Below are 115343 nucleotides of genomic sequence, written 5' to 3'. Positions count from 1 at the left end.
GAGGCGGTGGCGATGTCGTGTGGCTGGCCGCCGGAGCAGGCCAGGTTGAACCGGTTCTGGATGCCCGGCAGGTTCGCCTGGTGGAGCGAGGCGTTCGCCGACCGGTGGCAGAAGTACGCGTTGTTGTTGGGCGCGGTCCAGCCGGGGAAGCCCTGGGCGACCCCGTTGGCGTCGACCACCGGGGTGTACGCCCCCGCGCCCTCGCCGCTGATGAAGCTGTCGCCGAGCGCCACGGCGGCGGTGGGCAGCGCGGCGGTCGCGGGGGCGGGCAGCGCGACAGCGGTCGACAGTGCGGCCGTGACGATCGTGAGTGCCGCGGCGAGCGCGGTACGGCGGAATCTGGGCATGGGGCTCCCATCCATCGAAAGATGAAAGATTCTCTGAGAGCGCGATCAGATCACCCATGTGCAACGGGCGTCAATGGCCCGTAACGGAACCGTTCGATGAAAGACACACACGCCCGGTACGCGCGGGGCTGCGCCGGGCCCAACCCGGTGTCCACGTAGTCTCGTGATCACCGCCGTGCCGGGCCGTTCGCAGGGAGGGCTGACCTCGGCTGGCTCGTCGCGCTGTCACCGACAGTCCCGGTCGGGGCCCGCGCCGTTCGCGTATACGGCACCTCGTTCCTTTTGTGCTCACCGGATGTGACAGACGTGGACAGTGCCCGATACCGCTCTCTAAAGTTCCCCCCGTCTGGCTGTCTTACATCCACGGGGGTTGCGGTGGCCACTGGCCGCTCCATGCATGCTGTCCACATTCAGAAACCGTCCACTCATCACCGACCGTCCACGCGTCGCCTGCTCGCCGCCGGGATCGCGGCGTCCATCGGCGTCACCCTGCTCGCCGCACCCTCGTCGGCCGCGCCGGCGACGGTGACGACGGGCGTCGCCCCGGCCGGCCGGGAGGCCGCCCAGGCGACCACCACTGCCACGCGTACGGGCCAGCGGGTGGAGGTCCTCTCCGCTCGCACCGAGCTGACCCAGGTCTTCGCCAAGCCGGGCGGGGGCTTCGTGGCCGAGACCGCCGCCGTTCCACAGCGGGTCCGCCAGAGCGACGGATCCTGGTCCGACGTCGACCTGTCGCTGCGGCGTGACGCCACCGGCTTCCGGCCGGCGGTCTCCCCGGCCGATCTGGTGTTCTCCTCCGGCGGGCGCGGTCCTGCGGCCACGTTGACCAGCGGGAAGAGCACGATGACGTTGGGCTGGCCGGGCGGCCTGCCCGCGCCGACCGTGTCCGCGGACGCGGCCACGTACCCCGAGGTCCTGCCCGGTGTGGACCTGGTGCTCACGGCGACCCACACCGGCTTCACCCACGTCCTCGTGGTGAAGACGCCGCAGGCCGCGGCGAACCCGGCGCTTCGGGAGATCCGTTTCGACCTCGGCGGTGACGCACGGGTCCGGCGGGAGGCCGACGGCTCGCTGCGGGCGCTCGCCGGTGGTGCCGAGGTGGCCCGGGCCGCGACGGCGCAGATGTGGGACTCGACCGGCTCCGGTGGCGCGGCCCGTGCGGCGGCGGCCAGCTCGCCGTCCGGTCCCGGCGTGGCCGCCCGTACCGCCGCGGTGGCGACCGCCGTCGACGAGGCCGGTGACCTCGTGCTGCGCCCGTCGGCAGGCCTGCTCGACCCGACGAAGGCGACCTTCCCGGTCTACATCGACCCGGCCTGGTCCGCCAGCCCCTCCCGCTGGGCGTACGCCACGAACAACAACTCCACCAACAGCGACACCAGGTACGCCCTGGTCGGCTTGAGCGCGGACTCCGGGGTCACCTACCGCTCCTACTTCGAGTTCCCGATCAGCGCGCTCAGCGGCAAGATCATCAGGTCGGCGTACGTGCAGGTGGTGGCGACCCACACCTGGTCCTGCTCCGACACCCCGACCTACCTCTACCAGTCCGGGGCGATCACGGGCACCCCCCGCACCGCCTGGGCGCCCGCGCTGACGACGTTGCGCGCCTCCGCGAACTCACACGTTCGCGCCACGGGCTGCATCGACTCGCCGCAGCCGGCGATGACCGTGCGGTTCTCCGGCAGCGTCGCGGCAGGCCTCAGCAGCGCGGCGGCCGCTCACCAGACCTCGGTCACCTACGGCCTCTGCGCGTGCAGCGACTCCTCCGGGACCGGCGAGAGCACGGTGGACCGGTGGAAGAAGTTCGACCCGACCACGGCACGCCTGCTTGTCGACTACGACACGGCGCCCACCCAGCCCACCGCCCTCCAGGTGGGGGGCGCGGCCTGTGTCACGGGCGACCGGGTCACCCTGGGCGCCGCGCCGGCCCTCTCCGCCGTCTTCCCCGACGCGGACTCCGGCCAGGTCCTCCAGACGGCGTACGAGCTGCTGGAGATTCCCGCCTCGGGCGTCTACGACAGCGCCACGCCCCGGATGACGCCGCCGACGGGCTCGACCGTCACGGCCGGCGGCCGGTCCACCACGGCAGCGGTGACCGGCACGGCCAATGGAAAGTCGTACGCCTTCCGGACCCGCAGCGACGACGGCTACGTGCTCAGCCCGTGGTCGGCGTGGTGCGAGTTCACCATCGACAACCAGCCGCCCACGGTGAGCGTCGACGCGGTCACCAACCCGGCCCCGCCCGGGCAGCTCTACACCTACAAGCTGCGCTCGCCGGACCTGGACGTGGTCAGCTTCCGCTACGGCTGGAGCGGCCCGCCCACCGAGGAGGCGGAGGCCGGCACCAGCCTCGGGTGGACGGGCAAGACCGTCTCGGTGACCCTGGCCACGCCGGCCTACGGCACCAACACGCTGTACGTCGCCGCGGTCGACAGCGTCGGGAACGTCGGCTACAGCTCGCTTGTTATCCAGGTGCCGGCGCCGTAGGGCGGCCGATCACCAACCGGTCACGGCGCGACTGAGGCGTCGAAACCGGACAACACCACACCGTGTCGAGGCCCGCATCCGGAACGAGGATGCGGGCCTCGACTGCGGGGTGCCGTCGTCGTGTCGCATCTGCCGGTTAGGCTCGCTGCGGCGCGCGCCGGCCGACTGACAGTTCGGACGCGGCACCACACCGCCGAGACCGGGGAGTACGACCAGTTGACCGCAGAGCCTGACACCCTGTACGGGGCCGATGACCTCACCCACCTTGAGGGGCTGGACGCCGTCCGCAAGCGGCCCGGCATGTACATCGGTTCCACCGACAGCCGTGGCGTGGGTCACCTCGTCAACGAGATCCTCGACAACTCCACCGACGAGGGTGTCGCCGGCCACGCCACCACCGTCGAGGTGATCCTGCACGCCGACGGCTCGGTGCAGGTCGACGACGACGGTCGCGGCATCCCCACCGACGTGCACGCGAAGTCCGGCATCTCCGGCGTCGAGCTGGTGCTGACCCGCCTGCACGCCGGCGGCAAGTTCGGCGGCTCCGGCTACAAGACCTCCGGCGGCCTGCACGGCGTCGGCGCCTCGGCGGTCAACGCGCTGTCCCGCCGCTTCGACGTGACCGTCCGCCGAGCCGGCAAGGTCCACGCGATGTCGTTCCGGCACGGCGTTCCGGGGATCTTCGACGGTGACGGGCCGGAGGCGCCCTTCACCGCCGGCCCCGGCCTGCAGGTGATCGGCGCGATGAAGCGTGGCCAGCGCACCGGCACCTCGATCCGCTGGTGGCACGACGCCCGCTACTTCGAGACCGGTGCGGCGCTCGACGTCGACGCCGTACGGATGAAGTTGCGCAACACCGCGTTCCTGGTCCCGGGCGTGACCTACCTGCTGCGTGACCTGACCGGGGAGGCTCCCGCCGAGGAGCGGTTCCACTACCCCAACGGGCTCAGCGACATGGTCGAGTTCCTCGCACCGGCCGGCGACCGGCCGGTGTCCGGCATGCTCCTGGTCAACGGCGAGGGGACGTACCGGGAGAACGCCGCCGACGCCAACGGCGTCATGCAGTCCAACGTGCAGCGCCGCGCCGAGGTCGAGGTGGCGTTCCGGTGGGGCACCGGCTACGAGCGCACCGTCGAGTGCTTCACCAACACCATCCGCAACGCCCACGGCGGCACCCACCGCAAGGGTTTCGAGCGGGCGCTCGTCCGCACCCTCGCCGACGCCGTCCGCAACACCCGCGGCCTGCTCAAGGCCAAGGAGGAGCCGCCCACCCTGGACGATGTCCTGGAGGGGATGACCGCAGTGGTGCACGTGCGGATCCCCGAGCCGCAGTTCACCTCGCAGACCAAGGACGAGCTGTCCACCACCGGCATCACCAAGGTCATCCAGACCCTGGTCGACGCGCACATCAAGGCTTGGCTGGAGGACCGGCGCACCAAGGCCGAGGCGCGCGTCGTCCTGCAGAAGATCGTCGACGCGGCGCGGGTGCGGCTGACCCAGAAGCAGCAGAAGGACGCCGCCCGGCGCAAGACCGCCCTGGAGGGCGCGTCCATGCCGCCGAAGCTTGTCGACTGCCGCGCCACCGGGATCGACCGCAGCGAGTTGTTCATCGTGGAGGGTGACAGCGCCCTCGGCACGAGCCGCATGGCCCGCTCGTCGGAGTATCAGGCGCTGCTGCCGATCCGGGGCAAGATCCTCAACGTGCAGAAGGCCAACCTCCAGCAGGTTCTGGACAATGCCGAGTGCGCCGCCATCGTCCAGGTGCTCGGTGCCGGCTCGGGGCGGACGTTCGACCTCGCCGCGCTGCGCTACGGCCGGGTGCTGATCATGGCCGACGCCGACGTGGACGGCGCCCACATCCGGACGCTGCTGATCACCCTCTTCGCCAGGTACATGCGGCCGTTGATCGAGGCCGGTCGGCTCTACGCCGCCATGCCGCCCCTGCACAAGATCACCACCAAGGGGCGCAGTCCGCAGACGGTCTACACCTACACGCAGGCCGAGATGGAGGCGACGGTCCGCAAGCTGGAGAAGGCCGGCAAGCAGATCGTCACGCCCATCCCGCGTTTCAAGGGCCTCGGTGAGATGGACGCCGACGAGCTGTGGGACACCACGATGAACCCCGCCACCCGCGCCGTCCGCCGGATCACCCTGGACGACGTGGACGCCGCCGAGCGCATCCTCGAACTGCTGATGGGGGAGAAGGTCGAGCCGCGCCGAAACTGGCTCATCGACTCGGCCGACCGCGTCGACCGCGATGCGATCGACGCATGAGCGAGCGGCAGCGAGCGAATAATCGGAACAGCGCGATGGTGCCTCAGGGCGTCGCGCAGCGGAGCGGAGCGACGGCATGAGCACCGCTGCCGTCCGAGGGGAAAGCTGAGTCATGGCACGCCGTAAGGAAAACAAGGTCGACCTCTCCTCGTTCGACCAGGCCGGCGCGCGGGTCTTCGACAACCCGCTGGTCACCGAGGTCTCCGACTCCTACCTGGAGTACGCGTTCTCGGTCATCCACTCCCGCGCCCTGCCGGACGCGCGCGACGGCCTCAAGCCCGTGCACCGGCGCATCCTCTGGTCGATGTACGAGCAGGGCTACCGCCCGGACCGCGGGCACGTGAAGTCTGCCCGAATTGTGGGCGACTGCTTCGTTGCCGGCACCCTTGTCTCTACGCCTGACGGATTGCGGGCCATCGAGGAGATCGAGGTCGGGGACCTCGTGCTGGACGGCGACGGAGCCTCCGTGCCGGTGACTGCCGTTTATCGGAACCCGACCTCCGAACTCGTGCGCGTGACCTGGAGCAACGGGCACACGATGCTCGTCACGCCGGGCCAGCGCTTCCGCGTGGTCGCCGATGACCTTTCGGTTCAATGGGCGGAGGCCCGGGATCTCCCGGGGCGACTGGCATTGGCGTACGGCAGTCGCCGCAATGCGGTGTCGACGCCTGCCGGTGACGTCTACGACTATGTGCGCGGGCTGCTGGTGGCTGAGGGCTTCCCTGCTCATCGGTCTCGTGAAGCGGACGGCCGGGTCCGCATTCACATGTGCGACGTCGAGCCGCTGGATGTCGCTCACGGCTGGGCGATCGCCAGTGGAGTGAACGTTTCCCGAGGTAAGCGCGAGGCGCGCAACCCTCTCCATCGCGACCAGCACATTCTGACCTTCAGCCGGCACGAGGGGCTGCTGGAGGCCACACGTCCGCTCAGCCGTGCCAAGCACGTGCCGGGCGACATTATCGCGAGCCGGTCGGCGTGGGTGCCGTTCCTCGCCGGCTTCTTCGACGGGGACGGCTACGTCCGTAAGCGGTTCAGGGAGATCGTCTTCGTCAGCACGAGCGAGGTGCTGGTGCGGCAGATCTACGCCATGCTCGCCGACTTGGGGCTGCACGGACACCACTGGACGAGCGGTCGCTCCTCAGCGGGTAACCCGCTCTTTGGTCTCTCGGTCAGCGGTCGGGACGCCACTGACCTTGCCCGGTTGTTGCTGCCATGGGTGCGGACCGGATACAAGCACGACGGCTTGCAGCGGGTTGCCGAGATCGGCTACGAGTACAGCGGCAAGCAGGGCAACGACCGGTTGCCGTACGGTCCGGTCATCGCGGAGTTCACGGCAGCGCACCAGGGCGGCGGGTGGTTCCGGGACCAGGACGGGCAGGCGTTCCGTGACTCGCTCTCGGCGCGCGGTGGCCCGAAAGTGCGGTATGGCAAGGACCGCAATCGCGTTCCGCTCGCGGATCGGTCGTTCCAGTTGGAGCGTGCGGTACGAGACGGTTGGATCCACAAACTCCACCGCCTTGGCTCACCGCTCGCTGCTCGGCTCGACGCGTTGGTCGGCAGTTCGTTCCTGCGGGTCACGTCGGTTGAGGCGGTTTCGCCTGACGTCACGTACGACATCCAGGTCGACAGTGATGAGCACGCGTTCGTCGCCGAGGGCTATGTCGTTCACAACTGCATGGGTAAGTACCACCCGCACGGCGACACGGCGATCTACGACGCGATGGTCCGCCTCGCGCAGGACTTCTCGCTCAACGTGCCGCTCATCGACGGGCACGGCAACTTCGGCTCCCCCGACGACGGCCCGGCCGCCGCGCGCTACACCGAGGCCCGGATGTCGCGCGAGGCCATGCTGCTCGTCGGTGAGCTGGGCGAGGACACCGTCGACGTCGAGCCCAACTACGACGGCTCGCTGACCCAGCCGACAGTGCTGCCGGCGGCCTTTCCCAACCTGCTGGTCAACGGCGCGTCCGGGATCGCGGTCGGGATGGCCACCAACATGATCCCGCACAACCTGGCCGAGGTGGTCTCGGCGGCCCGCTGGCTGATCAACCACCCGGACGCCACCCTGGACAAGCTCATGGAGTTCGTTCCCGGCCCCGACCTGCCCACCGGTGGCGTGCTGCTCGGCCTCGACGAGGTGCGCCGGGCGTACGAGACGGGGCGCGGCGTGGTGCGCATGCGCGGCCGGGTGGAGATCGGCCCGCTGGAGGGCAGCCGGGGCCGCCAGGCGATCACCGTCGTCGAGCTGCCGTACGGCGTCGGCGCGGAAAAGGTCATCGCGGCGATCACCAACGAGGTGACCAAGACCAAGCGGCTGACCGGCATCGCGGACGTCAAGGACCTCACCGACCGGGAGAGCGGCACCCGGTTGGTCGTCGAGTGCAAGGTGGGGGTCAACCCGCAGGCGCTGCTCGCCGACCTCTACCGGTTGACCCCGCTGGAGCAGTCCTTCGGTGTCAACAACCTGGTGCTGGTCGACGGCCAGCCCCGTACCCTCGGGCTGAAGGCGCTGCTGGAGGTCTTCCTGGCCCACCGGTACGACGTGGTCACCCGGCGCAGCTCGTACCGCCGCCGTAAGCGCCAGGAGCGGCTGCACCTGGTCGACGGCCTGCTGATCGCCCTGTTGGACATCGACCGGGTGGTCCGGTTGATCCGGGGCAGCGACGACGCGCAGGCGGCCAAGGACGCTCTGATGAGTCAGTTCGGCCTCTCCGACATCCAGGCGACCTACATCCTGGACACTCCGCTGCGCCGCCTGACCAAGTTCGACCGGATCGAGCTGGAGGCCGAGCAGGAGCGGCTGCGCGCCGAGATCACCGAGCTGTCCACGATCCTCGACGACGAGCGGGTGCTCAAGAAGCTGGTCTCCGACGAGCTGGCGGCCGTGGTCAAGCAGTTCGGCACCGAACGGCGGACGACGCTTGTCGACGGTGACCTCAAGGAGGTGCTGGCCGCGTCCGCGCCGGCCGGTCCGCTGGAGGTCGCCGACGACCCGTGCCAGGTCATCCTCTCCGCGACCGGGCTGGTCGCCCGGACCGCGGCCGAGTCGGAGGAGAGCGCCGAGGGGCGCCGGCGCAACGGCCGGGTCAAGCACGACACGGTACGCGCGATCGTGCACTCCACCGCCCGTGGTCGGGTGCTGCTGGTCACCAGCGCGGGTCGCGCGTTCAAGATCGACGTACTGCCGCTGCCGGTGCTGCCCGAGCAGGCCGGCACCGTGTCGCTGCGGGGCGGCATGTCCGCCGCCGAGCTGGTGCCGCTGGAGGCGGGGGAGACCGTGGTCGGTCTGGCGCCGCTCGGCGGTGCGGCGGACACGTCACCCGGGCTGGCGCTGGGCACCCGCCACGGCGTGGTGAAGGTGTGCGCGCCGGAGTGGCCGGTGCGCTCCGACGAGTTCGACGTGATCGGCCTGCGCGACGGTGACGAGGTGGTCGGGGCGACCTGGCTGACCGACGGCGCCGAGACGCTGACCTTCGTCACCTCGGAGGCGTCGTTGCTGCGTTTCGCCGCCGGGCTGGTGCGCCCGCAGGGCCTCAAGGGCGGCGGGATGGCAGGCATCAACCTGCCGGCCGGGGCCCGGGTGGTGTTCTTCGGCGCGGTCCGCACCGACGACGCGGGGCACGGCGAGCCGATGGTCGTCACGTCCACCGGTGCGACGGTCAAGGTGACGCCGTTCAAGGCGTACCCCGCGAAGGGCCGGGCGACCGGCGGCGTCCGCGCGCACCGCTTCCTCAAGGACGAGACCGACGTGGCGGTCGCCTGGGTTGGACCGCGCCCGGTCGGCGCGACCGGCACCGGCGAACCGGTGGAACTGCCCGCAGCGGACCCACGCCGTGACGGCAGCGGCTTCGCGGTAATGCTCGGCCCAACGGTGGTGGGCCACCTCATCGAACGCGACTGATACTCCAACGTCACTTGGCTTCGGCGTTGGGCGTGACGCGGGCATGAGTGCAGCAGACCGACCCCGACCCGGAGATCATCGCGTTGACCGTCGCCGAGATCCGCCGACTCCTCAACGCCTTCGTCCTCGGCCTGCCGCTACCCCCAGCGCACACCCTGCACTGGTCAACCTGGCGACGAACATCCCACGCCCGAGCCCGGCGATCCCACTACCAGCGCAGGCTCGGCCACTTAGCTTGAGACTTACTCGTCTAGGGCTCGAGCGTGGCGGGCATGCTGAAGGCGGCGACGTGACGGGCACCGATGAAGGCGTTGCTCTCTACGATCTTCCCGTTCTCGATCCGGAGTACGTCGACGACCAGCGCCTCGTAGTGCGGGCTGCCGGGCCGGCGGAGATAGTTGATCAGTGCCGGGCGCCCGTTGGCCGAGGTGGGGAAGGTGCGCCAGTCGAGCGGTCGGCCGAGGAACTCCGCGGCCGCGTCGATCCCGACGACCGGCGGCTCGGGCGGCATCGTGATCCGTACGTCCTCGGCGAGCAGTGCCCGGACCGTCTCCGGGTCCTTCGCGTTGGCGTAGCGGCGCAGGATCTCTTCGTCCTCGCTGGTGAGCTGCGGGCGGCGCCAGTCCTGCGGGTCCGACGGAGCGCGCCGCCGGAGGGTGTGGCGGGCCCGCTGGAGGAGGCTGTTGACGGCCGCTACGGCGGTGTCGAGCGCGCCGGCGATCTCCTGCGGCGTCCAGCCGTAGACGTCGCGCAGCACGAAGGCCGCCCGCTGCCGCGGCGGCAGGTACATGAGCGCTGCGATCAGGGCCAGCTCGACGGTCTCCCGCGCGGCGAGACCGGTCTGCGGATCGTCGGCCAACAGGGCGTCTGGATAGGGACCGAGCTCGGTGGACCACTCCAGCGGGTCACCATACGGAACCGTCCGGTGACCGGCCGCCTTGCGGCTGTCGAGGAAGACGTTCGTGGCTATCCGGTAGAACCAGGTGCGCGCCGACGCCCGACCTTCGAAGCGGTCGCGAGCCCGCCAGGCACGCAGGAAGGCCTCCTGCACCAGGTCGTCCGCGTCGGTGACGTTCCCTGCAAGGCGGTAGCAGTGCACGTGTAGCTCGCGCCGGTGCTCGTCGAAGGCGCGCTGCAGCCAGACCGCCTGCTCGTCAGGCGAGTCGGACATGTGATCTCCCCGGGGCTGATTGGTCCGCACAACCGTACTGACGACCGCGGACCCCATCCGTCATCGGTCACCGATGACGATCGCCGACTCGGTCGTCTGTACCTGTGACCAATCCCCACCCACGAAGGAGACAGCCATGACGGCAACCCCCGCGTCCAGCGCAGCCACGCCCCCGGTCGTCGACCGGGAGACCTGGCTGCGCGAGCGCAACGAACTGCTGGTCCGGGAGAAGGCCCATACCCGCGAAGGAGACGCGATCGCAGCCGCTCGTCGTCAGCTGCCGATGACCTTGATGCCGACGCTGACGGTCCAGGGCCCCGGCGGGGACACCCCGCTGGTGGAGGTTTTCGAGGGCCGCCGGATGCTCATCGCCTACTTCCACATGTGGCACGACGGCAAACCGCACGGGGAGCAGTGTGAGGGGTGCACCTTCTCGACCTGTCACATGCAGACGCTGGACTACCTGCATGCCCGGGACGTCACCTACGCCGTGTTCTGCCAGGGCCCCTACGACGAAAGTGCCCCGTTCGCGGAGTTCATGGGCTACCCGTTCCCCTGGTATTCGGCGAAAGACTCCGACCCGGCTCTGGCCGACGGTCGCGAATTCGGGTTCATCGCCTGTTACCTGCGCGACGGCGACCAGGTCTACGAAACCTACTGGACCACCGGGCGGGGCGTGGAGGCGTTGACGACCAGCTACCACGCCTTGGACCTCACGGTGTACGGCCGGCAAGAGAACTGGGAAAACTCACCCCAAGGTTGGCCGCGGGTCAGTGGTCACCCGTGGCGGCTCAACGGCCGCCCCACCGCCCAATGGTCACGCCCCGGCGTTACGCCGGCGGTGACGTCCTGACGCTCCAGATGATCATGCTGGGGTCGGCCGCGGTATCGGCCTGCTGCTGCGTCGTGCCGCGGGCGGGCGCGTCCCGCAGGGCCCGGATGCTCGCGGGTGCGATGGTGGCTGTCATGGTCGCGGTGACCCTCGACGCCGCACCGGTTGTGCAGTACGCGGGCGCGCTGCTGCTCCTCGCCTTCGCGGTGGCACTCGTCACCAGCGGTCCGACCAAGCCCGGCCCGGAGGTGGAGTGGCACCGTACGGCCGGGGCCGTGCTCATGGCGCTCGCCGTGCTGATGCATCAACACGGCGGGTCGATGGCTATCCACCACATGGCCGCCGGGCCCCGGATGGACCACGGCATCGTCACCGGCCATGACGCGGCGCTCGTGTTGCTACGCGCCGCCACGGCGGCTCACCTCTGCTGGATGGCGGCCGCACTCGTCCGGCTGCGCAATCGACCGATCACGGACCTGCTCCGTTGGGAGCACCTGGCCATGGGGGCAAGCCTCGCGGCCATGATCTTCTTCATGAGCTAGCCGAGTAAGCCAGCCGGCAGATCAAGTGACGTTGGAGTACTAACCCCACCCCCACCCCACCCACCTGCGCTCAACCGGGTGGGGTGGGGGTGGGGGTTAGGCGACGTTGAACGGGCGGAACTGGACGCTTACCCTCGGGCCTACCGGGCGGGTGGTCTTGGGAATGGCGTGTTCCCAGGTGCGTTGGCAGGAGCCGCCCATGACGATGAGGTCGCCGTGGCCCACCGGGAAACGCAGGCTGTCGCCACCACCTCCGCGCGGGCGCAGCAGCAGCGGCCGGGGTGACCCGAACGAGACGATCGCGACAATGGTGTCGCTGTGCGCGGAACGGCCGATGGTGTCACCGTGCCAGGCGACGCTGTCCCGGCCGGAGCGGTAGAGGCACATGCCGGCGGTGACGAACGGCTCACCCAACTCGGGGGCGTAGTGCCGGGTCAGCTCGGCTCGTGCCGTGGTGAGCACGGGGTGCGGCAGTTGCCGGTCGCCGCCGTACCAGCAGAGCAGGCGGGGCACGTCGACCTCGCTGTCGTACATGGTGCGTCGCTCGGCCCGCCATGGCACCTCGGTGAGCAGGGTGTCGAGGACCGCGTCGGAACCGTGCACCCAGCCGGGGAGATGGTCGACCCAGGCGCCCCGACTCAGGTGATGCCGCCGGAGCTGGCCGGGCAGTGGCCCCAGGGTCGGCTCCGCGTCGGTCAGATCGAGCATCGACGGCTGGTAGGCGGCCTGCGTCATGCGGCCACCCTAGCAGCACTTTCGTACACCCGTGCTAGCTACAACCTGCTGCCGCCCGCGCGGCCGCGGTCGCCGGAGGAGGGGGTTGCGTGGCTCGCGTTGTGCTTCGCCACCAGAGCCGGAAGGGCGTCCAGCGAGTCGATGCGGAACAGGCACCGCTCGGCGACGGCTGGCAGGTCGAGGATGTGCCCCCAGGGGCCGCGTCGGATCAGGCAGGTCTTCATGCCCGCCTCCGCAGCCGGGCGTACGTCGTTGTCGGGCCGGTCGCCGACGTAGAGGATCGACGACGGGTCGCCGCCGGCGGCGTGGATGACGCGTTCGAAGAAGGCCGGTGACGGTTTCGCCACGCCCCAACCGGTCGATGTGCCGATCATGTCCACGGGAAGGTCGAGGGCGTGCAGGAGCGCTTCGGCGTGGGCTGGTTGGTTGCCGGCCAGCCCCACGAACAAGCCCTGCTCCTTGAGTGCGGCGAGGCACCCACGCGCATCGGCGTAGAGGTCCTCTTCGCCGAACCACTCCGGTTTGCCGGCGGCGGCTCGGCGTTCCAGCTCGACCGCGAGGTCGAAATCGGGCCGGAAGGCCCGGAACGTCTCCTGCCAGTCCAGGCCGCGGGCGATTACGGCACCGAGGACCGCCGAGAGCGTGTGCCGTGGAACGCCGAACCAGTCCGCCCAGCTCGCGAACTCGCGGGACTCGTCAAGAATGGTTCCGCCGACGTCAAAGACAACCGCGTCGATCATGAGTAGAGCATAGGCGAGAGTCGCTGGACGGCGTGTCGCAGGCGGCGGCGCCAGCCGTTGGTCGCGGGCGGCCGTACGGCGTCGGACACCCCGCCCGTCGACTGTGGACCAGGCCCGCGCGGCCAGCGACGCGCGGCGCGGCGGCGAGCTGAGTAGCCCGTGCAGGGTCCGCGCCCCGGTCGCCCGGGCGGCCCGTCCGCCACCAGGGCCGCCCGGGCCCATCCTCTGCGCGTCGCAGGGGTAGAACGCGTCCGGTTCACCGGGAGTGCCCCGGGTAGGGTACCCCGGGTACGGGCCCCTGCCGGGCCGTCGCGGGCGTCGCCGTCCGATGTCGCACCGAGGAGGACACGCACGTGCTGGTGACCCTGCCGAGCCTCGGGATCCCGGCATGACGAGTGCCGCCGCGGCGACGGCTGCCCGGCCCACCCCCGCGCCGGCCCGGCTGCCCTCGCTGACCGGGCTGCGCTGGATCGCCGCGTTGCTGGTCTTCGGCTTCCACGTCGGGACCATGCGGATCATCGCGGAGCCGGACTACAAGGCCGTGGTCGACGCGCTGTTCACCCTGGGCCTGTCCGGGGTGCAGTTCTTCTTCATCCTGAGCGGTTTCGTGCTGGTCTGGTCGGCCCGCGAGGGCGAGTCCCGGCGGACCTTCTGGCGGCGACGGGTTGCCAAGATCTACCCGAACCACCTTGTGCTGTGGGGGGCGGCGCTGCTGGTCGCCTGGTGGTTCGCCGACGCGGTCCTGCCGGCGGCAGCGCTGGAGAACCTGCTGCTGTTGCAGGCCTGGGACCCCCGGCCGGGCTGGTTCTACAGCATCAACACCGTGAGCTGGTCGCTGTCCTGCGAGTTCTTCTTCTACCTGTGTCTGCCGCTGGTGCTGCCACTGCTGCGCCGTGCCCGGCCGAAGCTGCTCTGGGCGCTGATCGTCGCGCTGGCGTTGCTGATCCTCGCGCTCTGGCCGGCGCAGCAGTTGGTGCCGGAGGTGAGCCGGTGGTGGTTCACCCAGGTCTTCCCGCCCGTACGGTCGCTGGAGTTCTGGATGGGCGCGTTGGCGGCCGAGCTGATGCGCCGTGGCCTCTGGCGGGGCCCGGGGCTGACCGCAGCCAGCGTGATCTTCCTGGCCACCTGGGTGGCAGCGGCAGAGTGGATTCGCGCCGAGCTGTGGACCACGCTGCTCGCGGTGGCGTACCTGCTGGTGATCACTGCCGCCGCGGACGCGGACGTCCGGGGTAAGCGTTCCCCGTGGCGGTCTCGGCCGCTGGTCTGGCTCGGCGAGGTCTCGTTCGCCTTCTACCTGGTGCATGTGCTGGTGATGACGAGCGTGCTGCGCTTCAGCGGTGACTGGGGGACCGGCTTCCAGGGCTGGCGTGGCCCCGTCGCGGTGCTGGGCTTCCTGCTCGCGAACCTGGTCCTCGCCGGGGTGCTGCACCGCTTCGTCGAGACGCCGATGATGCGCCGACTCGCGCCGCGTCGTACGGCCCGCCCGCGCGTGCCCGGACAACGCACGGCCGTCACCCCGGCTGCCGGGGACGACGCCCACCACCCCGATGCTGTCGGGACTCAGGCCGGGCCCGGCGGGACCGACCAGACCGACAGCCGATCACCGTACGTCGACTCGCGCTGACACCGTCCACCCTGGTCAGCAGGGTCGGCGCGGCGTGCGCCGACACGCCCGTGGTCGGTGCGTCAGGGCCGGCCCGGCAGTAGCGTTGGGGACGTGCTTCCGGTCGCGCTCACCTGTCCGCTGTGGTGGGTGGCGCGCTGGGCTACGCGGGTGCTGACCAGCCTCGCCGCGGTCGCGGCCCTGGCGGTCGGCGCGAGCCCGTCCTCGGCCGCCGTGCCACCGGTGAGCGCCGTGCCACCCCTGAGCGCCGTGCCAGAGGCTGCCGTGCGCCCGGCCTCGGCGGTCGGTGCGAGTGCCGCCGAGGAGTTCGTCCCGGCCGGGTCGTTCGACGCGCAACCGGCACCGCCCGTCGACCAGGGCACCATCGCGACCGGCGTGCTGCCGGTGTCCGCGGCCGGGTCCGACCGGCTGCCTCTCGTCGACGCTTCGCGGAGCTGGGCTCCCCGGGGTCCGCCCCGGCGCTGAGTCACCGGGACACGCGTCCCGTCGTCGCGCCCTGTCGATCCGCCTGCTCCGACCCCGCCGATCCGTGGCCCGCCGTGGCCACGTCGCCGGGGCTCCCCCGCTTTGCTCTCCCCGAGGAGCCGACCGTGGAGACTGCCGTCTTCTACCAGTTCGTGACCGAGGTGCCGCAGGCCGCCGCCATCTGGTCGACCCTGTTCCTGCTGGCACTGGGCGTACTCGCCGTGCTGGTCGCCCGCCTGGGGGACCGCCCCGCGGACGACCCGGTCCCGGCCGCGCCGACCGCCCGCGAGGTGGCCGCGGCCGAAGCCGACGACCTGCGCCGGTACGCCGAGGAGGTGGCCGTCGCCGCGACCGGCGCCGCCAGGACGGCCCGGCGGCGACGCGATGCCTGGCTCACCGCTCAGGAACACGTGGAGCGGGCCTGGCTGAGGTACGACGAGGCGGACACCGCCGCCCGCCGCTTCGTCGGCTCTGACGTGCTGCCCACTCCGCACACCCCGCGGACACCCGCCGAGTACGCCTCCCGGGAGCGCTACCTGCACCGTGCGGCGATGGCGGCGTACTGGCGGGGCGATCTGACCATGGCGCAGCTCAGTGACGTGTTCGCCCACCGGCGCGGCTGGGATTCCCGGCGGCACCCGGCCGAGCAGGAGGTGCTGCTCAGCCGGGCGATCCGGGACGCGAGACTGGCCGACTACCGGGCCGCCGCCACCGCGGAGCGGGCCGCCTGGCGGGACGCGGAACTGGCCGCCGAGTCGGCGCGCACCCTTGCCGAGGAGGCGTACGCGGCAACGGCGCGGCTGCGGCCCAGCCCGGCCCTCGCCCGACCCGGGGCGAGCGGGGCGTCCCGTCCCGCCCCCGTGGCACGGTGGCGCCCGGCTAGCGCGAGTTGAGCCTGATCCGTTACGTGAGCCCGGTCACGTCGTTCGGAATTCGGGCGTCCGACGCGTTGTGCTCGATATTTCCCGTGATTGTGGCGCGTTATCGGCGGCCTGTCCGGTTGTCGCCCATAGGCGTCTCCGTAACCGGTTGTCCCATCGAGTCACATCATCGGCAATACGCGCAGAAATTGCTGCACCGAATCGGGTTTACGCAGGCGAACCTGGCTTGGCAGGCTGCGAACAGGCCAGTAGTGTCGTCCCGTCCGGTGCGGTAACCGATCGCAACAGGCGACGCCGCGCCGACCCGCTCAATCGTGATTAACGAACCGGGGACCCATCAGTAAGTCTGGGGTGAATCCGCGAGCCACGGCCCGCGGTAGGGCGATCTTCCCGCCCGAATCCGTCAGCTAACCCGGTAGGCGGTGTCGGAAGGAGTTCCAAACCCGTGCAGCACCTTTCCACCCCTCGGTTGTTCCCACGCCTCCACGGCGCAGCGGTGCCCCCGCTCATCCGTCCAGTGACGGTGAGCTGACCCCCGGGTCATCGCCTTTCCCGCCCGGTCCCGCCGGGCGTTTCCCTGAGCGGTTCACCATCCGCGGACCACTGTCCGCGCGCTGGCGCCTGCCCGGATACCGGTCCGGCCCGTGGGTGTGCCGCTCTCCCCCGATCCGTGGAGGACCCCGTGAAGCACACCATGCAGCGTCAGCTCCGTCGCCTGGCGACCGAGCGCCGGTACCAGATCGTCGCCACCTCCGCCGCGGCCCTCGTGATCGCCACGACCACCGGCGCCCTGCTCACCGGCGCCGACGACGCGCCGGCCAACCACCGCACCGCGACCACTGTCGCCGAGATGCGCAGTGACACCGCCGTTCCCCTCGGCGACGCGCGCGACGCGTCCCCCAGCGCCGCGCCGACGACCGCCGCCCCAGCCACCAGCGCCGCGTCGCCCGCCGCCAAGGCCAGCGCCAACCCGGACCTGACCCGCAAGCCGCAGCCGCCGAAGCCGCCCGCGACCAAGGTGCTCGACTACGACTACGAGGCGCAGAACACGTACTACAACTGCGGCCCCGCGGCCACCCGCAACGCGCTCAGCGCCACCGGCATCGACCGCACCCAGGAGGAACTCGGTGCCGAGCTGGGCACCACCGAGATGGGCACCAACTCGGCCGAGGACACCACCCGAGCGCTCAACGCCGAGGTGAAGGGCTCCCCGTACCGGACCCGGATGTTCGCCGGCACGCCCAGCCCGGCCCAGATGGACCGGCTCCAGGCCGATGTGGTCAAGGCCATCACCGACGGCCGGGGCGTGGTGGCCAACGTCGTCGGCGACGCCACCGACACCGACGGCGGCTGGCACTCCTACGGCGGCGGTCACTACGTCGCTGTCGTGGGGTACAAGGACAACGGCCGGACCGTGCGGATCGCCGACTCGGCGAACCCGGCCGACCCGTCCTACTGGATCACCACGATCGACCTTGCCAACTGGATGGCCACCCGCGGGTACTCCGCCTGACCCAGGCACGTAGACCGCCGCGGGCGTCGTCCCCCACAAGGGGCCGGCGCCCGCGGCCGCATTCCGGCAGCCGCCATCGACGACTCTCGTACCCGGCCGCGAACCGTGGCAGACTGCGGCCGTGGTGGATGAATCGGGTGGCCGCACCGGTCGCCGGCCCGTCCTGCTGCTGCTGCACGGGATGGGGGCAACCGGAGACGTCTGGCTGCCGTGGGCGCCGTTGCTGGAGCAGCACTGGCCGGGGCGGTGGCTCGCACCGGACCTCGCCGGCCACGGCTGGTCGGCCCCGTTGCCGTCGTACTCCTTTGCTGGTTTCGCCGCCCGGATCGCCGCCGGCCTCGCCCCCGACGACCGGCTCGTCGTGCTCGGGCACTCGCTGGGCGGGGTGGTCGGCCTGGCGCTGGCCGCCCGCGCCGCAGGGACACCTGTGGACGCGGTGGTCGGGCTCGGCATCAAGGCGCTCTGGTCGCCCGCTGAGCTGGCCCGCGCCGCTGAGCTCGCCGCATACCCGGTGAGCTGGTTCGCCAGCCGCACCGAGGCGGCCCGCCGCTACCTGCGCGTCTCCGGGTTGGGCGGCCTGGTCCCGCCGGATCATCCGATGGTGGACGCCGGGTTGCGTCAGGTCGACGGCCGGTGGCGCCTCGCCATGGACCCGACAGCCTTCGGCGTCGGCGAGCCCGACCTGGCCGCGTTGCTGGCGGCGACCGACGTGCCGGTGGTGCTGGCCCGCGGGGAACACGACCCGATGGTCACCGACGAGCAGCTCAAGGCGTACGGCGTACCTGTCGCCACGCTGCCCGGTCTCGGCCACAACGCACACGTGCAGGACCCGGCGGCCGTGCTGGCGCTGCTCGACCCGTACCAACGTGGGTGAGCTGGATGCGGTGGCTGGTCACCTGGCTCCGAGCGTCCGACGGACCCGGCCGGCGACGGCCTGCTTGATCCGCTCGCGCAGCGACTTCGCGTGGAGGGTCCTGACCTTCTCCTGGAGCGTCCGGGTTTCGTCCCGCAGCCACTGGATGCGCGTCAGCAACTCCTCGGGAGAGTAGGCGGAGACCGGCCGGACCGCAGGGGGGTAGACGGTCTGACGGACCTGCTCGTCGAAGCGGATGGCGCTGTCTCCGTCGGCGAACGAGAGGCCGAGGTCGTGCTTGGCGAGGAACGCGGTGATCCGCTCGAAGCGCTCCTTGTGGCCGTCGTTCAGGGCCGTGTAGTCGGCTTCCGCATAGAGCTGGGCAGCGTCGACGTCGGCCGGCACATCGCGCAACAACCGGTGCGGGATGTCGAAGTATCGGGCCAGCTCCAGGGTGCGCGAGTCGTGCGCCAGCAGATAGCCGGGGATGCCCGAGATCAGCGCCGTGATGGTGCCGTGGATCCGGGTGCCGAAGGCGAAGTCGAACCCGGAGAGATACTCCATCCAGGGCCACGGGTCCATGAACATCCGCACCTTGTCCTCGACGAAGAGCGGGTGCGAGGTGTGGATCGGCATGTCGGCGGTCATTCCCCGCAGCTGCGGCGCGTCGCCGTAGAGCAGGGTGCCGAGGGTGTAGAGGTCCTGTGCCACGTAGCGCAGGTTCGGGTAGCGCCGGTGGTGGTGCAGGACGAGGGGGGCCAGCGCCTTGACGTACGGCGAGATGACGAACGCGAGCCGGTCGTCGACGCCCAGGGTCGCCTTCGTCTTCTCGATGCGCAGGCTGTCGCCGTGCAGGAACATCGACGGGCAGCCGATCTGCTCGACAGCCGAGAAACCCAGCTTGCGGAGGTAGTTCTCGGTGATCTCGCCGCGTACGCCGATGCTGTGCGAGCGGTCGAGCACCGCCCGGCAGAATGCGCTGACCGGCTCGTCGATCGGGCGGAGCTGCTCCAGGTCGCCGTCCACGTCGGTCTGCGCCCCGACTCCGAGCACCACCACCGGGATCTTCAGCCGTTCGATCAGCCGAGTCATCGACGTCAGCTGCTTTGCGTAGTCATGGCGGAACGCGTTGGCCAGTGGTATCACGAAGACGTCGTACTTCTCGTTGATCTCGTCGGCATCGCGTGGGTCCGCCCGGAAGCGCGACGGGGTGATCTCAGCCGCGGAGGTGGCCAGGAGCTTGTGCGCGGCGTGGCTGAAGACCAGATTGCCGGTGTTCTTACCGATCCAGTCCCGCTCGTACGTCTCCTCGGCGCTGAGGACGTGGAACGGGCCCTTGCGGGCGCGCAGCAGGATCCGCTGATGCATCGGTGGCTCCACCTCTCGTCCGGCGGCGGTGGCGTCCGACCCCGGAGATCGTCCGGCAATGTTCCGGGAGGCGGCACATCTTCACCTCCAGGCCTCGCGATACTAGGCCACCGTCCGGCCCGTGCCCGCACGCGGCGAGCGTGCCGCCGTCGCTGCGGAGCAGCGTGTGGGAGGCGAGCCGGCCCGGCGGCTCAGGTGGTGGGGGAGACCGGCACCAGGTTCGGCTCGACCGGCCGTCCGGGAGGCGGCGGGGTCCAGTCCGGCTCCAGCTCGCGCCGGGCGGCGTCCAGGAACGCGTCGGCGTACGACTCGGCCGGGAAGTCACCGAGGTAGCGCCGCCGGGTCGCCCAGCGCCCCGGTGCCATCGGGTCGGCGCCGAGCAGCTGGCCCAGCACCTCGTCCAGGTTCGTCATGTCCCGGTGCAGCACGTAGCCCGCGCCGGCCAGCGGGAACCGCTCGGTGAACCGGTCACCCTCGCCGCTCATGTCGGTCACCGCGAAGGGCTTGCCGGAGTAGAGGTAGTCCGAGATCACCCCGGAGACATCGGAGATCAGCGCGTCGGAGCGGTTCACGCACTCCACCAGGCTCAGGTCGCGGCCGGCGGCGCCCCAGACGTGCGGCCGGCCGGTTCGCGCCCGGTCAGCCGCGAGCATTTCGGTGAGCCGACCCAGCTGCCGCGCCGATGCCGGGTTCTGCGTGGTGTACGGGTGAGCGCGCAGGATGACCGTCGCGCCCCGGTCGAGCAGCTTGCGCAGCATCGGTTCGGCAACCGGCAGCGAGCAGTAGTCCGCGTCCGCGTGGTGTCCCGTCCAGGTCGGGGTGTAGAGCACCGTGCGGGGTGCCTCGGCAGCCAGGGGCTCCGGGCGTACGTTGATCGACTCGACCTGCGGGCGGCCCACTATCACGAACTTCTCCGCCGGGATCTGCACCCCGGCCCGGGCGTACCTGTCGATTGCGGCCGGGCCGGCCACGAAGATCCGGTCGAAGATTCCCGACACCGGGTTGGCGCTCGGCGCCTTGTCGCTGTCGCCGTGGTGGAGCTGAATGTGGGTGAGCTGGGTGAAGCGGATGCAGTGGCTGTTCTTCGCACCGTGGTTGACATAGAACGCCACCCGCAGGCTCGGCGCCAGCGCCTCGTCCATCGCCCGCAGGGTGGGGCAGTAGACCACTGGCGCATCGGTAGCTGCGGCGATCGGGGCCAGGAACTCCGGCTCCCTCAGCACGACCATGAACGGCCGGCCGATCCGCTCCAGGTACGGCAGCCACATGGTGACCTGGTACTCCGAGCCGGGAGGCGCGGAGAAGTAGAGCAGGAACTCCGGCTGGTGCCGGCGCAACGCCCGGCCCACCGCCCCGCCGCCTGCCGGCGGCCGGAACCGGCGCCGGGCCAGACCCAGCGCGATCGTGCCGGCGCCGGCGCCGACCAGCAGGGCCGCCGCGAGAGCGACCAGGGCCGGCATGGTCGCCGCGGCGGCCAGCGCCACCACGGCGAGGAGCGCGAGCAGCGCGTCGCCGAGGTGCGTGGCGATCAGCGTCGTCCAGGACCGCACCGGCAGGTTGGCCGCCTGGATCTCCTGGTTGCCGGCGTGCCGCAGCGGGCCCACCAGCAGCACCAGCCCGAGCAGCACCAGCGCGGCGGCGGCCAGCGCGGGGTCGAACCCACCGTCCAGCCGTCGGGCGTAGCCGACCAGGACGGCGGCGGCGATCAGTGTCGTCTCGGCGGCGGTGTCCGCGCCCTTGCGGATCCGTCGCTCGGCGGCGGTGGCGACGAGGGCGGCGACCGCCAGCGCCAGCCCCCAACCGGTCGCCCCGGTCAGCGCCACGACCAGGAAGGCCAGCACGGCCAGCCCGATGCTCAGGCACCGTGCGATCAGTTTTCGGACCAGGTCACCACGCATGTCGCTCCGTTCACCATCGTCCCGGTCAGCAGTGCTCGGCCGTCAGCCGACAGTCGCCGAGGCGGCGTTGGTCTCGTCGGCCAGCCGCGGCCTCTGGGCCGGCACGGCCTGCGCCGCTTCGCCCGGCGCCCGGCGCACGTCGATGACCTGCCCGGTGAGTGCCGAGATCAGCACGTCCAGTGACGACTGGGCGACGGCCTCCGCGGCGAGCAGGGTGTGCTCCGGCTCCTCGCCGAAGGCCCGCGTCCGCATCGGGGTGGCGGTCCGCTCCGGGTTGATGCAGTTGACGCGTACGCCAAGGTCGGCCCATTCGTCGGCGAGCGCCTGGGTGAGGTTGACCAGGGCGGCCTTGGTGGACGAGTAGAGCGCGTAGCGGGCCCGTCCCCGGGTGTAGGAGCTGGACGTGTAGAGCAGCAGCTGGCCCTTGGTCTGCTGCAGGTACGGCAGGGCCTGGCGGGCGATGGTCACCGGGCCGACGAAGTTGACCTGCAACAGCCGGTCCATCGTCTCCTCGTCCATGTCGGCGAGGGCGCCCTTCTCCAGGATGCCGGCGGTCACCACCACGTGGTCGATCCGGCCGGTGGCCTCGAAGGCGGTCGTCAGCGCGGCCTCGACGTCCCCGGCCCGCTCCACGTGGGTGCCGGTGGTGGAACGGCTGAACGGGAAGACCTGGGCGCCGTAGCGACGGGCCAGCTCGGTCAGCTCGTGGCCGATGCCGTAGCTGCCGCCGAACACGACGATGGTGCGGCCGGTCAGCTCCTCGCTGTAGCTGCGGTGGTCGGTCAGCCGGGGCGCCTGCGCCGCGGCGAGCTGGAAGAGCTTGTCCGCCAGGTGCACGTCGACCGGGTGGGTGACCTTGATGTTCTCGTCCGAACCGTCGATCACCTTGATCGGCGTGCCGGGCAGGTAGCGCAGCACCACACCGCAGTCGTCGGTGGCGGCGAAGTTCGGGTCGCCCTCGGCGATCCGGTACGCCTCGCGGATGGTGGGGGAGCGGAACGCCTGCGGGGTCTGGCCGCGGCGCAGTGCGGAGCGGACCGGGATGTCGGTGATGCAGTCGTTCTCGTCGACCTGGATGATCGTGTCCGCCGACGGGATGGCCACGTCGACCGCGGAGTAGCTCCAGAGCGCGTTCACGCACTCGCGGACGATCCGGCCGCTGACCAGGGGCCGCACCGCGTCGTGGAAGAGGATGTTGACGTCGCCGTCGCCGACCGCGTCGAGGGCGATGCGGGTGGTGGCGTTGCGGGTGTCGCCACCCTCGATCACCTTGGTCACCTTGCGGAAGCCGGCCTTGTCGACGATCTGCTGAGCGTCGGGGACGTGCCCGGTCGCCATCAGCACGATGATCTCGTCGATCTCCGGCGCGGCCTCGAAGATGCCCAGCGTGTGCTCGATGATCGGCTTACCGGCGATCTTCAGCAGCTGCTTGGGGATGCCGAGCCCGAGTCGTGTCCCCGTACCCCCGGCGAGGATCACCGCCACTGTCCGCGAGGGGCGCCAGAGTGCCGGGCTCGCCGGCGTGGCACCCGGTGCGGGGCTGTGATCCTGAGTCATTCTGCCGGTCCTCACTTCCACCGAAAGGGTGTTTTGTGCGTCGATGACGAGATATGAGCTGTGGGCGACGCTCCGGAAACCTTAGCGCCTACGACTGACCGCACCGACCGGGCGAGTGTGCGCCCGACCGATGCGGTCGTCGACCTGTCTACTTCGCTTCGTACGCGTTGCAGACCTCGTCGGTCGGGCCGTCCATCTTCAGGACGCCACCCTCCAGCCAGATGGTCCGCTCGCAGGTGTCCCGGATCGAGCCGATCGAGTGGCTCACCAGAAAGACGGTGCCGGCGCTGTCGCGCAGTTCGCGGACCCGCTCTTCGCTGCGGCCCCGGAACTTGCGGTCGCCGGTGGCGAGCGCCTCGTCGATGAGCAGCACGTCGTGCTTCTTGGCCGAGGAGATGGCGAAGCGCAGCCGGGCGCCCATGCCGGAGGAGTAGGTGCGCATCGGCAACGAGGCGAAGTCGCCCCGTTCGTTGATCCCGGAGAACTCGATGATCTCCGGGGCCAGCCGCTTCACCTCCTCCGGCGGCATGCCCATGGCCAGACAGCCGAGCACCACGTTGCGCTCGCCGGAGAGGTCGTTGAGCAGGGCCGCGTTCACGCCGAGCAGCGAGGGCTGGCCGAGCGTGTAGACCGCGCCCCGGGCCGGTGGGAGCAGCCCGGCGATGGCCCGCAGCAGGGTCGACTTGCCGGAGCCGTTGCTGCCGATCAGCCCGATGGCCTCACCCTGGTACGCGGTGAAGCTCACGCCCTTGACCGCGTGCACCTCGCGGATGTTCGGCGCGTTGGTGCGGGACACGATGCGCTTGAGGGCGGAGACCGGACTGGTGGTGCCGGTGGCGCCCTTGTGGATCTTGTAGATCACGTGCACGTCGTCCACCACGACGGTGGGCACGCGCCCCGTGTCCACCACTGCGGCGTCCACCGCGGGCAGGGTCTGCTCAGCCACGGCCGTACTCCTTCTCTCCGCGCCAGAAGTAAACGAACCCACCGAAGCCGACGGCCACTGCCCAGCCCGCGGCGAGGAGCCACAGCCGAGTCGGCGAGGACGCGATGTGAGCGGGGTACGCCGATTCGAGCAGTGAATACCGGGCCAGCTCGATGTAGACCAGGATCGGGTTGGACTCCAGCGCGGTCGCCGCCCAGCCGGGAAGCCGCTCCGCGAAGAGCGTGACGCTGTAGAGCACGCCGGAGCCGTAGAGCCAGGCCCGCATCACGAAGGGCATGACCTGCTTCAGGTCGGTGACCTTCGAGCCGATCCGGGCCATGATCATGGTCAGCCCGATGTTGAAGATCGCCTGGAGGAGCAGCGTTGGCGCGATCAGCAGCCAGCGGAAGGTGATCGGCTCCCCGGTGGCCAGCACGATCGCGGCCAGCACCAACATCGACATGAGCAGCTGCTGGAACTGCACCAGCGTGACCGTGATCGGCAGGGCGGCACGCGGGAAGTGCAGCGCGCGGATCAACCCCAGGTTGCCCGTGATCGCGCTGGTGCCCTGCAGCGCCGCGCTCTGGGTGAACGTGAAGATGAAGATGCCGGTGCAGAGGTAGGCGATGAAGTTCGGCACGTGCCGGTCCTGCGCCACGATCACGCCGAAGATCAGGTAGTAGACCGCCGCGTTGGTGAGCGGGGTCAGCACCTGCCACAGCTGGCCAAGTTGCGTGTTGCTGAACGACGACGCGACCTTCGCCCGCGAGTACGCGGACATGAAGTGTCGATACGACCACAGCTGGCGGGCGTACGCGCCCAGGGACGGAGGTTCCCCGGCGACCTTCAGCCCGTACCGCTGCGCGAGTTGGGCGCGGGTCAGCCCGGATTCGAGGTCGGCCACCGCGGTGTTGGCCATGGTGAGGCGCTCCGATCTTTCGTGCTGATGGGGAGCAATGAGGATGTGTCGCGGCGATGAAATCTAGCGTGGCCGGTATCGGGAGGCCGCTCCGCTGCTGCGTGGAAGGTAGTGGAAAACACGTCAGGACGCAACCGTAGCGTCGTTGCGCTACATTGTCCCACGTGACGACCGAGAAGAGGCGTGCTCCCGCCGGTGCGGCCGTTCTTCGCGACGACATCACCACGGCCATCCGCCGAGCCGTCATGCAGGAACTCGCGCAGACCGGCTACGGCCGGTTCTCCGTCGAGGCGGTCGCCCGACGGGCAGGTGTCAGCAAGACGGCGATCTATCGGCGGTGGCGTTCGAAACTGGAGCTGGTGCTCGACATGGTGACCGCGGTCGCCGGGAAAAGGCTGCCGCTGCTCGACACCGGCAGCCTGCAGGGCGACGTCCAGCTGCTGCTCATGGTCGCCTCGGGGGCCCTTGGCCACCCGCTGGCCTCGCAGATCATTCCGGACCTGCTGGCCGAGGCGGCGCGCAACCCGCAGATCGCGGAGACCCTGCAGCGGGCGCTGCGCGACTACCAGGTCCGGATCGGGGACATGGTCGTCGGCCAGGCGGTCGACCGGGGAGAGTTGCCGGCCGGCACCGACCCGTCGGCGGCGATCGATCTGATCATCGGCCCGATCTACTGGCGGCTCGCGATCTCCCGCTCGCCGCTGGACACCACCGAGCTGACGAACATGGCTAACGCGATCGTGGCCGCGTTGCGGATAACATGTGCTGGTTTGGTGGAGAGTGGGCCCCCCGCAATGCCCGCCCAGTGACCGAGCCCACCCGAGCAGGCCGGCACGTGAAGCTCGCGCCCGTACGAGTCGCCGCATACCTCGACGGGCTAGTATCGCCAACCGAACCCCCGCCTGCACCGTCTAGACCCAGGAGGACCCCCCATGGCTGGGCAGAACCCAGACTTCATCCCACCGGCACGTCCGATCATCGGTGAAGCTGAGATCGAGGCGGCTGTGCGGGTGCTGCGCAGCGGAAAGGTGGTGCAGGGGCCCGAGGTGGCGGCGTTCGAGGAGGAGTTCGGCGAGCTCGTCGACGGTCGGCACTGCGTCGCCGTCAACTCCGGCACCTCGGCGCTCCAGCTGACCCTGATGGCGCTCGGGTTCGGCCCCGGCGACGAGGTCATCGTGCCCTCGTTCTCCTTCGCGGCCAGCGGCAACGCCGTCCGACTGGTGGGTGCTGAGCCGGTCTTCGTCGACATCGAGGCGGGCAGCTTCTGCGTCGACCCGGAGGCGGTCGCCGCGGCGATCACCCCGCGCACCGTCGCGATCATGCCGGTGCACCTCTACGGCCACCCCGCCGCGATGGACCGGATCATGGCGATCGCCGAGCAGCACGGCCTCGCCGTCGTCGAGGATGCCGCCCAGGCGCACGGGGCAAGCCTGCACGGCACCCCGGTCGGCGCCTTCGGCACCGCCGGCTGCTTCAGCTTCTACCCCACCAAGAACATGCACTCCCTGGAGGGCGGCATGATCAGCACCGGGGACGCCGGGCTCGCCCGCACCCTGCGGCTGCTGCGCAACCAGGGCATGGAGCAGCGCTACGCCAACGAGATCGTGGGCGCCAACATGCGGATGACCGACGTGGCGGCGGCCATCGGTCGCGTGCAACTGACCCAGCTCGGCGAGTGGACCGAGCAGCGTCGCGCGAACGCGAAGTTCCTCGACTCCACCATCACCGGCCTGGTCACCCCGCCGGTGGCCGACGGCGCCCGGCACGTCTACCACCAGTACACGGTGCGCGCGCGGGGCGACCGGGACGCCACCCAGCAGCGCCTGACCGAGCTGGGTATCGGCAACGCCGTCTACTACCCGACGCCGATCCACCGGCTCAAGCCCTACCTCAACGAGGACGGCAAGCCCGGCCCGTGGGAGCTGCCGGAGACCGAGCGGGCCGCCGCCGAGGTGATCTCACTGCCGGTGCACCCGTCGTTGACCCAGGTCGAGCTCGACCGGATCGCCGAAGGCGCGAACCTCGCCGGGGGTGCCCGATGAAGGAGCGGAGCAAGCTGCGCGCCGGCCTGATCGGTCTCGGTGCGATGGGTCGCAACCACGCCCGGGTGCTCTCCAACCTGGACGGTGTCGAGCTGGTCGGTGTCGTCGACCCGGCCGGCGACGTCACCGGTACGCTCCGGGCCCCGGTGGTCCCCGAGCTCGGTGACCTGCTGGCGATGGGCGTCGACTACGCGGTGGTCGCCTGTCCGACCGCGCTGCACGAACGGGTCGGCCTGGAGCTGGCAGCCAACGGGGTGTGCGCGCTGATCGAGAAGCCGCTGGCCCAGTCGGTCGAGACGGCCACCCGGCTGGTCGAGGCGTTCGAGTCCGCAGGTCTGGTCGCCGGCGTCGGTCACATCGAGCGCTACAACCCGGCGCTGCAGAGCCTGCGTACCCGGCTGGAGGCCGGTGAGCTGGGCGAGGTCTTCCAGGTCGTCACCCGGCGCCAGGGCCCGTTCCCGCACCGGATCGCCGACGTCGGCGTGGTGATGGACCTGGCCACCCACGACATTGATCTGACCGCGTGGGTGACCGCTCAGGAGTACGCATCGGTCTCGGCGCGAACGGTCTCCCGTAGTGGCCGGCTGCACGAGGACATGGTCGCCGTTGTCGGCCAGCTCTCCGACGGCACGATGGTCAACCACCTGGTCAACTGGCTGAGCCCGCTCAAGGAGCGGTCCACAGTGATCACCGGTGACAAGGGCTGCTTCGTCGCCGACACGCTCACCGCCGACCTCACCTTCTACGCCAACGCCGCCATCGACACCGAGTGGGAGGCGCTGCGCGCCTTCCGTGGCGTGGCCGAGGGCGACATGGTCCGCTTCGCCATCCCGAAGCGGGAGCCGCTGCTCGTCGAGCACGAGCGGTTCCGGGACGCGGTCGAGGGCAAGGAGAGCGACATCGTCACCCTGCGGCAGGGTCTGCGTACCGTCCAGGTCGCGGCGGCGCTGCTGGAGTCGGCCGCCGACGGCAAGGTCGTGTCGGTCGTGCCCGGCGGCAGCGACGCGGAGCCTGCACTGCGATGAGCCCGGCGCCGGCTCGGCGGGTGGTCTCGGCGGTGCGGCGGCGGGTTCCCCGGCGATTGCGTATCGCGCTCCGCCGTGCCGCCGAAGGCACGCGGCCCTTCCAGACCCCTTCGGTACGCGAGCTCTGTGAGCTTCCCGCTGGTACGCCGCTGCTGGTGCACGCGGGCGGGGTCGCCGGTGACCGGGCGCTGGCCGGCGTGGTACGCGCCATGGCCCGGTTGCCCGAGTTCCACCTGGCGCTGGTCCGCGGCGAGGCCGAGCGGGCGGCCACCGAGGACCTGATCCGCCAGGCCGGCAAGGCCCGGCGGCGGATCCACGAGGTGCCGCGCCCGAGCACGATGACGGCGGCGTTCCTCGCGTCGGCGGACGTGGCCGTGTTCGGGTTCGAGCCGGACGCCGGTCTCGCGCTGCTCGACACCTACCTCGCCGCCGGGCTGCGCGTCGTCGCCGCGGACAGCCGGGCGGCCCGCGAGCACCTGGCCCGGCACCGGGCCGGCGACTTCTTCGCGCCCGGCTCGCTGCCCTCCTTCACGAAGGCGGTGGAGCGGGCCCGGCAGCGCGGCGACGAGCCGCCGGCACCGGACGAGCCGCCGGTCGCGCCGATCGAGGCTGGCACCCCGGGCCCCTGGCGGGCGCTCGGCGCCGGTCCGGTCCGGTTGGGACTGGGCACTGCCAACTACGCCGGGCAACTTTCCGCCCTGGCGGTGGCGATCACCGCCGCGCGGGCGGACGTCGGCATCGAACTGGTGATGGCCAAGCCGCCGGCCACCTATCGCTATCCGGCCGACCGCTACCTGAACTACCCGGGCGAGCACCGGCTCGACGTGCAGACGGAGCAGGCACGCCGGGTGCTCGGCTGGTACACGCACCTGATCGTGGACGCGTTCCGCCCGGTGCTCGGCCGGGGCAACGGCGACGACATCTCCGCTGACCTGCCCGCGCTGCGCCGGGCCCGGCTCAAGGTCGCGTTGCTGGCGCACGGCAGCGAGATCCGCCATCCGGGCGCGCACCTTAAGCGGCATGCCGAGTCCGCGTTCCGGGACGCGGACTCCGAACTGCGCGAGCGGCTCACCACGGTGGCCGAGCGAAACCGGCGCACCGCCGAGGAGAGCGGCCTGCCGATCTTCGTGACCACCCCCGACCTGCTGGACGACGTGCCGTTCGCGACCTGGGCGCCGCTGGTAGTGGACGTCGACGCGTGGGCCTGTGACCGCACGGTGCTCGAACGGCCCCGCCCGGTGGTGCTGCACGCGCCGTCGAGTCGCTGGACCAAGGGCACTGACCGGCTGCTGCCCCGCTTGCAGGAGCTGCATGACCAGGGACGGATCGAGCTACGGCTGGTGGAGGGACTGCCCTACAGCGAGATGCGCCGGCAGGTGCACGACGCCGACATCATCGTCGACCAACTCGTGATGGGCAGCTACTGCACGTTCTCCTGCGAGGGGATGGCCGCCGGCAAGGTGGTGGTGGCGTATCTCAGCGAGAGCGCGCACCGCGCGGCCGGCGTCCAGCCGCCGATCGCGAACTCCACGCCCACCACGCTCGTCAAGACGATCGAGTCGCTGCTCGACGACCGTGCCGGGGCGGCGGCCCTCGCTGCGGAGGGTCTCCGTTATGTCCGCGAACACCACGACGGCCGGCGCACCGCGCAGGTCTTCGACTCTTTCCTCCGGTGATCGACGCCGGTCGTCACCGCGGCGACCGGCGACCGCTGATCCGCGCCCGTGCAGGACTTTGAACAAGGAGAAGGCACCCGATGCAAGCTGTCCCGGATACCGATGCCCGGCCGACCCGCGGGCGGGTGGTGATGCTTGTCGACAACGGGGTCCACGGTGACTCCCGCGTGCAGAAGGCCGCCCGGTCGGCCGCCGAGGCCGGCTGGGAGGTGATCCTCGTCGGCATCCTCAAGGGCAGCAACACCGAGGAGACCTGGCGGATCGGCGAGGCCGAGGTCCGGCTGATCCGGGTGGCGCGGCGGATTCCACATCCGATCACCCACCGCCGCGCGCTGCTGCGCCGCCCGCTGGCGTACAAGCCGGGACTTGTCGCGAAGCGGCACCTGAACGTGCTCAAGGCACGCCGGAACGACCTCAACTTCCGGCTGGCCGAGATCAAGGTCGCCCGTCGTGCGGGAGGGCCGCGCTGGGTGGAGCTGGCCGGCAAGGCCCGCCTGGCCGTGCCGTACTTCCTCAACAAGGCGAAGTTCCGGTGGGTCAAGCTTCGGACCCGCGAGTCGCAGCGCCTCCAGGAGCGCCAGCAGGACCCGAACGCCCTGCTGGACCGGGCCGCGCTGCGGCTCTGGCAGCGCCTGCACGGTGACCGGGCGTGGCGCCGCCTGGACCCGGAGCTGTGGGACTTCGAACTGGCCTTCGGGCCGGTTGTGGACAAGCTGCAGCCCGATCTGATCCACGCGCACGACTTCCGGATGCTCGGCGTGGGCGCGCGCGCGACGATGCGCGCCCGCGCCGCCGGGCGGGACGTCAAGCTGGTCTGGGACGCGCACGAGTTCGTGCCCGGCATCATCGGTCGGCCCACGAACCTTCGCTGGCTGCCGGCTCAGATCGCCTACGTCCGCGAGCACGCCCCGTACGCCGACAGCGTCATGACCGTCTCCTCGACCCTGGCCGACCTGCTTCGGGAGACGCACGACCTGCCCGAGCAGCCGGCGGTGGTGCTGAACGCTCCGCCCGCCGAGCTCACCCCGGAGCAGCGGGCGTCGCCGGTTCCCGACATCCGGGCGCTGTGCGGGATCGACGCGGGTACGCCATTGTTGGTCTACTGCGGTGGCATCAACCCGTCCCGCGGCGTCGACATCATGATCCGAGGCCTGACCCGGATGCCCGACGCGCACGTCGCGCTCGTGTCGGTGCCCCTCAACGGCAAGCACCCGATCATGTACGAGCTGGAGGAACTCGCCGCCGAGTTGGGGGTGGCCGACCGGGTGCATCTGCTGCCGTACGTGCCGCACTGGCAGGTCTCCGCGTTCGTGGCCCCGGCCGACCTCGGCGTCATCCCGATCCACCACAAGCCCAACCACGAGTTGGCGCTGATCACCAAGTTCTTCGAGTACGCGCACGGCCGGATACCGATGGTTATCAGCGACGTCAAGGCCATGGCCGAAGCGACGCGGGCCATCGGCCAGGGCGAGGTCTTCCGGGCCGAGGATCTGGACGACTACCTGCGTGCCGTGCGGGAGGTGCTGGCCGACCCGCAGCGGTACCGGGCGGCGTACGACCGGCCGGGCGTGCTCGACCAGTGGACCTGGGAGGCGCAGGCGCGGGTGATGGACGAGGTCTACACCCGTCTGCTGCCGGACCGCCCCAAGGCCCCGGCGCAGCGCACGACCGCCCCGTCGACCGTGGCGCAGCGCTCCTCACTGCCCGTGAGTTGACCGAAAGGGGGGGCTTGGCCAGTCGGCCAAGCCCCCCTTTCGGTACCTGCTGTTCCGCCTCGCCGGCGGCTCAGTCGTCGAGCAGCAGCCGGTCGAAGCCGGACTGGGTGACGCTCCAGTCCCAGGTCTTCAGCGCGTGTTCCGCCGCAGCCTGGCCGATCTCCCGCCACTGCTCCTCGGTGGCGGTGGCGGCGAATATCCGTTCCGCCGCCTCAGCCGGGCTCTCGGCCACCCAGTCGGCCGGAAAGAGGGTTCGGGCGCCGTGTGGCTTGCCGGCGAAGAACGGCCAGTCACGCACCACCGGCACCGCCCCGCTCGCGGCGCCCTCCACCAGGCCGCAGTGGAAACTCTCGCGCACCGAGGAACTCACGATGACGCCGACTTCCTGCAGTGCGGCCGGGACGTCGTCGGTCTGCCCGTAGCGCCGCACCGCCCCCAGCGGCTCCAACTCCGCCAGGTCCTGGGTGAGCAGCTTGCCGTAGTCCTTGGCGGGCTTGCTGGTCCGGTCGTTGAAGTTGCTGCCGATCAGCGTCAGCCGGTACCGCTCGTCCCGCTCGCGCAGCTTCCGCAGCACCTCGATCGTCCACCGCGGGTCCTTGGCCACCGAGCTGAACCCGACCATGCCGAGGTTGAACCGGGCGTCGGCCGGCTTCGACCGTGGGTAGCGCTGCAGGTCCATCGCATTGTCGATGACCCGGAGGCGGGGCCCATCGGTGAGCTGCGGCAGCACGGCGGTGGCGAGGTCGCGCAGATGGTCGGAGACGAAGACGACGTCGTCGACCCGGGAGAAGTCCACCAGGTGTGGCCAGAAGTTGAACGCCTCGAAGCTGTGCAGCCGGACGATGATCCGGGTGCTGCCCGGGTCGTGCAGGGTGAAGAGCACCGCGGCGGCTTGGCACCAGTCGACGAAGACGGTGTCCGCCCAGTCGAGGTGCGGCCGGAGCCACTCCTCGATCTTGGCGCCGTAGGACGAGTCACCGGCCAGCAGGTGTTCCATGACGGTGCTGCCGCTGAGCGCGAGCGGGCGGGTCACCTCATCCTCGTGGAGGTCCAGGAATCGGACCTCCACGTTCGGCATGGCCCGGTAGCGCTCCAGAATCTCCGACAGGAAGTTGTCGTTGATCAACGTCGTCACGAGCAGTCGCAGCGGGCGGTCGGTCGGCGCCGGGGCGGCCGGGGTGCGTCGCCCGCGCGGTTGGGACAGCTTTCGCGCTGCGGTGCTGGCCCGAAAGGGTGCCATGAAGGCTCCCGGGTCCGTGCTCATCGGCGAGGTGAGTCGATCGAAGTGCAGCACCCGGTTGGACGACAGGCTCCAGGCCATGGAGATGGCCGCTGCGGCCCGCTTGGTGTCGCGCGGCAGCAGGTCGTCCGCCAACGCGAGCTGGGCCCGGATCGCGTCGTGCAGGCCGCTCGGTTGGTGGCCGAGCGCCAGCTCCGCCTTCGCTGCCTTGGTCAGCACGTCCGCGCGGGTGGCGAGGCTGCTGATCCGCTGTACGGCTGCCGACGCGGCCCGGCCGCCGGCGGCCGGGCGACCGGCCCGGACCGCGCTGTCGTGCAGGCGGACGGCGAGCTTGCTGCGGAGCCGGTCCGGGATGCTGGGCGCCGCCACGGCCCGGGTCCAGAGCCAGGCCCCTGCCGGGTTGCTCATCACCCGCCTACCGGTGGCCTTGTTGAGGGCGGTCCGGATGGTCTGCTCCGCGGCGCTGCGGGCCCCGCGCGCACCGATGCCGGCAGCGGCGGAAACACGGCGCTCCAGCCGCTTCCCGACCGGCTCGCTGCGGTTGGCGGCGAGGGCCTTCTGCGCGGGCACGAGCCCGTGGTACGCGCCGGCCCGGGTGTTGCGCTGCGCCATCTGCCAGACCGTGTGCACCGCGCGGGCGTCGAGAGCGACCAGCAGGTCGGCTCGGCGGTATTGCTGCCGCAGCCAGGTGCTGCGTCGAGCGTGCAGCCAGATCTTCCGGTTGGCCGCTGCCCGCCCGAGAGCCTTGCGGAACCGGACGTCCCACTTCTCGGCCGGTACGACGAACGTGCGAACCTCTGCCAGCGTCGGGTCGATCCCCAACTCCTCGCCGTCGAAGAAGCAGGCCACCGTGACGGTGGCACCCTTGCTCCGGAAGCGCTCCAGCGCCTCGACGAGGACGGCCGGCTGCATCGGCGCGGCGGTGGCCACGATGAGCACGGCGGTCACGGTTGGACATCTCCGGTCGAAGCGGTCGCGGCCGGGGTGGGAACGCGAACGCCGGCCGGCGTCGGCCGGACGAGTTCGGTGAGGTGTCGCACGGCCGGAGCGAGCACGGCGGGCCGGGCGAACCGGCGAGCGAGCTGGCGTGCCGCGGCCCGATCCTCGTCAGTGGCCTTCAGGGCCATTCGCGCCGCCTCCGAGAACAGGTCCGCCAGCCGGTGCGGGTCCAGACCCACCGCGCCCGTCCAGAGTGGATGTCCGGCCAGGATGTTCGTCGCGTCGTGGTCGACGTCGTGGGCGGAGAGCACCGGCAGCCCGGTGGCCATGAACTCGTACACCTTGCCGGAGGTGACGAAGCGCCCACCGACCAGCATCAGCACCAGGGCGTCCCAGGAGCCGTACGTCGCTGCCAGGTCCGACTTCGGTACCGGGCCGCCGAAGCTGACATTGTCGACGGCAGCCTCTTTGAGCAGGTCCATGTGCCGGTTGGCCTCGCGTATCGGGCCGGCGCCGATGTGGCCGCGCACCTCGAATCGGGAGCGGGCCAGGACCGGATCGTTGCGCCGGGCGATCCGCCACCCGTCGAGCACCGACTCCAAAAAGGCCGGGGTGAAGTTGACCGAGCCGAGGTAGCCGAAGGTCAGCCCCGCGTTCGGATCCGGTGACCGGCCGCTGACATCGGGGAGGCTGTCCTCGTCGTAGCCGTTGCGCACGACGTGCACCCGGTCGGCCAGGTGCGGGTAACGCTCACGGTAGAAGCCGGCGATGGGGTCGTTCACGCACCAGACCGCGAGGGCGTGCTCGAGGACCTTGGACTCCCAACGCCCGGAGACCGAGTCGCGGGTGAAGGCCTCGCCGCCACCGATCACGTCCAGCGACCAGCCGTCGCGGAAGTCGACCGCGTAGGGAACCCGGTACTCCTCCCACAGCTTCCAGGTCGCCGCGAGGTTCACGTACGGGGCGCAGGAGGAGATGAGCAGGTCCGCGGGGTGCTGGCGGTGCTGCTGGACCACCGCCTTCTCCAACTCGTAGCGCCAGCCGCCGAAGTCCCGCTCAGGGAAGATCTTCTGCTCGCGCTTGCGGAGCCGGCTGATCCACCCCACCGGGTCGATCGACCGTTCTTCGGAGAAGGCGCGGATGTCGGTCTCCAGGTCCTCCCGCATCAGCGGCAGCTCGATCACCTTGACCCGGGGATCGACCTTCTCGGAAAGGGTGTGGTCCAGGCCGTACTCGCGTTCCCAGGCTTCCTGGCAGATGGTGATGACGGTGATGTCCCAGCCCATGGCGACGAACTGGTTCGCCGTCTCGCGCAGTCGGTATGCGCTGCTCTTCGCCGCGGGCGGGAACCCGATCGCCAGGTAGATGGCGTGCGGTCGCTGCCCGCCGCCGGACCGGGGAAGGGGTGCAACTCGATTGCTCATCGCTGGTACCCGATCGTGAGGAGGAGATGCGCCATCATGCCAGGTGACGCCGCAGCGTCTCGGCGACCCGGTGGGCGGCCCGGCCGTCGCCGTACGGGGTTCCCCGCCGGGCTTGCGGGGCCGGGCGGGTCGCGGTGGTCGCCCACTGCGCACCCAGTTCGCGCGGGTCGGGGACCAGCGCGTTCCAGCCGCCTTCGAGGGTCTCCACCCACTCCGTCTCGGTGCGCAGCGTCGTGCAGGGGCGGTCCAGCAGGTAGGCCTCCTTCTGCAGACCGCCCGAGTCGGTGACCACCCCGACGGAGCCGAGCACCGCGGCGACCATGGCGCCGTACGGCAGTGGCCGGCCGGCGTGCAGTGCGCCTCGGGAGAGCTTCAGGCCGTGCTCCTCGGCGCGTGCCACCAGCCGCGGGTGGGCGAGCAGCGCCACCGGCACCGGCAGGTCGGCCAGCGCGTCGAGCAGTGCGGCGAGCCGCTGCGGGTCGTCGGTGTTCTCGGCGCGGTGCAGGGTGGCCAGCAGGTACGGCTGCTCCGGGTCGATTCCCTCGGGCAACGGCGGCCGGGGCTGGCTCGCGCGCGTCACGTCCTCCCGGACCCGCAGGCAGACGTCCACCATCACGTCCCCGACCAGGACCGATCGGGGAGCCAGACCCTCCGACGCCAGGTGCCGCATCGCCTCCTCGGTGGGGGCGAGCAGCAGGTCCGCGGCGTGGTCGGTCAGTACCCGGTTGTGTTCCTCGGGCATCCGGCGGTTGAACGAGCGCAGTCCGGCCTCGAGGTGGGCGACCGGTAGGTGCTGCTTGACCGCCGACAGGGTGCCGGCCAGGGTCGAGTTGGTGTCGCCGTAGACCAGGACCCAGTCCGGCCGCTCGGCGGCCAGCACCGGGTCGAGCGCGGCCAGCGTCCGGCCCGTCTGCACGCCGTGGCTGCCGGAGCCGATGCCCAGGTGCACGTCCGGGTCGGGGATGCCGAGGCCGGAGAAGAACACGTCGGACAGATCCGCGTTGTAGTGCTGGCCGGTGTGCACGATCACGTGCTCACAGCCCTCCGCCGCGAACGCCGCGGCGATCGGTGCCAGCTTCACCAACTGCGGACGGGCGCCGACGATGCTGACGACCTTCACTACCTGACTCCTCGAGGGTCTGCGACGGTAACGACGAACGGAGGGTGCCACCCGAGACGCGGGTTGGCGCCGTTCAAGCGGCTCCCCGCCGGGGCTGACGGCCGAATCATTCTTCCTGATCCGCCGGTCAGTCGGCCGTGGCCGGCGGCTCCAGCAGCAGCCGGTCGAAGTCCTTCTGCGTGACCGACCAGTCCCAGGTGCTCAGCACGTGCGCCGAGGCCGCCCGGCCCGCCTCGCGCCAGACCTCCTCGGACGCGGTGAGGGCCAGGATCCGCTCGGCCGCCTCTTCCGGCGTACCGACCACCCAGTCGCTGGGGAAGAGGGTCCGGGCGCTGTGCCGGCGGCCGGCGAAGAACGGCCAGTCGCGTACCACCGGCACAGCGCCGCTGGCCGCGCCCTCGACGAGCGCGCAGTGGAAGCTCTCCCGCAGCGAGGTGCTGAGGATGACCCCGACGTCGGTGAGCGCGCCGGGGACGTCGTCGGTGCGGCCGGTCCGCACGACGGCGCCGGACGACTCCAGCTCGGCCAGTTCGGCGTCGAGTTCCCGGACGTACGCCTTGATCGCCGGGCTGAGCTCCGGGTTGAGGGCGTCGCCGATCAGCTTGAGGCGGTACCGCTCGTCCCGTCGGCGCAGCTCCCGTAGCACCGCCAGGGCCCAGCGCGGGTCCTTGGCCAGCGAACTCAAACCGACCAGCCCGAGAGTGAACCGGCTGTCGGCAGAGATTTTGGGCGTCACGTACCGGTGCAGCTCCATCGCATTGTTGATCATGTGGGTCCGGGGCCCCTGCGGGGCGCCCAGCCGCGGCACCGCGGCCAGCGCCAGGTCGCGGAGGTGCTCGGAGACGAAGACCAGGTCGTCCACCCGGGACCAGTCGGTCAGGTGCGGCCACCAGCTGAACGCCTCGAAGCTGTGCAGGCGGACCACCACCCGGGTCGTGCCCGGGTCGATCATCGTCAGCGTCGCGGCCCCGAGGTTGCACCAGTCCACAAAGACCGTGTCCGCCCACTCGAGGTGGGGACCCCAGGCTTCCTGGACCTCCTCGGCCCGCTTGGAGCTGCCGGCGAGCAGGTGCTGCACCACGTTCGTGCGCCCATCGCTGAGCACCGGGAGGATCGACTCCTCCCGCAGGTTCAGCCGGCGGACCTCAACCCCGGGCATCGCCTCGTAGCGGTCGAGGATCGGCCCGAGAAAGTTGTCGTTCAACCCGGTGAAGAAGAGCATCCGGTGCGGCCGGCCGGCCGGCGGAAAAGCCGCCGGGCTCTGCCGGCCGCGCGGAGTCGCCATCGCTCGGCCGGCCTCGCTGTTGTGCAGCGGGGCGAGGAACTTCGCCGGGTCCTCGGCCAGTGGAGAGCTGGTGCCGTCGAACTGCACGATCCGGTGGAACATCAGGTTGAAGGCGCGCAGCACGTGCGGCGCGGCCTTGCCCGGGTTCCGCGTCTTGAGGAAGCCGTCCGCGAGCTTGAGCTCGCCCCGCACCACGGTCATCAGGTCTTCGGGCACCTTGCCCTGGCTCAGCTCCGCGTCGACGATCGGGCCGAGGAACTGCCCCCTGGTCGTCGGGCTCTTCACTCGACCCTTGGCCGCCAATGCCAGCCGCTTCGCGCTGGCGGCGTGCCCGGACTTGAGCATGGTGCCGGTGACTCGCCCGGCGATCTTGCCCCGGTGCCGTTCCGGCAGACCGGGCGCCGTGACGGCCCCCTGCCAGAACCAGCGCACCGGGCCGAGCTTCATGGCCCTCTTGCCGGTGCTCATCTCGAACACCCGCATCGCCAGGTCGACTGTCTGGCTGCGGGTGGCGCTCGCCAGCACGGCCGGGGCGGGGCCGGCGGTGCTGAGCCGGGCACGGCGGTAACGTGCCGGGTCGGCGGACCGCTTTTCCACGGCCCGCAGCGCCGGGGCGATGCCGTAGACGGCGTCGGTCCGTCGGTGCCGCTGGGCGAGCTGCCAGACGGTGTGCAGGGCTCGCGGGTCCAGGGCAACCAGGACGTCGGCCCGCTTGGCGTGTCGGCGGACCCACGGGTCGCGCTGGGCGCGCAGCCACGGGCGCCGGGCCGGGTTCGCCCGTTTGGCCATCCGGGCGAACCGCGGACCCAGCTCCGCCGAGGTGGGCAGCTGGTGCACCTCGGCCAGCTCGGTGGCTGCCGGGATGTTCTCCACCGGGTCAAAGGTCGTGGCCACCCGCACGGTGACGCCCTTGGCGCGGAACTGCTCGAGCGCGTCGGTCAGGACCGCCACCCGTCCGGGGACGGTGCCCATAACCATCAGGACCTCGATCATGACCTACCTTCTCGGGCCAGGACGCGTGCGCCGGCGGGGGAGGATTGCGGGACGGTCGGTCCGCCGGCGCCCAGCACCAGCTGGGTGACCTCACGGACGGCGGGGATGAGCTGCTCCTCGCGGGCGTACTGCCGCGCCTCGGCGCGGGCCTTCTCCCGCTCCGCCACGTCGGCGGTACGGGCCATTGCGGCGGCCCGCCGGAAGGCGCTCGCCAACTCGGCCGGGTCCAGCCCGACCGCGCCGGTCCAGAGCGGGTACGTGGACAGCACAGTGGAGGCGTCGTGGTCGGCCTCGTGGGCGGAGACCACCGGTAGGCCGGTCGCCATGTATTCGTACACCTTGCCGGAGGTCATGTAGCGGCCGCCGGTCACCATGAGCACCACCGCGTCCCAGCGTGAGTAGAGGTCGACCACCTCGGCCTTGGGCACCGAGCCGCCGACCAGCACGCCGTCGACGGCGGCGGCCCTGAGCAGTTCGGCGTGCGCGTTGTCACCGCGCGCCCACGCGGAGCCGATGTGGCCCCGCACCTCGAAGCGGGCGTCGGCCAGCGCGGGATCCTCCGCGCGCGCCGTCCGCCAGCCCTGAAGGACGGCGTCCAGCAGCGGCACGGGCAGGGTCAGCGCGCCGAGGTAGCCGAAGGTCAGCGGCCGGTCCGGCGGGGCGGGACGCACCTGGGCCGGGATGCTGGCCGCGTCGTAGCCGTTGCGCACGATCCGCATCTTGTGCGCCAGCTCGGGGTAGCGCTCCCGATACCAGCGGGAGATCGGCTCGTTCACGTTCCAGATGGCCACGGCGTCGGTGAGCAGCTTGAGCTCCCACTGCCCGGAGGTCGACTCCCGGGCGAACGCCTCACCGTTGTTGATCACGTCGACGGACCAACCGTCGCGGAAGTCCACCACGTACGGAACCCTGCGGGTCTCCCACAGCTTCCAGGTCGCGGCCAGGTTGACGTACGGGGCGCAGGTGGTCACCAGCAGGTCGACGTGCCGCTCCCGGTGGATCTGGAGCAGGGCCTTCTCCAGCGTGGGACGCCATCCGCCGAAGACTGCCTCGGGGAAGACCTTGAGGTCCTGCTTGCGCAGTTCGGCAAGGTAGTCCTTGTGAGCCAGGGCACGCTGCTCGGTGAACGAGCGGATGTCGGTCTCCAGGTCGTCCCGGAACAGCGGCAGCTTCACCACCCGGACGCTGGGGTCCACCCCCTGGGAGAGGGTGTGGTCGAGGCCGTGCTCCCGCTCCCACGCCTCGTCCGCGATGGTGACAGCGGTCACGTCCCAACCCGCGGCGGCGAACTGGTTCGCCGTCTCCCGCATCCGGTAGGCGCAGCTCTTGGCCGCCGGCGGGAAACCGATCGCGAGGTAGACCAGGTGCGGTCGGGTTCCGGACCGTCGCGGCCGGGGGAGTTTCAACGAGTCCCAGAGAGTTCGCCCGTTGTTCATCGATTCCGATCCTGGGGAGTGGGAGAGGGCCGCGTCGGGGCCAGGGTGGAAATGGTCAGGTGGCCCGGCCGGCCGGCGACGAGGTCGGACGACCGTCGGACAGAGCGCGGAAACCACAATAACGCCGTCCCATGCGTGAGGCCGCCGACGCCCTCGCGCCGCCTACGGCGAACTGCGCCAGACGATCAGCAGATAGCCGCCGAAGTAAGCGGACATGAGGGCCAGCAGAGTCAGTATGGCGATCGCTCGTGCCCGTGCGGCCTTCGCGAACGCGACCGCCACCGGGATCAGCAGCGGGAATGCCGGCAACAGGAAACGTGCCTTGGAATGGTAGTAGCCCGCGGCACCGAGCGTGGTGACCAGCAGCAGGCCGCTGTAGAGCAGCAATTGCCACGGCTGCCGGTCGAGCAGGCTCAGCACGAAGAGCGTGATCGCCAGCACCGCGACCAGCGTGACGGTGTACAACTCCAGGGGCGATGCCCCCATGAGCACCATCCGGCCCCTCTCCAGGGTGTCGACCCCGAAGTCGAAGGTGGTCCCCCAGCCGGCGTCCTGGATGTGGAACCAGCCGTCGGGCCGGCCGGTCTGCACACCGACCCAGGCCAGGTAGCCAACCCAGCCAGCGGGCGCGAGCACCATGGCGACCCAGGGACGCCAGCCGTCCCGCCGGCGGAAGGCGGCGATGAGCGCGGCGAGCCCGACCACCGCGATCAGTGACGATGCCGTCGGCCGGGTCAACCCCGCGAAGAGGCAGAGCACGCCCGCGGTGAGCCAGCGCTCGCGCAGCAGGGCGTACAGGGTCCAGGCGGCCAGCGCGGTGAACAGGCCCTCGCTGTACGACATCGTCTGCACAATGCTGTGCGGCAGCAGTCCCCAGAGCACCGCGAGCATGATCCCGACCCGCCGACCGTGCAGCAGGTTGCCGATGGCAAACAGCCCCCAGGCGGCGGCGAGCGCCGCGATCCAGGCCAGCGCGAGTGCGGTCTTGCGGAAATCGAGCGGGGTGAGCGGCTCCAGAGCGGCGGTCAGGCCGGGATAGAGCGGAAAGAAGGCCATGTTGCTCTGCAGCCGCTGATAGCCGTCATAACCGTGCTGCGCGATCGCGAGGTACCAGTTGCCGTCGGCTCTGGTGAGCAGGCCCTCGGTGCTGCGGCTGGGGGAGGCCCAGAGGTAGAGGGTCAGCCCGCCGAGAACGCGTACCGCGGCGTAGGCACCGAGCGCGGGCAGCGCGTATCGGGCGCTGGCGAGCAGCCGGCGGGCCCGGCTGTCGGGGGCCGACGGGATCTCGTCAGGGCTCGAGTCCGTCGTCGGCGGCCGGCGCTCGCCGGTCGTCACCACGTCCATGTCTGGTCCTGTCTGCGCCGATCCGGGTCGATCGGGTGGGTTGTCCGGGGAACTGGAGATGACCGGACCCGGGCAGGGCCTCGCCTGGCGCGGCGGTCACCGGTGGTCGATCCAGAGTGCAGGTTAGCAACCGACGCGGCTCGGCGCGGACACCGAGCGCCGCGCGGGCCGGTACCACGCCTGACGTGTCGTAGACTCGCTCGGGTCCCGCGGGCGCGGTGCTGGCTGACACGGAAACGGGCAGGAATGGGATCTGACGGCGCGACCGCAGCGGTGGCCACCCGGGGACGGGTAGTCATGCTGGTGGACAACGGGGTCATCGGCGACTCGCGGGTACAGAAGGCGGCTCGGTCCGCGGCCGACGCCGGCTGGGACGTCGTCCTGCTCGGCCGGGCGCCGGCCGGGGGGCAGTCGCAGAGCTGGCGCCTCGGTGCCGCCGAGGTTCGGCTGATCCCGATGCCGGAGCCGCTGGCCAAGCGCCGACACGAATTCCGACGTGCACTGCTGCGTGCGCCGCTTGCCTACCCGCCGAGCGGGATCGGCGCCCATCGTGCCCAGGCCGTGAAGGCCTGGCGTGCCGACCTGCAGGTCCGCCGCGCGGCTCTGACGCTGGCGGCAAGCGACGGCGGTCGCGTCCCGTCGCTGGCCTGGCCGACGCTGCGGTTCGAGGAGAAGTTCTCCGGCCTGGTCCGTCGCTGGGTGTCGCTGCGCAACCGGGAGCTGACCCGGGCCCGTCGTGGCCGTAAGCTGACCAGCCCCTGGGACCGGGCGTACACGCTCTTCTGGCAGCGGCTGCGCGGCGGCGGCGCGTGGCGCCGCCTGGAGCCGGGCCTGTGGGACTACGAACTGGCCTACGGCCCGGTGGTCGACGAGCTGGCACCGGACCTCATCCACGCCAACGACTTCCGGATGATCGGCGTCGGGGCCCGCGCCAAGATCCGGGCCGCCGCCAAGGGGCGCCGGATCGCACTGCTGTGGGACGCCCACGAATACCTGCCCGGCGTGCAGCCGTGGCGCGACAACGCCCGGTGGCTGCCGGGGAACGTCGCCCACGAGCGGGAGTTCGTGCCGTACGCGGACGCCACCATGACCGTCTCCGGCGGCCTGGCCGACCTGTTGCAGCGCGAGCACGGGCTGGCGGAGCGTCCCGCCGTGGTGCTCAACGCGCCGACGCTGGAGACCCAGCCGGCGGGCTCGGCCGAGCCGGTACCGGACATCCGGGCGCTCTGCGGGATCGGCCCGGGCACGCCGCTGCTGGTCTACAGCGGGGTGGCCGCGGCCAAGCGCGGGCTCGGGGTGATGGTCGAGGCACTGCCGCGGCTGCCCGAGGCGCACGTCGCCTTCGTGGTCAACAAGCCCCAGTCGGCGTACGTCAAGGGCCTCCTGCGCCGCGCCGAGGAACTCGGGGTGGCGCAGCGGGTGCACGTGCTGCCGTACGTGCCGCATCACCAGGTGGTGCCGTTCCTGTCGGGCGCGCAGGTCGGGGTGATCCCGATCCAGCACTGGCCGAACCACGAGATCGCCCTGATCACCAAGTTCTTCGAGTATTCACACGCTCGGCTGCCGCTGGTCGTCTCCGATGTGCGGACGATGGCGGAGACTGTCCGCGAGACCGGGCAGGGCGAGGTGTTCGAGGCCGAGAACGTGGCCGACTTCGTCCGGGCGGTCACCGCGGTGCTCGCCGACCCGGCGAGCTACCGTGCCGCGTACGACCGGCCCGGGTTGCTGGCCGGCTGGACCTGGGAGGCGCAGGCAGAGGTGCTGGACAACGTCTACTCCCGGCTGTTGCTCACCGCGCCCGCGCGCCCGACGTCCGCCCGCGACATCGGCGCCGAGCAGACAGTGGTGGAGGTCGGGGCGTGAGCCAACCCGACGTGACGGTGGTGATCGCCGTCTACAACACCATGCCGTACCTGACGACCTGCCTGGATTCGCTGGTCGGGCAGACCATCGGGCTGGACCGGCTCGAAGTCGTCGCGGTCGACGACGGCTCCACCGACCGCAGCGGCGCCGAGTTGGACCGCTACGCGAAGCGGTACCCGGAGACGGTCCGGGTGCTGCGCCAGGCCAACTCCGGCGGCCCGGCGGTGCCGAGCAACCGCGCCCTGGACCACGCCCGCGGGCGGTACGTCTTCTTCCTCGGCTCCGACGATCACCTCGGCCCGGAGGCCCTGGAACGTCTGGTGGACGCCGCCGACCGGTGGGGCTCCGACGTGGTGCTCGGGCGGATGGTCGGCACCAACAAGCGCTACGTGCACCAGGCCGTCTACGCCGAGACCCGGGAGCAGATCGATCTCGTCGACAGTGCACTGCCCTGGTCGCTGTCGAACACCAAGCTGTTCCGGCGGGACCTGATCGAACGGCACGGGCTGCGCTTCCGCACCGACATGCCGATGGGCAGCGACCAGCCGTTCACACTGGAGGCCTGCGTCCGCGCGAACAAGGTCTCCGTCCTCGCCGACTACGAGTACTACTACGCGGTCAAGCGGCACAACGCGCAGAACATCACCTACGCCAGCCGCTTCGAGGAGCGGCTGCGCTGCGCCGAGGAGCTGGTCGGCTTCGTCGCCGGCCTGCTCGAGCCCGGGCCGCGGCGCGACGCGGTGCTGCTGCGTCACTTCAGCTGGGAGGTGGCGAAGCTCCTCCAGACGGAACTGCTCGACCTCGGCGCCGACCTCCAGGAGCGCGTCCACGACCGGATCCGCAAGTTGGTCGAGGGGTACCTCACCGACGACATCCTGGCCCGGTTGGCCCCCGACCTGCGGCTGCGGCTGGTCGTCGCCCGCGACGCCACGCTGGACCGGTTGCGTGAGCTGATCCGGCAGCAGGCCGAGAAGACGCCACCCGACATCAGCACCGAGGATGGCCGCTGGTACGCCCACTATGTCGGCTTCCGTGACCCGTCGTTCGGCTACCCGGACGAGTGGTACGACATGACCGACGCCTCTGCGAAGGTGCTGGCCACGCTCACCGCGACCCGACTGGCCTGGGGACGGGACGCCGCAGGCGCCCGATCCCTGGTGGTCAGCGCCCAGAGCCGCTGGGCGGAGCTGGCCGACCTGCCCGCCGAGGCGCTGCGGGTCAGCGCCGGGGAGGTGGCCGGCGTGACGTCCGTCACCGCCGGTGCGCCCGGTACCGTCGTACGGACGGCCTTCGCGGTGGACCGGCTGCTCGCGGCCGTGCCGCTCAACGGCGGACGGGAGACGGTACGCGCCGAGGTGAGCACCCCGGCGGGGGTCGGCTCCGCGCCGTTGCGGACCGACCGCCGGGTCGCCGCGCCCCGCCTGCTCACCCGCCGTGGCGTCCGGTTGCACCTCGTCACGCCGACCACGAACCACAAGGGCCAGGTGATCGTCGCGATCACGCCGGTGACCACCGGTCGGTTCCTTGCCCGTCTGCGCCGAATCTGGCCCTCTGGAGGAAAGTAGTTTCATGAACATCTGCGTCGTCGCGCTCGGAAAGATCGGCCTTCCGCTCGCCGTGCAGTTCGCCTCGAAGGGGCACCGGGTGATCGGTGCCGACGTTTCCGAGCGGGTCGTCCAGCTCGTCAACGATGGTGCCGTGCCGTTCCCCGGCGAGGCCGACCTGGACGTGAAGCTGAAGGAGGCGGTGGCCGCCGGGCTGCTGTCGGCCACCACCGACACCGCCGCCGCGGTCGCCGACTCCGAGGCAGTCGTCGTGGTGGTGCCGCTCTTCGTGGACGCCGATGGCGTACCGGACTTCGGTTGGATGGACGACGCCACCCGGGCCATCGCCCGCGGCCTCAAGCCGGGCACCCTGGTGAGCTACGAGACCACCCTGCCGGTCGGCACCACCCGCAGCCGTTGGGCGTCGATGCTCCAGGAAGGCTCCGGTCTCACCGTCGGCACGGACTTCCACCTGGTCTTCAGCCCGGAGCGGGTGCTCACCGGGCGGGTCTTCGCCGACCTGCGCCGCTACCCGAAGCTGGTCGGTGGCGTCGACGAGGCGTCCGCCGCGCACGGCGTGCGCTTCTACGAGGCGGTCCTCGACTTCGACGAGCGCCCCGACCTGGAGCGTCCGAACGGGGTGTGGGACCTGGGCTCGGCCGAGGCGTCCGAGCTGGCCAAGCTCGCCGAGACGACCTACCGGGACGTCAACATCGGCCTGGCGAACCAGTTCGCCCGCTTCGCCGACACCGTGGGCGTCGACGTCACCAAGGTCATCGAGGCGTGCAACACCCAGCCGTACAGCCACATCCACTCGCCGGGCATCGCTGTCGGTGGGCACTGCATCCCGATCTACCCGCGGATGTACCTCTGGAACGACCCGGCCGCCACCGTCGTCCGCTCGGCCCGGGAGGCCAACGCGGCCATGCCGGAGTACGCGGTGGACCTGCTCGCCGCCGCGTACGGGGACCTGACCGACGTGGGCGTGCTGGTGCTGGGGGCCGCCTACCGGGGTGGGGTCAAGGAGACCGCCTTCTCCGGCGTCTTCCCGACCGTCGAGGCGCTGCGCCAGCGGGGCGCCAAGCCGTACGTCTCGGACCCGATGTACACCAACGAGGAGTTGGTGGCGCACGGCCTGCCGGCCTACGACGGTGAGCCGCTCGGTGCCGCGGTCATCCAGGCAGACCACGCGGAGTACCGCAGCCTCGCCCCGGCCGACCTGCCGGGCGTGACCGTTCTGGTGGACGGCCGGCGGGTCACCGATCCGGCCCGCTGGGCCGGCGTCCGCCGGGTGGTCATCGGCGGCTGATCCCCACCCGTCCGCTCCGGGCCCCGACCGTTCCGCGGCCGGGGCCCGTTGTGCGTCCGCACCTGACTCGCCGTGCTGAAGTCCGTGCTCAGCGGCGCGGTGCGCCACCCCCGCGCGCACCGCTGTGAGTCGCCTCTCCCGCCCGTTCACCAACGAGACGCCCCGGCGATACTTGTATCACTTGCCCCGTTTAGGGTCGCGGCGGCCGGTATCGAACGCGCCAACACAGGCGAGCAGACAGGGAGTGTGTCGTTGTTCAGCAGAATACGGAGCCAACAGGGTGTCGCCATCGCCGGCGTGACCCTGCTGGGCTACGGGATCATGGTTCTGGCCGGCGCCCTGGGCTGGGTGATTCCGTTCGTGGTCGCCGCGTTGGTCGCGACAGCGGGTGAGTTCGCCCTCGCCAACCGGTTCGCCGCCACAGCCGTGCTGCTGGAGAAGGCAGGTATCGAGCCGGTCGGGCGGTGGCTCGTCCGCGACTTCTCGGTGGTCCTGCTGGTCGTCAGCACCGTCCGCCCCGGGGTGGCCGCCACGATCGGGATCATGCTGCTGCCGGCCGCGCTCTGGGCCGTGGCCGTCGGCACCATCGTGGTGAACCGGGTCGTCGACGGCCGGGCCGCGACGCCGGCGTTCACCCGCAACATCGATTTCGGCGCGGTACGCCGGGTGCCGATCCCGCCGGCCTGGGCCGAACGCATCGTGGGCCTGCGGATGCCGGTGCTCAACTTCCTGCTGCTGCCGGCGGCCGTGGCGGCCGCGCTGGTCGACCGGATCACGCCCGTGCTGGTGACCGGTCTGGTCACCCTGGCCATCGGGCTCGTCGCCGCGGCCGTGCTGGCGTCCACCCTGTTGCGGGGGCGCGGCCGTACCCCCGGGGTGCTGCCTGCCGTGCACGACTGGCTGGCCCGGGAGCGTCCGGAGGTGGTGCTCTACTTCGCCGGCCCCGCCAAGGACGTCTACCAGGCCAACATGTGGCTCGCCCCGGTGGAGGCGGTGGGCCGCCGCGCGGTCGTGCTGCTGCGCGCCGAGGACGCGTTCGAGGCGCTGGCCGACACTCGGCTGCCGGTGATCTGCGTGCCCGCCGGGGTCGACTTCATGAACCTCGATTTCAGCCCCGTCCGGGTGGCGCTCTACGCGGCGAACGTGGGCGCCAACATCCACATGATCCGTGAGCCCGGGGTCCGGCACGTGTTCGTCGGGCACGGCGACAGCGACAAGCAGGCCAGCGTCAATCCCTACAGCAAGGTGTACGACGAGGTGTGGGTGGCCGGTCGAGCCGGACGGGAGCGGTACGCGCAGGCCGGTGTGGGCGTGCTCGACCAGAACATCGTCGAGGTGGGCCGGCCGCAGTTGGCCGGGGTGCCGACCTTCGGCTCCGGCGCGACCGACCGTCGGTTCACCGTGCTGTACGCCCCCACCTGGGAGGGGTGGCTGGACGACGATCCGTACCACACGTCGCTGGTGGCGATGGGGGAGCGGATCGTGTCGGGCGTGCTCGCCGCGAACGTGCGCCTGATCTACAAGCCGCACCCGCTGACCGGCACCCGCTGGAACAAGGCCCGGGCGGCCAACGACCGGATCATCGACCTGATCCGGGCCGCCGGCGGCGAGGTGGACGTGAACTCGCTGGACGGCGACGCCCACCTGGTCGTCACCGGCCGGGTGCCGGCCCTGTTCGACTGCTTCACCGTCACCGACCTGCTGATCAGCGACGTGTCCAGTGTGGTCTCCGACTTCGTGCAGAGCCAACGGCCGTACGTGGTGGCCAACCCGGCGGGCCTGCCGGAGGACGAATTCCGTAGCTCGTACCCCACGTCCCGGGCGGCGTACCTGCTCTCCGCCGACTGCGGTGAGCTGGGGAAGATCCTCGACCTCGCCCGAGCTGGCGACGACCCGATGACCGAGGCTCGGCGTGAGCTGAAGGAGTACCTGCTCGGCCCGGACGAGCCGAACCCGATGGATCGTTTCCGCGCGGAGATCGATCGTCTCTGCGCCTGAACTGCGCCGGGTCGCCGGTGAGCGGCGCTCCGCTCACCGGCAACCGGTGCCGGTCAATCCCGACGCGGCGGGTTCGTCACGTCCCGGGAGATGACCTCGCCCTTCTCGTCGACCCAGCCCTTCGGTCGGGCCGGGTTGCCGGCCACCAGCTGGTACGGTGCCACGTCCCGGGTGACGACCGAGCCAGCGGCGATCATCGCGTACTCGCCGACCTCGATGCCGCAGACCAGGGTCGCGTTCGCGCCGATGGAGGCGCCCCGCCGGACCAGGGTCGGCGTGATCGTCCAGTCCGGATTCTGCGCCCGCGGCCGGAAGTCGTTGGTGAAGACCGCACACGGGCCGACGAAGACCTCGTCCTCCAGCGTGACACCCTGGTAGACGGAGACGTTGTTCTGGATCTTCACGCGGTCGCCGACCGTCACGGTGGCGTCGACGTACACGTTGCGCCCGATCACGCAGCCCGCACCCACCTGGGCCGACGATCGGATGTGGGCCAGGTGCCAGACCTTCGTGCCGTCGCCGACCTGGGCGCCGTCCTCGACGTCGGCGGTGGGGTGGACGAAGACCGAGGGGGCCGGTGAGGTGCTGTCAGTCATCCTTCAACTCGCATGGGTCGCAGGGCGCCGGGCGCCGTCGGTGACCCGCGCCGCCTCGGGCCGGAGACCGGGCACCGGGCGCGCGGATCGGGGCTGCCACGCTGCCCCGGGCACGGAACGTGTCGTCGGGGCGCGGGACTCGGCGTAGCATATCGACCGCTCAGCCGAGCAGCGCCGCCACCGCCTCGGCGGCCGGGGTGTCCACCGGCAACGCCTGCGCCGTCACCACCGCCGCAACGGGCAGCGACCCGTACAGGTGGGGGAAGAGTTGCCCGCCGCGGGACGGCTCCCAGCGCAGCGCGTCGCCCAGTCGCTCCTCCTCGACGCTGAGCAGGGTGAGGCCGGTGACGCCGGTGAAGTGCCTCCGGGCGGTCTCCACCACCTGGTCGCCGGCGGAGAGGTGGATGAAACCGTCCTGCCGGTCCACCGCCGAGCCGGTGAAGGTGCCGGCGGCCCGGGCGTCGTCCCACTCGGTCGTGGGCAGCAGCTTGTAGATCATCTCCGCAGCCTACGTCGGCCCGGTGGGCGTTTCGGCCGTACCGCCGCCGTCCTCGGTCGCGGCCCGGCATGCTCAGGTGGAGCGGCCCGTGAAGGGATGGACGATGGCGAGCTACGACGACGACTGGACCGACACCCAGCGCGGGTTGTACGACGAGTGCTACCGGGCCGGCGGTGAGTGGGCCGGGGACCCGGACACCCCGTCCGACGACGTACAGCGTGTGATCAACCTGGCCGAGGCGGACGACGACGCCTTCGACGACGCCGAGATCGACTTCCCGCCCCTGGTCGACGCCGTCACCCAGGCCAGCGGGGTCAACGTCACAAGCGTGCCGGCCCGGCACGACGACCCCGGATTCCGGGGCTTCGCCGACGGCGTCCGCGACGCGGTCGCCGACGACGTCTTCGGTCTGTAGCCGACCCGACCGGGAGGCGGCCTTCCCGCTCGCGGCCTGCTTCTGCCACCATTCGCAGGACGGCTGCGACGGATGGGGGCACGGTGCGGATCCTGCTGGTGGAGGACGACCGCCGGGTGGCCGCCGCGCTCTCCTCCGCCCTGACCCGCCGCGGCTACGAGGTCGAGCACGCGGCGACCGTCGCCGCGGCGCTCTCCGCCGCCCCCTGCGACCTGGTGCTGCTCGACCTCACCCTGCCCGACGGGGACGGCACCGACGTGTGTCGGGAGCTGCGCCGGCGCAGCAGCCAGCTCGGCATCATCGCGGTGACCGCGCGGGGTGAGGAACGCGACCGGGTGCTCGGGCTGCGCCTCGGCGCGGACGACTACGTGGTCAAACCGTTCTCGATGGTGGAGTTGCAGGCCCGGATCGAGGCGGTGCTGCGCCGGGCCGCGCACACGGCGCCCGAGCGGCACCTGATCGAGGCGGGGGCGGTACGCATCGACGTGGCGGCCCGCACGGTGACGGTCGCGGGGCGCGCGGTCGCGCTGACCCGCAAGGAGTTCGACGTGCTGCTGTCGCTGGCCCGCCAGCCGGGGGTGGCGGTGCCCCGCGACCGCATCCTGCTCGACGCCTGGGGCACCACCTGGGCCGACCGGCACACGGTCGAGGTGCACGTCGGGTCGTTGCGCGGCAAGCTGGGCGACGCGCGCCTGGTGGAGACCGTCCGCGGGGTCGGCTACCGGCTGCGCGATGCGTGAGGGGCCGCCGTGCGCCGTCGACTGGTGATCAGTTATCTGCTGCTGATGGTGCTCGTCCTCATCGCGTTGGAGAGCCCGCTCGCCGTCACCCTGGCCAGCCGGGAGACCGAGCGGGTGCGCGCCGACCGGCTCGCCGACGCCACCCGGTTCGCCTCGCTGGCCGGGCCGACGTTGCGCGGCGGCGAGCCCGGCCCGATCGGGGCGGAGCTGCGCAGCTACGACGAGCTGTACGGGATCGGCGCGGCGGTCGTCGACCGGGACCGGGGCATCGTCGTCGACTCGGCGAGCTGGCAGTCCACGGGGACCGCCACGGTGCTGGACGTCGCCCTGTCCGGCCAGCAGGCCAGCGCGCCCGAGTCGGTCTGGCCGTGGTCGGCGGGGCCGGTGGTGGTGGCGGTGCCCATCAACGACGGCGGTGAAGTCCTCGGCGCGGTGGTGATCGTGACCCCGGCCGGCGAGATCCGCCGGGCCGTGAGCACCTGGTGGCTGCTGCTCACCATGGCCGGCCTGCTCGTCGTGCTGGCCTGCGTGCTCACCGCGTTCGGGCTGGCCGGGTGGGTGCTGCGCCCGGTGACCGAGCTGGACGCGGTCACCCACGAGATCGCCGAGGGCGACCGGGGCGCGCGCGTGCAGCACCGGCTCGGCCCGCCGGAGCTGCGCCGACTCGCCGCCAGCTTCAACCACATGGCCGACGTGGTCTCGGACGTGATGGACCGACAGCGCGCGTTCGTCGCACACGCCAGTCACCAGCTGCGCAACCCGCTCACCGCGCTGCGGCTGCGGGTGGAGGAGCTGGGTCCCAGCCTCACCGACGCGGACGGGCGCTTCGAGCACCAGTTGGCGTTGGAGGAGACCGACCGGTTGGCGCTGGTGCTCGACGCGCTGCTCACCCTGGCCCGCGCCGAACGGGAGGAGAACGAGCGCGTCACCGTGGACGCCGCCGCCGTCGCCGCGTCCCGGGTGGCCGCGTGGGCGCCCCTGGCCCGGCACCGGTCGGTCGCGCTGCGGCTGGCCACGAGCGACGCCCCGGCGTACGCGCGGACCGTGCCGACAGCCGTCGACCAGGCGCTGGACGCGCTGATCGACAACGCGGTGAAGTTCAGCGGGGCCGGCGGGGCGGTGACGGTGACAGTGGCCCGCCGTGCCGACGGGGTGGCGCTGGAGGTGCGCGACACCGGCCCGGGGATGACCGAGAGTCAGCTCGGCCAGGCCACCGAGCGGTTCTGGCGAGCGCCGGACGCACAGAACGTCGACGGCGCCGGGCTCGGCCTGACCATCGCCGCCGTGCTGGTGGACGCCTCCGACGGGCGGCTCACCATGCGGCCGGCGCACCCGCGCGGGCTGGTCGCCGGCCTGTGGTTCCCGGCGCCGGAGCCCGAGCCGGCGGGGGAGCCGGCGGACGAGGACACGGCCGCCGACCTGCGGCCCGCCCCGGCGCGCTAGCGGCCCGAGCCGGGTGCGGGGCGGCCTCCGGCGACGGTCAGGGCTTGGCGGCCCGGTACCAGGCGGCGGCGCCGGGGTGCAGCGGCAGCGGCGCGGTGGCGATCGCCGAGCGGGGGCTCATCCGTCCCGCCGCCGGATGCGCCGCGCCCAGCTCGGCCCGCCGCTCCATCAGCAGCCGGGTCACCTCGCGCACCAGCGGCTCCGGCAGGTCGGCCCGCACGATCAGGTAGTTCGGGTCGGCGACGGTGGTCACCGGGTTCATGCCGTACACCGAGCGGGGGATGTCCCGTGAGACGTAGACCTGGCCGTAGCGGGCGCGCAGCGGCTCCGTCCACTCACCGAGGTCCACGATCCGGGTGGCGCTGCGCCCGGCCAGCTCCTCGATGCCCCGCACCGGCAGACCCCCCGAGAAGAAGAACGCGTCGATACGCCCCGAGCGCAGGGCCGCGACCGAGTCGTCCAGGCCGAGCCGCTCCCGGCGTACCGTGTCGCCACCGAGCTGGGCCACCTCCAGCAGCCGGGTGGCGGTGATCTCGGTGCCGGAGCCGGGCGCACCCACGGAGACCCGTCGGCCGCGCAGGTCGCCGATCGTGCGGACCGGCCCGCCGTCGGTGGTGACCAGGTGCAACTGGTCGTCGTACACCCGGGCCACCGCATCCACCGACGGGCTCTGCGCCGGGGTGGTGGGCAGCACGTCGGCCTGGGTGAAGCCCAGCTCGGCAGCACCGGAGCCGACCAGGCGGACGTTCTCCGCCGAGGCTGCGGTGATCACCACGCTGGCCTGGACCCCGGGCAGTTCCCGGTTGAGGATTGTCGCGAGGGACTGTCCGAACGCGTAGTAGACGGCGGTGGGGCTGCCGGTGGCGATCCGGATCTCGACCGGCGTGCCCGGGTCGTCCCGGCAGCCGGCGACGGCCAGGGCCGCGACCAGCGCCAGCGCCGCCGCCCCCGCGCGGCGTCGACCGGCCCGAGGGGACGAGGTACGACTCACGCGGTGCACTGTGCCGCGCTCCGGCGGACGCGCGCAAGCCCGTACCCGTCAGTGCCGCCGGCGGCTGCGGCGCCGGCGTCGCTCAGCAGGCCGGACGGCGGGCCGGCTCCAGCACCGCGTCGCGGGCCGGTTCCATCGACGCGCTGCGCAGGATGCGCTCCCGGTCCGGCCCGTCGGCCACGCTGACCAGGAAACAGCCGGTGCCCGGGCGGAGCACCGCCGGCACGTCGAGCACTGCCGCACTGCGGATCAGCACGGCGGCCAACTCCCGGTCGGTGAGCCGTACACCGAGGATGTGCCGCCGTACGTGCCGCCCGCCGGCCAGCAGCGCCGAACGCCACGCCGCCGCCGCGAGCCGGGACATCCACCGGCGGCGGGCCGGCGAGGCGCCCGGCACGGGACCACCCAGCAGCTCCCGTCGCCCCTGCCACCAACCGGCGTCCACCATCCGGGCGTACGCGCCGCGGTGCTCCGGCGGCACCCAGAGCCGATGCAGCTCGTAGCGGCGGCGCAGGCCGCCGACGGCCACCTCCTGGGTGACCGGGATGTCGAGACGGGCGAGCAACTGCCGCATCCGCTGGGCGGCGTCCTCCCGGTTGAACTCGACGCTCGGCGCGTGCGACGGCGGCGCCGCGCCCGAGCGGGCAGCGGACGGCGGTGCCGTGCAGCGCAGCAGACAGGCGGCCTCGAACGCGTCGCCCAGGGTCAGCCAGTCCAGCGGGGGTGGCGTCGCCGGCGAACGGGGCCGGTCGAGCAGGGCGGGATCGCGGGCCAACTGAAGGCTCCCTTGTCGGAGTCTGGGTTCCCCTACCGTGGCCCCTGCGCGGCCGTTGCGGAACGCATCCCGCCCAGCCTTGAGGAAAACTTGCGGCTCCCGCGCCGCTACAGGTCGGTGACCACCAGGTCCACCTGCCGAACCCGGCCGGGAGCGGCGGGCTCGGCCACCACTGTGTGCTTCAGCTCCCGCAGCGTGCCGATCAGCTCCGCGGCGGTACGCGGTCGGGCCCCGGCGACCAGCAGGTCACGCACCAGCCGCCCCTTGGTCGCCTTGTTGAAGTGGCTCACGACCGAGCGGACCGGCACGCCGTCGACCTCCCGCTCGTGCAGCACCCGCACGGTCACCGTCCGCTCGGCCAGCGCGCCGCGCGGCGTCCAGGTGGCGGCGTACGCGCCCGAGCGCAGGTCGAGCACCGGGCCCCGACCGGCCGCGCCGGCCAGGACCGGCGCCAGCTCCTTTCGCCAGTACGCGGACAGCGCCCCGACGCCCGGCAGGCGGGCGCCGATCGGGCAGCGGTACGGCGGGATCCGGTCGGCGAGACGCACCGCCCCCCACAGCCCGGAACTGATCAGGATCGACCGGCGGGCCGCCCGCAGCGCCGCCGACGGGAGCGTGGCCAGCTCCAGCGCCTCGTAGAGCACCCCGGTGTAGAGCCGCTCGGCCGGCGCGGTGGCCGCCGTACGCAGCCGGGCGTTGCGGCGCAGCTCGCCGCGCTGGCCGTCGCTGAGCCCGAGCGCGGCCAGCGCGGCCTGCTCGTCCGGCCCCGCGCTGAGCGCCACGAGCGCGTCGAGCACCCGCTCGCGGGCCGGGTTCAGCTCCGGCAGCGAGAGCTTGTCGGGGGTCCACCGCCGTCCGGTGCCGGCGTCGGCCTTGCCCTCCGAGGGCGGCAGCAGGATGAGCATCGGGTCTCCTCGAACACGTGCGACGGCGGCCCGGCCAGCGTACGACCCGCCGTTACCGCCAGGGCCGCACCGGGGTGTCGGGGTGGTACACGCGATAGCCACCCACCTCGCGTACCGGTGCGGCGTCGGGCCGGTCGGCGAGCAGCCGGCGCAGCCGCCGGTCCATCGGCGAGTCGACCTGGACCACGTAACCCGGTCGGGCGGCCCGGCCGACCTGCCGCCAGTACGGGCGGTAGCGGTTCTGCCCGGGGGACAGGTCCCCGTCGAGCACACCGCAGATCACCGTCTCATCGGTGTTGAAGATCAGCCGGTTGCAGGTCCAGTAGTCTCCGTACACCTCGTGCGGCCCGTCGGCGCGCAGCGCGGCGGCCAGTTCCCGGGCCTGACGCTCCTCGGTCCGCGACGCGGCGACGCCTGTGGTCGCGAAGAGCACGGTGACCACCAGCGCCGTCGCGGCCAGCGCCGCCAGCACGGCGGTGGCCAGCGCGCCGGCCAGCCGACCCAGCGCGCCGACGGTGCCCCGCCAGCAGGCGAGAGCTGCCACCCAGAGCGGCCAGAGCACCGCCGGCAGCGACAGTTGCAGCACCGACAGGTAGCGGGCGTTGTCCAGGGGACTTGTCGCGGCGAGCGGGCTGCGCACGTACGACAGCAGGGTCAACGCCGCGCCGACGACAAGCGCGAGCTGCACCACGGCCCCGACCCGCGCGCCACGTGGCGTGCCCCCGACCCGCGTGCCGGGCCCCGCGCCCTGCGTGCCGCTCGCTGCGACGGCGCCCTGCGTGCCGCTCGTCGTGCGGGCGGCCCGGCGGTACGCGAGCACCGCGAGCGCGGCGGCGGCCACCAGCAGCACCGGATAGAGCAGCCCGAACCACTGCTGCCACCTGCCGCAACCGTCGACCGGGCACAGCCCGTGCGCCAACGGCACCCCCTCCAGCAGGCCGCCGGAGATCCGGTCGGACCACTGCGGCATCGGGCCGGCTTTCGTGCTGACCTCCCGGAACACCGTCAGCGAGTCCTCACCCGGCCCGGCGCGCAGGTTGTCGACGAGCATCGGCGCGATCCCGACCACGAAGCCCGCCACCAGCAGCAGCCCGGACCAGCCGAGCAGCTCCCGCCGCACCGCCCAGAGCAGGGCCACCGCGGCGACCGCCAGGTACGGCAGGATCAGCCAGTCCGACCAGGCGGCCAGCCCGGCCAGCAGCCCGAACAGCGCGACGGCGAGTCGACGGTGGCGCACCGTCCCGGCGGCCAGCCCCACCGTGATCAGCAGCATCAGCAGCACCGCCGGCTTCACCTCCGGCCGGCCGCCGACCACTGTGAGCTGGTCGCGCACCACCCGCTCCGGTCCCAGCGCCAGCAGGCCGACGACGAGGACGGCGAACCACGGCGTGTAGAGCCGGCGGGTGAGCCGGTACACGAGGTAGAGGAAGATCGCGTACAGGGCGAGCATCGGCAGCCGCAGCACCGGCCAGCTCGGCCCGGCCACGGCGAGCAGCGGCGCGGCCAGGTACGACTCCAGCATGCCCATGTAGTGCTGGCCGTAGAGGAAGATGGGGCGTTCCCGGCCCTGCGCGATGTGCAGGGCGGCCAGGCCGAAGGTCGCCTCGTCGCTGTTCGACACCGGCACGGTGTACAGCGTGAGGACCAGCCGGTACCCGACACCGACCAGACCGAACAGCAGCGCGACGAGCGCCGGCCGGTCGAGTCGCGGACGCCACCGCCCGCGGTGCTGCTCTGGATGCGACACGACCACGCCCCCGTCGTCGTCCCGACCGGAGTGTTTCACGGACCACGGGCTGGTCGGGGTGGTTCGGCGCAGTCCGGACCGGCTCGCGTGGCCGTGTCCGTCGACGTGTGGCAGGGTTGGCGCGTGCCACCCACTCCCGCCGGCCAACTGGCCGTGCCGAACCTGCACCGGGCCGCGCGGATCGAGGACGCCGTGCACCAGCTCGTGGAGCGCCGGCTGCGGCGCACCGGCTGGCGGATGAACATCGTCGCGTACACCGGTTACGGCCGTCCGGGTTGGGTGCGGGTGATGTGCCGGGTGCTGCTGGGACGTCCGGACACCCGCCAGCGGGGCCGGCTGGACAAGGTCCGTGGTTGGCGCAGCTTCGCCACGCTGCCCGCCAAGCACGTCAGCGTGCAGATCGAGGCCGGCGGGGTGCGGCATGAGGCCCGCGCCGACCGCAGCGGCTTCGTCGACACGCTCGTCGAGGCCGACCTGCCGCCCGGGTGGGGCACCGTCCGGCTCAGCGTGCCCGACGCCGAGCCGGTCGACGCGCCGGTACGCATCATCGACCCGGACGTGAAGTTCGGCATCCTCTCCGACATCGACGACACGGTGATGGTGACGGCGCTGCCCCGGCCGCTGCTCGCCGCGTGGAACACGTTCGTCCTCGACGAGCACGCCCGCGCCGCCGTGCCCGGCATGGCGGTGCTCTACGAGCGGCTGGTCACCGCGCATCCCGGCGCCCCGGTCTTCTACCTGTCCACGGGCGCGTGGAACGTGGCGCCGACGCTTACCCGGTTCCTGTCCCGGCACCTCTACCCGGCCGGGCCGCTGCTGCTCACCGACTGGGGTCCGACCGCCGACCGCTGGTTCCGCAGCGGCATGGAGCACAAGCGCTCCACCCTGGCCCGGCTGGCCAAGGAGTTCCCCGACGTGCGCTGGCTGCTGGTCGGCGACGACGGCCAGCACGACCAGGAGATCTACCGCGAGTTCGCCGCTGCCCACCCGGAGAACGTCGCCGGGGTGGCGATCCGCAGGCTGTCCCCGACGCAGTCGGTGCTTGCCGGTAGCCTGCCCGCCCCGGCCGGCCGCCCCTCGTCGGGGCCGGTGGGGCAGAAGTGGCTGTCCGCGCCCGACGGCGCCGGCCTGTGGCAGTTGCTCCGCGACGCCGGCCTGGTCTGACCGCACACCACATACACGAAACCCCCGGGCACCGCGACTTTTGCGGCACCCGGGGGTTCTCGTCGCGTACTACATCAACGAGGGTGAGCCCCAGGTGACGGTGCCGATGGCGCCGTTGCCCGGGTAGAGGGTCATGGTGCCGTTGCTCCGGCGCCGGACCATTAGGTCGACCTTCCCGTCGTTGGTGACGTCGCCGAGGCTGCTCATGTCGAAGTCACGGCAGATGCCGCAGATCAGGATGCGGGGACCCCAGGTGGGGGTTCCGTTGGCGGCGGTGTTGGGGTAGACCCACATGTCGCCGGCCCCGCTGTTGCGCATGATCAGGTCGACCTTGCCGTCGTTTGTCGCGTCCTCGACGCTCACGTTGTCGTACCCGCCGCAGGAGCTACAGAGCAGCACCCGGTTACTCCAGGTGATCGCGCCGCCAGTGGGTCCGTTGCCGAGGTACGCGTACATGTCGCCGGTGCTGTTCTCCCGGATGAAGAGGTCGGTCTTGCCGTCCCGGTTGACGTCGCCGAGATCGGATACGCCGAAGTTGAAGCAGCCGCCACAGACCAGCTGGCGGGTGGTCCAGATCGGGTCTCCGGTGGCGACGGTGTTCGGGTAGACGTACATGTCGCCGGTGCTCTTCTGGCGCATGAACAGGTCGACCTTGCCGTCGTTGTTGGCGTCGGCGATGTTGAACGAGTCGTAGCCGCCGCATTTGCCGCACACCACGATGCCGGCGTCGAACGTCAGCGTGCCGTCCAGGTTCGTCCCGCGGCGCAGCAGCACGTCACCGTTGCTCTGCATGATGAGCATGTCGGTCCGGCCGTCACCGGTGACGTCGCGGATGTTGGGCGCGATGACCTGTTGGGCGTAGTTGCCCGGCGCGCTGGCCTCGGCGGGGTTGAGGGCGCGGTCCCAGTGCTGCACGTTGCTGATCTGGCCGGAGTAGTACGAGCTCGGCGTGCCCTGGTAGCGGTAGTGGCCGATCACGAAGCGCCCGGTGCTCGGCCAGGACACGGCGGCAGCGTGCTGCGCGGTGCCGGCCAGGTTGTTGTTGACGTACAGGGCCATCGTGCTCGTGGTGGCGTTGTAGGTCGCCACCAGGTGCGTCCACACGCCGAGCTGCGCGTTGGGAGCGCTCTTGGCCTGGTCGTACGACCAGGCGTCGCTGTCGGAGCGGGCCATCCCGAACCGCCAGGTGTTGTCGCTCTGCTCCTGCCAGAGGATGAAGCGGGCGGATCGTGCCCCCTCCTCGGAGAGGATGATCTTGCCGGCGGTGGTGGGCTTCACCCAGGCGGCGACGCTGAACGACTTGGTGGTGTCGATCAGAACGGGACTGGCGGCGCTGACCAGGCTGCCGGTGCCGCTGGCGTCCACGCCCGTACCGGTGGCATCGCTGTTGAGCCGCAGGTCCGGGCTGAACAGGTCACCCTCGTGCCATTTCGCGTTGCCGGTGCCGGTGAGGGTGCTGCCGCCGGAGGTGTCGGCCGCGGTCGCCGCCGTGGCCCCCGCCTCGCCGTCGTTGAGCGGCCAGGTGTGCTTCGCGGTGACCAGACCCTGCGCCTGCTGGGTGGCGATGGTGGGCGTCGTGCCGAGCCCGCTCACCAGGTACGCCGTGGTCAGGCCGTTGCCGCCGACGGTCCACAGGTCAGGGGTGCCGTCGGCGTTGGCGTCGGCGGCCCGCAGGCTCAGCGTGGCGCCGCGGTTCCAGTTGGTCGAGAGCGTGTGCGGCGTGTAGGTGAGTTGGGTGGTGTCCTGGTTGTAGGCCAGGTTGGTCCAGAGGTGCAGGGCCCCGGTGGTGCTGTTCCAGAGGAACATCGCGGTGCCGCCGCTGAGCTGGGCGGTGGTGATGGTCCAGTTGTTCCAGTCCACGCCGCCGGCCGGGGTCAGGGTCGTGGTGCTGCCGCCGTAGGAGTAGCCGCCGGGCGCGGAGGCCACGGGGTAGTAGTTGAGGAAGTACCCGTTCGTGGCGTCGCCGCTGGTGCCGATCAGGTCGGGAATGGTGCTTCCGGTGCCTCGGGAATCGCCGGCGTTGGCCAACTGCAGCGGGGCGTTGCCGTTGCCGTCGACCAGCAGCTCACCCGAGACGCTCACCTGGTTGTCGTAGGGCTCGATGACCGAGCCGTCGCCGCTGCCCCGCAGGACGGTTCCGTTGCCGGCGTTGGCGCCAGCGGTGTAGTAGACGAGGACGTCCTGGAACCCGGTGCCGAAGAAGTGGCCGGAGATCGCCTGGCCGTCGTTGAAGTCGGACGGGTTCTCGTCGCCGGTGACCCCGTTACCCCGCGCTCCGAGGTCGTTCACCGTGGTGCGCACCGCGCCGCTGTTCATGCCCGTGCCGAGCCAGAGGCCGGAGGGCAGCCCGTTGCGCGCGCCGACGGTCAGCAGGTCGGCGACACCGTCACCGGTGAGGTCCGCGTCAGCCGCCGTGTCGGCGGGATTGGCGTTGAAGGCCACGGTGACGGTCTCGCCGAAGTTGCCACCCGCCGAGAGGCTGGTCACCGCCAGCGTGTTGGTGAACCGGGTCGGCGTCGTGATGACGGTGGCTGCACCGGCCGTGGCGGAGACGGTGACCGGGGGCAGGCCATTGAGCTGGTAGCTGTAGTTGGCCGGCTGGGTACCGGTGCTCGGCGGCGTGATGACGAAGCTGACCTCTTCGCCGATCTTCGACTGTCCCTGCGGTTGGCTGATGTCGGGAGCGCCGGTCCGGGTGGGGTCGAAGGTGAAGCTGCAGGTCGCGGACCAGTCGCTGGACGCCCCGAAGTCGGTCGCCTGGACCTTCCAGGAGAAGGTGGTGATGGCGCCGCCCGCGGCGGCGCGCAGCGTGGCGACAGGCACGATCAGCACGCCCGTGCTGCCCGACGAGTACGTGAGCAGGTTCGGGTTGGAGGACGCCAGCGCGGTCTGCGCGGCGTCGGAGGTCTTCCAGAGCTTGAAGCTCACTCCGAGGGTGCCACCGTCGGGGTCGGAGACCGGGGCGTAGAGGTAGACCGGGTTGTCGCCGATCATCGACCCACCGCCGCAGGCGGTGCGCGGTGAGGTGGTCATACCGGTCGGCTTGTTGGGTTTGTGGTTGTAGCGGATTTCGAGCGTGGGGCTGGTTTCCAGGAACTCTTTCCAGCTCTGGGCGTCGCTGGCCTCGTTGGCGGCGACCATCCACAGGGTGCGGGTGGCTCTCTTGTTGGTGACGTCGGTCTTGATCTGGCCGGTGATGTCGAAGGACACGCCTGCGGCGTTGCAGCCGCTGTAGCCGTAGGCGAAGCTCTTCGACGCGGCGAGAGGGCTCTTGCTCTGGTCTTCCCAGTAGTCCCAGGTGGCGTTCGACTTCGACAACGTCGCCGCAGGTGCGTAGATGTTGACCGTCTTGTTGGTGCAGCTCCAGGACCGGGTGTTGGTGATCTTGAACGTGGCGTCGTCGATCGTGGCGCCCGTGAGGGTGCTGTAGGGCACCGGGAAGTTGATCAGCGTGTTCGAGCGCTGCTCGCCGGAGTTGCCGACCTGCATCCGGCCGATGGGGTCGGGGGTGTTGTTCCAGTAGTTCGAGGACTGGTGCTGGTAGGAGATGCTGGCCCAGCCGGACATCCTCGGTCCGGTGACGCTCCAGTTGAAGCTCGGGTCGATGTAGACCGGGTAGACGGTCGCGGCGTCGGTGAGGAGCGTGCGGTCGGGCTTGAGGCCGAGCTTGCCGGGGGCAATGGAGACGCCGATGGCGGCGGTGCGAGCGGCCCGGCCGGGTGCTGCGGTCGTGGAAGCGGCGCCGCTGCGCGCGGTTGGTCCGCTTGTGCTCCGCGCGGAGGAGTCCCACATGACGGGTGCGGGTGCGGTGATGACGGCGTCGCCGGTGCGGTCCCGACCGCTGATGTTTCCGGCTGCGTCAGCGTCGAGGGTGAAGCCTGTGGCGGTGGTGGCCAGTTCGAGGTTGGCCAGCTTCGGGTTCGCCGCGGCTTTGGCATCCTTGACCACGAAGACGTGGGAGAACCCGCCCTGTGCGTTGACCGTCACGGTCAGGTCCACACCGGGCAGGACGTTGGCGTACGTCGCGGTCGGCCCGGTGAGCGTGGGCGCAGGCAGGGCGACGGGGGCGGTCAGGGTCAGTGAACGGTCGCCGCTGACGAGGTGGGCCATCGGGCCGCTGCCACCGCCGGACAGCGTGATGTCGTGTGTGGTGGTGATCGCGGTGACGGCACCGTCGGCCCGTCGGTAGAGGGTGGGATCGAGCTGCTTCCAGTCGGTGCCCACGCGTTTGCGGGTCGGCACGGCGCTCTGGCTGAGCAGGATCTGGCCGTTGGGAAGGGCGGTCAGTTTTTCCGTCGAGGTGGTGGCGGCGGTCGCTTCGACCTGCTTGCCGGTCCGCTTGGCGTGGGCCAGGGCCGCGTCGACCCCGAGCGGTCCGGCCGGGACGGCAGCGGGTTTCGGCGGGGCGGCAGCGGCGGCCGGTGTGGCGAGCGGGACCGTGGCCGCAGCGATAGCGACGGCGGCCACCGCACCCGATGCGACAGCGCGTAGGCGCAGTCGTCCTCTGATCATGTGTAGTACTCCCCGTGAGTGACGTGAACGCGTAGGCGCATCCGATCGAGCGGCCACAGTGAAGCAGTCACGCCCGTTACCGGGAACGTCTCCGCTCACTCTTGGCTGTCCTTTTGGCACTCAGTGACACGGGTTTGATGGCATCAGCAGCTGATCATCGTTATCGTTTCGTGACCTTCTGCTGTGGCTGGACGTGAAACATTGTTCGCGCCACGGGGGTGCATGATCGATCACTCTGTGTGGCCTCTCATTCCATCGCGCAGAGGTGAGGTCAGCATGGCCGTCCACGGGGGATCCCGCCTGCTCAAACGTCCCAGACGTCTGGTCGCGACTGTCGCGGCCATGTCGCTGGCAGCCAGCCTGTTGTCGGGTGCACCCGCGGTGGCGAAGCCCAAGGGTCCGGAGGTGGCGAAAGCGCCGGCGACATCGCCGGGCCAGTCGGTCAAGGGTGTGAAGCCGTTGCCGACGAAGTTCGTCACGCCGCCTGATGACGCGAAGTCGACGTACCGGCCGACGCGTACGGCGTGGCCGAAGGCCGTGTCGGCGAAGGTCGACCTGCCGGCCGCACCGCTTGCTGGGGCGCGGGGCGCGGCTGCGGCGAAGGCGCGCGTGGCGGATGCGCCGGTGTGGGTTCAGCCGGTCAGGGAGAAGGCTGGTCCGCGCAGCCTGGCGGTGAAGGTCGCCGACCGCAAGGCGGCCGAAGCTGCCGGCGTGGACGGCGTGCTGCTTTCGGTGGCTCCGGACGTGTCCTCAGGCGCCGTGCGGGTGGGTGTGGACTACGCGGGGTTCGCCGAGGCGTTCGGCGGCAACTACGGTTCGCGACTGCGGCTGGTACGCCTGCCATCGTGTGTCCTGACGACGCCGACCCGCAGCGAGTGTCGGGTGGCGACGCCGTTGGCGTCGACGAACGACGCCGCGGAGAAGTCGGTGTCGGCGGAGGTGCCGATGGCGACGGACGCGCGGGCGCAGGCGGTCGGCGGCATGACCGTGTTGGCGGCGGTTGCCGCGGCCGGCGAGGAGGGCGGCAAGGGCGGCACGTACGCGGCCACGGACCTGAAGCCGTCGGGTTCCTGGACCGGCGGGGGTAGCACGGGTTCGTTCACGTACTCGTATCCGGTGACCGTGCCACCGGCGGCGTCGGATCTGGTGCCGACGGTGGCGTTGTCGTACGACTCGGGCAGCGTGGACGGGCAGACGGCGTCGACGAACGCGCAGGCGTCGTGGGTGGGTGACGGCTGGTCGACGCCGCGCTCGTTCGTGGAGCAGACGTTCACGTCGTGCATGGACGATCCGGGTGGCAGCGCGTCGCCGGTGAAGACGCCGGACCGTTGCTACGACGGTCCGATGCTGACGCTGTCGTTGAATGGTTCGTCGACGGCCCTGGTGTGGGACGCGTCCAAGAATGTGTGGAAGCCGGAGTCGGACAACGGTGAGGTCGTCACCCACGTCGAGAATTCCAACAACGGTTCGGGGACATACAACACCGACTACTGGCGGGTGACGCTGCGCGACGGCACGAGCTACGAGTTCGGTCGTAACCGGCTGCCGGGATGGGCGTCGGGCAAGGCGGAGACGAAGTCGGTGGACCACTAGCCGGTGTACTCACCGCACTCGGGCGACCCGTGTTACAACTCGGCGGGATTCTCGTCGTCGGTGTGCACGATGGCGTACCGGTGGAACCTGGACTACGTCACCGACACCCACGGCAACGCGATGGCCTACTACTACAACCAGGCCACCAACTTCTACGGCCGCAACAAGGGCGCCTCGGACGTGTCCTACATCCGCGACAGCAACCTGGCGCGCATCGACTACGGCTTCACCGACGGCGGCGCGTACGGCACGGTGGCGAACCGGGTGGTCTTCAACACCGGCGACCGCTGCCTGTCGGGGACGTGTCAGCCGTTGAACTCGACGAACAAGGCGAACTGGCCCGACGTGCCGTTCGACCTGATCTGCGCCTCGGGAACCGACTGTGACGACTGGAGCCCGTCGTTCTTCTCCACGGTGCGCCTGACCTCGATCGAGGCCCAGCAGTACAACACGGCCACCAGCCAGTACGAGAAGGTCGACTCCTACGCCCTGTCGCACAGCATGCCGGCGACCGGTGACGGCACGTCGCCGACGTTGTGGCTGACCTCGATCGCGCGTACCGGTCACGACACCAGCGCCGGCGGCTCCACGGCGGCGATCACGTTGCCATCGGTGTCGTTCACCGGCATCAAGCTGCCCAACCGGGTCGACATCACCGGCGGGCTGCCATCGTTCTACCGGCAGCGCATCGCCACGATCACCACCGAGACCGGTTCGGTCATCTCTCCGTCCTACGAGCTGCCCGTGCCGTGTACCGCCCCGGTCACCACCGACCCGGCGACGAACACGAAGTCGTGCTACCCGGTCTACTGGACCCCGGACGGCTACGTGAACCCGTTCAAGGACTGGTTCAACAAGTACGCCGTCACCCGCGTCACGTCCACCGACCCGACCGGCGGCGCGGCGGCCCTGTCGACCAGCTACAAGTACCTGGACGGCGCGGCCTGGCACTACGACGAGAACGAGGTCGTCAAGGCCAAGTACCGCAGCTACGGCCAGTTCCGCGGCTACGGCAAGGTCCAGACGTTCACCGGCGACGGCGTCAACGACCGCCGCACCCAGGCCGAAACCGTCTACTACCGCGGCATGTCCAAGAACAACAACACCACTGTGCTGAACCTGACCGACTCCGTCGGCGGCACCCACGAGGACGTCGACGAACTCGCCGGCAAGGAACTGGAGAGCACGAAGTACCTCGGCGAGAACGGTCGCGTCGACTCCTCCACCATCACCTCCTACTGGGTCTCCGGGGCCACCGCCACGCGCTCGCGCACGGGACTGTCGGCGTTGACGGCGCAGTGGGTCGCACCGATTAAGACGTACACCCGCCAAGCCGTCACCAGCGGCGGCTCGGTGACCTGGCGCAACACCGGAACCGACAACAGCTACGACGCGAACATCACCAGCGCCACCTTCGGTGAGCTGAAGAACACCTACACCTACACGGTGCCGATCGACGCGGCGTACAACCAGTGCACCACCTACACCTACGCCCCGGCGAACACCAGCAAGAACCTCGCCGGCCTGGTCAGCCAGACCGAGACCGTGGCCGTGGCGTGTGGCGGCTTCACCCAGGGCAGCCCCGCCTCGGTGCCCGGCAGCGTCAACACCCTGACCGCCCCCGGGACGGTCAACCGCCCCGCCCAGGTGGTAAAGGCCGAACGCAGTTTCTACGACGACCAGACCTTCGCCACCACCTTCCCTCAGACGACCGCCCCGTCCAAGGGCGACGTCACCCTCACCCAGGCCGCCAAGGACTACACCTCCGGCGCGTACGTCTGGCAGACCACCGAACGGTCGACCTACGACAGCTACGGCCGGGTCACCGACTCCTACGACGCCAAGGGCAACAAGACAAGCAGCGGCTACACCATGAACGCCGCCAAACTGGTCACCGCCACCTCCAGCACGAACGCCGCGGGGCACGGTGGGTCCGTCACGCTCGACACGAAGCGCGGCATCCCGCTGATCAGCACCGACGCCAACGGCATCATCACCACCCAGCAGTACGACGCGATCGGTCGCGCGACGTCGGTATGGCTGAACTCGCGGGCCACCAGCCTCGGTGCGAATCACAAGTTCAGCTACACGGTGTCGAAGACCGGGGTGTCCGCCACCACCGCGGAGACCCTGAACAACTCCAACGGCTATCAAAAGTCGGTCACCATCCTCGATGCCCTGCTGCGGCCGCGGCAGACCCAGTCGGTCACGCCGACGGGCGGCCGGATGATCACTGATACGTTCTACGACACGCACGGGTGGACCCGCGCGTCGTACAACGGCTGGTGGGACGACGGGTCGTTGCCGACGGTCAGTACGCCGGTGTCGGCGGCGGACCTGAGCAAGCAGGTGCCGAATCAGACCTTCACCACCTACGACGGTCTGGGCCGAGCGGTCATCGTGACGTCGGCCAAGAACGGCGTCACGGTGTCGACGACGACCACCGTGCACGGCGGCGATCGCACCACAGTCGTTCCGCCCACCGGGGGCGTCGTCTCCGCCACCCTGACCGACGCGATCGGTCGGAAGAAGGAGTTGCAGGAGTACAGCGTTCGTCCGACGGTGACCACGCCAGCGGACACCTTCACCGGCACGTTCACCGTGACCGGTGGCACCGCGACGGTCAGCAAGTACGGCTACGACGAGCACGGCAACCAGTCGACGCTCACCGACGCCAGCAACAACGTGTGGACCTCGACGTACAACCTGCTCGGTCAGGTCGTGGCGAAGTCTGACCCGGACGCCGGCGCCAGCAGCATGAGCTACGATGCCAACGGCAACCTCGAACAGTCCACCGATGGGCGTGGCAAGACCCTGTCGTTCACCTACGACGCTCTCGACCGCAAGACCGGCGAGTACGCGTCCGCGGTGGCGAACCAGTCGTCGGCGAACCAGCGGGCGGCATGGGTGTACGACAACAGCAACGGCGTCGCGGGGGTCACCAACGCGCTCGGCAAGCTGACCACCACCACCGCCTACCGCGGCGGACAGGCATATGTCACCCAGCAGAAGTCGTTCAACGTCTTCGGCAGTTCCCTCGGCACGACGGTCACCATCCCGGACAGCGAAGGCGCTCTCGCCGGGTCGTACGTGTTCGGGCACACCTACTCCTCGGTGCTGGGTCTGCCGCTGACCGACACCTACCCGGCCAAGGGCGGTCTGCCCTCGGAGACGGTGATCCACGGCTACACCGGGGTCCTGGACCTGCCCACCACCCTCGGTGGTCTCGCCGGATACAGCCAGAGCGTCAGCTACGACGCCTACGGCCGGGCCAACCAGCAGACCCTCGGCATGAACACCAACCTGGCGTATGTCACCAACACCTACGACCCGCACACCAGCCGGCTGACCAACCAGCTCGTCACCCGTTCGACGGCAACCCCGTCGAATGTCGACGAGCAGGAGTACAAGTACGACCTGGTCGGCAACATCACCCGCAAGATCAGCAAGCGGCTGGGTGCCACCACCCCGGCGGAGACGCAGTGCTACGGCTACGACGGCCTGGCCCGCCTCACCGAAGCCTGGACCGGCACCGACGCCTGCGCCGCAACGCCCACCGACGCCAACAAGTCAATGGTCGGCAACAGCATCGGCGCGGGTAGCGCCTACTGGACCAGCTGGCAGATCGACCTGATCGGCAACCGCACCCAGCAGACCGAGCACAGCCTGACCGGCGGTACCGACACCAAGACCACCTACACCTACAACGGCAACGGTCAGAACAAGCCCCACACCCTGACCTCGACCACCACGACCGGCGGAGCAACCGGCACCACGTCGTACACCTACGACAACGCCGGCAACACCACCGGTCGCAACGCCGCCCAGGGCAACCAGACCCTCACCTGGGACGACGCTGGCAAGCTCGCCGACGTCACCGGTGGCACGAGCGGCAACAACAGCTTCATCTACGACGCCGACGGCAACCTGCTACTGCAGAAGGAGCCGGGCAAGAACACCCTGTACCTACCCGGGCAGCAACTCACCCTCAACACCGCCACCAGTGTCGTCACCGGCAGCCGCTACTACGCCCTTCCTGGCGGCGGTAGCTGCATCCGCACCGGCAGCGGCACGGCGTACACCTTCGCCATCGCCGACCACCAGGGCACCCCGTCGCTCTACCTCGACAGCACCGCCCAGAACCCGACCTGGCGGCAGTACACCCCGTACGGCGGTGCCCGAGGTGCTGCCGTCGCCGCACCCGACAACCGCGGTTTCCTGAACAAGCCGATGAGCCCGACCGGACTCACGACCGTCGGTGCCCGATCCTACGATCCCGCGATCGGCAAATTCACCTCCGTTGACCCACTGCAGGCAGCCGGGCAGCCGCAGCAGTGGAACGGCTACTCCTACTCCAACAACACGCCGGTCACGTCGAGCGATCCGACCGGTCTGATCCCGGAAGACTGTCGGCACTTCGACTGCTACGGCTACGACCCCCGGCCTCTGAAGAAGGGCGATGGCCGCGGCGCTGGCGGTTGTCCCGGTGGCTGTGGAACTGCGAAGAACAAGGCTTGGGGGAAGGCGAACCACAAGTCCTCCACTAAAGCAAAGATCGTTGACAAGCATGTTCCGCCGCGGCGCGAGAAGCCGAAGCCGGGGCCTGGGCAGGACCCGAACCCGGACGTGTCCCAGCGTCTGGCGGGCACCCCCGATTCTGGCCCGATTGGTTGTTGGGCGGCGAAGCCGACGGACTGTACGGCCGAAGAGCCGCTGATCGCGAATGTTAAAATGGAAGGAATTTGCCTGACGGGAAGTTTCGCGGGCATTCTGGGCGGTGGGGTCACGGGGTGTGTGGCTTTCGATCGCCAGGGCGTGGGTTGGACCTACACGAAGAGCATCGACATCGGGCCCAACTTTGGAGTGTTCGGAGGTGTGGGCTCTGTGGCTTCCGACGGGAACATCGACGATCAGCCCGGCGTGTCCCAGTATTGGCAGGCCGGCGCCGGCGCCGAGACCTCCGGCAGCGTGTCCTTCACGGCTGGCACCGGTAAGTACGGGCAGCCGGTCCACAGCGTCGGCGCGAGCGCCGGAGTGGGCGTCGGCGGCGGCTATACGGAGGGCGGCTCAAAAACGGCTTCGGGCCGCTGGTTTGATTGGTCCGATCTGACAGGTCTACTTGGATGAGGAGTTAGGCCTTGAGCGACATCATGGCTGAGGCGAGAGGACGAAAGTCCTACCGCCTGCTGGTATGGGCTGGGCGAGCGGTGCTTCTGTCGGCTACCGTGCTGGTTCTGACGCAGGTCCTGTGGGCCAACCACTTGATCAGTCGTCCGACGATGGTGGCGGTGATCGCGCCGGCCGTGTTGGTATTCCTTACATCCGTGCTGGTCGCGATCCCGGCGCTCGCTATTCAGGCTGCGTACTTCTCTGCCAATCCACTGGGCAGGGGGCCGATCGAACGTCAGACACGTTTTAGCCAGATGTTCGTGACGGATCTCCTGGCCATTCCGCCGAGCCGCGCTAGCAAAGGCGGCAAGAAATAGGTTGCGCCCCCTTGTGTCCTGCCGCGCGGCAGGGCACAAGGGGGCGCTATTGGCAGTCGCTGTCACAACCGAAGCGCTAGATTCAGCCCTGGCGGAGCCAAATGACGCCCAGCGGTGGGACCTGGAGTGCCGCCGACGCCACCATCCCGTGCCACGGCACGTCCTCGGCGTGCACCGCACCCAGGTTGCCCACGCCCGACCCGCCGTAGTGGTGCGCGTCGGTGTTGAGCACCTCGGTCCACGTTCCGCCGGCCGGCAACCCGATCCGGTAGTCGTGCAGGGGCTGGGCGGAGAAGTTCGCCACGCACACGAGCGTCGAGCCGTCCGGGGCGATCCGGATGAACGACACGGTGTTGTTGGCGACGTCGTCGCCGGCGATCCAGCGGAACCCGGCCGGCTCGGTGTCCTGGGCCCACAGCGCCGGGGTGGCCCGGTAGACGCGGTTGAGGTCACCGACGAGTCGCTGCACGCCGGCGCGGGCCGGGTCGTGCAGCAGGTACCAGTCGAGGCCGCGTTCCTCGCTCCACTCCCGGTCGTCGGCCAGCTCGGAGCCCATGAAGAGGAGCTGCTTGCCCGGGTGCGCCCACATGTACGCGAGCAGCGCCCGGACGTTGGCCAGCCGCTGCCAGGTGTCGCCGGGCATCTTGCCGGCCAGTGAGCCCTTGCCGTGCACGACCTCGTCGTGGCTGATCGGCAGCACGTAGTTCTCGCTCCAGGCGTACGCCAGGGAGAACGTGAGCTGGTGGTGGTGGTGCTGGCGGTAGATCGGGTCCTTCGAGGTGTACAGCAGGGTGTCGTGCATCCAGCCCATGTTCCACTTGAAGCCGAAGCCGAGCCCGCCGTCGGCGGTGGGCCGGGTGACGCCCGGCCAGGCGGTCGACTCCTCGGCGATCATCACGATGCCGGCGTGGTGCTTGTAGACGGTCGCGTTCACCTCCTGCATGAGCGCGATGGCCTCCAGGTTCTCCCGACCGCCGTACTGGTTGGGGGCCCACTGGCCCTCGTCGCGGGAGTAGTCCAGGTAGAGCATCGACGCGACCGCGTCGACCCGCAGCCCGTCGACGTGGAACTGGTCGCACCAGTAGAGCGCGTTGGCGACCAGGAAGTTGCGCACCTCGCGGCGGCCGAAGTCGAAGACGTACGTGCCCCAGTCGGGGTGCTCGCCGCGCCGCGGGTCGGGGTGCTCGTAGAGCGGGGTGCCGTCGAAGCGGGCCAGCGCCCACTCGTCCTTGGGGAAGTGCGCGGGCACCCAGTCCAGGATCACGCCGATGCCGGCGGCGTGCAGGGAGTCGACGAGGTGGCGGAACTCGTCCGGGTCACCGAAGCGGGACGTCGGCGCGTAGTAACCGGTCACCTGGTAGCCCCAGGAACCGCCAAACGGGTGCTCCATCACCGGCAGGAACTCCACGTGCGTGAAGCCCAGCTCGGTGACGTACGCGGTGAGCTGCTCGGCCAGCTCGCGGTAGCCGAGGCCGGGCCGCCAGGAGCCGAGGTGCACCTCGTACACGCTCATCGGCTCCTGGTGCGGCTGACGCTCGGCCCGCCGGGCCAGCCAGTCCGCGTCGTTCCACCGGTACGTCGAGTGGTGCACCACCGACGCGGTGGCCGGCGGCACCTCGGCGTACGCCGCCATGGGGTCGGCCTTGTCCCGCCACTGCCCGTCGGCGCCGAGCACCCGGTACTTGTAGCGGGCCCCGACCCTGGCGTTGGGGACGAACAGCTCCCACACGCCGCTGGAGCCGAGCGACCGCATCGGCCAGCCGTCGTCGGCACCCCAGCCGGTGAAGTCACCGATCACCCGCACGCCGCGCGCGCTGGGCGCCCAGACGCTGAACGCCACGCCCTCGTCGAAGACCCGCGCGCCCAGCGCGTCCCACAGCCGCTCGTGCCGGCCCTCACCGATCAGGTGCAGGTCCAGCTCGCCGAGGGTGGGCGGGTAGCGGTACGGGTCGTCGTGGACGGTGCCGTCGACCTCCACCCGGTAGTCGAGCACCGTGCCCTCGACGTGGGTCTCGAAGACGCCCACGTCGTGCACCCGCTTCATTGGGTGCCGTTCGTCGCCGACGAGCAGCAGCACGTCGCCCGCGCCCCGGCGCATCGTGCGGATCGTCGTCCACCCGTCGGCGGGGTGCGCGCCGAGCAGCGCGTGCGGGTCGTGCGTCACGCCGGTGATCAGCTGGTCCATCGGTCGTCCTTCGGGGCGGCTTCGGTCGGTGCGGAGGCGGGCGGGCGGGGCTTCGCCGGGCGGCCCCCGGCCGAGCGGGGAGGTGCCGGGCGGGGAGGGGCCGGTCGGGGAGCGGACGAACGAACCGCCGTCCCAGCGCCGGTCGCCGCCGGTTCAGCGCCGGCCGTCGCCGGTCCAGCGCCCGCCGTCGGGGCCGGGGTCGTCGGGGCGGTGCCGCCGGACAGGTCGTCCGGGACGTCGGTGACGGTGAGGTCCGCCGGTTCGACGGCGGCAGGTGCCGGCGCGGTGGGCGCGACCGGGCGGCGGACGGTCAGCACGTGCGCCGGTTGCAGGTACGGGTCGAGCCGCACCGCGTTGCGCTGACCCCAGTCGTAGCTGGTGCCGGTCAGCTCGTCGTACACGGTGAACCGCTCGTGCCAGTCGAACCCCAGCTCCGGCATGTCGAGCGTCGTGTTGCCCCACTGCACCTCGCGCGAGTCGAACGAGCAGATCACGATGACGGTGTTGCCGGTGTCCGGGTCGTGCTTCGACCAGCACAGCAGCGCGGGGTTGTCGATCTCGTGGAAGCGCAGGTTGCGGAGCTGGTGCAGCGCCGGGTTGTCTCGGCGTACGCGGTTGAGCGTGGCCAGGAACGGCGCCAGCGAGCGGCCCTGCGCCTCGGCGGCGGCCCAGTCGCGGGGGCGCAGCTCGTACTTCTCGTTGTCCAGGTACTCCTCGGCGCCGGGCCGGGCCACGTGCTCGAACAGCTCGAAGCCGGCGTACAGGCCCCAGGAGGGGGAGAGCAGCGCGGCCAGCACCGCCCGGATCTTGAACATCGGCGGGCCGCCGTGCTGCAACGAGGAGTGCAGGATGTCCGGCGTGTTCGGCCAGAAGTTCGGCCGCATGTGGTCGGCCGAGGCGACAAGCTCCTCGCAGTATTCCCGCATCTCGGCGGCCGTCGTGCGCCAGGTGAAATAGGTGTACGACTGCGTGAAGCCGATCTTGCCGAGCCCGTGCATGATGGCCGGCCGGGTGAACGCCTCGGCGAGGAACAGCACGTCCGGATCGACAGTCTTGACCTCGGCGATCAGCCAGTGCCAGAAGTCGAACGGCTTGGTGTGCGGGTTGTCCACCCGGAAGATCCGGATGCCCTCGCTAACCCAGTGCAGCACCACCCGCAGCACCTCGGCGCGGATGCCCTCCGGGTCGTTGTCGAAGTTGACCGGGTAGATGTCCTGGTACTTCTTCGGCGGGTTCTCCGCGTACGCGATGCTGCCGTCGGCCCGGGTGGTGAACCACTCCGGGTGCTCGGTCACCCAGGGGTGGTCCGGCGCGCACTGCAACGCCAGGTCCATCGCCACCTCCAGGCCCTGCGCCGCGGCCGCCTCGATGAAGGCGCGGAAGTCTGCCGGCGTACCCAGGTCGGGGTGGATCGTGTCGTGGCCGCCCTCGGCGGCGCCGATCGCCCACGGCGAGCCCACGTCGGTCGGTCCGGCGGTGAGCGCGTTGTTGCGGCCCTTGCGGTTGACCCGGCCGATCGGGTGGATCGGCGGCAGGTAGAGCACGTCGAAGCCCATCGCGGCCACACCCGGCAGCCGCTCGGTCGCGGTGGCGAAGGTGCCGGAGCGCCCACCCGCCGCTCCTTCGGAGCGCGGGAAGAACTCGTACCAGGCCGAGAAGAGGGCCCGCTTGCGGTCAACCCACAGGGTGTACGCCTCACCGGCGGTCACCAGCTCCCGCACCGGGTGCTCCCAGAGCAGGTCGGCCAGGGCCAGCGCCGGGTCGACGCGCTGCGGCAACGGAAGGCCGGTGTCCACGAGGGCGGTGAGCGCGTCGGCGAGGCGGGCCCGGTCGGCGGCCGGCACCAGCTCGCGGGCGGCGGCCAGCACACGTGCGCCCTCGGCCAGGTCGTTGGCCAGGTCCTCCGGCCCCTGCCCGGCGGCGATCTTCTTGGTCACCGCGTTCTGCCAGGTCAGGTACGGGTCTCCGAACGCCTCGACGGAGAAGGTCCAGGAGCCGACGGCGTCCGGGCGGATCGTGGCGTGCCAGCGGTCCTGGCCGGGCTCGCCGGGGCGCATCCGGGTGAACGGCCGTTGCTCGCCGTCCGGGCCGCTCCACACCACGTTGCAGCCCAGCGCGTCGTGCCCCTCCCGGTAGGCGCGCGCCGACACCGGAACCGGCTCGTCGACGACTGCCTTGGCCGGGTACCGCCCGCACGAGACGACGGGGGAGACGTCTTCGATCGGGAACCGTCCTGTCACCCCGCCAACCTACTGTGCGAGATCGGCTCGCGCGCGGCCAAGCCCGCCAGGTGCCCTTCTGCGCGATGACATCGGATGCCCAGGTGTTCCAGGGCGTGTCGCGGGACCTACCCCGCGCCCCGCCCGGATCGTTGGCACCTCAGCAGCAGCACCCTCGGCGCGTCGAATTGCTCAACTGACAACGATCGAGGCCCGTCGCCGGGCTGGCCGGAGCGGATCACCGCACCACGGTGTGCGCGCAGGTGCCGTAGCCTCCGGCCATGATCGAAAAGGTGAAGGTCGCGGTCGTGGGCGTCGGCAACAACACCTCCGCGCTGGTGCAGGGAATCGCTCTCCACCGCCACAGCGGCAGTCTGGTGGGTGTCCGCAGGCCGATCGTCGACGGGCTCGCGGTGGGCGACATCGAGTTCGTCGCGGCCTTCGCCACCTCCCGGGAGAAGATCGGCCGGGATCTGACCGAGGCGATCTTCCTGCCGCCCAACAACTTCCCCCGACTCGACTGCGACCTGCCCGAGGCGGGTGTCGCCGTCACCGAGGGACTCGTCGACTCGGCCGGGGTGGACCGGGTGGCGGCGGCACTGGCCGGGGCGGAGGTGCTGCTCTACTCGGCGCCGAGTGGCCGACCGGAGACCGCCCGGGCGTACGCCGAGGCGGCGCGTACCGCAGGCGTCGCCTTCATCAACACCACCGCCGACCCGATCTCCCGCGATCCGGACGTGATGAGCGGGTTCGAAGCGGCCGGTCTGCCGCTGCTCGGAGACGACCTGGCCAGCCAGTTCGGCACCTCGGTGGTGCACAACGCGCTGCTGCGGTTGCTCCGGGAACGGGGCCTCACGCTCGTCAGCTCCTACCAGGTCAACCTGGGCGGCACCGAGGACTTCCGCAACCTGGTCGAGAACCCCAACACCAAGAAGCAGTCCAAGCTCAACGCCCTGCCGGACGCCGACCGGGTCGAGGTGGCCCCGCTCGGCTATCTGCCGCACCTGGGATCACAGAAGGTGGCGCACCTCAACATCGAGGCGCAGGGCTGGGGCGAGACGGTGGTGAGCCTCGACGTGAAGCTGAAGGTGGACGACCCGAGCGGCGCCGCCGGGGTCAACATCGACCTCATCCGCATAGCGGCGAGCGCGCTCCGCAACGGCCACGGTGGTCACCCTGCTGAGGCGACGTCGTTGCTCAAGTCCCCACCCGGAACGGCGATCTAGATCGGCCGGGCATCGTCGACGGGCTGGGCGCTGTCAGGCCACCAGCACCGAGCGGTACACGTCGAGGGTCTGCCGGGCTATCGCGTCCCAGGAGAAGTGCTCCACCGCGCGCCGCCGACCGGCCAGGCCGAACCGCTCGGTACGCGCCGGGTCGGCGAGCAGCGTGTTGATCGCCGCCGCCAGGTCCGCGACGAACGTCTCCGGCTTCAGCGGCGTCCCCGACCCGTCGGTGGCCTGCTCGATCGGCACCAGCAGGCCCGTCTCGCCGTCGGCCACCACCTCGGGGATGCCGCCGGTAGCGGTCGCCACCACCGCCGTCTCGCAGGCCATCGCCTCCAGGTTGACGATGCCCATCGGCTCGTACACCGAGGGGCAGACGAAGACTGTCGCGTGGGTGAGCACCTGGATCACCTCGGGCTTGGGCAGCATCTCGGCCACCCAGACCACGCCGGAGCGGTTGGCCCGCAGCTCGGCGACCAGCTCCTGGACCTCGGCGGCGATCTCGGCCGTGTCGGGTGCGCCGGCGAGCAGCACGAGCTGGGTGTCGGCCGGCAGTTCCCGGGCCGCCCGCAACAGATACGGCAGGCCCTTCTGCCGGGTGATCCTGCCCACGTACACCACGCTGGGCAGCGTGGGGTCGATGCCGAGCCGCTCCAGCACGTCGGTGCCGGAGTCCGGCGCGTACTGCACGGTGTCGATGCCGTTGTAGACCACCCGGACCCGGTCCGGGTCGACCTGCGGGTAGGCGGCGAGCACGTCGTTGCGCATTCCCGCACTGACCGCGATCACCGCGTCGGCGGCCTCCATCGCGGTGCGCTCGATCCAGGAGGAGAGCGTGTAACCGCCGCCGAGCTGCTCGGCCTTCCACGGCCGCAGCGGTTCCAGGCTGTGCGCGGTCAGCACGTGCGGCACCCCGTGCAGCAGCTTCGCGGTGTGCCCGGCCATGTTCGCGTACCACGTGTGGCTGTGCACCACGTCGGTGCCGGCGGCGCCGGCGGCCATCTCCAGATCCACACCCATCGTCCGCAGCGCGGCGTTCGCGCCGGTCAGGCCGGGCGGATCGGTGTACGCCGTGACGCCCGGCTCGGTGCGCGGCAGGCCGAAGCAGTGCACGCGTACGTCGGTGAGGTGGCGCAACTCCCGGGCCAGGTACTCGACGTGCACGCCCGCGCCGCCGTAGACCTCCGGTGGGTACTCGCGGGTGAGCAGATCGACGCGCAGCGGGGTGGGTTCCGTCATGACCCCGCACCCTAGTGCAGAAGACTCCCCGTACGAGTGGTGAAGTCCGACGCGGGTGGATAGCGTCGGGGCATGGCTGCCAAGGTGCTCGCGATCGTCCTGGCGGGTGGGGAGGGCAAGCGCCTGATGCCACTCACCACGGACCGGGCCAAGCCGGCCGTCCCGTTCGGCGGGATGTACCGCATGGTCGACTTCGTCCTCTCCAACCTGGCCAACGCCGGCTATCTCAAGATCGTCGTGCTGACCCAGTACAAGTCCCACTCCCTCGACCGACACATCACCAAGACCTGGCGGATGTCCACGCTGCTCGGCAACTACGTCACCCCGGTGCCCGCGCAGCAGCGTCGTGGCCCGTGGTGGTTCGCCGGCTCGGCCGACGCCATCTACCAGAGCTTCAACCTCATCAACGACGAGCAGCCCGACTACGTGATCGTCTTCGGCGCCGACCACATCTACCGGATGGACCCGCGGCAGATGGTGGAGGACCACATCGCCTCCGGCGCGGCGGTGACCGTCGCCGGCATCCGGCAGCCCCTCTCGATGGCCGACCAGTTCGGTGTCATCGAGGTAGGCGAGGACGGCCGGAAGATCCGTGCGTTCCGCGAGAAGCCCACCGACGCGGTTGGCCTGCCGGACGCGCCCGACGAGATCTACGCCTCGATGGGCAACTACGTCTTCACCACCCGCGCCCTGTGCGAGGCGGTCGAGCGGGACGCGGCCGACAAGTCCAGCAAGCACGACATGGGCGGCAGCATCATCCCGATGCTCGTCGAGCGGGGCGAGGCGAACGTCTACGACTTCCGCGACAACGAGGTGCCGGGCAGCACCGACCGGGACCGTGGCTACTGGCGCGACGTGGGGACGCTCGACTCGTTCTACGACGCGCACATGGATCTGATCAACGTGCACCCCGTGTTCAACCTCTACAACTTCGAGTGGCCGATCTACACGGAGCAGCCGCCGTGGCCGCCGGCGAAGTTCGTCCACCAGTGGGGTGAGCGGGTCGGCCGCGCGGTCGGCTCGATGGTCTCGCCGGGTGTGGTGATCTCCGGCTCGCTGGTGGAGAACTCGATCGTGTCGCCGAAGGTGCGGGTGCACTCCTGGGCGCACGTCGAGGGCTCGGTGCTGATGGAGGGTGTCGAGATCGGCCGGCACGCGGTGGTGCGCCGGGCCATCCTGGACAAGAACGTGTTCGTCCCCGAGGGCGCCGAGATCGGCGTCGACCTGGAGAAGGACCGGCAGCGCTACACCGTTTCCGACAACGGCATCGTGGTGATCGGCAAGGGCCAGCGGGTCGAGCCGTGACAGTCGCACTATCAAGGAGGTAGACCCCCGTGACCCATCCCCGTGCCGGCCAGCCCGCCGAGCCCGCCGACCTGGTCGACGTGCCGCGCCTGGTGACCGCCTACTACGCCGAGCATCCGGACCCCGCGGACCCGGCGCAGCAGGTGTCCTTCGGCACCTCCGGCCACCGGGGCTCCAGCCTGCGCAACGCGTTCAACTCCGACCACATCCTCGCGGTCACCCAGGCGCTCTGCGACTACCGGCGGGAGCAGGGCCTCGACGGCCCGCTGTTCCTGGCCCGGGACACGCACGCGCTCTCCGCGCCGGCCGCCGTGGACGCCCTCGAGGTGCTCGCCGCCAACGGGGTCACCGTGCTTCTCGACAGCCGCGACGGGTACACCCCCACCCCGGCGCTGTCGCACGCGATCCTCACCCACAATCGGGGTCGCACCAGCGGGCTCGCCGACGGCATCGTCATCACCCCGTCGCACAACCCGCCCGACGACGGCGGCTTCAAGTACAACCCCACCAACGGCGGGCCCGCCGACACCGACGTCACCCGCTGGATCCAGGACCGCGCCAACGCGATCCTCGCCGCCGGGCTCAAGGAGGTCCGCCGGATCACCTACGCGCGGGCCCGGGCCGCCGACACCACCGGGGAGTACGACTTCCTCGCCAACTACGTCGACGACCTGCCGGCGGCGATCGACATCGACGCGATCCGCGACGCCGGCATCCGGATCGGCGCCGACCCGCTGGGCGGGGCCAGCGTGGCGTACTGGGGCGAGATCGCCGAGCGGCACCGGCTGGACCTGACGGTGGTCAACCCGACGGTCGATCCGACCTGGCGGTTCATGACCCTCGACGGGGACGGCAAGATCCGGATGGACTGCTCCTCGCCGAACGCGATGGCGTCCCTGATCGCCGCCCGCGCCGACTACCAGATCTCCACGGGCAACGACGCCGACGCCGACCGGCACGGCATCGTCACCCCCGACGCCGGCCTGATGAATCCCAACCACTTCCTGGCGGTGGCGATCGGGCACCTGTTCCGGACCCGCGCCGACTGGGGTCCGGCCGCCGCGGTGGGCAAGACCCTGGTCTCCTCCTCGATGATCGACCGGGTGGCCGCCGACCTGGGCCGGCCGCTGCTGGAGGTGCCGGTCGGCTTCAAGTGGTTCGTGCCCGGCCTGCTCGACGGTTCGGTCGGCTTCGGCGGTGAGGAGAGCGCCGGGGCGTCGTTCCTGCGCCGCGACGGCTCCACCTGGACCACCGACAAGGACGGGATCCTGCTCTGCCTGCTCGCCTCCGAGATCCTGGCCACCACCGGGCGCAGCCCGAGCGAGCACTGGGCGGAGCTGGCCGAGCGGTTCGGTGCGCCCGCGTACGCCCGGATCGACGCCCCGGCCACCCGGGAGCAGAAGGCCGTGCTCGCCAAGCTCTCCCCGGATCAGGTCGACGCCACCGAGCTGGCCGGTGAGCCGATCACCGCGACCCTGACCACCGCCCCGGGCAACAACGCCCCGATCGGCGGCCTCAAGGTGAGCACCGAGTCCGGCTGGTTCGCCGCGAGGCCCTCGGGCACCGAAGACGTCTACAAGATCTACGCCGAGTCCTTCCAGGGCCCCGACCACCTGAAGAAGATCCAGGAAGAAGCCAAGACCCTGGTAGACCAGGCCCTGTCCCAAGCCTGACCCACCCACCCCCACCCCGGCCCTCGGCCCGGGTGGGGTGGGGTGGGGTGGGGTGGTTAGCAGCGTGGGGGGATTTCGTTTTCGTTGGGGTTCTGGAGTTCCTTCGGGAGTAGTGCCTTGAGCTGTTCGGGAAGGAACGGCAGGTCGAGCAGGCTCATCTTCAACTGGTTGCGTTCCTGGTACCGCAGCGGGTCGAAGCGCACCACCAGCCCCGCGTTGCGCCGGTAGCTGATGTCAACCGCGCCCTCGTCCGCCGCGTCCCGGAACACCAGCCCGTCCATCTCCACCACGACTGCCGACGAGTGCGGCTCCAACTCCAGCCGGATCTTCTCGTCCCCGGAGAGCACCACCGAGCGGGAGATGCCGGCCATCGGCGCCGACGGGGTGACGACCACCGCGTCCGCAGCCGGGGAGATCAGCGGACCGCCGGCGGCATAGCTGTACGCCGTGGAGCCGATCGGCGTGCTCACCACCACGGCGTCGGCCCGGTAGTAGCCGTACTCCTGCCCGTCGATGGCCAGGGTGGCGGTGACGAAGCCCGAGCCGGGCCGCCGGACCAGCGCGATGTCGTTGAACGCCACCACGTCGTCGCCACACACGTCGCAGGCCAGGCAGGCGTGCGACTCGATCGTGAAGTCCTTCGACAGCAGCCGGCTCAGCGCCTCGGGCAGCGCCGGCGGCTCGATCTCGACGAGAAAACCGAGCCGGCCCAGGTGCACGCCGAGCACCGGCTTCGGATCGCGGATGGCGGAGCGCAGCGCGCCCAGCATGGTGCCGTCGCCGCCGATGCTGATCAAGGCGTCGGCGCGGACGGCGACCTCGTCCTCCGGCAGGGGCTCGACGTTGGCCGGCACGCGGTGCTTGTCCTGGGCGCGCACGTAGAGCGACTTGTGGTGGCGCGTAGCCCACCGTTCGATGATCCCGACCACCTCGGTGACATCCCGGGTGGGGTGCAGTACCAGTCCCAGACCCGACACCCGTACAGCTCACCACACCGGCGTCGGACGCGTCCGGCGTACCGGGGAAGGTGCGCCGGCGGTCCACGGACCGCCGGCGCCCCGTCGTGGCGTCAGCGGCGCGGCCGGCCGGTCAGGTGGGTGAGCGAGCGGGCGACCAGGTCGTTGCGGGCCGCCGGCGGCAGACCCTCCAGCCCGAAGCCGAGGTACACGGTGTCCGTGGTGACCACCACCGACCCCTCCTCGAACGCCTGCTGGCTGCGCGACCAGTCGGTGGTGTTGCCTCCGGAACCCGCGGGCGGCCCGGCCACCGCCCAACCACCCAGGTCGGTGGACTCGAACGAGGTCTCGGTGACCGTGGCCCCGTCGACGAGCACCCGGGCGTCGTCCAGGAAGACACCCAGGCCCTGGGTGCCCCAGTCCGAGACGTACGAGATCGACACCTCGACCTGCTTGCCGGCGTACGCCGACAGGTCGATCGAGAAGTCCTGCCAGCCGCCGGACGCGCCGGTGACCGCGTGCCACTCCCCGGTGCTGCCAGTGGCCGAGCAGTCCGCGCCCTGGTAGTGCCCCAGGAACGGGTGCAGGGTCTGCCAACCCGACTCGCAGCTCTCCCCGGTCTCCCGGCCGGTGTGCCCGTTGGCGTCGGGCAGGGTCGTCCAGTCGTCGCTGCCCACCTCGTGCGCCTCGACGATCATGAAGTCCCAGTTCGCTTCGATGTCGTACGAGGCGGCGAACCGCAACTCACCGCTGGTGGCCCCCGAGAGGTCCACCGTGCGGGTGAGGCGCTTGTACGACTCGTCGGCCTGCCCGCTCCACAGGTACCAGTCACCGGTGCGCGGGTCGAACGGCGCCGACCCCGGGCGGACCCAGTCCACCGGCGCGGAGCTGGCGAACTGGGGGAACTGGTCGACCGGCAGGAAGCTCGACGTGGTCAGGAACGAGGCCGTGTGCTCCTGGTTGCCCGCCGAACCCGCCGCGTTGAGGGTGCCGTCGAAGCCCGCGAACGCCCCCTCGGAGCCGTGGATCGGGAACGGACCGTCCGTGCCGGTGCCGCCGTCGCTGACGTAGGTGTGGGCGCCCAGCCAGTACTGCTGGAAGTCGTTCAGCAGCGGCAGGCAGGTGGCATCGTCGCCGTCGGTGCACTCCGGCGGCGCGTCCGGGTGGTAGACGTACGACCCGTTGGCGCCCTGGGCGTAGAGGGCGTACTGGCCGCTGACGAGCAGCTTGCCGCCCTCGTTGAGGTAGTCCCGCACGGCCAGTTCGGTGTCCAGCGCCGCCTTGGCCGCGGTGCCGGCCACCTGGCCGGGCGAGCGCAGGATGACGTCGTCGCCGGTCTCCCAGACCACCGTCTTGTAGTGCGACAGCACACCGAGCGGGTGCGGGGCCGCGCGCCGCATCGCGTCGAAGTCGTACACGTCGCTGCTGCGCCCGGCGGCGGTCAGCGACGCGGCGACCTCGTCGGCGTACTTCGCTGTGGTGCCGGTCTGCGTCGGGCTCAACCCGGTGACGTCCTCCATGGCGAGGACGAGCACGTCACCGCCGATGTCGGTGTGCACCCGGTAGGTGAAGTGTTCGCTGGCCACCACCCTGCCCGCCGTCGCCTTGGCGCGTTGCTTGACGCCGGTGAACCAGACCTCCACCCGGTCGCCGGGCTTCGTGCCGGTGACCGTGCCGCGCAGTTCGGCGTAGTAGTCGTCGTTGGTGTCGCCGTACCGCTCGCCGCCGCGCCACTCGCGGACCCCGACGGTCTTCGGTCGGCCACCGTTGACGACGTAGTGCATCCGCACGTTCTTCAGGGCGCGGCGGGTGATCGAGGCGACCTGCTGGGTGCGCCCGTACGAGGTGTCGAAGGCGTCCACCACGAAGTCCGGGGTGCTGCGGCCCACCACCGACACCGGGTCGTCCGGGTCGGCCGCGGACTTCGCCACGGCCAGCGCGAACGGCAGGTTCTTGCTCACCTCGCCGGCGATCAGCGTCTCGTCGTCGGGGAAGATGAAGTCGCTGACGCAGTCCTCCGGGCGCCACTGGTCGTCCGGGTCGACGTTCGCTGCGGAGTCACAGGTCGACATCTCCAGGGTGAAGCCCAACGTGCCGTACCGGACGGTGGCGTGGCTGTCGGTGTCGCCGTTGGTGGTGTACAGCTCGGCGGAGATGTCCGGGTCGTAGCCGGGAACGGCCGGGTGGGCGTCGTCACCGGCCATCGCCTGGTAGATCACGTCGTCGGGTGTCGGCGTGCTCACCTGCCAGCCGACGCCGTAGAGCAGCAGTTGGGCCGCCGAGTGGTAGTTGACGAAGAACTCGAAGCCGACCCGCCGCAGCAGCCCGTCCAGCGCCTTCGTCTCCGGCTCCGAGGCCGGGCGCGGGCCCCGGTAGGTCTCGCTGTTGGCGTCGGGCGAGGAGCCCTCGTTGTCGTACCCCCACTTGTAGGCGAAGTTGCGGTTGAGGTCGACGCCGTCGCCGGGGCCGATCTGGCCGTCGCCGTCGTTGTCGCGCAGGTTCTTGCGCCACAGCCGGTTGCCGGGGGTGAAGGTGTAGTCGTAGCCGTCCGGGTTGGCCACCGGCAGGAACCACAGCTCGGTCGTGTCGAGCAGGCGGGTGATCTCCCGGTTCGTGCCGTAGCTGTCGAGCACGTGGTGCATCAGCCGGCGGGTCATCTCCGGCGTGATCCACTCGCGGGCGTGCTGGGCGCCGGCGTAGAGCACCGCCGGTCGCTGACCGTCGCGGACCTTCCTCGCGTCCCTGGTCACCTTGACGGCGAGGATCGGCTTACCCTGCTGGGTCCTGCCGATGGTCTCCAACTTGGTCAGCTTCGGGAACCGCGCCGCCGTGGCGCTGAGCTCGTCGCGCAGGCCACCCGGCTCGCTGTACGGGCGAAACGCCGACCAGCCCGCCGCCGACTGCTCCCGCAGCGCCTGCGAGGCGTCCTTGCCGCGGACCTTCTTCACCCGCAGGGGTACGCCCCGGTCGGTCAGCCGTTTCGCCTGCCGGGGAGTGAGGACCGTCTCGACGGCGGTGCGGCCGGTGGAGTCCGCAGTGGCGTCGTGACCGAGGTCCACCCCGGCCTCGCGCAGCAGGTCGCGCTGCTTCGCGTCGACAGTGCCGACGTACACCTCCAGGCCCTCCCGGGCACCCGGATCCGATGGTGGCCGCGCGCTCGCCGGCGGGGCCAGCGCCACGGCGCCGAGCAGGGTGACCACGCCGGCGATCGCCAGTCGTCTCGGTCTCATCGCGCCTCCTTGGGTGAAGGACCTGTAGGCGCGAGCCTTCGGTGCGGCGTGACCGGTGTCAATAGGTCGACGGGTGCGAGGTCGCTGAACGTGTCGATGCGGACGCCTGGCGTGACGGTCAGAGCGGGCGCGGGGCGGCTGCCACCGGAGCACCGGTTCGTTGTACGAAGGATGATGAATCCCGCCAGCCGCAGTGAAACACGCAATAGACCATCAAGCCGACCAATGGTCCGTACGCTGTTCCGTGTCCGAAGTGGTGTCGCCGGAGTCTGGCGAGGGAGGCGCTCGATGCGTCAGGTCCACGAGGTGGCCCAGCGGGAAGCTGTCGCTGTCGGGCGGTGCGGAGTCTGATGCGCGTGTCGTCGTACCGTCCCGCGCGTGTGGTCGTGGGGGTCGCCCGTCTGCTGGACCTGATCTGGGTCAGCGGCACGAGGGTCCGCAGGGGCGTCCGCGGCCTAGCGACCGTCGGCCGGTTCGCCGCCCGAGGTGACAACTTCACCTTCGATCCCGATGGCGTCTACACCTACGAGACGATCGAGGTCGGCCACAACGTCGACCTCGGTCACCGTCCGATCATCATCGCCGCTCGATCGCGGATCCGGATCGGTGACAACGTCATGTTCGGCCCCGAGGTCACGATCCGGGGCGGCAATCATCGGATCGACCGGGTCGGCGTCCCGATGATCTCTGTCGAGAAGTCTGCTTCGGACGGGGCTCTCGATCGGGGAGTGGCGATCGGCGACGACGTGTGGGTGGGCACCCGTGCCGTCATCCTCCATGGTGTGACGATCGGTCGGGGCGCCGTGGTCGGGGCGGGCGCGGTGGTGACCCGGTCGGTGCCGCCCTACGCGATCGTCGCCGGCAATCCGGCCCGAGTCATCCGGCTGCGCTGGCCGGTGGAGACGATCCTTGCGCACGAACAGCAGCTCTACCCTCCGGACCGTCGGCTGGCCGCTGCGGAGCTGGCGGCGTTGTCGGACCTTGCGGGGTCGCCGGCCCGGCCGGTCTCCTCCGCGACCGCCGGCAGCTGATGTCGCTTGATCGACCCGTCGGTGTCATTTCGTAGTGGCACGATGACGAAGCGTGACAGCCTCCGGGGAGAGTCGTTGGACCGGATGACCACTCAACGGGGCGTGAAGGCGGAACGCATGCGACTACTCATCACCGGCGGCGCGGGATTCATCGGCTCCAACCTGGCCCGTGCCGCGGTCCTGCGCCGCACCGTCACCGACATCCGGATCCTCGATGACCTCGCGACGGGGCGGATGAGCAACCTCGACGGTCTCGACGTCGACACCATTCCGGGTTCGATGCTCGACGACGAGGCGCTGGATCGGGCGATGGCCGGCCGGGACGCGGTGGTGCACCTGGCGGCGCTGCCCAGCGTGCCGCGTTCGCTGCGTGACCCGATCGCGTCGCACCACGCCAACGCCACCGGCACGCTGCGGGTGCTGGAGGCCGCTCGCCGCCACGAGGTGGGCCACGTCGTCGTCGCCTCGTCCTCCTCGGTCTACGGCGCGAACCCGGTGCTGCCCAAGACCGAGCTCGCCTGGACCCGCCCGCTCAGCCCGTACGCGGTGAGCAAACTGGCCACCGAGGCATACGCGCTGGCGTACCAGGCGTCCTTCGGTCTTCCGACGCTCGCGTTCCGGTTCTTCAACGTCTACGGCCCGGCCCAGCGACACGATCACGGCTACGCGGCTGTCATCCCCCGTTTCATCTACGCGGCCCTGCGCGGCGAGCCTGTCGAGCTGCACGGGGACGGTCGGCAGTCCCGCGACTTCACCTATGTCGAGACGGTCTGCGCGGTGCTGCTCGACGCGGTGGAACGTTCGGTCGCCCATCCTCAGCCGGTCAATCTCGCCTTCGGCGCCCGGGCGGAGCTGCACACGGTGGTGTCCGAACTGGAGCAGATCATCAGCCGCCCGATCACCCGGCAGCACGTGGCGCCGCGCCCGGGTGACGTCCGCCATTCCGAGGCCGACAACAGGGTGCTCCGCTCACTCTTTCCCGACGTGGTGCCCACTCCCCGGATCGACGGCCTGCGGGCCACCGTCGAATGGTTCGAAGCGCATGTGCTGAAGCAGCCCGCCTGATGGTCGACAGGCCTCCGGGCGCCGGGGCGGCCCCGCCCATTCCTGTCGACGCGGTCGACGCCGGGCCCGCCGACACCACGTCGACGAGACGGGCGGCTAGGGCGGAGTCGGAGGCGCGCGAGGACGACCTGTCGGTGGCGCGACGCTCGCGGGGCAGAGCGCTGGTCACCGGCATCGCGTCATCGTTCGCGGGCAAGGCCGTCGGCCTGGTCGCGCCCCTGCTGATCACCCCGGCGGCCTTCCACTACCTCGGCTCCGAGCGGTACGGCATGTGGATGGCGATCACGTCGCTGACCGCGATGGCGCTGTTCGCCGACTTCGGCCTCGGAAACGGCCTGCTCACCCGGCTCTCGCGGCTTCACGCCACAGGTGATCGCGCCGCGGCGGCCCGAGAGATCGCCAGCGCCTACGCCCTGCTCGGTTCGCTGGCGGTAACGCTGATGCTGGTGCTGGTGAGCACCGTCCGGCTGGTGTCCTGGCCGGCGCTGCTGAACGTCGCGGATCCGGCGGTGGCCCGGGACGCCCGAGGGGTCGTGCTGCTCTGCTTCGGCGCCTTTCTCGTCAACATTCCGCTGGCCCTCATCCAGCGGGTGCAGTACGCCCACCAGCAGGTCGGGCAGAGCAACCTCTGGCAGGCGGGCGGCAGTCTGGTCTCGGCGGGTCTGGTGGTGGCGGCTGTCACCGCGAACGCCGATCCGGTCCTGGTGATCGCGGCCGCGGTGCTCGCCGTCCCCCTGATGAACCTGGCCAACTCGATCTGCTTCTTCCGCTGGCAGAGACCCGACCTGCGACCACGGGTCAGGGACGTGCGCGCCGCGAAGGCGCGCGGGCTGCTCCGGTTGGGGTCCCGGTTCTTCGGGCTCTCCGTGCTGAGTTCCGTCGCCCTCAACATCGACAGCTTCCTGGTCGGCCGGGTGCTCGGTCTGCACGCGGCCGCGAACTACGCGGTGATCCTGCGGATGTTCGCCGTGCTGGCGCTGTTCGTCACCCTGGTGAACCTGCCGCTGTGGCCCGCCAACGGCGAGGCGCTCGCCCGTGGTGATGTGGGCTGGGTCCGGCGCAGCACCCGACGGATGGTCCTCCTGTCCGCCGCTGCGGTGACGCTGCCCGCGCTCTGCCTCGTGCTGGCCGGTAATGACATCCTCCGACTCTGGGTACGGTCGGACGACCTCGATCAGGTTCCGACCACACTGTTCGCCGCGCTCGCCGTGTGGTCGGTCCTCGTGGCTGTCGCGGCGCCACTTCTCATGGTGCAGAACAGCGTCGGACTGCTGGGGCCGCAGTTTCTCGGTTGGGCGGCCTGCCTGGTCGTCGCCGTACCGCTGAAGATCCTTCTGGCGGGCCGGGAAGGCCTGCCCGGTGTCGCGCTGGCCTCGGCGCTGTCGTACGGGGTCACCGTGCTTCCCGTCGCCATCGCCGGATACCGCAAGGCGTTGGCAAGCGTGCCAGCGAGAGAGTCGAGTCCGATCGAAATGGAGCATGATGGTGAGTACGTTCCGCGGCATCGTCGCTGCCCTGCGTGATCGACGCGCGGCGGCCCGCGACCCGGAGGAGTTCGCGCGTTCGATCGGGGTGAATCTGCGCGGACGGGTGCGCTTCTACGGCATCGACCGGAGCATGTTCGGCTCGGAGCCATGGCTGATCACGTTGGGCGACAACGTCTACATCACGGCCGGGGTGCAGTTCCTCACCCACGACGGCGGCACTCTCATTCTGCGCAGGGAACACCCCGACCTCGAATGGACCGCGCCGATCAGCATCGGCGACGACGTCTACATCGGCGTACGGTCGATCATCATGCCGGGGGTGCGGATCGGAAATCGCTGTGTCATCGGGGCTGGCTCGGTCGTGACCCGTGACGTTCCGGACGGCAGCGTCGCCGCCGGCGTGCCGGCCCGCGTTCTGCGCAGCACCGACGAGTACCTCGCCGCGATGAAGGCCAAGTCGCTCGGCTGCGGCCACCTGCCGGCCCAGGAGAAGGCCGCGGTGATCCGCGAGATCTACGGCGTGTCGGGGCGCCCGGACAGCGGGGTGAGATCAGCGGGCGGCGTCACGGCCCGTAAGCCACCGGCACCGACTGGTCCGGTGGGGTGATCGCGGGCTGGTCACTGCTCCCGCCGCTGTGGGTGGACGCCGCCCGGCCCGCTCACCTGGTCCTGGCTGCTTCGCCGACCGGCTACAAACGCGCTCACCACGGGCGCCCAGGTGCGGTAGTCGAACGTTGACGCCCGCTCCCGGGCGTGGTGGCTCATCTGCCACCACTGCGCGTCGTTGAGGGTGAGCGCCCGCACGAGGCCGTCCCGGACGTCGTCCGCGCCAGGCCCCGCCAGCACGATGCCCTCTCGCCCGTCGCCGATGTACGTCGCCAGGTCGCTGGTGTGGTTGAGCAGCACCGGGCAGCCGGCGGCCAGACTCTCGGGGACCTTCGACGGGAAGCCCGCCTCGGCGTAGCCCCCGCTGGGTCGGACCAGCACCGAGAAGTGTGCAGCGCGCAACTCGGCCAGGACGCGGTCACGCGACACCCGGCCCAGAAAGACGATCTGCTCGGCGAGGTCCGCCACGACCCCCTCGTCCAGGTCGGACATGGCTGCGGTCTGCTCCCGGGTCATCCCGGCCACGGTCAGGCGTACGCGCTGGCGCTCGGGCTCCGGTAGCCGACGGATGCCCTCCAGCACCACGGCGAGGCGGTCCTTGGGCCCCGCGGTGCCGGCGTACAGCAACCGCAGGCCGTTCGTCAGTGAGGGCGGCGCCGGTTGGCGGTAGTCGGCGCGGTCGACCTGCGGCGGCACCACCAGGATGGGACGGTTCGGCCGGGCGAGGCGTCGGTGCAGCGTCGTGGAGATCGCGATGACCTGGTCCGCCAACCGGTCCGCGAGGAGCGAGTGCCACCGGTGCCGGATGAAGTAGGGCGTCAGGCGTCCGTGACGGAACTGGCCGGGCTCGTGCCGTTCGAGGACGTCCACCGTCAACGGGCAGCGCACCGTCAGCCGCAACACGATCCAGGTGCTCAGGTTCCACAATCCCAGCGGAAGGCAGATGCCGGTGATCTCACCGGTGGGTATTCCCGCCCGGCGCAGGGCCCGGAGTACGCGCAGTGGGCGACTCTGTCGGCGCACCCAGCGCCGCAATCGGCCGCCCCCGCCGGCGGCGAACAGCGTGATCAGGCGCAGTCCGGGTGGCAGGGCGACCGGCTCGGGTGGACGGTCGGTGCCAGGCCAGTCGTTCACGATCACGGTTGTCGCGCCCGGGGGAGTCGCGGAGCGGGCCAGTTGGAGCAGCCGATTGGACATGGCGTCACCGTGCGGGAACCGGTACGCCGCCACCATGACCACTCGTGGCACCGGCTCGCCCGAGGCAATTGCCGACTGAGCTGGAGAGATGAGGGTCTCGTCGCTTTTCATGCGTTCCGTTCGTATAAAGCGTGTCTCAAGCGGTTGACGGTTATTGCCGGTGTTACTGTACGCACCCATGCGGTTACCGGGGATCAGGGCACGCCGTCGGCGGCCCGAGGTCGACGATGGAGTGCCAGTGCAGCCAGTCAGCCGGGACGACCATGGTCCGAGCACCCCACCGGTGCGCGCCCGGCCGGTCGTCGTGCAGCACTCGGCCGGCACACCCGGCGCCAACGGGCCACTGACCGCCGTGGGACGGGTGCTGGATTCCGCGCTGAGCGAGCGATACGAGTTCGTCCGCATGCATCAGGTCGGCGGCAACGGTGGCCTCAACGTGCCGTTGTTGCGCGAATGGGTCCGACTCCTGCGGCGGGTACGCCCCGACCTGGTGCACGTGCGCGGTCTGCAGAACGAGGGCTTTCACGGCGTGGTCGCCGCCCGGTTGGCGGGTTGCCCCAGGATCCTGGTCACCGTGCACGGCACCGTGCGGGACCTGAGGCACGGCGGCAACACCTGGCGTAGAGCGATGTTGACCAGTTGCGCGGAACCGGCCACGCTACGGATGGCCAGCCACGTCGCGACCGTGTGCGAGTACGCCGCCGACCGGGACTTCGTACGGGCGCACGCGGGCAGGTTCGTCGGCGTGATCCCCAACGGGGTTCCACTACCTGCCGACGTCGGCGCCGTGCGGAGCAGCCGACGTGCCGCCCTCGGCCTGGGCCGCGAGGACGTGGCCATGATCGCGGTAGCGCGGCTGAACTGGGACAAGGGCTTCGGGGTGCTGGCGGACGCGCTGCGGCGACTGCCGCCGCGACCGGGCCGCCGGGTGCTGCTGGTCGCCGGCGACGGACCGGACCGGGCTGGCATCGCCGAAGCCCTGGCCGACGCGCACGGCACCGAGGTGCGGCTGCTCGGTAATCGGCTCGACGTGCCGGATCTCCTCTCGGCCGCCGACATCTTCGTCTTTCCCACCCTGCACGAGAACCTGTCCAATGCTCTGCTGGAGGCGATGGCCCACGCGCTGCCCGTTGTCGCCTCCGCCGTCGGCGGCAACGTCGAGGTGCTGCGTCAGGGTGGCGGTCATCTCGTGCCGGCGGGAGACCCGGTCGCCTTCGCCGCCGCCCTGGAGCCGTTGCTCGACGACGCCGCCGAACGCCGGCACCTGGGGGAGACCGGCCGCAAGGTCGTGCACGACGCGTACAGCCTGCCGGTGATGCTCCGGTCCCTCGACGACGTCTATCAGCGCATCCTGGGAGGAGCGGCGTGACCGACAAGCACTCTCCCCGCGTACTGCTGCTCGGCTTCACGGTCGGCGACGACGTGTTCCGAGAGGTCGTGGCGCGAGATGTCGTCCTGCCCACCCAGACGCACACGTTCGCCTGGAGCCTGGTCCGGAGCCTGCGCGCGGCGGGCTGTCCGGTACGTCTGCTCTCGGCGGCACCCGCGTCGACGTTCCCGCGCAACCGGCAGATCCGCTTCCGGTCGGGGCACTTCCAGCAGGACGGCGTGCCCGGCGAACTGCTCGGCTTCGTCAATCTGCTCGGCCTGAAACACCTGACCCGGTTCGTGGCCGCCGTGCGCGCGGGGTCGCGGACCCTGCGCCGACACGGCGACGACATCCTGCTCATCCACGGCGTCCACACGCCGTTCCTGTGGTTCGGCGTTCTGGTCGCGTGGCGGGGCTCGGCCCGGGTGGTGCCGGTGCTGACCGATCCTCCCGGTGTGGTCCTGCCCGATGACGGGCGGATCGTCCGCGCGCTGCGCCGGCTCGATCACGCGCTGGTCCGCATGGCGCTGCGTCGCTCCTCCGGCGTCGTGGTGCTCACCGCGGCGCTCGGCGAGGACTTCGCCCCATCGATTCCCCGCCTGGTCATGGAGGGGATCTGCGATCCACCCACCACCGGGGCGTCAACGGGCGGTCCCGACGCCGGCCCGCCTTCCGACGCCGCCACCCGCGACATCGTCTACGCGGGCGGGCTGACCCGGGCGTACGGCGTCGATCGTCTGATCGAGGCGTTTCGCGGTATGCCCGACCCGGATCTGCGCCTGCTCCTGTTCGGTCGGGGCGAGTTGGAGGACTGGTCACGGACCCAGGCGGAGGTCGATCCCCGGATCTCCCCGCCGGAGCTGCTGGACCGTGCCGCGCTGGTGCGGCGCCTCGCCAGCGCGTCGGTGCTGGTGAACCCCCGGCCGGTGGAGCAGTCGTTCGTCCGCTACTCGTTTCCGTCGAAGCTCATCGAGTACCTGTCCACCGGCGTTCCCGTGGTGACCACACGGTTGCCGGGCATTCCGCCCGACTACGAGCCGTACCTGCGCTTCGCCGAGACGGACACGGCCGACGGGCTGCGCGAAGCGTTGCTGCGACTGCTGGCGACGCCTCCCGGGGAGAGAGCCGCCCTCGGGGCCGCTGGCGCCGCATTCGTACGGGAGAGCCGTGGTCCCGCAGCGCAGGGCCGGCGCATCCGGTCGTTTCTGGCTGGCCTGCCGGTCGCTCCCTCAGGGGGTGTGGACGCCGTGGAGCAGGGGAGCGGGTCGCCGCTGCACCCACTCGGGCGGCCTTGAGTCGCCCGCGCTGTTCGTCAGGGCGTTCCACAGGTACAGCATCAGCAGGGTGGCAAGGCCGATCATCGCCGGACGGGACATACCGAGCTGATTGTTCGCCGGGATGTAGGTGACGAGCAGGCACATCTGCACGAAGAGCAGGGTCGGCAGGATGCCGCCGGCGAGGTTCACCGCACGCCAGAGACCGGCGAAGAACCAGCCCAGCAGTGCCATGAACAGGACGGTCCCCGGGAAGGTGAGGTCAGAGGCCAGCCAGGGATAGATCGTCGACCAGTACATGCCCGCCGGCCACCCCGTCCGGGCCTCGGTACGCAGGGGGTAGGCCGGATACCGGTCGGCGTCGACGCCGAAGTACTGGGTGCCGTACGAGGTGACGGCCGGGGTGCTGCCGAGTCCGTGCGACCAGACGAACGGTGTGTCGAGGTTGTACGCGAGACCGAGATAGCCGTGGGTCGGATAGATCATCAGTGCGGCCACTCCGGTCGCGGCATGCTCGCCGACGATCCGCTCAACGGTCGGGTTGGCGCGGACGCGGTCCTGGGTGCCGAACTGGTCCACCCGATCGGCCTGGTTGCTGACCAGATAGGCGCAGAAGAGGGCCACGACGACCGCCACCAGTACCGTCGCCCGCCGTCGCTTCTTCGTCCGGCCGAACGGGCCCGGCCCACGCGACGCGGCGATGAGCAGGCTGGCTGCCATCATCAGCACGAAATCGCCGAGCCCTTTGAGGGTGCCGATGTAGAGGAAGAAAAGACTGTAGACACCGACGCCCGCGATTCCGACGAGCCGCAGGCCGCTCGACAATCGTCGCCAGTGGACGACGAGCAGTGGAACGAGCACCGTGCCCAGAACGCCGAGCAGAGTGAGAACCTGGATGGCCGGATTGGTCCGCCCACTGTCCTGCTGCTGCTGATAAACCGTGAACTTGTTGAGGTAGGCCGCCGCGGGGTCCTGCAGGCTGGCGAGGATGCTGCCGGGACCGGTCGCCCCGTATTCGAGCAGCAGGGCCACACCGAGCGCGACATGGTAGATCCCACCGGCCAGGACGAGCCTTCGGATCCGGCGAACGTCGGTGGATCGCGTCGCGCCACCTGATCGTCGGGGCGTGGCGCGGCGGTAGAGCTGCGCGGCGTAACCGGCGGCGAAGGCCCCGGTCGCACTGAACACGAACAGGCACAGCTTGGCGGGGTTCGGGACCTGCTGCGACAGCGCCCCGGCCCAGAAGAAGCCGAATGTTCCCAGCATCCAGCCGAGGGCCAGCAGCAGTGGCAACCAGGCGCGCGAGGAATGACGGAAGGAGCCATGGTGGTGAACCGGCCGTGCGGGCGCAGGCGCGGGCACGTTCCAACGTGTGGTGCTCGGTGCTGTCGTGGTCATCCGGCTGGTGCTCCCGCATCAGTTCCCGATCCGCCGGGTGCCTCCCGGCGGGGGTGGTTCCCCTCGCCCCCGATCTGGTCCGCCGGGTCGGCACCTGGATCGGCCAGAGGCATGTCGCCGTGCGAGCGGGTCAGATCGCGAAAAGGGCGTGCCCGATGGTGGTGTCACAAGTGCTGAAGGTTTTATACCAGTGACCGACCGGATATCTGGCGTCTTTCACGAATGGCGGCCCCGCGTACATGAGCGGCCACGCGTGGCACGCGAACGCGATTCATCTCGCGTTTCCGCCGCGATGAGTGGGCGATTCACATTAGACCGCCTGATCATTTCGTCGCTGGTCATGCTTGCGGTCAAATCGTGAAGAAAAGCGTATCTGCGAGGGTCGCCTCTCGTTGTCCCGAATGCTGAAACTGGCCGATACGGCCCTTGCTCCGGGACGGGTGCGCGGGCGCCCCGTGACTCTCTCGTCGAGTCGTCGGGTGGCGGACCGGCGCAGCGACGACACGGGAGAATCAATGAATTTCGCAACCACCGGACGCCGCGTTCTCATCACCGGCGGTACGGGTTCCTTCGGCCAGACCATGGTGCGCCGGCTCCTCGACCGTGGCGCCGGTGAGGTCCGGGTGCTCAGCCGGGACGAAGCCAAGCAGGACGCGATGCGTCGGCTGTTCGGCGACGAACGGGTTCGCTACTACGTCGGGGACGTGCGCGACTACGACTCGGTGCTCAAGGCCAGCCGGGGCATCGACTACGTCTTTCACGCCGCCGCCCTCAAGCAGGTGCCGTCGTGTGAGTTCTTCCCGCTGGAGGCCGTCCGGACCAACGTGCTGGGCAGCGCCAACGTCATCGAGGCCGCCGAGCGCAACGGCGTCGGATCGGTAGTCGTGCTCAGCACGGACAAGGCTGTCCAGCCGGTCAACGCGATGGGCATGAGCAAGGCCCTCATGGAGAAGGTCGCCCAGGCGCACGCCCGGAACAACCCGAACAGCAGCACCACCGTCTCCTGCGTGCGCTACGGCAACGTCATGTACTCGCGGGGGTCGGTGATCCCCCTGTTCATCGAGCAGATCAAGGCCGGTCGTGCGCCCACCGTGACCGACGCCGGGATGACCCGGTTCCTGATGTCGCTCGCCGACTCGGTCGAGCTGGTCGAGCACGCCTTCCACCACGGTCGGCCCGGCGACATCTTCATCCGCAAGGCCGCCGCCTGCACCGTCGGCGACCTGGCCGAGGCGGTCTGTCACCTCTTCGACGTGCCCGCCAAGCTCGACGTGATCGGCGTGCGGCACGGAGAGAAGCACGCCGAGACGCTGGCCAGCAGGGAGGAACTCGCCCAGGCCGAGGACTTCGGCGACTTCCTCCGGGTGCCGCTGGACGCCCGCGACCTCAACTACGCGCTGTACGTCTCCGAGGGCGACCTCAGCGAGGGGCCGAGCGAGGACTTCAACTCGGCCAACGCGCCGCAGCTCGGCGTACCCGAGATCATCGCGCTGTTGAAGACGCTGCCCGAGGTACGCGCGGAGCTGGCGCTGCGGGATCCGGTGCTGGCGTGCTGAGGCTCGCCGTCACCGGCGCCGGCGGGTTCCTCGGCTGGCACGTGCGCGTGCTGCTGCGGGCGTTGGACTGGCCCGAACCGGTAGTGCTCACCCGGGCCGACCTCACCGATCCCGACGTGGTCGCCGCGAAGGTGGCCGGGGTCGACCGCGTGCTGCACCTGGCCGGCGTCAACCGGGGCGAGCCGGCCGATGTCGCGGCCGGGAACGTCCACCTCGCCGCGCAGCTCGCCGAGGGCCTCAAGCGTTGTGCGAATCCGCCCGCCCGGGTGGTCTACGCGAACTCGGTGCAGGCCGGCAACGGCACCCCGTACGGCGACGCCAAGGCCACCGCCGCGCGGGTGCTGGCGGCCACCGGCATCGAGGTCGACGACGTGCTGCTGCCGAACCTGTACGGCGAGCACGGGCGTCCGTACTACAACTCGGCAGTGGCGACGTTCTGCCGGGTGCTCGCCGAGGGCGGCCGGCCGGAGGTGCACGCCGACCGCGAGCTGAGCCTCGTGCACGTCACCGACGCGGCCGCCCGGCTCATCGGCGTGCCGGCGGGCGGCTCGTGGGATCCGGCCATGCCGCCGGTGCGGATCGGCGTGCAGGCTCTGGCCAGCCTGCTCACCGGCATGGCCGCGACGTACCGGACCGGGGAGTTCCCGTCCCTGGTGGGCCGGCACGACGTGCGGCTGTTCAACACCTACCGGTCGCACTGCTTCCCGGCGCACTACCCGCTCGCGCTGCCGCGCCGGGCCGACGCCCGGGGCGAGCTGGTCGAGACGGTCAAGGCGCACGGCGGTGCCGGGCAGACGTTCTGCTCCACCACCCGCCCCGGCATCACCCGCGGTGAGCACTTCCACCTGGCGAAGGTGGAACGGTTCGTGGTGCTGCGCGGCTCGGCCGAGATCAGTCTGCGCCGGGTCGACGACACCGAGGTGCTGCGGTTCCCGGTCAGCGGCGACGAGCCGGTGCTGGTGGACATGCCCACGATGTGGGCGCACAAGCTGGTCAACACCGGCTCGGACGACCTGGTGACGATGTTCTGGACCAACGAGCTGTTCGACCCGGACCGACCGGACACCTGGCCCGAGCCGGTGGAGGCGACCCGGACGGCACCGGTGGCGGTCGGCGGGTGAAGGTTGGCCTGATCAGCCAGTGGTATCCCCCCGAGGGGGCGTTCATCCCCGGCAACCTGGCCAGCGGGCTCGCCGATCGGGGCCACCAGGTGCGGGTGCTCACCACCTTTCCCAGCTACCCGTACGGCCGGACCTACCCCGGCTGGCGGCAGCGCTGGGGGCACCGCGAAACCGACGGGCCGGTGGCGGTCCGGCGGGTGCCGGCCTACCCGAGTCATGACGCCTCCGCCCTGCGGCGGGCGTTGAGCCTGCTGTCCTTCGGCGCCAGCAGCGCGGTGCCCGGGGCGCGGTGGCTCGCCGACGTCGACGTCACGTACGTCTACCACCCGCCCCCCACGGCCGTCGCCGCCGCGGCGCTGCTGCGTGCCACCCGGCGGACACCGATGGTCCTGCACGTGCAGGATCTGTGGCCCGACTCGGTGACGCACTCCGGCATGGCGCCCACCGGCCGGGCCGGTCGCTCGCTGGAGGGGGCCGTCGGCGCCCTGATGCGTGCGACGTACCGGTCGGCGGACACCATCGTGGTGATCTCGCCGACGATGGCCGAGCGGGTGGTGGCGGGAGGCGCCGACCCGGACCGGGTGCGCGTGGTCTGGAACTGGACCGACGACGCCCTGTTCCGGCCGGTGCCGGTCACCGCCGAGGCTCGTGCGGTGCTGGGTCATCGGGGGCGGTGCACGGTGATGTTCGCCGGCAACCTCGGGCTCCTGCAGGGCCTGGACACGGCCATCCGGGCGGCGGCCGCCGCCCGGGACCGGTTGGACCTGGTGCTCGTCGGTTCCGGCGCGGGCGAGGACGCGGCCCGTCGGCTGGCAGCCGAGCTGGGCGCCGACAACGTGCGGTTCATCGGTAGGCGCCCGCCCGATCAGATGGCCCAGCTGTCCGCGGCCGCGGACTGGCAGCTGGTGTGTCTGCGTGACGTGCCCGCCCTGCGGGCCGCCGTCCCGTCGAAGCTCCAAGCGGCGTTGGCCTGCGGCATGCCGGTGATCGCCGCGGCGGGCGGCGACACCGCCGCCCTCGTCCGCTCGGCCGGGCTGGGTCTGGTCTGCCCGCCGGAGGACTGGCGGGCGCTCGCCGACCAGTTCGTGGCGGCGGCCGACCTGCCCACCGACGTCCGGCGCGAGATGGGTAGCCGGGCCCGACACGTCTACCAGGAGCGGATGTCGCTGCGGGTGGGCGTCGACCAGTTCGAGGACATCCTGACCAAGGTGGCTGCGCAGAGAGGACGGGCATGACCAGGATCATGACGGTGGTCGGCACTCGACCGGAGATCATTCGGCTGTCGCGGGTGCTCGCCCGGCTCGACGACACGGTCGACCACGTTCTGGTCCACACCGGGCAGAACTGGGACCCGACGTTGTCCGACGTGTTCTTCACCGAGCTGCGGCTGCGCCAGCCCGACCGGTTCCTGGAGGTCGACACCTCGTCGCTCGGCCGGGTCCTCGGGGGCGTGCTGGTCGGCATGGAGCAGGCGATCGCCGAGCTGCGGCCGGACGCGCTGCTGGTGCTGGGCGACACCAACAGTTGCATCGCCGCGCTGATGGCGCGGCGGATGCGGGTGCCGGTGTACCACATGGAGGCGGGAAACCGCTGCTTCGACCTGAACGTGCCGGAGGAGACCAACCGTCGGCTGGTCGACCACGTGGCGGACTTCAACCTGGTCTACACCGAACACGCCAGGCGCAATCTGCTCGCCGAGGGCCTGCACCCGCGCCGCATCCTGCACACCGGCTCGCCGATGCGGGAGGTGCTGGAGCACTACCGGCCGTCGATCGCCAGCTCGACGATCCTGCGGCAGTTGGAGCTGGAACCGGGCGGGTACTTCCTGGTCAGCGCGCACCGCGAGGAGAACGTGGACCGCCCGGACCGGCTCCGCCGGCTGCTGGACTGCCTGGTCGCGGTGCGCGACAGGTGGGGCTTGCCGGTGCTGGTCTCCACGCACCCGCGGACCCGCAAGCGGCTGGAGGCGCTGGCCCCGGACGCCACCGCGCTGGACGGCATCGCCTTCCACGAGCCGTTCGGCCTGCTCGACTACGTGCACCTGCAGACCAGGGCGTACTGCACCCTGTCGGACAGCGGGACCGTCAGCGAGGAGTCCGCCATCCTCGGCTTCCCGGCGGTGACGCTGCGCGAGTCGATCGAACGCCCGGAGGCGCTCGACGCCGGCGGCATCATCATGACCGGTCTCGACCCGCAGGGCGTGGTCGAGGCGGTCGAGGTGACAGTGGCCCAGGTCGCCGCGCAGGGGGTCCCCTGCCCGGTGGACTACCAGGTGCCGGACACCTCCCGGCGGGTCGTCGACTTCATCCTCTCCACAGTCCGCCGGCACCACGACTGGGCGGGCATCCGCCGCTGACCCAGCCGGCGCCGAACCAGCCAGCGCCGAACCGGACAGCATCAGCCGGACAGGCGACAGGGCCGGTCACCGCGAACCGCGGTGGCCGGCCCTGTGGCAATCGTCAGCGCGACTGCAGCGGTACGCCCAGCGGACCGTTCACCACCGGCGGCGTCGGCTGGGCGCAGAGCAGGGCGAGCTGCTCGACGACCTTCGCCGGCTCGGCGTACGGGTCGAGCCCGCGCACCTCCCTCGGGTCCAGCGTTGGAACCGTCACGTGTGACACCAGAGGGTGCAGCGGCCGGGTGTCGATCTCGCCGGCCCCGAGCAGGTCCTCGTGCAGCTTCTCGCCCGGCCGCAGGCCGGTGTAGACGATCGGGACGCTGCTGGTGGCATGGTCGGCCATCTGCCGGGCGAGGTCGGCGATGCGCACCGGCTCGCCCATGTCCAGCACCAGAGCCTCCCCGTCCCGGCCTATCTCCGTGGCCTGGAGAACCAGATGGACGGCTTCCTGAAGGGTCATGAGATAGCGGGTCACGTCCGGGTGGGTGACGGTCAAGGGGTTCCCGGCCTCGATCTGCCGTTGGAACGCTGTCACCACCGAGCCCCGGCTGCTCAACACGTTGCCGAACCGGACGCTGAGGAACGTGCCCGGAAACCGCGACGCGGCGTGCGCGGTCAGCAGCTCGGTGATCCGCTTCGAGTAACCGAGGACACTGATCGGGTTGGCCGCCTTGTCCGTGGAGATGTTCACGAACTTGGCCACGTCCCGGCAGGCGTCGAGGACCGACAGCGTGCCCCAGACGTTCGTCTTGACCGCCTCGCCGGGGTGCCGCTGGAGCAGGGTGAGGTGCTTGAGCGCCGCCGCGTGGAAGATGACGTCCGGCCGGCGTTCGCGGATGATCCGGCGGATGCCCTCGTCGTCGCGCAGGTCGGCGAGGATCAGCTCCGGGCCGTCGAGCAGGGCACGACCGGCCAGCGACATCTGGAGGCTGTGCAGGGCCGTCTCGTCGCGGTCCAGCATCATCACCTCACCCGGGTCGGCCTTCATGACCTGTCGGCAGAGTTCCGAGCCGATCGAGCCGCCGGCGCCGGTGACGAGGATCCGCAGGCCGGTCAGGCTGTTGCCGCTCAGCGGCAGGTCGGCGACGACCTGACGACGGCCGAGCAGGTCACTGATCTGCACGTCGCGGACGTCGGTGACGGTGATCCGGTGGTCCACCAGGTCCCGCACGGGCGGCAGCACCTTGAAGGCGGCGCCCGTCTCGAGGGTCGCCTCGCGGATCTGACGGATCAGGGCGGCGTCGGCGTTGGCGACCGAGAAGATCACGGCACCGGCCCCGGTACGTCGGACGGCAGCGCCGACGTCGTGGCGGCCGCCCAGCACCCGCACCCCGCCGACGCGCAGGTCGCGCTTCTCCGGATCGTCGTCGAGCGCGCCGACCGGCAGGTACCGTCCGCGCGGGTCGCCGAGCATGGCCCGCAGCAGGCCCTGGCCCGCGTCGCCCATACCGAACAGCAGCACCGGCGTCGCCGAGCGGACGTCGGGGCGCATGGCCAGATCGTGGCGGTGCCGGTAGACGAACCGCGCGGCGAGCATGAACAGCACGGCCAGCGCGCCACCGATGAGGGGGGTGCTGGCGGGTACCGGTCGCTCGGCGAGCGGCAACAGACCGACAGTCAGGATGCCCGCGATCGTGATCGCCGTGCCGACGACACGCTGGACCTCGTGGAGGCTGCCGACGGGGTGCCGGCCCGAGCGGAGCCGCCGCAGCGGCACCAACCCGGTGTGCAGGACCGCCGCGATGCCACCGAGGGTCACCGCGCGCGTCAGTTCGCCAGCGGTGAGGGCGAACTCGTACCGCGCCCAGGTGGCCAGCACAACCCCGACGATCCAGGCGCCACCGTCCGTGCCGAGGAGCACAGCCGCCCGGGGCACCGCCCCCCATCGCACTCCGGCCCGTTCCGAGCGTCGTTCTTCTTCGATGTGCCGCGGCATGTGTGTCCTCGTCCCAATCGTTCGGCCGCCAGGACCGGCGGTGGCTTTTACGCCTTGTGTAGTGATACCTCCTATTTATTGATCAGTTGTCTTTTTCGCGTACTGCCTCGCCGGGCGCTGTGCTCAGCTCCGGAGCTCTCAGCCCCGCAGCTCGACCGGACGCGACATCCGGGCAAAATGAGCGAACCCGTCGGCCGTCCCGGCCTCGGCTTTGCGGGTCGAGCTGATCCGATAGCAGCGGCTGGTCGGCACGACCTCCGCCAGGGCGGCGGCGAGACCCGGGCCGGGCGCGTCCGCGGCGAGACGCAGGGACGCGCCGACGACACGGACGCTCGTCGTGCCGGTCGCCCACCCGATCCGAAGATCGCCGAAGCCGTACGCCGAGTGGTGCGCCGCGAACGACGGCCAGTCGAGCAGGCGGACGGTGGGATCGGGTGCGACTCCATCGAGTCGCACCTCGGTCCACTGTGCGTACGACTCGTCGGTGAAGCCGCGTCGCTCGTAGAGGCGCCGCGCCCGTGGGTTTCCCAACGACACGTCCAGCGCGAGGTCGGCGCACCCGAGGTGGCGTGCCAGGTCGTACCCGTCGTCGAGCAGCAGCCCGCCCCACCCGCGTCCCCGCTGCCCGGCGGCGACAGCTATGCCGTTGAGGAAGAGTCGCCGCCCCAGCACCCGCCAGTCGGCGACGGCACGTACCCGGGAGGCGTCGCGGACACAGCGCAGCACGACCGTACGGAGATCGCTGGGCGGGGCGACGGCCGCGCCGAGGAAGGCGGCGAAGTCGGTTGCGTGGTACGGCGTCAGACCCGCGCACCCGGAGGGTATGGACTGGCGGAGCAGCTCCACGATCCCGTCGAGGTGCGGATCGGTCGGTTCGTCGACGGTGGCGATGCCGGTCCGCGGCACCAGGACTGTCACGTCAGCATCCGCTCCCGGTCGAGGTCCAGCATCTGCGCCGACGGGTCCGTCGCGACGCCGGCGCCGCTCAGGACCGCGCGGACGGTGCGGGCGATGATCCGCAGCTCCAGCCCGAGCGACCAGTTCGTGACGTAGACGACGTCCAGTTCGAGACGCTCGTTCCAGGCCAGCCCGTTGCGCCCGTGGATCTGCGCCAGCCCGGTGATCCCCGGGGGCACCTCGAAGCGCAGCCGTTCCCGTTCGGTGTAGAACGGGTCGTACCGGGGCAGCAGCGGGCGCGGCCCGACCAGGCTGAGCTCGCCCTTGAGCACGTTCACCAGCTGGGGCAGCTCGTCGATGCTCGCCCGCCGCAGCAGCAGACCGATGCCCTTGCACCGTTGCCCGTCCGGCAGGAGCATGCCGTGCGCGTCGCGCTCGTCGGTCATCGTGCGCAGCTTGTAGACGGTGAACGGGCGGCCCGCCCGGCCGGTCCGTTGCTGGCGGAACAGGACCGGGGCGCCCAGCTGCCGGCGGATCAGGATCGCGGCCAGGGCCAGCACCGGAGAGAGCACGACCAGGATGGTCAGGCTCACCACGACGTCGATGAGCCGTTTGATCCGACGTTGCGTGTCGAGGGTCGCCGTGTTCATGCGACACCCGCCCGGTACGCCGGGAAGTAGCCGCTGGACTCCAGGTCCTCGGTCGTACGGCCCAGCCGTCGGGCCCGCGCGGCGACCAGCTCCCGGTAGCGGGCCGGGACGATGACAGCGGAGCCCGTCCAGAACGGGGTGCGGGCGCCGCCGAAGGAGCGCTTGAACTGGAAGAGCCCGTCGTCGGCTCGAACGCCGCCGCCCAGGTGGACCAGCCGGCACCCGTGTTCCGCAGCCCACTCCAGGATGCTCCAGACCAGCAGGTTGTTGGCGCCGGCGCGCGCGGCGAGCGGGTCGGACCCGGCCAGGTGGTAGTGGGCCCGGTCCCGGTGCCGCAGCACGAGGGCGGCCGCCACCACGGCGGCGTCCGCGTCGCGTACCTCCACGATGGACAGCGCCTTGTCCAGCCCGGCGGCAAGGTGGCGGTAGTAGCGGTCCGGGAACAGGTACCAGGGCTGGCTGCCCAGCCGGATCATTGTCGACTCGTAGAGCCGGCGAAAGGGCGTACCGGGAAGCAGGTCCTCCTGGCGGGCGGGACGGACGGTGCCGGTCAGACCACTCTTGCGGGCCTTGCGGATGGCGGTGCGGGATCGGCCCTCCATCCCGTCCCACACCTCGTCCGGCCCCGGCGACACGTCGACGGTGACGGTGTCGGCTCGGCGGGTCAACTCGACGGACGCGAGCCCCCGGACCGCCTCGACCGAGGCGGGATCCAGCGGCGAGAAGCGCAGGAAGAGCGTGACGACGCCGGCGTCCCGCCAGTGGGCGACCGCACGGGACCAGAAGCGGGCCAGGTCCGCGGGGGTGCAGCCGGCGTCGACGTGCAGACCCGAGTAGCCGTACGGGCTCGCGGCGTCGGCGTCGGTGTCGTTCACCGACCGCAGTACGTGGGGCAGCATGAGTCGGTCGTACTCGTGGATGGTCTGCCAGCTGCCCGATTCGGTCTCGGCGGCTGCCCGGCCGTAGCCGGCGGTGAAGTACACGTCGGGGCAGGAGGCGTCCAGCAGGGCGGCCGGGGCGCCGGGACCGGTCACCGCGAATCCGTCGGTCACCGGCGGCCCAGGAACTCGTCGATGGCCCGGCGGACCCGCTCGCCTTCGTGTTCGGCCATCGCCGAGCCGCTGGGCAGGGTGAGGCCGGTGGCGAAGAGCCGTTCGGCAGCGCCGGTGAGCACCGCCTCCGCCCCGGCGTGCACGGGTTGCAGGTGCATCGGCTTCCACACCGGACGCGTCTCGATGTCCTGGGCGGCGAGGTGCGCGGCCAGTTCCCCGGGCCACCACCCGGAGATCTCCGGCTCCACCACGATGGTGGTCAGCCAGCAGTTGGCGCCGGGATCTCCGTCGCCGAGCAGCCGAACCCCCGGCACCGAGGCGAACAGCTTGGCGTACCTGTCGCGCAGCTCGTGGCGGCGGCGGATCATGCCGTCCAACCGGGACAGCTGCGCCCTCCCGATCGCCGCCAGCACGTTGCTCAGCCGGTAGTTGTAGCCGATGTCGGTGTGTTCGTAGTGCGCGACGGGCTGTCGTGCCTGGGTCGCCAGGTACCGGGCGCGGGCCGCGAGCTCGGCGTCGTCGGTGAGCAGCATGCCGCCGCCCGACGTGGTCATGATCTTGTTGCCGTTGAAGGACAGCACCCCGGCGCGGCCGAACGACCCGGCGGCCCGGCCGGAGCGGGTGGCGCCGAGCGCCTCGGCGGCGTCCTCGATGACCGGATGGCCGGCACGGGCGCACACCGGAAGCAGGCGGTCGTAGTCGGCGCAGACGCCGAACATGTCCACCGGCACGACCGCCGCGACCCGCCGCCCCTCGGCGTCGAGCCGGTCGAGCAGCGACTCGAGCAGGTCCACGTCGATGTTGCCGGTCATCGGATCGCAGTCCACGAAGATCGGCTCGGCGCCGGTGTAGACGGCGGCGTTGGCGGTGGCCGCGAAGGTCAGGGTCGGCATGACGACCACCTGCCCGGGGCCGGCGCCGACCGCCAGCAGCGCCAGGTGCAGGGCGGCAGTGCCGGAGCTGGTGGCAACGGCGTACGACGTCCCGATCCGCTCGGCCAGCTCGGCCTCGAAGGCGTCGACATCGGGACCCAGCGGCGCCACCCAGCCGGAGCGGATGGCGGCAAGCGCGTACGACTCCTCAAGCTGACCGACGTCGGGCGGGGAGAGGTAGACCTTGCTCATGCTCGGATGACTCCCGCCGTCGCCGGGCCAAACTGACAAACCGGTTGTACCACCAGCACAGCTCCCATACATGCGTTTTGGCCTTTCGAGGCCGGTTCCGGGATATACCACCCGCCGTGGGGGTGTCCGTCCCGGAAGACTCTTCGCGTCGAGCCCCCGTCAGCGGCGGCTACAGTGCTGCGAGCCGCGCCCACCGGTGGGCTCAACGCGCGAAGGGAGCCTGTGGGTGCTGCATCTGAGGGTGATCGCTCCGAAGGACCAGTCGGAGGCGGTGGCCGACCTGCTGGCCGCCGACCCCGGCGTGACCCACCTGGTGGTGCTGCCCGGTGTCGCCCGGCAGCCCCGCGGCGACCTCATCCAGTGCGACGTGGTCCGGGAGAGCGCCGACAACGTGCTCCAGGGCCTTCAGCGCCTCGGTGTGGAGGCGCGCGGAGGGATCGCCGCCGACGATGTCGAGCTGACCATCTCGGCGGCGGCCGACCGGGCGGCCGAGGAGGCGCCCGGCAGTGGCGCCGACGCGGTGGTCTGGGACGAGATCGCCGCCAAGACCGGCGAGCAGACCGAGCTGTCCGGCACCTACCTGGTGCTGATCATCGTGGCGACGATGATCGCCGGCATCGGCGTACTGCTGGACCAGCCGATCCTCATCGTGGGCGCGATGGTGGTCGGCCCCGAGTTCGGCCCGCTCGCCGCGCTCTGCGTGGCGCTGCTGCGCCGCCGCCTCGGCGTGATCGGCCGGTCGGTGCAGGCCCTGACGGTCGGCTTCCTGGCGGCCATGGTGGCGACCGTGCTGAGCACCTGGGCCCTGACCGCCGCCGGGCTGGTCAGCAAGGAGATGCTGCTCGCCGACCGGCCGCTCACCGACTTCATCTGGCGACCGGACGCGCTGTCCTGGGTCGTCGGCCTGCTCGCCGGCGTGGCCGGCATGCTCTCGTTGACCTCGAAGAAGTCGGGCAGCCTCGTCGGGGTACTGATCTCGGTGACGACGGTCCCGGCCGCGGCGAACGTGGCGGTCGCCGCCGCCTACGGAGTGTGGGACGAGGCCGGCGGCTCGGCCCTCCAGTTGGTGATCAACGTGTGCGCGATCGTCGTGGCCGGGCTGCTCACGCTCGTGGTGCAGCAGCTCTGGTGGTGGAACCTGGCTCGTCGGTCCCGTCGCTCAGCCGCCGGTTGAGCAGGGTCCGCAGCGGGATCGACTCGCCGTCGCGGCCACCCGCCCCCACCACCAGCGGCGGCGGGCTGGGCTGCGGGTCGACGCCGAGGAGCCGGGCCCGCAGGCCACCCGGCACGGTCAGCAGGTGGAACCGCCCGGCCACGTCCACCGCCCGCGTCTCGGCCCGGTCGACGTACCAGCCGGTCAGCCCGGTCCGGTAGCGCCCGCGCCCGTCGTACCCCCGGGCGACCAGGCGCGTGGTCGGCAGCCCGCGCCGGGTGGCCTCGGCCACGAACCAGGCCACCAGCTCCGCGGCCTGCGCCTGTTCGGCGGCCCGCCGCCGCGCGTCCGCGTCGGCGTGCGCCCGCACCGCGCGCTGCTGCCGCTCCCGCCACTCGCGGCCGTCGTCCTCACCCACGAGCCGACGGTACGCCCCGACTCAGTCGAGCACGGCCCGCAGGGTGTGCCGGGCGATGCCGGCCATCACGGGGTTGGTGTCGACGTAGTACGGCAGCGCGTTGATCGCCTGCTCCAGAGCCCAGCCGCGCCCCCGCTCCCAGGTGGCGTCGTCCACACCCAACGCCCGCCGGTACGTCTCCCGTGGCCCGGGGTCCAACAGGTTCCACGCCGGCATCAGATCCACCGCGGGGTCGCCGACCGTGACCGACTCCAGGTCGATGACCGCGACCAGCCGCCCGTCGCGGACGAGCAGGTTGCCCGGCATCAGGTCGGCGTGGATCCACACGTCGGCCGGATCGTTCCGGCGCGCGCTCCGGCACCGGTCCCACACCTCGGCGAGCGCGCCGGTGTCGGTGAGTTCACCGCTGACGGCGAGGGCGGCCCGTACGCCGGCATCCTGGTCCGCCAGAGGCCCACCCCGGCCGAACCCCGGCCACGACCGTCCGCCGGTGTCGATGCCGTGCAGGGCGACCACGACGGCGGCCAGGTCACGGGCGAAGACGTCCGGGTCGTCGATCCGGTCGGCCCGGGCCGTCTCCCCCGGGATGAACCGGTACGCCGTCCACGACCCGGGGTAGCCGTCGCCCGGCGCACCGAGGCCGAGCGGTTCGGGCACCGCGATCGGCAGGTGCGCGGCGAGTAGCACGGCGTGTTCCTGCTCCCGCCGCAGCTCGTCGCGCAGCGCGGGGTCGGCAGAGGGCCGCAGCGGAAACCGCAGCACGAATTCGGTACCGAGCCGGAACAGGGCGTTCACGGTGCCGGCCGAACGGAGGGGCCGCACCGGCAGCCCCCGCCAACGCGGAAACTGTTCGGCCACCAGCGCGGCAACAACGTCCGCGCTCACGTCCATCTGGTCGGCATGCATCCGCACCGCGAGATCATCACCCAGACCGCCACGGACACGCGACCCGTTTCCGCCCGCCGCCCTGCCCTGCTCGCCCCGCCCCGCCCCGCCCTGCCCCGCCCCGCCCTGCCCCGCCCCGCCCTGCTCGCCCCGCCCTGCCCTGCTCGCCCCGCCCTGCTCGCCCCGCCCGCCCGCCCCGCCCTGCTCGCTCCGCCCGCTCTGCTCGCCCCGCCCGCCCCCCCGCTTGCCTAGCCGCCCGTCGCCCGCTCGCGGTCGGCTCGCCGTTCGCCCGGCCGTGCGCTCGCTTGCCGTTCGCCCCGCCGTGCGCTCGCTCACCGCCCGCCGCCCGCTCGCCCCGTCGCTCGCTCGCCCCCGCGGCCGACTGACACGGTCACGGCTGGCGCGCTCGGCACCCAACCTTCCCCAGCGTCCCCTGTCGAGCTGCCCCAGATCTGGGGCAGGGCCGGGTGACGAGGCCGACAACTCCAGATCTTGGACAGTTTCCGTTCGCGTCGAACGGAAACTGTCCAAGATCTACACCGAAATCGGGAAGTCGTGCGTGCGGCTGGGCCCGGGCTCGTGGGCGGGCGTTAAGGGCGTGTCGATGGCTGGCCTGCCCCACCCACGGGCCGCTCGCCCCCGACCCACCCGGTCCACGCTTGGGGCCCGCTCGCCCGACCCACGGGCGGGACAGCTCGGCCCCACCCATGGGTGGGGCTCGCTCGCCCCGCCCCACCCATGGGGCAGCTCGACAGGGCCCGCCAATGGTCCGGCGGGTCGGTCAATGCGGGGTGGTGGCCTGGGAGGCGCCGAGGATGACCGCCCCTGCGGGGCATCCCGGGCGCCTCCGCACGGCGGCTGACCGATCGCGCTGATCAGGCCAATCCAGCGCGGCGCAGAGCCTCCGCCATCGCGTCGTTCGCCGGTGCCGGAGCGCCCTGCCGCTGCTGCCCGCCCCGTGCGCCCTGCCCGCCGCGACCGCCGGACGCGCCGCGACCGTCAGACCCGCCGCGACCGCCGGCGCCGCCACCGGACCCGCCACGACCGTCCTGCCCGCCGCGCGCACCCTGCGGACCGCGCTGCGCCGGGCCGCCGCGCCCCTCCTGACTCGTCCGACCACCACCGGTGGCGGCGGGATCGTCCTCCAGGCGCAGGGTCAACGAGATGCGCTTACGGGGTACGTCCACGTCGAGCACCCGCACCTTGACCACGTCGCCGGACTTGACCACCTCGCGGGGGTCCTTGACGAACGTCCGGGACATCGCCGACACGTGCACCAGGCCGTCCTGGTGGACCCCGACATCGACGAACGCGCCGAACGCGGCCACGTTGGTCACCACGCCCTCCAGGACCATGCCGGGCGTCAGGTCACTGATCTTCTCCACCCCCTCGACGAAGGTGGCGGTGCGGAACTCCGGTCGCGGGTCGCGGCCGGGCTTCTCCAACTCGGCGAGGATGTCGGTGACGGTGGGCAGGCCGAACCGGTCGTCGACGAAGTCGGTGGCCCGCAGCCCGCGCAGGATCGCGCTCTTGCCGATCACCGAGCGCAGGTCCTGACCGGTGCTGGCGAGGATGCGCCGCACCACGGGGTAGGCCTCGGGGTGCACGCTGGAGGAGTCCAGCGGGTCGTCGCCGTCGGGGATGCGCAGGAAGCCGGCGCACTGCTCGAACGCCTTCGGCCCGAGCCGGGCGACCTTCTTCAGCTCGGTCCGCGACCGGAACGGCCCGTTGGCGTCCCGGTGCAGCACGATGTTCTCCGCCAGCCCGGCCCCGATCCCGGAGACCCGGGTCAGCAGCGGTGCCGAGGCGGTGTTGACGTCCACCCCGACCGCGTTCACGCAGTCCTCCACGACCGCGTCCAGCGACCGGGACAGCTTCACCTCGGACAGGTCGTGCTGGTACTGGCCGACACCGATCGACCGTGGATCGATCTTGACCAGCTCGGCGAGCGGGTCCTGGAGGCGGCGGGCGATGGAGACCGCGCCGCGCAGCGACACGTCCATCCCGGGCAGCTCCTGCGAGGCGTACGCGGAGGCGGAGTAGACCGACGCGCCGGCCTCGGAGACCATCACCTTGGTCAGGTTGAGCTGCGGGTGCCGGGCGATCAGCTCCCCGGCGAGCTTGTCCGTCTCCCGGGAGGCGGTGCCGTTGCCGATCGCGATCAGCTCCACCCCGTGCGCCCCGGCCAGCCGGGCGAGGGTTTCGATCGACGCGTCCCACTGTCGACGTGGCTCGTGCGGATAGATGGTGTCGGTGGCGAGGACCTTGCCGGTGGCGTCCACCACGGCCACCTTCACCCCGGTACGCAGGCCCGGGTCCAGGCCCATCGTCGCTCGGGTGCCGGCCGGCGCGGCCAGCAGCAGGTCACGCAGGTTGGTGGCGAAGACCCGTACGGCCTCCTCCTCGGCCGCCTGCCACAGCCGCATCCGCAGGTCGGCCCCGAGGTGGATGAGGATCCGGGTACGCCACGCCCAGCGGACCGTGTCGGCCAGCCAGCGGTCGGCCGGGCGGCCCGCGTCGGACACGCCGAACCGGCCGGCGATCACCGCCTCGTACCGGCTCGGGCCGGTCGGCACGGCGTCCGCCTCGCCGGCCTCCTCCGGGTCCATGGTCAGGTCGAGCACGCCCTCCTTCTCGCCCCGGAACATCGCCAGGATCCGGTGCGAGGGCAGCTTCGGGTACGGCTCGGAGAAGTCGAAGTAGTCGGAGAACTTGGCGCCGGCCGTCTCCTGACCGTCGCGTACCCGCGACACCAGACGGCCCCGCGACCACATCTGCTCGCGCAGCGTGCCGATCAGGTCGGCGTCCTCGGCGAAGGTCTCGATGAGGATCGCCCGCGCGCCCTCCAGCGCGGCGGCGGCGTCCGCGACGCCCTTCTCCGCGTCGACGAACCCGGCGGCGGTGGCCTTCGGGTCCTGGCTGGGGTCGGCCAGCAGCGTCTCGGCCAGCGGCGCGAGCCCGGCCTCGCGGGCGATCTGCGCCCGGGTCCGCCGCTTCGGCTTGTACGGCAGGTAGATGTCCTCCAGCCGCGACTTCGAGTCGGCGGCCATGATCTGCGCTTCCAGGGCCTCGTCCAGCTTGCCCTGGCCGCGGATCGACTCCAGCACGGCGGCCCGCCGCTCGTCCAGCTCCCGCAGGTAGCGCAGCCGCTCCTCCAGGGTGCGCAGCTGGGTGTCGTCGAGCAGGCCGGTGGCCTCCTTGCGGTAGCGGGCGATGAACGGCACGGTGGCGCCGCCGTCGAGCAGCTCCACGGCCGCCCGCACCTGACGCTCGGCCACGCCGAGCTCGTCGGCGATCCGCTGATGAACAGACTGGGTCACGATCTCGATCCGCCTTCGGGAGTGGGTACCGCCTGCATTCTGCCGGGCGGCCCGGGGCGCTGTCGCCGCGCCCGGCCGAGGCGGCAGACCGAACCGCCGCGCCCGGCCGGGGTGACCGGCGACGGCCCCGCCGGGCCTGCGCTAGCGTGGCGATCATGGAATCACCTGCGGAGTCGCGCACCCGGCGGCTCTTCGGCGGCAGCGCCCGGGCCCTCGGCGACCTCACGGCCAACCCGTTCCGCGCCGACCGGGACCGGATCGTCGGTTCGCCGTTCTTCGCCCGCCTCGGCGGGGTCACCCAGGTGATCAGCCCGGTCGGCTCCGGGTTGCTGGTGCACAACCGGCTCACGCACAGCCTGAAGGTCGCTCAGGTGGCCCGGGCGATCGCCGAGCGCCTGACGGCCGACGACAGGTGGCGCGGCCTGCTGGACAAGCTCGGCGGCTGCGACCCCGACGTGGTGGAGGCCGCGGCGCTCGCCCACGACCTCGGCCACCCACCGTTCGGGCACCTGGGGGAGCGGGTGCTCGACCGGCTGGCCCGCCAGCGTCTCGGCCTCGCCGACGGCTTCGAGGGCAACGCCCAGTCGTACCGGATCGTCACCAGCACCGAGATCGGGGGCGCGGCCACCACCGGGCTGGACCTGACCGCCGCGGTCCGTGCGGCGATGCTGAAGTACCCGTGGACGCGGCTGGACTACCCCGACCCGCACCCACGCCTGCTGGACCCGCCGCCCCGCGGCGCCACCCCGCCCCCGGACGACCCGGAGAGCGGCTCGTTGAAGTTCGGGGCGTACCGGACCGAGCTGGACGACCTGCGGCAGGCGCGGGAGCCGTTCGTCGGCCGCATCCCGGACTGGCAGCAGACCGTGGAGGCGTCGGTGATGGACACCGCCGACGACATCGCGTACGCCATCCACGACGTGGAGGACTTCTACCGGGTCGGTGTGCTCCAGCAGGGGTCGGTCTCCGCCGAGCTGATGGCCTGGCAGCGCGAGAGCGGGCACTTCCGGGCGATCACCGATGCCGCGCTGGCCACCGCCGCCCGGCGGCCCGGCGCCGCCATCGAACGCCTGCGCCGCCAACTGCACCGTAAGGACGCGTGGATCGCCGACGACGAGGCGTTCGCCGCCGCGGTCGAGCACGTCCGCGAGGAGTTGGTGGACGGGCTGCTGGCGATGCCGTTCGACGGCTCGATCGAGGCGGAGCAGTACGTGTCGCGGTTCTCCGCCCGTTGGTCGACCCGCTTCGTCGAGGCGATCACGGTGACCGACCAGCCGTCGGTGCGCTCCGGGTACGTGCTGCTCGGCTGCGCGCAGTGGCACGAGGTGCAGGTGCTCAAGTTCGTCCACCACCGGTTCGTGCTGGCCCGCCCTGATCTGGCCCTGCACCAGCGTGGTCAGGCCCGGCTGCTGGGCACCCTGGTGGAGGCGCTGTGGGAGTGGCTGCTCGACCCGGAGGAGGAGTCCCGACTGCCCCGCCGGCTGCACGACCTGGTCGAGCTGGCCGAGGCGGAGCTGCACCCGCGTACGCCGGACCGGATCGGCCGCGCCCGGGGCCGCGCCATCGTGGACTTCGTCGCGCAGCTCACCGACGGTCAGGCGGTCGCGATGCTGGACGCGCTCTCCGGCCGCTCCGGCGCGCTCTGGACCGACGCCTTCGTGCTCTGACCCGACGCCTCAAGCGACCGACTGCCACCACCCGTCGACGGCGGGCGGGTCGTCGACGACCACCCGCTCGCCGGGGCGGGGCACGGCCAGTCGTACGTCGCGGGCCTTCGCCTCGGCCCACAGCCGGTTCACCGGCTCGGACCAGTCGTGCAGGGCCAGGTTGAACGTCGCCCAGTGCACCGGGATGAACAGGCCGCCGCGCAGGTCCAGGTGGGCGTCGACCGCCTCCTCCGGGAACATGTGGATGGTCGGCCACGCCCGGTCGTACGCGCCGATCTGCATCAGCGTCACGTCGAACGGCCCGTGCTCGGCGCCGATCGCCGCGTACCCGGCGAAGTAGCCGGAGTCACCGGTGTAGAAGACCTTGCGTCGGGCCCCGGCGACCACCCACGAACTCCAGAGGGTGCCGTCGCGGCGCAGCCCTCGGCCGGAGAAGTGCTGGGCGGCGGTCGCGGTGATCTCCAACCCGTCGACCCGGTGCGACTCGGACCAGTCCAGCTCGATGATCCGCTCGGCGGGCACACCCCACCGGTCCAGGTGGGCGCCCACCCCGAGGGGCACCACGAACGGTGCCGACTGCCCGGCGACCAGCGCCCGCACGGTTGGCAGGTCCAGGTGGTCGTAGTGGTCGTGGGAGATCAGGATCGCGTCCAGCGGGGGGAGTTCGTCCAGGCGTACCGGCGGCTCGTGCAGCCGGCGCGGGCCGACAAGCCCGGACGGCGAGCAGCGGTCACTCCAGACCGGGTCGAGCAGGACCCGCCGACCCTCGATCTCGATCAGCGCCGAAGCGTGGCCGTACCAGATGATGTTGAGCTCGTCGGCGGTGTCGGCGGCCTGCGGCGCGCTGGGGCGCAGCAGTGGCACGGGCGCGGTGGGCCGCCGTTTCTGCTTGCCGAAGATCAGCTCCCGGAGCAGGTTGCGACCCGGCTCTGCGGCGACCATCGTGCGGGTGTCGGCCTGGTTGTGGAAGGTGCCGTCGCGAAACTGGGGCGAGCGGGCCGCCCGTTCGGCGCGGGCGCCGGCGAGCCGGCCGCCGAGGGCCGCGGGCACGTCCCGGGCCACCCAGGCCAGGCCGGCGAGCGCGGCCAGCCCTGCCGTTCCCCGCATCAGTCGCCCGAGCGACAGTTGCCCGTCCGTGCGTTCCGCTGGCGCCATCGCCGTCCCTCCGCCGTGTCCCGCACTACACGGTAGTTCCCCCCGGCCGTTCCCGCCCCGGCGGTGGCCCGCACCGGGCCGGTCGTCACCCGACGACCGACCCGGCAGCGGGATCAGCCGCCGTTGCTGGGTCGGCGGGCGGTCGTCCGGAAGACGGTGCCGGTGCCGCCGAGACGGTCCACCGCCGCCAGGAACTTCGGACCCATGGCGGCCCGGGCCTGCACCGCCGGGTGGGTCGCGCCGAAGTTGTCCGGGTCGGCCTGCCCGTCGGCGAAGAGCGCGTAGGTCAGCACCGCCGCGCCGGCCCGGTCGAAGATCACCCCGGCCTCGTGCCGGGCGTCGGCGAACCAGCCCGCCTTGGTGGCGATGCGGGCCCGCTCGTCCGACGACATGGTGCGCCGGATGCCGTCGGTGAAGGCCACCGGGGCGCGCAGCAACCCGAGCAGGTGCGCGGTCGAGGCCGGCGACAGCAGCGTGCCGGCGACCAGGGCGCGCAGCAGGTCGTGGGTCTCCCGGGGGGTGCTGGTGCCGAGGAAGAACCGGTTCGGGTTGGCCACCGGCTCGACCTGGGTGTTCGGGAAGCCCTTACCGACCAGAATCGAGTTGATCTCGGCGGCGGGAGCTACCAGCCCGCACAGCCGTACCGCCGTGTCGTCGGAGACGGTCAGCAGATTGGCCAGCACGTGCCCGAGGGTCACGCTGCTGGGGTACGCGCCGTCGAGGCTGAAGATGCCATCGCCACCCGGCACCACGATCGACGCGGTGACGTCGACCCGCTGGTCCAGCGCCAGCAGCCCCCGGTCCACCTTGTCCAACACCGCCGTGGCCACCGCGATCTTGTTGACGCTGTACGCCTCGATCCGCCGGTCCGCGTCCGCCGCCACCGCGACGACCGGCGGGCCCGCCGGGTCGGCCACGCTGACGTACGCCTGCCAGTTGCCACCGGCCTCGGTGCTGTACCTGGTGAAGGCGGCGGCGACCCGGTTGGCGGCCCGGGCAGGGGTGGTCGGTGCCGCCTCGGTGCTCTCAGCGGCGCTGGCCGGGGCGGCCGCGCCGAGCACCGTACCGGCGGTGGCCACCGTGCCCAGTCCGAGTGCCGTCCTGCGGTTCAGTCGGATGGTCAATCGTCTCTCCCGTCGTGGGGCGCCGGAGCGCTTGCCGGCCCACCACCCTAGGCGAGTTGATCGATGCACGATGCCCCCAGAGAAGTCCCGAACAGTCCCGAACACCTCAGCCGTGGCGTCGGCGCAGCACGGCATCGACCGCGCCGGCGGCCGCCCCGCGCAGCTGCGCGGCCGGCCCGGACACGGCGCGGGCGAACTGCCGCAGGTCGGGCAGGTGGCCGCCGCGGACCGACTCGCCGGCCGGGTTCGGGGCGAAGACCGTCCCGTCGTGCGCCGGGACCGGCCGCCCGCTCAGGCCGGCCAGGCGCATCAACGGCCCGACGAGGACGTCGTAGACGCCCGGCAGCACCGTGAAACCGGCCCGCAGCACCACGTTCAGCCGGCCCACCGACACCTCCCGACGCGGCCGGTCCACACAGTCGACAATGGCCCGGGCCACCCGCTGCGGCCCGGCGACCGGCGGCGGGGGCCGGCCGACCCGACCGAGGTAGTTGGCCGCCTGCTGGTACACCGGGGTGTCCACACTGCCCGGGTTGACCAGGCAGAGGTGGATGTCCGGGCTGTCCCGCAGCTCCTGCTGGACCGTCCGGGCCAACCCCTGCAACCCCCACTTGCTCGTCACGTAGGCGCTCATGTACGGAGCGGTGATGTGCCCCAGCACCGACCCGGTGAGGATCAGGGTGCCGGCGCCGGTGGCCCGGAAGTGCCGCAGCGCCACCCGGGCCGCACCCGCGGCGGCCAGCAGATCGGTCCGCACCACCTGCTCGAAGACCCGCTCCGGCAGCTCGTCGAAGCGCCCGTAGGCCATCACCGCCGCGGTGTGCACCCACACGTCGATGCGGCCGAACCGCTCGATCGCCGCATCCGCCAGCGCCTCCAGCGCGCCCGGCTCGGTGACGTCCGTCGCCACGGTCAGGACCTCGACGTCCGCGCACTCCTCGCGTACCTCGGCGAGGGTCTGCGGGGCGCGGGCCGCGAGCACCAGGCGGTCGCCGCGCTCGGCGAACGCCCGGGCCGTCGCCCGGCCGATCCCGCTGGTCGCGCCCGCGACCACCACCACCCGACTCACGGAGCCAGCACGACCTTGATGCAGCCGTCCTCCTTCTTCTGGAACATCTCGTACGCCCGCGGCGCCTCGCTCAGCGGCAGCCGGTGCGTGCGCAGGTCCTCGACACCCAGGGGGTCGTCATCGCCGGAGAGCAGCGGCAGGATCTCGTCGGTCCACCGGCGCACGTGGCACTGCCCCATCCGCAGCTGGATGCCCCGGTCGAACATCTCCATCATCGGCATCGGGTCGGCCTCACCGCCGTAGACGCCGGAGAGGGACACGGTGCCACCGCGACGGACCCCCTTGAGTGCGGCGTGCAGGACGCTCAGCCGGTCGATGCCGACCCGGTCGGTCATCGTCTGGGCGAGCTTGTCCGGCAGCAGCCCGACGGCCGCGTGGGCCAGTTTGCCGACCGGCGAACCGTGCGCCTCCATGCCGACGGCGTCGATGACGGCGTCCGGCCCGCGCCCGTCGACCAGGTCGATCAGCGCGCCCGGCACGTCGGACAACTCGCGGACGTCGAGGACCTCGATGCCGTGCCGGCGGGCCAGTTCCAGCCGCTCGGGCACCAGGTCCAGTCCGATGACGCGGCCGGCGCCGAGGTGACGGCCGATCCGGGCGCAGAACTGGCCGACCGGGCCCAGCCCGAACACGGCAAGGGTGCCGCCGGGCGGGGTGTCGGCGTACTTCACGGCCTGCCAGGCGGTCGGCAGGATGTCCGAGAGGTAGAGGTAGCGCTCGTCCGCGCCGGTCTGCGGGATCTTGATCGGTCCGAAGTGGGCCTGGGGTACGCGCAGGTACTCGGCCTGACCGCCGGGCACCGAACCGTAGAGGGAGGTGTAGCCGAACAGCGCCGCGCCCTTGCCCGCACTGGTCACCTGGGTCGTCTCACACTGGGCGTAGAGCTGGCGGCGGCACATCCAGCAGCTGCCGCACGAGATGTTGAACGGCACCACCACCCGGTCGCCGGGCTTGAGCCCGGTCACTTCCGACCCGACCTCCTCGACGATGCCCATCGGCTCGTGACCCAGGACGTCACCGGGCTTCAGGTACGGCCCCAGCACCTCGTACAGGTGCAGGTCCGAGCCGCAGATCGCCGTGGACGTGATCTTCACGATCGCGTCGGTCGGCTCCTCGATCCGGGGATCCGGCACCTCCTCGACCCGTACGTCCCGCTTGCCCTGCCAGGTCAACGCCTTCATGTCTGGCTGCCCTCCGTCGGTCCTGCCTGACTGCTACCCGGGGACGGGCGATTGAACCGGCTGCGACCGACGGGTGTGCGGGGCCTTCGGCTGGCGTTCGTGGCTCGGTGGTTTGGCGGGTTTGGCAGGCCTGAGGGGCCGGCTGGTGGTTGCGGTTGGGGCTGGGGGTGACCGGGCCTGGGCTTGCCGGTGGTTGCGGTTGTGGGCTGGGGCGACCGGGCTCGGGCTTGCCGGTGGTTGCGGTTGTGGGCTGGGGGCGACCGTGCCCGGCTCCGGGCGGGGAGGGGGGAGACCAAGGGGCGGGCCCGGGGGCCCCCCCCCCCGCGAGG

84 protein-coding genes, 3 pseudogenes and 1 riboswitch (1 of these 88 cut by a window edge) are annotated in these 115343 nt (G+C 71.2%); of the genes and pseudogenes, 45 read left to right on the top strand and 42 right to left on the bottom strand.

Annotation, left to right across the window (positions count from 1 at the left end; genetic code table 11):
• Positions 1 to 347, bottom strand: the beginning of a protein-coding gene (locus tag AB0B39_RS13435) for a hypothetical protein (RefSeq protein WP_234582222.1). Its footprint begins 910 nt before the window's first position; only the first 347 of its 1257 coding nucleotides appear in the window; it begins with the start codon at positions 345 to 347; the stop codon falls past the left edge of the window.
• Between the two features lie 393 nt (positions 348 to 740).
• Here AB0B39_RS13435 and AB0B39_RS13430 point away from each other — a divergent pair, with 393 nt between their 5' ends.
• The 6 genes and pseudogenes from AB0B39_RS13430 to AB0B39_RS13405 all read left to right on the top strand — a co-directional run bounded on the left by AB0B39_RS13430 (position 741) and on the right by AB0B39_RS13405 (position 9245).
• Positions 741 to 2831, top strand: coding sequence for a hypothetical protein (locus AB0B39_RS13430; protein ID WP_357574434.1), 2091 nt, complete (start codon positions 741 to 743; stop codon positions 2829 to 2831).
• Between the two features lie 216 nt (positions 2832 to 3047).
• Positions 3048 to 5105, top strand: a complete 2058-nt coding sequence (locus AB0B39_RS13425; protein ID WP_234582219.1) for a DNA topoisomerase IV subunit B — start codon at positions 3048 to 3050, stop codon at positions 5103 to 5105.
• Between the two features lie 112 nt (positions 5106 to 5217).
• Positions 5218 to 5472, top strand: a pseudogene (locus AB0B39_RS13420) (DNA gyrase subunit A); the annotation flags it as partial.
• Positions 5446 to 6273: pseudogene (locus tag AB0B39_RS13415) on the top strand (LAGLIDADG family homing endonuclease); the annotation flags it as partial. The pseudogenes AB0B39_RS13420 and AB0B39_RS13415, both read left to right, overlap by 27 nt.
• A gap of 48 nt (positions 6274 to 6321) precedes the next feature.
• Entirely contained in the window at positions 6322 to 9006 is a 2685-nt protein-coding gene (locus tag AB0B39_RS13410; protein ID WP_357574570.1) for a DNA topoisomerase (ATP-hydrolyzing), read from the top strand.
• A 47-nt stretch (positions 9007 to 9053) separates the two neighbouring features.
• Complete coding sequence (locus AB0B39_RS13405) at positions 9054 to 9245, top strand: hypothetical protein (RefSeq protein WP_357574433.1); 192 nt, start codon at positions 9054 to 9056, stop codon at positions 9243 to 9245.
• Between the two features lie 11 nt (positions 9246 to 9256).
• Here AB0B39_RS13405 and AB0B39_RS13400 read toward each other — a convergent pair whose 3' ends face one another.
• On the bottom strand, positions 9257 to 10177 hold the full coding sequence (locus AB0B39_RS13400; RefSeq protein ID WP_030490338.1) for an RNA polymerase subunit sigma-70: 921 nt from the start codon (positions 10175 to 10177) through the stop codon (positions 9257 to 9259).
• 136 nt (positions 10178 to 10313) lie between these two features.
• Between AB0B39_RS13400 and AB0B39_RS13395 the strand changes: the two genes are divergently transcribed.
• Together AB0B39_RS13395 and AB0B39_RS13390 are read left to right on the top strand one after the other, a co-directional pair.
• Complete coding sequence (locus tag AB0B39_RS13395; protein WP_357574432.1) at positions 10314 to 11030, top strand: DUF899 family protein; 717 nt, start codon at positions 10314 to 10316, stop codon at positions 11028 to 11030.
• Positions 11031 to 11143: 113 nt separating this feature from the next.
• Positions 11144 to 11551, top strand: coding sequence for a hypothetical protein (locus AB0B39_RS13390; protein ID WP_357574431.1), 408 nt, complete (start codon positions 11144 to 11146; stop codon positions 11549 to 11551).
• A gap of 96 nt (positions 11552 to 11647) precedes the next feature.
• On the opposite strand, the gene AB0B39_RS13385 is transcribed toward AB0B39_RS13390, so the two are convergent.
• The 3 genes and pseudogenes from AB0B39_RS13385 to AB0B39_RS13375 form a co-directional block, all read right to left on the bottom strand.
• Entirely contained in the window at positions 11648 to 12286 is a 639-nt protein-coding gene (locus tag AB0B39_RS13385) for an alpha-ketoglutarate-dependent dioxygenase AlkB (protein WP_234582212.1), read from the bottom strand.
• A gap of 38 nt (positions 12287 to 12324) precedes the next feature.
• Positions 12325 to 13026 (bottom strand): HAD family hydrolase, encoded by a 702-nt coding sequence (locus AB0B39_RS13380; protein ID WP_357495105.1) that lies wholly within the window; start codon positions 13024 to 13026, stop codon positions 12325 to 12327.
• 69 nt (positions 13027 to 13095) lie between these two features.
• A pseudogene (locus tag AB0B39_RS13375) lies at positions 13096 to 13197 on the bottom strand (spore coat protein); the annotation flags it as partial.
• Between the two features lie 217 nt (positions 13198 to 13414).
• Here AB0B39_RS13375 and AB0B39_RS13370 point away from each other — a divergent pair.
• The 5 genes from AB0B39_RS13370 to AB0B39_RS13350 all read left to right on the top strand — a co-directional run bounded on the left by AB0B39_RS13370 (position 13415) and on the right by AB0B39_RS13350 (position 18383).
• Positions 13415 to 14650: an acyltransferase gene (locus tag AB0B39_RS13370; protein ID WP_357495103.1), complete on the top strand. Its 1236-nt coding sequence runs from the start codon at positions 13415 to 13417 to the stop codon at positions 14648 to 14650.
• 93 nt (positions 14651 to 14743) lie between these two features.
• Complete coding sequence (locus AB0B39_RS13365) at positions 14744 to 15115, top strand: hypothetical protein (protein ID WP_357574430.1); 372 nt, start codon at positions 14744 to 14746, stop codon at positions 15113 to 15115.
• A 125-nt stretch (positions 15116 to 15240) separates the two neighbouring features.
• Positions 15241 to 16008, top strand: a complete 768-nt coding sequence (locus tag AB0B39_RS13360) for a hypothetical protein (RefSeq protein WP_357574429.1) — start codon at positions 15241 to 15243, stop codon at positions 16006 to 16008.
• 283 nt (positions 16009 to 16291) lie between these two features.
• Positions 16292 to 16433: riboswitch (cyclic di-AMP (ydaO/yuaA leader) on the top strand.
• A gap of 233 nt (positions 16434 to 16666) precedes the next feature.
• The gene (locus AB0B39_RS13355; RefSeq protein WP_357495097.1) at positions 16667 to 17509 is read left to right on the top strand and encodes a C39 family peptidase; all 843 of its coding nucleotides are present in this window, start codon (positions 16667 to 16669) and stop codon (positions 17507 to 17509) included.
• 121 nt (positions 17510 to 17630) lie between these two features.
• On the top strand, positions 17631 to 18383 hold the full coding sequence (locus tag AB0B39_RS13350) for an alpha/beta hydrolase (RefSeq protein WP_357495095.1): 753 nt from the start codon (positions 17631 to 17633) through the stop codon (positions 18381 to 18383).
• 18 nt (positions 18384 to 18401) lie between these two features.
• Here the strand turns inward: AB0B39_RS13350 and AB0B39_RS13345 are convergent, their stop codons facing one another.
• From AB0B39_RS13345 to AB0B39_RS13325, 5 genes are all read right to left on the bottom strand, one after another.
• On the bottom strand, positions 18402 to 19730 hold the full coding sequence (locus AB0B39_RS13345; protein ID WP_357495093.1) for a polysaccharide pyruvyl transferase family protein: 1329 nt from the start codon (positions 19728 to 19730) through the stop codon (positions 18402 to 18404).
• A 191-nt stretch (positions 19731 to 19921) separates the two neighbouring features.
• Positions 19922 to 21628: a CDP-glycerol glycerophosphotransferase family protein gene (locus tag AB0B39_RS13340; protein ID WP_357574428.1), complete on the bottom strand. Its 1707-nt coding sequence runs from the start codon at positions 21626 to 21628 to the stop codon at positions 19922 to 19924.
• A 42-nt stretch (positions 21629 to 21670) separates the two neighbouring features.
• Positions 21671 to 23185, bottom strand: coding sequence for a bifunctional cytidylyltransferase/SDR family oxidoreductase (locus tag AB0B39_RS13335; protein ID WP_357574427.1), 1515 nt, complete (start codon positions 23183 to 23185; stop codon positions 21671 to 21673).
• Between the two features lie 148 nt (positions 23186 to 23333).
• Positions 23334 to 24131, bottom strand: coding sequence for an ABC transporter ATP-binding protein (locus tag AB0B39_RS13330; RefSeq protein WP_357574426.1), 798 nt, complete (start codon positions 24129 to 24131; stop codon positions 23334 to 23336).
• Positions 24124 to 25029: an ABC transporter permease gene (locus AB0B39_RS13325; RefSeq protein ID WP_234582202.1), complete on the bottom strand. Its 906-nt coding sequence runs from the start codon at positions 25027 to 25029 to the stop codon at positions 24124 to 24126. The genes AB0B39_RS13330 and AB0B39_RS13325 overlap by 8 nt, the downstream gene beginning before the upstream one ends.
• 164 nt (positions 25030 to 25193) lie before the next feature.
• Here AB0B39_RS13325 and AB0B39_RS13320 point away from each other — a divergent pair, with 164 nt between their 5' ends.
• From AB0B39_RS13320 to AB0B39_RS13300, 5 genes are all read left to right on the top strand, one after another.
• Entirely contained in the window at positions 25194 to 25838 is a 645-nt protein-coding gene (locus tag AB0B39_RS13320) for a TetR/AcrR family transcriptional regulator (protein ID WP_357495083.1), read from the top strand.
• 123 nt (positions 25839 to 25961) lie between these two features.
• Positions 25962 to 27071, top strand: a complete 1110-nt coding sequence (locus AB0B39_RS13315; protein ID WP_357495081.1) for a DegT/DnrJ/EryC1/StrS family aminotransferase — start codon at positions 25962 to 25964, stop codon at positions 27069 to 27071.
• A complete protein-coding gene (locus tag AB0B39_RS13310; RefSeq protein WP_234582199.1) occupies positions 27068 to 28096 on the top strand; it encodes a Gfo/Idh/MocA family oxidoreductase in 1029 nt (342 codons plus the stop codon). The genes AB0B39_RS13315 and AB0B39_RS13310 overlap by 4 nt, the downstream gene beginning before the upstream one ends.
• Positions 28093 to 29772 (top strand): glycosyl transferase family 1, encoded by a 1680-nt coding sequence (locus AB0B39_RS13305; RefSeq protein WP_357495079.1) that lies wholly within the window; start codon positions 28093 to 28095, stop codon positions 29770 to 29772. Before AB0B39_RS13310 ends, AB0B39_RS13305 begins: the two co-directional genes overlap by 4 nt.
• An 80-nt stretch (positions 29773 to 29852) precedes the next feature.
• Positions 29853 to 31487: a glycosyltransferase family 4 protein gene (locus AB0B39_RS13300; protein WP_357495077.1), complete on the top strand. Its 1635-nt coding sequence runs from the start codon at positions 29853 to 29855 to the stop codon at positions 31485 to 31487.
• 70 nt (positions 31488 to 31557) lie between these two features.
• Here AB0B39_RS13300 and AB0B39_RS13295 read toward each other — a convergent pair whose 3' ends face one another.
• The 6 genes from AB0B39_RS13295 to AB0B39_RS13270 all read right to left on the bottom strand — a co-directional run bounded on the left by AB0B39_RS13295 (position 31558) and on the right by AB0B39_RS13270 (position 41268).
• Positions 31558 to 33675 (bottom strand): glycosyltransferase family 1 protein, encoded by a 2118-nt coding sequence (locus AB0B39_RS13295; protein ID WP_357574425.1) that lies wholly within the window; start codon positions 33673 to 33675, stop codon positions 31558 to 31560.
• Entirely contained in the window at positions 33672 to 35090 is a 1419-nt protein-coding gene (locus AB0B39_RS13290) for a glycosyl transferase (protein ID WP_357495073.1), read from the bottom strand. Before AB0B39_RS13290 ends, AB0B39_RS13295 begins: the two co-directional genes overlap by 4 nt.
• A gap of 34 nt (positions 35091 to 35124) precedes the next feature.
• Positions 35125 to 36210 (bottom strand): UDP-N-acetylglucosamine 2-epimerase (non-hydrolyzing), encoded by a 1086-nt coding sequence (gene wecB / locus AB0B39_RS13285; RefSeq protein WP_357574424.1) that lies wholly within the window; start codon positions 36208 to 36210, stop codon positions 35125 to 35127.
• A gap of 127 nt (positions 36211 to 36337) precedes the next feature.
• Complete coding sequence (locus tag AB0B39_RS13280) at positions 36338 to 38488, bottom strand: glycosyltransferase family 1 protein (protein ID WP_357495070.1); 2151 nt, start codon at positions 38486 to 38488, stop codon at positions 36338 to 36340.
• Positions 38485 to 39924, bottom strand: coding sequence for a glycosyltransferase (locus tag AB0B39_RS13275; protein WP_357495068.1), 1440 nt, complete (start codon positions 39922 to 39924; stop codon positions 38485 to 38487). The genes AB0B39_RS13280 and AB0B39_RS13275 overlap by 4 nt, the downstream gene beginning before the upstream one ends.
• A 162-nt stretch (positions 39925 to 40086) precedes the next feature.
• The gene (locus AB0B39_RS13270; protein WP_357495066.1) at positions 40087 to 41268 is read right to left on the bottom strand and encodes a hypothetical protein; all 1182 of its coding nucleotides are present in this window, start codon (positions 41266 to 41268) and stop codon (positions 40087 to 40089) included.
• Positions 41269 to 41565: 297 nt separating this feature from the next.
• Between AB0B39_RS13270 and AB0B39_RS13265 the strand changes: the two genes are divergently transcribed.
• The 4 genes from AB0B39_RS13265 to AB0B39_RS13250 all read left to right on the top strand — a co-directional run bounded on the left by AB0B39_RS13265 (position 41566) and on the right by AB0B39_RS13250 (position 47982).
• The gene (locus AB0B39_RS13265; protein WP_357574569.1) at positions 41566 to 43131 is read left to right on the top strand and encodes a glycosyltransferase family 4 protein; all 1566 of its coding nucleotides are present in this window, start codon (positions 41566 to 41568) and stop codon (positions 43129 to 43131) included.
• Positions 43128 to 44696 (top strand): glycosyltransferase, encoded by a 1569-nt coding sequence (locus AB0B39_RS13260; RefSeq protein WP_357574423.1) that lies wholly within the window; start codon positions 43128 to 43130, stop codon positions 44694 to 44696. The genes AB0B39_RS13265 and AB0B39_RS13260 overlap by 4 nt, the downstream gene beginning before the upstream one ends.
• 4 nt (positions 44697 to 44700) lie before the next feature.
• Positions 44701 to 45984 carry a nucleotide sugar dehydrogenase gene (locus tag AB0B39_RS13255; protein WP_357495062.1) on the top strand — a complete coding sequence of 428 codons (1284 nt, stop codon included), beginning with the start codon at positions 44701 to 44703 and terminating at the stop codon, positions 45982 to 45984.
• 252 nt (positions 45985 to 46236) lie between these two features.
• Complete coding sequence (locus AB0B39_RS13250) at positions 46237 to 47982, top strand: CDP-glycerol glycerophosphotransferase family protein (protein ID WP_357574422.1); 1746 nt, start codon at positions 46237 to 46239, stop codon at positions 47980 to 47982.
• Positions 47983 to 48035: 53 nt separating this feature from the next.
• Here AB0B39_RS13250 and AB0B39_RS13245 read toward each other — a convergent pair whose 3' ends face one another.
• A complete protein-coding gene (locus AB0B39_RS13245) occupies positions 48036 to 48578 on the bottom strand; it encodes an acyltransferase (RefSeq protein ID WP_357574421.1) in 543 nt (180 codons plus the stop codon).
• Between the two features lie 160 nt (positions 48579 to 48738).
• Entirely contained in the window at positions 48739 to 49077 is a 339-nt protein-coding gene (locus tag AB0B39_RS13240; RefSeq protein ID WP_234582185.1) for a DUF952 domain-containing protein, read from the bottom strand.
• A gap of 103 nt (positions 49078 to 49180) precedes the next feature.
• Here AB0B39_RS13240 and AB0B39_RS13235 point away from each other — a divergent pair, with 103 nt between their 5' ends.
• From AB0B39_RS13235 to AB0B39_RS13225, 3 genes are all read left to right on the top strand, one after another.
• Complete coding sequence (locus AB0B39_RS13235) at positions 49181 to 49492, top strand: hypothetical protein (RefSeq protein ID WP_357574420.1); 312 nt, start codon at positions 49181 to 49183, stop codon at positions 49490 to 49492.
• An 83-nt stretch (positions 49493 to 49575) separates the two neighbouring features.
• Positions 49576 to 50232: a response regulator transcription factor gene (locus AB0B39_RS13230; protein WP_357495056.1), complete on the top strand. Its 657-nt coding sequence runs from the start codon at positions 49576 to 49578 to the stop codon at positions 50230 to 50232.
• 9 nt (positions 50233 to 50241) lie between these two features.
• Positions 50242 to 51675 carry a HAMP domain-containing sensor histidine kinase gene (locus AB0B39_RS13225; RefSeq protein WP_357495054.1) on the top strand — a complete coding sequence of 478 codons (1434 nt, stop codon included), beginning with the start codon at positions 50242 to 50244 and terminating at the stop codon, positions 51673 to 51675.
• Positions 51676 to 51712: 37 nt separating this feature from the next.
• Here AB0B39_RS13225 and AB0B39_RS13220 read toward each other — a convergent pair whose 3' ends face one another.
• The 4 genes from AB0B39_RS13220 to AB0B39_RS13205 form a co-directional block, all read right to left on the bottom strand.
• Positions 51713 to 52675 carry a TAXI family TRAP transporter solute-binding subunit gene (locus AB0B39_RS13220; RefSeq protein ID WP_357495052.1) on the bottom strand — a complete coding sequence of 321 codons (963 nt, stop codon included), beginning with the start codon at positions 52673 to 52675 and terminating at the stop codon, positions 51713 to 51715.
• A 73-nt stretch (positions 52676 to 52748) separates the two neighbouring features.
• Entirely contained in the window at positions 52749 to 53441 is a 693-nt protein-coding gene (locus tag AB0B39_RS13215; RefSeq protein ID WP_357495050.1) for a hypothetical protein, read from the bottom strand.
• A gap of 107 nt (positions 53442 to 53548) precedes the next feature.
• Complete coding sequence (yaaA, locus tag AB0B39_RS13210; RefSeq protein ID WP_357574419.1) at positions 53549 to 54346, bottom strand: peroxide stress protein YaaA; 798 nt, start codon at positions 54344 to 54346, stop codon at positions 53549 to 53551.
• A 52-nt stretch (positions 54347 to 54398) separates the two neighbouring features.
• Complete coding sequence (locus AB0B39_RS13205; RefSeq protein WP_357574568.1) at positions 54399 to 56093, bottom strand: hypothetical protein; 1695 nt, start codon at positions 56091 to 56093, stop codon at positions 54399 to 54401.
• Between the two features lie 123 nt (positions 56094 to 56216).
• Between AB0B39_RS13205 and AB0B39_RS13200 the strand changes: the two genes are divergently transcribed.
• Complete coding sequence (locus tag AB0B39_RS13200) at positions 56217 to 57257, top strand: phosphatase domain-containing protein (protein ID WP_357574418.1); 1041 nt, start codon at positions 56217 to 56219, stop codon at positions 57255 to 57257.
• A gap of 69 nt (positions 57258 to 57326) precedes the next feature.
• Here the strand turns inward: AB0B39_RS13200 and AB0B39_RS13195 are convergent, their stop codons facing one another.
• Complete coding sequence (locus AB0B39_RS13195; protein WP_357574417.1) at positions 57327 to 61769, bottom strand: LamG-like jellyroll fold domain-containing protein; 4443 nt, start codon at positions 61767 to 61769, stop codon at positions 57327 to 57329.
• A 381-nt stretch (positions 61770 to 62150) separates the two neighbouring features.
• On the opposite strand from AB0B39_RS13195, the gene AB0B39_RS13190 reads away from it, so the two are divergent.
• The 3 genes from AB0B39_RS13190 to AB0B39_RS13180 all read left to right on the top strand — a co-directional run bounded on the left by AB0B39_RS13190 (position 62151) and on the right by AB0B39_RS13180 (position 68848).
• Positions 62151 to 63362 (top strand): hypothetical protein, encoded by a 1212-nt coding sequence (locus AB0B39_RS13190; RefSeq protein ID WP_357574416.1) that lies wholly within the window; start codon positions 62151 to 62153, stop codon positions 63360 to 63362.
• A gap of 69 nt (positions 63363 to 63431) precedes the next feature.
• Positions 63432 to 68489, top strand: coding sequence for an RHS repeat-associated core domain-containing protein (locus tag AB0B39_RS13185; protein WP_357574415.1), 5058 nt, complete (start codon positions 63432 to 63434; stop codon positions 68487 to 68489).
• A gap of 11 nt (positions 68490 to 68500) precedes the next feature.
• Positions 68501 to 68848: a hypothetical protein gene (locus AB0B39_RS13180; RefSeq protein WP_357495040.1), complete on the top strand. Its 348-nt coding sequence runs from the start codon at positions 68501 to 68503 to the stop codon at positions 68846 to 68848.
• Positions 68849 to 68930: 82 nt separating this feature from the next.
• On the opposite strand, the gene glgB is transcribed toward AB0B39_RS13180, so the two are convergent.
• The gene (gene glgB / locus AB0B39_RS13175) at positions 68931 to 71033 is read right to left on the bottom strand and encodes a 1,4-alpha-glucan branching protein GlgB (protein ID WP_357574414.1); all 2103 of its coding nucleotides are present in this window, start codon (positions 71031 to 71033) and stop codon (positions 68931 to 68933) included.
• Positions 71021 to 73273 (bottom strand): maltotransferase domain-containing protein, encoded by a 2253-nt coding sequence (locus tag AB0B39_RS13170; RefSeq protein WP_357574413.1) that lies wholly within the window; start codon positions 73271 to 73273, stop codon positions 71021 to 71023. Before AB0B39_RS13170 ends, glgB begins: the two co-directional genes overlap by 13 nt.
• Before the next feature lie 260 nt (positions 73274 to 73533).
• Between AB0B39_RS13170 and AB0B39_RS13165 the strand changes: the two genes are divergently transcribed.
• The gene (locus AB0B39_RS13165; RefSeq protein WP_357574412.1) at positions 73534 to 74478 is read left to right on the top strand and encodes an inositol-3-phosphate synthase; all 945 of its coding nucleotides are present in this window, start codon (positions 73534 to 73536) and stop codon (positions 74476 to 74478) included.
• Between the two features lie 33 nt (positions 74479 to 74511).
• Here AB0B39_RS13165 and glgA read toward each other — a convergent pair whose 3' ends face one another.
• Positions 74512 to 75717 (bottom strand): glycogen synthase, encoded by a 1206-nt coding sequence (gene glgA, locus AB0B39_RS13160; protein WP_357574411.1) that lies wholly within the window; start codon positions 75715 to 75717, stop codon positions 74512 to 74514.
• Between the two features lie 72 nt (positions 75718 to 75789).
• Between glgA and glgC the strand changes: the two genes are divergently transcribed.
• A complete protein-coding gene (gene glgC, locus AB0B39_RS13155) occupies positions 75790 to 77022 on the top strand; it encodes a glucose-1-phosphate adenylyltransferase (RefSeq protein ID WP_357495032.1) in 1233 nt (410 codons plus the stop codon).
• A 29-nt stretch (positions 77023 to 77051) separates the two neighbouring features.
• On the top strand, positions 77052 to 78695 hold the full coding sequence (gene pgm, locus AB0B39_RS13150; RefSeq protein WP_234588067.1) for a phosphoglucomutase (alpha-D-glucose-1,6-bisphosphate-dependent): 1644 nt from the start codon (positions 77052 to 77054) through the stop codon (positions 78693 to 78695).
• A 56-nt stretch (positions 78696 to 78751) separates the two neighbouring features.
• Here the strand turns inward: pgm and AB0B39_RS13145 are convergent, their stop codons facing one another.
• A complete protein-coding gene (locus AB0B39_RS13145) occupies positions 78752 to 79672 on the bottom strand; it encodes an NAD(+)/NADH kinase (protein ID WP_234588068.1) in 921 nt (306 codons plus the stop codon).
• A 92-nt stretch (positions 79673 to 79764) separates the two neighbouring features.
• Positions 79765 to 82881: a M14 family zinc carboxypeptidase gene (locus AB0B39_RS13140; protein ID WP_357574410.1), complete on the bottom strand. Its 3117-nt coding sequence runs from the start codon at positions 82879 to 82881 to the stop codon at positions 79765 to 79767.
• A gap of 386 nt (positions 82882 to 83267) precedes the next feature.
• On the opposite strand from AB0B39_RS13140, the gene AB0B39_RS13135 reads away from it, so the two are divergent.
• The 4 genes from AB0B39_RS13135 to AB0B39_RS13120 are packed head-to-tail and all read left to right on the top strand — an operon-like array spanning position 83268 to position 87071.
• Positions 83268 to 83912: an acyltransferase gene (locus AB0B39_RS13135; protein WP_357574409.1), complete on the top strand. Its 645-nt coding sequence runs from the start codon at positions 83268 to 83270 to the stop codon at positions 83910 to 83912.
• A gap of 42 nt (positions 83913 to 83954) precedes the next feature.
• Positions 83955 to 84977, top strand: a complete 1023-nt coding sequence (locus AB0B39_RS13130) for an NAD-dependent epimerase/dehydratase family protein (RefSeq protein WP_357574408.1) — start codon at positions 83955 to 83957, stop codon at positions 84975 to 84977.
• On the top strand, positions 84977 to 86500 hold the full coding sequence (locus AB0B39_RS13125) for a lipopolysaccharide biosynthesis protein (protein WP_357574407.1): 1524 nt from the start codon (positions 84977 to 84979) through the stop codon (positions 86498 to 86500). Before AB0B39_RS13130 ends, AB0B39_RS13125 begins: the two co-directional genes overlap by 1 nt.
• Positions 86460 to 87071, top strand: a complete 612-nt coding sequence (locus AB0B39_RS13120) for a DapH/DapD/GlmU-related protein (RefSeq protein WP_357574406.1) — start codon at positions 86460 to 86462, stop codon at positions 87069 to 87071. The genes AB0B39_RS13125 and AB0B39_RS13120 overlap by 41 nt, the downstream gene beginning before the upstream one ends.
• 11 nt (positions 87072 to 87082) lie before the next feature.
• On the opposite strand, the gene AB0B39_RS13115 is transcribed toward AB0B39_RS13120, so the two are convergent.
• Entirely contained in the window at positions 87083 to 88378 is a 1296-nt protein-coding gene (locus AB0B39_RS13115; RefSeq protein WP_357574405.1) for a glycosyltransferase family 4 protein, read from the bottom strand.
• Between the two features lie 127 nt (positions 88379 to 88505).
• Between AB0B39_RS13115 and AB0B39_RS13110 the strand changes: the two genes are divergently transcribed.
• Together AB0B39_RS13110 and AB0B39_RS13105 are read left to right on the top strand one after the other, a co-directional pair.
• The gene (locus tag AB0B39_RS13110; protein WP_357574404.1) at positions 88506 to 89636 is read left to right on the top strand and encodes a glycosyltransferase; all 1131 of its coding nucleotides are present in this window, start codon (positions 88506 to 88508) and stop codon (positions 89634 to 89636) included.
• Positions 89633 to 90931 carry a glycosyltransferase gene (locus AB0B39_RS13105; protein WP_357574403.1) on the top strand — a complete coding sequence of 433 codons (1299 nt, stop codon included), beginning with the start codon at positions 89633 to 89635 and terminating at the stop codon, positions 90929 to 90931. Before AB0B39_RS13110 ends, AB0B39_RS13105 begins: the two co-directional genes overlap by 4 nt.
• On the opposite strand, the gene AB0B39_RS13100 is transcribed toward AB0B39_RS13105, so the two are convergent.
• On the bottom strand, positions 90866 to 92272 hold the full coding sequence (locus tag AB0B39_RS13100; RefSeq protein ID WP_357574402.1) for a hypothetical protein: 1407 nt from the start codon (positions 92270 to 92272) through the stop codon (positions 90866 to 90868). The two genes, AB0B39_RS13105 and AB0B39_RS13100, sit on opposite strands and share 66 nt — an antisense overlap.
• A gap of 551 nt (positions 92273 to 92823) precedes the next feature.
• Here AB0B39_RS13100 and AB0B39_RS13095 point away from each other — a divergent pair.
• The 4 genes from AB0B39_RS13095 to wecB (AB0B39_RS13080) are packed head-to-tail and all read left to right on the top strand — an operon-like array spanning position 92824 to position 97341.
• On the top strand, positions 92824 to 93864 hold the full coding sequence (locus AB0B39_RS13095) for an SDR family NAD(P)-dependent oxidoreductase (RefSeq protein WP_357574401.1): 1041 nt from the start codon (positions 92824 to 92826) through the stop codon (positions 93862 to 93864).
• The gene (locus AB0B39_RS13090) at positions 93858 to 94985 is read left to right on the top strand and encodes an NAD-dependent epimerase/dehydratase family protein (RefSeq protein ID WP_357574400.1); all 1128 of its coding nucleotides are present in this window, start codon (positions 93858 to 93860) and stop codon (positions 94983 to 94985) included. The genes AB0B39_RS13095 and AB0B39_RS13090 overlap by 7 nt, the downstream gene beginning before the upstream one ends.
• Entirely contained in the window at positions 94982 to 96220 is a 1239-nt protein-coding gene (locus tag AB0B39_RS13085; protein ID WP_357574399.1) for a glycosyltransferase family 4 protein, read from the top strand. Before AB0B39_RS13090 ends, AB0B39_RS13085 begins: the two co-directional genes overlap by 4 nt.
• Positions 96217 to 97341, top strand: a complete 1125-nt coding sequence (wecB, locus tag AB0B39_RS13080; protein ID WP_357574398.1) for a UDP-N-acetylglucosamine 2-epimerase (non-hydrolyzing) — start codon at positions 96217 to 96219, stop codon at positions 97339 to 97341. The genes AB0B39_RS13085 and wecB (AB0B39_RS13080) overlap by 4 nt, the downstream gene beginning before the upstream one ends.
• A gap of 103 nt (positions 97342 to 97444) precedes the next feature.
• On the opposite strand, the gene AB0B39_RS13075 is transcribed toward wecB (AB0B39_RS13080), so the two are convergent.
• From AB0B39_RS13075 to AB0B39_RS13055, 5 genes are all read right to left on the bottom strand, one after another.
• Positions 97445 to 99319, bottom strand: a complete 1875-nt coding sequence (locus tag AB0B39_RS13075; protein ID WP_357495008.1) for a nucleoside-diphosphate sugar epimerase/dehydratase — start codon at positions 99317 to 99319, stop codon at positions 97445 to 97447.
• A gap of 138 nt (positions 99320 to 99457) precedes the next feature.
• Positions 99458 to 100237 carry a GNAT family N-acetyltransferase gene (locus AB0B39_RS13070; RefSeq protein WP_357574397.1) on the bottom strand — a complete coding sequence of 260 codons (780 nt, stop codon included), beginning with the start codon at positions 100235 to 100237 and terminating at the stop codon, positions 99458 to 99460.
• Positions 100234 to 100866 carry a sugar transferase gene (locus AB0B39_RS13065; RefSeq protein ID WP_357574396.1) on the bottom strand — a complete coding sequence of 211 codons (633 nt, stop codon included), beginning with the start codon at positions 100864 to 100866 and terminating at the stop codon, positions 100234 to 100236. Before AB0B39_RS13065 ends, AB0B39_RS13070 begins: the two co-directional genes overlap by 4 nt.
• The gene (locus AB0B39_RS13060) at positions 100863 to 101900 is read right to left on the bottom strand and encodes a GNAT family N-acetyltransferase (protein ID WP_357574395.1); all 1038 of its coding nucleotides are present in this window, start codon (positions 101898 to 101900) and stop codon (positions 100863 to 100865) included. The genes AB0B39_RS13065 and AB0B39_RS13060 overlap by 4 nt, the downstream gene beginning before the upstream one ends.
• A 14-nt stretch (positions 101901 to 101914) precedes the next feature.
• Positions 101915 to 103042 carry an aminotransferase class I/II-fold pyridoxal phosphate-dependent enzyme gene (locus AB0B39_RS13055; protein ID WP_357495001.1) on the bottom strand — a complete coding sequence of 376 codons (1128 nt, stop codon included), beginning with the start codon at positions 103040 to 103042 and terminating at the stop codon, positions 101915 to 101917.
• A gap of 226 nt (positions 103043 to 103268) precedes the next feature.
• Here AB0B39_RS13055 and AB0B39_RS13050 point away from each other — a divergent pair, with 226 nt between their 5' ends.
• The gene (locus AB0B39_RS13050; protein ID WP_357574394.1) at positions 103269 to 104216 is read left to right on the top strand and encodes a DUF389 domain-containing protein; all 948 of its coding nucleotides are present in this window, start codon (positions 103269 to 103271) and stop codon (positions 104214 to 104216) included.
• Here the strand turns inward: AB0B39_RS13050 and AB0B39_RS13045 are convergent.
• Positions 104146 to 104613 (bottom strand): hypothetical protein, encoded by a 468-nt coding sequence (locus tag AB0B39_RS13045; protein WP_357574393.1) that lies wholly within the window; start codon positions 104611 to 104613, stop codon positions 104146 to 104148. The genes AB0B39_RS13050 and AB0B39_RS13045 overlap by 71 nt on opposite strands.
• A 21-nt stretch (positions 104614 to 104634) precedes the next feature.
• Positions 104635 to 105519: an aminoglycoside phosphotransferase family protein gene (locus AB0B39_RS13040; protein WP_357574567.1), complete on the bottom strand. Its 885-nt coding sequence runs from the start codon at positions 105517 to 105519 to the stop codon at positions 104635 to 104637.
• On the opposite strand from AB0B39_RS13040, the gene AB0B39_RS13035 reads away from it, so the two are divergent.
• Positions 105514 to 105750, top strand: coding sequence for a hypothetical protein (locus tag AB0B39_RS13035; protein WP_357574392.1), 237 nt, complete (start codon positions 105514 to 105516; stop codon positions 105748 to 105750). The two genes, AB0B39_RS13040 and AB0B39_RS13035, sit on opposite strands and share 6 nt — an antisense overlap.
• A 623-nt stretch (positions 105751 to 106373) precedes the next feature.
• Here the strand turns inward: AB0B39_RS13035 and AB0B39_RS13030 are convergent.
• A complete protein-coding gene (locus AB0B39_RS13030) occupies positions 106374 to 108818 on the bottom strand; it encodes a Tex family protein (protein WP_357574391.1) in 2445 nt (814 codons plus the stop codon).
• Between the two features lie 155 nt (positions 108819 to 108973).
• Here AB0B39_RS13030 and dgt point away from each other — a divergent pair, with 155 nt between their 5' ends.
• Complete coding sequence (gene dgt, locus AB0B39_RS13025; RefSeq protein ID WP_234587873.1) at positions 108974 to 110485, top strand: dGTP triphosphohydrolase; 1512 nt, start codon at positions 108974 to 108976, stop codon at positions 110483 to 110485.
• A 9-nt stretch (positions 110486 to 110494) separates the two neighbouring features.
• Here the strand turns inward: dgt and AB0B39_RS13020 are convergent, their stop codons facing one another.
• From AB0B39_RS13020 to AB0B39_RS13005, 4 genes are all read right to left on the bottom strand, one after another.
• Positions 110495 to 111592 carry an MBL fold metallo-hydrolase gene (locus tag AB0B39_RS13020; RefSeq protein WP_357574566.1) on the bottom strand — a complete coding sequence of 366 codons (1098 nt, stop codon included), beginning with the start codon at positions 111590 to 111592 and terminating at the stop codon, positions 110495 to 110497.
• Between the two features lie 161 nt (positions 111593 to 111753).
• A complete protein-coding gene (locus tag AB0B39_RS13015; RefSeq protein ID WP_357497369.1) occupies positions 111754 to 112764 on the bottom strand; it encodes a serine hydrolase in 1011 nt (336 codons plus the stop codon).
• A gap of 106 nt (positions 112765 to 112870) precedes the next feature.
• The gene (locus AB0B39_RS13010; protein ID WP_357574390.1) at positions 112871 to 113833 is read right to left on the bottom strand and encodes an SDR family NAD(P)-dependent oxidoreductase; all 963 of its coding nucleotides are present in this window, start codon (positions 113831 to 113833) and stop codon (positions 112871 to 112873) included.
• Positions 113830 to 115014 carry a zinc-dependent alcohol dehydrogenase gene (locus AB0B39_RS13005; RefSeq protein WP_357574389.1) on the bottom strand — a complete coding sequence of 395 codons (1185 nt, stop codon included), beginning with the start codon at positions 115012 to 115014 and terminating at the stop codon, positions 113830 to 113832. Before AB0B39_RS13005 ends, AB0B39_RS13010 begins: the two co-directional genes overlap by 4 nt.
• Between the last annotated feature and the right edge of the window lie 329 nt (positions 115015 to 115343).

This window comes from Micromonospora sp. NPDC049114 (assembly GCF_040648635.1).
GTDB lineage: Bacteria > Actinomycetota > Actinomycetes > Mycobacteriales > Micromonosporaceae > Micromonospora.
This window is presented reverse-complemented; position numbering and strand designations above follow the sequence as displayed.

What these genes read in the sequence shown, in the direction of transcription:
- AB0B39_RS13430 (WP_357574434.1), top strand. Translation starts at nt 741, where the DNA reads ATGCATGCTGTCCACATTCAGAAACCGTCCACTCATCACCGACCGTCC.
- AB0B39_RS13400 (WP_030490338.1), bottom strand. Translation starts at nt 10,177, where the DNA reads ATGTCCGACTCGCCTGACGAGCAGGCGGTCTGGCTGCAGCGCGCCTTC.
- AB0B39_RS13395 (WP_357574432.1), top strand. Translation starts at nt 10,314, where the DNA reads ATGACGGCAACCCCCGCGTCCAGCGCAGCCACGCCCCCGGTCGTCGAC.
- AB0B39_RS13390 (WP_357574431.1), top strand. Translation starts at nt 11,144, where the DNA reads ATGGTCGCGGTGACCCTCGACGCCGCACCGGTTGTGCAGTACGCGGGC.
- AB0B39_RS13385 (WP_234582212.1), bottom strand. Translation starts at nt 12,286, where the DNA reads ATGACGCAGGCCGCCTACCAGCCGTCGATGCTCGATCTGACCGACGCG.
- AB0B39_RS13380 (WP_357495105.1), bottom strand. Translation starts at nt 13,026, where the DNA reads ATGATCGACGCGGTTGTCTTTGACGTCGGCGGAACCATTCTTGACGAG.
- AB0B39_RS13370 (WP_357495103.1), top strand. Translation starts at nt 13,415, where the DNA reads ATGACGAGTGCCGCCGCGGCGACGGCTGCCCGGCCCACCCCCGCGCCG.
- AB0B39_RS13345 (WP_357495093.1), bottom strand. Translation starts at nt 19,730, where the DNA reads ATGCATCAGCGGATCCTGCTGCGCGCCCGCAAGGGCCCGTTCCACGTC.
- AB0B39_RS13340 (WP_357574428.1), bottom strand. Translation starts at nt 21,628, where the DNA reads ATGCGTGGTGACCTGGTCCGAAAACTGATCGCACGGTGCCTGAGCATC.
- AB0B39_RS13335 (WP_357574427.1), bottom strand. Translation starts at nt 23,185, where the DNA reads ATGACTCAGGATCACAGCCCCGCACCGGGTGCCACGCCGGCGAGCCCG.
- AB0B39_RS13325 (WP_234582202.1), bottom strand. Translation starts at nt 25,029, where the DNA reads ATGGCCAACACCGCGGTGGCCGACCTCGAATCCGGGCTGACCCGCGCC.
- AB0B39_RS13315 (WP_357495081.1), top strand. Translation starts at nt 25,962, where the DNA reads ATGGCTGGGCAGAACCCAGACTTCATCCCACCGGCACGTCCGATCATC.
- AB0B39_RS13310 (WP_234582199.1), top strand. Translation starts at nt 27,068, where the DNA reads ATGAAGGAGCGGAGCAAGCTGCGCGCCGGCCTGATCGGTCTCGGTGCG.
- AB0B39_RS13305 (WP_357495079.1), top strand. Translation starts at nt 28,093, where the DNA reads ATGAGCCCGGCGCCGGCTCGGCGGGTGGTCTCGGCGGTGCGGCGGCGG.
- AB0B39_RS13300 (WP_357495077.1), top strand. Translation starts at nt 29,853, where the DNA reads ATGCAAGCTGTCCCGGATACCGATGCCCGGCCGACCCGCGGGCGGGTG.
- AB0B39_RS13290 (WP_357495073.1), bottom strand. Translation starts at nt 35,090, where the DNA reads ATGAGCAATCGAGTTGCACCCCTTCCCCGGTCCGGCGGCGGGCAGCGA.
- AB0B39_RS13280 (WP_357495070.1), bottom strand. Translation starts at nt 38,488, where the DNA reads ATGATCGAGGTCCTGATGGTTATGGGCACCGTCCCCGGACGGGTGGCG.
- AB0B39_RS13275 (WP_357495068.1), bottom strand. Translation starts at nt 39,924, where the DNA reads ATGAACAACGGGCGAACTCTCTGGGACTCGTTGAAACTCCCCCGGCCG.
- AB0B39_RS13270 (WP_357495066.1), bottom strand. Translation starts at nt 41,268, where the DNA reads ATGGACGTGGTGACGACCGGCGAGCGCCGGCCGCCGACGACGGACTCG.
- AB0B39_RS13265 (WP_357574569.1), top strand. Translation starts at nt 41,566, where the DNA reads ATGCTGGTGGACAACGGGGTCATCGGCGACTCGCGGGTACAGAAGGCG.
- AB0B39_RS13255 (WP_357495062.1), top strand. Translation starts at nt 44,701, where the DNA reads ATGAACATCTGCGTCGTCGCGCTCGGAAAGATCGGCCTTCCGCTCGCC.
- AB0B39_RS13245 (WP_357574421.1), bottom strand. Translation starts at nt 48,578, where the DNA reads ATGACTGACAGCACCTCACCGGCCCCCTCGGTCTTCGTCCACCCCACC.
- AB0B39_RS13240 (WP_234582185.1), bottom strand. Translation starts at nt 49,077, where the DNA reads ATGATCTACAAGCTGCTGCCCACGACCGAGTGGGACGACGCCCGGGCC.
- AB0B39_RS13235 (WP_357574420.1), top strand. Translation starts at nt 49,181, where the DNA reads ATGGCGAGCTACGACGACGACTGGACCGACACCCAGCGCGGGTTGTAC.
- yaaA (WP_357574419.1), bottom strand. Translation starts at nt 54,346, where the DNA reads ATGCTCATCCTGCTGCCGCCCTCGGAGGGCAAGGCCGACGCCGGCACC.
- AB0B39_RS13195 (WP_357574417.1), bottom strand. Translation starts at nt 61,769, where the DNA reads ATGATCAGAGGACGACTGCGCCTACGCGCTGTCGCATCGGGTGCGGTG.
- AB0B39_RS13185 (WP_357574415.1), top strand. Translation starts at nt 63,432, where the DNA reads ATGGCGTACCGGTGGAACCTGGACTACGTCACCGACACCCACGGCAAC.
- glgB (WP_357574414.1), bottom strand. Translation starts at nt 71,033, where the DNA reads ATGGACCAGCTGATCACCGGCGTGACGCACGACCCGCACGCGCTGCTC.
- AB0B39_RS13165 (WP_357574412.1), top strand. Translation starts at nt 73,534, where the DNA reads ATGATCGAAAAGGTGAAGGTCGCGGTCGTGGGCGTCGGCAACAACACC.
- glgA (WP_357574411.1), bottom strand. Translation starts at nt 75,717, where the DNA reads ATGACGGAACCCACCCCGCTGCGCGTCGATCTGCTCACCCGCGAGTAC.
- glgC (WP_357495032.1), top strand. Translation starts at nt 75,790, where the DNA reads ATGGCTGCCAAGGTGCTCGCGATCGTCCTGGCGGGTGGGGAGGGCAAG.
- AB0B39_RS13140 (WP_357574410.1), bottom strand. Translation starts at nt 82,881, where the DNA reads ATGAGACCGAGACGACTGGCGATCGCCGGCGTGGTCACCCTGCTCGGC.
- AB0B39_RS13130 (WP_357574408.1), top strand. Translation starts at nt 83,955, where the DNA reads ATGACGAAGCGTGACAGCCTCCGGGGAGAGTCGTTGGACCGGATGACC.
- AB0B39_RS13125 (WP_357574407.1), top strand. Translation starts at nt 84,977, where the DNA reads ATGGTCGACAGGCCTCCGGGCGCCGGGGCGGCCCCGCCCATTCCTGTC.
- AB0B39_RS13120 (WP_357574406.1), top strand. Translation starts at nt 86,460, where the DNA reads ATGGTGAGTACGTTCCGCGGCATCGTCGCTGCCCTGCGTGATCGACGC.
- AB0B39_RS13115 (WP_357574405.1), bottom strand. Translation starts at nt 88,378, where the DNA reads ATGAAAAGCGACGAGACCCTCATCTCTCCAGCTCAGTCGGCAATTGCC.
- AB0B39_RS13095 (WP_357574401.1), top strand. Translation starts at nt 92,824, where the DNA reads ATGAATTTCGCAACCACCGGACGCCGCGTTCTCATCACCGGCGGTACG.
- wecB (WP_357574398.1), top strand. Translation starts at nt 96,217, where the DNA reads ATGACCAGGATCATGACGGTGGTCGGCACTCGACCGGAGATCATTCGG.
- AB0B39_RS13075 (WP_357495008.1), bottom strand. Translation starts at nt 99,319, where the DNA reads ATGCCGCGGCACATCGAAGAAGAACGACGCTCGGAACGGGCCGGAGTG.
- AB0B39_RS13065 (WP_357574396.1), bottom strand. Translation starts at nt 100,866, where the DNA reads ATGAACACGGCGACCCTCGACACGCAACGTCGGATCAAACGGCTCATC.
- AB0B39_RS13055 (WP_357495001.1), bottom strand. Translation starts at nt 103,042, where the DNA reads ATGAGCAAGGTCTACCTCTCCCCGCCCGACGTCGGTCAGCTTGAGGAG.
- AB0B39_RS13035 (WP_357574392.1), top strand. Translation starts at nt 105,514, where the DNA reads ATGCATCCGCACCGCGAGATCATCACCCAGACCGCCACGGACACGCGA.
- AB0B39_RS13040 (WP_357574567.1), bottom strand. Translation starts at nt 105,519, where the DNA reads ATGCATGCCGACCAGATGGACGTGAGCGCGGACGTTGTTGCCGCGCTG.
- dgt (WP_234587873.1), top strand. Translation starts at nt 108,974, where the DNA reads ATGGAATCACCTGCGGAGTCGCGCACCCGGCGGCTCTTCGGCGGCAGC.
- AB0B39_RS13020 (WP_357574566.1), bottom strand. Translation starts at nt 111,592, where the DNA reads ATGCGGGGAACGGCAGGGCTGGCCGCGCTCGCCGGCCTGGCCTGGGTG.
- AB0B39_RS13005 (WP_357574389.1), bottom strand. Translation starts at nt 115,014, where the DNA reads ATGAAGGCGTTGACCTGGCAGGGCAAGCGGGACGTACGGGTCGAGGAG.